The sequence below is a fragment of the Kitasatospora sp. NPDC059795 genome (assembly GCF_042732175.1).
Taxonomy (GTDB): domain Bacteria; phylum Actinomycetota; class Actinomycetes; order Streptomycetales; family Streptomycetaceae; genus Kitasatospora.
In genome coordinates this window covers 1-115,343 of the sequence record NZ_JBHWID010000020.1, presented here as the reverse complement: position 1 = coordinate 115,343, position 115,343 = coordinate 1, and the positions used below count along the sequence as shown (strand labels likewise).

General features: G+C 72.7%; 104 protein-coding genes and 1 tRNA gene (1 of these 105 running past the window's edge). 26 read left to right on the top strand and 79 right to left on the bottom strand.

Going from position 1 to position 115,343, the window contains the following annotated elements; genetic code table 11:
• On the bottom strand, positions 1 to 2,027 hold the 5' portion of the coding sequence (locus tag ACFV4P_RS31340) for a hypothetical protein (RefSeq protein WP_380476858.1). It extends 631 nt beyond the left edge of the window; 2,027 of the gene's 2,658 nt are visible here — the first part of the coding sequence; its start codon is at positions 2,025 to 2,027; its stop codon lies beyond the left edge, outside the window.
• Between the two features lie 727 nt (positions 2,028 to 2,754).
• On the opposite strand from ACFV4P_RS31340, the gene ACFV4P_RS31335 reads away from it, so the two are divergent.
• Positions 2,755 to 3,054 (top strand): hypothetical protein, encoded by a 300-nt coding sequence (locus ACFV4P_RS31335; protein WP_380476857.1) that lies wholly within the window; start codon positions 2,755 to 2,757, stop codon positions 3,052 to 3,054.
• Positions 3,055 to 3,240: 186 nt separating this feature from the next.
• Here the strand turns inward: ACFV4P_RS31335 and ACFV4P_RS31330 are convergent, their stop codons facing one another.
• The 48 genes from ACFV4P_RS31330 to ACFV4P_RS31095 all read right to left on the bottom strand — a co-directional run bounded on the left by ACFV4P_RS31330 (position 3,241) and on the right by ACFV4P_RS31095 (position 46,463).
• Complete coding sequence (locus ACFV4P_RS31330; RefSeq protein WP_380476856.1) at positions 3,241 to 3,633, bottom strand: hypothetical protein; 393 nt, start codon at positions 3,631 to 3,633, stop codon at positions 3,241 to 3,243.
• 171 nt (positions 3,634 to 3,804) lie between these two features.
• On the bottom strand, positions 3,805 to 4,209 hold the full coding sequence (locus tag ACFV4P_RS31325; protein ID WP_380476855.1) for a hypothetical protein: 405 nt from the start codon (positions 4,207 to 4,209) through the stop codon (positions 3,805 to 3,807).
• A gap of 150 nt (positions 4,210 to 4,359) precedes the next feature.
• Positions 4,360 to 6,159: a hypothetical protein gene (locus tag ACFV4P_RS31320; RefSeq protein ID WP_380476854.1), complete on the bottom strand. Its 1,800-nt coding sequence runs from the start codon at positions 6,157 to 6,159 to the stop codon at positions 4,360 to 4,362.
• On the bottom strand, positions 6,156 to 7,310 hold the full coding sequence (locus tag ACFV4P_RS31315) for an AAA family ATPase (protein ID WP_380476872.1): 1,155 nt from the start codon (positions 7,308 to 7,310) through the stop codon (positions 6,156 to 6,158). Before ACFV4P_RS31315 ends, ACFV4P_RS31320 begins: the two co-directional genes overlap by 4 nt.
• Positions 7,311 to 7,857: 547 nt before the next feature.
• Positions 7,858 to 8,073 carry a hypothetical protein gene (locus ACFV4P_RS31310; protein ID WP_380476853.1) on the bottom strand — a complete coding sequence of 72 codons (216 nt, stop codon included), beginning with the start codon at positions 8,071 to 8,073 and terminating at the stop codon, positions 7,858 to 7,860.
• Positions 8,074 to 8,288: 215 nt separating this feature from the next.
• Positions 8,289 to 9,584: a DUF6884 domain-containing protein gene (locus ACFV4P_RS31305; protein WP_380476852.1), complete on the bottom strand. Its 1,296-nt coding sequence runs from the start codon at positions 9,582 to 9,584 to the stop codon at positions 8,289 to 8,291.
• Between the two features lie 33 nt (positions 9,585 to 9,617).
• Positions 9,618 to 10,517, bottom strand: a complete 900-nt coding sequence (locus ACFV4P_RS31300) for a DUF317 domain-containing protein (RefSeq protein WP_380476851.1) — start codon at positions 10,515 to 10,517, stop codon at positions 9,618 to 9,620.
• Positions 10,514 to 12,001, bottom strand: a complete 1,488-nt coding sequence (locus tag ACFV4P_RS31295; RefSeq protein WP_380476850.1) for a hypothetical protein — start codon at positions 11,999 to 12,001, stop codon at positions 10,514 to 10,516. The genes ACFV4P_RS31300 and ACFV4P_RS31295 overlap by 4 nt, the downstream gene beginning before the upstream one ends.
• The gene (locus ACFV4P_RS31290) at positions 11,998 to 13,011 is read right to left on the bottom strand and encodes a hypothetical protein (RefSeq protein ID WP_380476849.1); all 1,014 of its coding nucleotides are present in this window, start codon (positions 13,009 to 13,011) and stop codon (positions 11,998 to 12,000) included. The genes ACFV4P_RS31295 and ACFV4P_RS31290 overlap by 4 nt, the downstream gene beginning before the upstream one ends.
• 199 nt (positions 13,012 to 13,210) lie before the next feature.
• Entirely contained in the window at positions 13,211 to 13,885 is a 675-nt protein-coding gene (locus ACFV4P_RS31285) for a hypothetical protein (RefSeq protein ID WP_380476848.1), read from the bottom strand.
• Positions 13,886 to 14,143: 258 nt separating this feature from the next.
• Positions 14,144 to 15,073, bottom strand: a complete 930-nt coding sequence (locus ACFV4P_RS31280) for a DUF4259 domain-containing protein (RefSeq protein ID WP_380476847.1) — start codon at positions 15,071 to 15,073, stop codon at positions 14,144 to 14,146.
• Between the two features lie 30 nt (positions 15,074 to 15,103).
• Positions 15,104 to 15,583: a hypothetical protein gene (locus ACFV4P_RS31275; protein WP_380476846.1), complete on the bottom strand. Its 480-nt coding sequence runs from the start codon at positions 15,581 to 15,583 to the stop codon at positions 15,104 to 15,106.
• A 92-nt stretch (positions 15,584 to 15,675) separates the two neighbouring features.
• Positions 15,676 to 16,380, bottom strand: coding sequence for an HAD family hydrolase (locus ACFV4P_RS31270; protein WP_380476845.1), 705 nt, complete (start codon positions 16,378 to 16,380; stop codon positions 15,676 to 15,678).
• Complete coding sequence (locus ACFV4P_RS31265) at positions 16,377 to 17,591, bottom strand: MFS transporter (RefSeq protein WP_380476844.1); 1,215 nt, start codon at positions 17,589 to 17,591, stop codon at positions 16,377 to 16,379. Before ACFV4P_RS31265 ends, ACFV4P_RS31270 begins: the two co-directional genes overlap by 4 nt.
• Before the next feature lie 49 nt (positions 17,592 to 17,640).
• On the bottom strand, positions 17,641 to 18,096 hold the full coding sequence (locus tag ACFV4P_RS31260; protein WP_380476843.1) for a hypothetical protein: 456 nt from the start codon (positions 18,094 to 18,096) through the stop codon (positions 17,641 to 17,643).
• Positions 18,093 to 18,944, bottom strand: coding sequence for a DUF317 domain-containing protein (locus ACFV4P_RS31255; protein ID WP_380476842.1), 852 nt, complete (start codon positions 18,942 to 18,944; stop codon positions 18,093 to 18,095). Before ACFV4P_RS31255 ends, ACFV4P_RS31260 begins: the two co-directional genes overlap by 4 nt.
• Positions 18,945 to 18,961: 17 nt before the next feature.
• Positions 18,962 to 19,849, bottom strand: a complete 888-nt coding sequence (locus ACFV4P_RS31250; protein ID WP_380476841.1) for a winged helix-turn-helix transcriptional regulator — start codon at positions 19,847 to 19,849, stop codon at positions 18,962 to 18,964.
• 88 nt (positions 19,850 to 19,937) lie between these two features.
• Positions 19,938 to 20,564, bottom strand: coding sequence for a DUF4913 domain-containing protein (locus tag ACFV4P_RS31245; protein WP_380476840.1), 627 nt, complete (start codon positions 20,562 to 20,564; stop codon positions 19,938 to 19,940).
• Positions 20,565 to 20,672: 108 nt separating this feature from the next.
• Positions 20,673 to 21,929 carry a DNA cytosine methyltransferase gene (locus tag ACFV4P_RS31240; protein WP_380476839.1) on the bottom strand — a complete coding sequence of 419 codons (1,257 nt, stop codon included), beginning with the start codon at positions 21,927 to 21,929 and terminating at the stop codon, positions 20,673 to 20,675.
• Positions 21,926 to 22,468, bottom strand: coding sequence for a hypothetical protein (locus ACFV4P_RS31235; RefSeq protein WP_380476838.1), 543 nt, complete (start codon positions 22,466 to 22,468; stop codon positions 21,926 to 21,928). Before ACFV4P_RS31235 ends, ACFV4P_RS31240 begins: the two co-directional genes overlap by 4 nt.
• A gap of 171 nt (positions 22,469 to 22,639) precedes the next feature.
• A complete protein-coding gene (locus ACFV4P_RS31230; RefSeq protein WP_380476837.1) occupies positions 22,640 to 23,137 on the bottom strand; it encodes a hypothetical protein in 498 nt (165 codons plus the stop codon).
• A gap of 191 nt (positions 23,138 to 23,328) precedes the next feature.
• On the bottom strand, positions 23,329 to 23,913 hold the full coding sequence (locus ACFV4P_RS31225; RefSeq protein WP_380476836.1) for a hypothetical protein: 585 nt from the start codon (positions 23,911 to 23,913) through the stop codon (positions 23,329 to 23,331).
• Between the two features lie 23 nt (positions 23,914 to 23,936).
• On the bottom strand, positions 23,937 to 24,428 hold the full coding sequence (locus ACFV4P_RS31220; protein WP_380476835.1) for a hypothetical protein: 492 nt from the start codon (positions 24,426 to 24,428) through the stop codon (positions 23,937 to 23,939).
• A gap of 74 nt (positions 24,429 to 24,502) precedes the next feature.
• Positions 24,503 to 25,177 carry a hypothetical protein gene (locus ACFV4P_RS31215; RefSeq protein ID WP_380476834.1) on the bottom strand — a complete coding sequence of 225 codons (675 nt, stop codon included), beginning with the start codon at positions 25,175 to 25,177 and terminating at the stop codon, positions 24,503 to 24,505.
• Positions 25,174 to 25,641 carry a hypothetical protein gene (locus tag ACFV4P_RS31210; RefSeq protein WP_380476833.1) on the bottom strand — a complete coding sequence of 156 codons (468 nt, stop codon included), beginning with the start codon at positions 25,639 to 25,641 and terminating at the stop codon, positions 25,174 to 25,176. Before ACFV4P_RS31210 ends, ACFV4P_RS31215 begins: the two co-directional genes overlap by 4 nt.
• A 138-nt stretch (positions 25,642 to 25,779) precedes the next feature.
• A complete protein-coding gene (locus ACFV4P_RS31205) occupies positions 25,780 to 26,076 on the bottom strand; it encodes a hypothetical protein (RefSeq protein ID WP_380476832.1) in 297 nt (98 codons plus the stop codon).
• Between the two features lie 326 nt (positions 26,077 to 26,402).
• Complete coding sequence (locus tag ACFV4P_RS31200) at positions 26,403 to 27,545, bottom strand: DnaB-like helicase N-terminal domain-containing protein (protein WP_380476831.1); 1,143 nt, start codon at positions 27,543 to 27,545, stop codon at positions 26,403 to 26,405.
• Between the two features lie 49 nt (positions 27,546 to 27,594).
• Positions 27,595 to 28,419, bottom strand: coding sequence for a hypothetical protein (locus ACFV4P_RS31195; RefSeq protein WP_380476830.1), 825 nt, complete (start codon positions 28,417 to 28,419; stop codon positions 27,595 to 27,597).
• 11 nt (positions 28,420 to 28,430) lie between these two features.
• Positions 28,431 to 29,261 (bottom strand): hypothetical protein, encoded by an 831-nt coding sequence (locus ACFV4P_RS31190; protein WP_380476871.1) that lies wholly within the window; start codon positions 29,259 to 29,261, stop codon positions 28,431 to 28,433.
• An 86-nt stretch (positions 29,262 to 29,347) separates the two neighbouring features.
• A complete protein-coding gene (locus tag ACFV4P_RS31185) occupies positions 29,348 to 31,156 on the bottom strand; it encodes a type IV secretory system conjugative DNA transfer family protein (RefSeq protein ID WP_380476829.1) in 1,809 nt (602 codons plus the stop codon).
• Positions 31,157 to 31,328: 172 nt separating this feature from the next.
• Positions 31,329 to 31,742, bottom strand: a complete 414-nt coding sequence (locus ACFV4P_RS31180; protein WP_380476828.1) for a hypothetical protein — start codon at positions 31,740 to 31,742, stop codon at positions 31,329 to 31,331.
• A gap of 71 nt (positions 31,743 to 31,813) precedes the next feature.
• Complete coding sequence (locus ACFV4P_RS31175) at positions 31,814 to 32,422, bottom strand: hypothetical protein (RefSeq protein ID WP_380476827.1); 609 nt, start codon at positions 32,420 to 32,422, stop codon at positions 31,814 to 31,816.
• A gap of 14 nt (positions 32,423 to 32,436) precedes the next feature.
• Positions 32,437 to 33,489, bottom strand: a complete 1,053-nt coding sequence (locus tag ACFV4P_RS31170) for a hypothetical protein (RefSeq protein WP_380476826.1) — start codon at positions 33,487 to 33,489, stop codon at positions 32,437 to 32,439.
• Between the two features lie 83 nt (positions 33,490 to 33,572).
• Complete coding sequence (locus ACFV4P_RS31165) at positions 33,573 to 34,070, bottom strand: hypothetical protein (RefSeq protein WP_380476825.1); 498 nt, start codon at positions 34,068 to 34,070, stop codon at positions 33,573 to 33,575.
• Positions 34,071 to 34,088: 18 nt separating this feature from the next.
• A complete protein-coding gene (locus ACFV4P_RS31160) occupies positions 34,089 to 35,216 on the bottom strand; it encodes a hypothetical protein (protein WP_380476824.1) in 1,128 nt (375 codons plus the stop codon).
• A gap of 60 nt (positions 35,217 to 35,276) precedes the next feature.
• Positions 35,277 to 36,254, bottom strand: a complete 978-nt coding sequence (locus ACFV4P_RS31155; RefSeq protein ID WP_380476823.1) for a hypothetical protein — start codon at positions 36,252 to 36,254, stop codon at positions 35,277 to 35,279.
• Positions 36,255 to 36,295: 41 nt separating this feature from the next.
• A complete protein-coding gene (locus tag ACFV4P_RS31150; protein WP_380476822.1) occupies positions 36,296 to 36,529 on the bottom strand; it encodes a hypothetical protein in 234 nt (77 codons plus the stop codon).
• A gap of 59 nt (positions 36,530 to 36,588) precedes the next feature.
• Positions 36,589 to 36,972: a hypothetical protein gene (locus ACFV4P_RS31145; protein WP_380476821.1), complete on the bottom strand. Its 384-nt coding sequence runs from the start codon at positions 36,970 to 36,972 to the stop codon at positions 36,589 to 36,591.
• Between the two features lie 31 nt (positions 36,973 to 37,003).
• A complete protein-coding gene (locus ACFV4P_RS31140) occupies positions 37,004 to 37,681 on the bottom strand; it encodes a hypothetical protein (protein WP_380476820.1) in 678 nt (225 codons plus the stop codon).
• Complete coding sequence (locus ACFV4P_RS31135) at positions 37,678 to 38,199, bottom strand: hypothetical protein (protein WP_380476819.1); 522 nt, start codon at positions 38,197 to 38,199, stop codon at positions 37,678 to 37,680. Before ACFV4P_RS31135 ends, ACFV4P_RS31140 begins: the two co-directional genes overlap by 4 nt.
• Positions 38,196 to 38,999, bottom strand: coding sequence for a ParB/RepB/Spo0J family partition protein (locus ACFV4P_RS31130; protein WP_380476818.1), 804 nt, complete (start codon positions 38,997 to 38,999; stop codon positions 38,196 to 38,198). Before ACFV4P_RS31130 ends, ACFV4P_RS31135 begins: the two co-directional genes overlap by 4 nt.
• A 114-nt stretch (positions 39,000 to 39,113) precedes the next feature.
• Entirely contained in the window at positions 39,114 to 40,658 is a 1,545-nt protein-coding gene (locus ACFV4P_RS31125; RefSeq protein WP_380476817.1) for an ATP-binding protein, read from the bottom strand.
• Positions 40,659 to 40,686: 28 nt separating this feature from the next.
• The gene (locus ACFV4P_RS31120) at positions 40,687 to 41,130 is read right to left on the bottom strand and encodes a DUF6238 family protein (RefSeq protein ID WP_380476816.1); all 444 of its coding nucleotides are present in this window, start codon (positions 41,128 to 41,130) and stop codon (positions 40,687 to 40,689) included.
• 23 nt (positions 41,131 to 41,153) lie between these two features.
• On the bottom strand, positions 41,154 to 42,608 hold the full coding sequence (locus tag ACFV4P_RS31115; protein ID WP_380476870.1) for an SCO6880 family protein: 1,455 nt from the start codon (positions 42,606 to 42,608) through the stop codon (positions 41,154 to 41,156).
• Positions 42,609 to 42,723: 115 nt separating this feature from the next.
• Complete coding sequence (locus ACFV4P_RS31110; protein ID WP_380476869.1) at positions 42,724 to 44,199, bottom strand: conjugal transfer protein TrbL family protein; 1,476 nt, start codon at positions 44,197 to 44,199, stop codon at positions 42,724 to 42,726.
• A 74-nt stretch (positions 44,200 to 44,273) separates the two neighbouring features.
• Positions 44,274 to 44,951, bottom strand: a complete 678-nt coding sequence (locus ACFV4P_RS31105; RefSeq protein WP_380476815.1) for a hypothetical protein — start codon at positions 44,949 to 44,951, stop codon at positions 44,274 to 44,276.
• The gene (locus ACFV4P_RS31100) at positions 44,952 to 45,260 is read right to left on the bottom strand and encodes a DUF6112 family protein (protein WP_380476868.1); all 309 of its coding nucleotides are present in this window, start codon (positions 45,258 to 45,260) and stop codon (positions 44,952 to 44,954) included.
• A gap of 93 nt (positions 45,261 to 45,353) precedes the next feature.
• Positions 45,354 to 46,463, bottom strand: a complete 1,110-nt coding sequence (locus tag ACFV4P_RS31095) for an NlpC/P60 family protein (RefSeq protein WP_380476814.1) — start codon at positions 46,461 to 46,463, stop codon at positions 45,354 to 45,356.
• Positions 46,464 to 46,936: 473 nt separating this feature from the next.
• Here ACFV4P_RS31095 and ACFV4P_RS31090 point away from each other — a divergent pair, with 473 nt between their 5' ends.
• The 6 genes from ACFV4P_RS31090 (at position 46,937) to ACFV4P_RS31065 (ending at position 54,582) form a co-directional block, all read left to right on the top strand.
• Positions 46,937 to 47,695 (top strand): DNA-methyltransferase, encoded by a 759-nt coding sequence (locus tag ACFV4P_RS31090; RefSeq protein ID WP_380476813.1) that lies wholly within the window; start codon positions 46,937 to 46,939, stop codon positions 47,693 to 47,695.
• Positions 47,696 to 47,842: 147 nt separating this feature from the next.
• Positions 47,843 to 48,649: a DUF317 domain-containing protein gene (locus ACFV4P_RS31085; RefSeq protein ID WP_380476812.1), complete on the top strand. Its 807-nt coding sequence runs from the start codon at positions 47,843 to 47,845 to the stop codon at positions 48,647 to 48,649.
• Positions 48,650 to 48,806: 157 nt separating this feature from the next.
• Positions 48,807 to 49,490 (top strand): hypothetical protein, encoded by a 684-nt coding sequence (locus ACFV4P_RS31080; protein WP_380476811.1) that lies wholly within the window; start codon positions 48,807 to 48,809, stop codon positions 49,488 to 49,490.
• 444 nt (positions 49,491 to 49,934) lie between these two features.
• A complete protein-coding gene (locus tag ACFV4P_RS31075) occupies positions 49,935 to 52,007 on the top strand; it encodes a DUF317 domain-containing protein (RefSeq protein WP_380476810.1) in 2,073 nt (690 codons plus the stop codon).
• A gap of 92 nt (positions 52,008 to 52,099) precedes the next feature.
• The gene (locus ACFV4P_RS31070; RefSeq protein WP_380476809.1) at positions 52,100 to 52,966 is read left to right on the top strand and encodes a DUF317 domain-containing protein; all 867 of its coding nucleotides are present in this window, start codon (positions 52,100 to 52,102) and stop codon (positions 52,964 to 52,966) included.
• A gap of 86 nt (positions 52,967 to 53,052) precedes the next feature.
• Positions 53,053 to 54,582 carry a DUF317 domain-containing protein gene (locus ACFV4P_RS31065; RefSeq protein ID WP_380476808.1) on the top strand — a complete coding sequence of 510 codons (1,530 nt, stop codon included), beginning with the start codon at positions 53,053 to 53,055 and terminating at the stop codon, positions 54,580 to 54,582.
• 655 nt (positions 54,583 to 55,237) lie between these two features.
• Here the strand turns inward: ACFV4P_RS31065 and ACFV4P_RS31060 are convergent.
• On the bottom strand, positions 55,238 to 56,092 hold the full coding sequence (locus tag ACFV4P_RS31060) for a DUF5655 domain-containing protein (protein WP_380476807.1): 855 nt from the start codon (positions 56,090 to 56,092) through the stop codon (positions 55,238 to 55,240).
• Between the two features lie 825 nt (positions 56,093 to 56,917).
• On the opposite strand from ACFV4P_RS31060, the gene ACFV4P_RS31055 reads away from it, so the two are divergent.
• Complete coding sequence (locus ACFV4P_RS31055) at positions 56,918 to 57,169, top strand: helix-turn-helix domain-containing protein (protein ID WP_380476806.1); 252 nt, start codon at positions 56,918 to 56,920, stop codon at positions 57,167 to 57,169.
• Entirely contained in the window at positions 57,166 to 58,410 is a 1,245-nt protein-coding gene (locus ACFV4P_RS31050; protein ID WP_380476805.1) for a tyrosine-type recombinase/integrase, read from the top strand. Before ACFV4P_RS31055 ends, ACFV4P_RS31050 begins: the two co-directional genes overlap by 4 nt.
• Positions 58,411 to 58,973: 563 nt before the next feature.
• Here the strand turns inward: ACFV4P_RS31050 and ACFV4P_RS31045 are convergent.
• Positions 58,974 to 60,089, bottom strand: coding sequence for a hypothetical protein (locus ACFV4P_RS31045; RefSeq protein ID WP_380476804.1), 1,116 nt, complete (start codon positions 60,087 to 60,089; stop codon positions 58,974 to 58,976).
• A gap of 283 nt (positions 60,090 to 60,372) precedes the next feature.
• Here ACFV4P_RS31045 and cas7u point away from each other — a divergent pair, with 283 nt between their 5' ends.
• The 4 genes from cas7u to ACFV4P_RS31025 are packed head-to-tail and all read left to right on the top strand — an operon-like array spanning position 60,373 to position 67,258.
• A complete protein-coding gene (gene cas7u / locus ACFV4P_RS31040) occupies positions 60,373 to 61,602 on the top strand; it encodes a type I-U CRISPR-associated RAMP protein Csb1/Cas7u (protein WP_380476803.1) in 1,230 nt (409 codons plus the stop codon).
• Between the two features lie 6 nt (positions 61,603 to 61,608).
• The gene (csb2, locus tag ACFV4P_RS31035; RefSeq protein ID WP_380476802.1) at positions 61,609 to 63,078 is read left to right on the top strand and encodes a type I-U CRISPR-associated protein Csb2; all 1,470 of its coding nucleotides are present in this window, start codon (positions 61,609 to 61,611) and stop codon (positions 63,076 to 63,078) included.
• Positions 63,075 to 66,155, top strand: coding sequence for a type I-U CRISPR-associated helicase/endonuclease Cas3 (cas3u, locus tag ACFV4P_RS31030; RefSeq protein WP_380476801.1), 3,081 nt, complete (start codon positions 63,075 to 63,077; stop codon positions 66,153 to 66,155). The genes csb2 and cas3u overlap by 4 nt, the downstream gene beginning before the upstream one ends.
• 2 nt (positions 66,156 to 66,157) lie before the next feature.
• On the top strand, positions 66,158 to 67,258 hold the full coding sequence (locus ACFV4P_RS31025; RefSeq protein WP_380476800.1) for a hypothetical protein: 1,101 nt from the start codon (positions 66,158 to 66,160) through the stop codon (positions 67,256 to 67,258).
• Positions 67,259 to 68,510: 1,252 nt separating this feature from the next.
• Here ACFV4P_RS31025 and ACFV4P_RS31020 read toward each other — a convergent pair.
• Together ACFV4P_RS31020 and ACFV4P_RS31015 are read right to left on the bottom strand one after the other, a co-directional pair.
• Positions 68,511 to 68,777 (bottom strand): hypothetical protein, encoded by a 267-nt coding sequence (locus ACFV4P_RS31020; RefSeq protein ID WP_380476799.1) that lies wholly within the window; start codon positions 68,775 to 68,777, stop codon positions 68,511 to 68,513.
• A 940-nt stretch (positions 68,778 to 69,717) separates the two neighbouring features.
• Positions 69,718 to 69,969 (bottom strand): hypothetical protein, encoded by a 252-nt coding sequence (locus ACFV4P_RS31015; protein ID WP_380476867.1) that lies wholly within the window; start codon positions 69,967 to 69,969, stop codon positions 69,718 to 69,720.
• Positions 69,970 to 70,264: 295 nt separating this feature from the next.
• Between ACFV4P_RS31015 and ACFV4P_RS31010 the strand changes: the two genes are divergently transcribed.
• The 3 genes from ACFV4P_RS31010 to ACFV4P_RS31000 all read left to right on the top strand — a co-directional run bounded on the left by ACFV4P_RS31010 (position 70,265) and on the right by ACFV4P_RS31000 (position 73,915).
• Entirely contained in the window at positions 70,265 to 70,750 is a 486-nt protein-coding gene (locus ACFV4P_RS31010) for a DUF6283 family protein (protein ID WP_380476798.1), read from the top strand.
• A 509-nt stretch (positions 70,751 to 71,259) separates the two neighbouring features.
• Entirely contained in the window at positions 71,260 to 73,095 is a 1,836-nt protein-coding gene (locus ACFV4P_RS31005) for an RNA-binding domain-containing protein (protein ID WP_380476796.1), read from the top strand.
• A 76-nt stretch (positions 73,096 to 73,171) separates the two neighbouring features.
• The gene (locus tag ACFV4P_RS31000; RefSeq protein WP_380476794.1) at positions 73,172 to 73,915 is read left to right on the top strand and encodes a hypothetical protein; all 744 of its coding nucleotides are present in this window, start codon (positions 73,172 to 73,174) and stop codon (positions 73,913 to 73,915) included.
• A 471-nt stretch (positions 73,916 to 74,386) separates the two neighbouring features.
• On the opposite strand, the gene ACFV4P_RS30995 is transcribed toward ACFV4P_RS31000, so the two are convergent.
• From ACFV4P_RS30995 to ACFV4P_RS30985, 3 genes are all read right to left on the bottom strand, one after another.
• A tRNA-Pro gene (locus ACFV4P_RS30995) sits at positions 74,387 to 74,460 on the bottom strand.
• 136 nt (positions 74,461 to 74,596) lie between these two features.
• Positions 74,597 to 75,862, bottom strand: a complete 1,266-nt coding sequence (locus ACFV4P_RS30990) for an MFS transporter (RefSeq protein WP_380476866.1) — start codon at positions 75,860 to 75,862, stop codon at positions 74,597 to 74,599.
• Between the two features lie 210 nt (positions 75,863 to 76,072).
• Entirely contained in the window at positions 76,073 to 76,645 is a 573-nt protein-coding gene (locus tag ACFV4P_RS30985) for a TetR/AcrR family transcriptional regulator (protein WP_380476792.1), read from the bottom strand.
• Between the two features lie 198 nt (positions 76,646 to 76,843).
• Between ACFV4P_RS30985 and ACFV4P_RS30980 the strand changes: the two genes are divergently transcribed.
• Positions 76,844 to 77,563, top strand: a complete 720-nt coding sequence (locus ACFV4P_RS30980) for an SDR family oxidoreductase (RefSeq protein ID WP_380476790.1) — start codon at positions 76,844 to 76,846, stop codon at positions 77,561 to 77,563.
• Between the two features lie 78 nt (positions 77,564 to 77,641).
• Here the strand turns inward: ACFV4P_RS30980 and ACFV4P_RS30975 are convergent, their stop codons facing one another.
• The gene (locus tag ACFV4P_RS30975; protein WP_380476788.1) at positions 77,642 to 78,256 is read right to left on the bottom strand and encodes a YbhB/YbcL family Raf kinase inhibitor-like protein; all 615 of its coding nucleotides are present in this window, start codon (positions 78,254 to 78,256) and stop codon (positions 77,642 to 77,644) included.
• Between the two features lie 141 nt (positions 78,257 to 78,397).
• On the opposite strand from ACFV4P_RS30975, the gene ACFV4P_RS30970 reads away from it, so the two are divergent.
• The 3 genes from ACFV4P_RS30970 (at position 78,398) to ACFV4P_RS30960 (ending at position 82,158) form a co-directional block, all read left to right on the top strand.
• Positions 78,398 to 79,300, top strand: coding sequence for a helix-turn-helix domain-containing protein (locus ACFV4P_RS30970; RefSeq protein ID WP_380476786.1), 903 nt, complete (start codon positions 78,398 to 78,400; stop codon positions 79,298 to 79,300).
• A gap of 148 nt (positions 79,301 to 79,448) precedes the next feature.
• Positions 79,449 to 79,871 carry a very short patch repair endonuclease gene (locus ACFV4P_RS30965; protein WP_241844702.1) on the top strand — a complete coding sequence of 141 codons (423 nt, stop codon included), beginning with the start codon at positions 79,449 to 79,451 and terminating at the stop codon, positions 79,869 to 79,871.
• A gap of 226 nt (positions 79,872 to 80,097) precedes the next feature.
• Positions 80,098 to 82,158: a phosphocholine-specific phospholipase C gene (locus ACFV4P_RS30960; RefSeq protein WP_380476784.1), complete on the top strand. Its 2,061-nt coding sequence runs from the start codon at positions 80,098 to 80,100 to the stop codon at positions 82,156 to 82,158.
• A 61-nt stretch (positions 82,159 to 82,219) separates the two neighbouring features.
• Here ACFV4P_RS30960 and fusA read toward each other — a convergent pair whose 3' ends face one another.
• The 8 genes from fusA to ACFV4P_RS30920 form a co-directional block, all read right to left on the bottom strand.
• Positions 82,220 to 84,304, bottom strand: coding sequence for an elongation factor G (gene fusA, locus ACFV4P_RS30955; protein ID WP_380476782.1), 2,085 nt, complete (start codon positions 84,302 to 84,304; stop codon positions 82,220 to 82,222).
• A 465-nt stretch (positions 84,305 to 84,769) separates the two neighbouring features.
• Entirely contained in the window at positions 84,770 to 85,174 is a 405-nt protein-coding gene (locus ACFV4P_RS30950) for a hypothetical protein (RefSeq protein ID WP_380476780.1), read from the bottom strand.
• Between the two features lie 126 nt (positions 85,175 to 85,300).
• On the bottom strand, positions 85,301 to 86,131 hold the full coding sequence (locus tag ACFV4P_RS30945) for a VC0807 family protein (RefSeq protein ID WP_380476778.1): 831 nt from the start codon (positions 86,129 to 86,131) through the stop codon (positions 85,301 to 85,303).
• A gap of 140 nt (positions 86,132 to 86,271) precedes the next feature.
• Positions 86,272 to 86,904 carry a TetR family transcriptional regulator gene (locus tag ACFV4P_RS30940; RefSeq protein ID WP_380476776.1) on the bottom strand — a complete coding sequence of 211 codons (633 nt, stop codon included), beginning with the start codon at positions 86,902 to 86,904 and terminating at the stop codon, positions 86,272 to 86,274.
• A gap of 247 nt (positions 86,905 to 87,151) precedes the next feature.
• Positions 87,152 to 88,642, bottom strand: a complete 1,491-nt coding sequence (locus ACFV4P_RS30935; protein ID WP_380476774.1) for a hypothetical protein — start codon at positions 88,640 to 88,642, stop codon at positions 87,152 to 87,154.
• A gap of 521 nt (positions 88,643 to 89,163) precedes the next feature.
• Positions 89,164 to 89,958, bottom strand: a complete 795-nt coding sequence (locus ACFV4P_RS30930; protein ID WP_380476772.1) for a DUF1684 domain-containing protein — start codon at positions 89,956 to 89,958, stop codon at positions 89,164 to 89,166.
• A gap of 166 nt (positions 89,959 to 90,124) precedes the next feature.
• A complete protein-coding gene (locus ACFV4P_RS30925) occupies positions 90,125 to 90,988 on the bottom strand; it encodes an acyl-CoA thioesterase II (RefSeq protein WP_073818919.1) in 864 nt (287 codons plus the stop codon).
• A 210-nt stretch (positions 90,989 to 91,198) separates the two neighbouring features.
• A complete protein-coding gene (locus tag ACFV4P_RS30920; protein ID WP_380476770.1) occupies positions 91,199 to 91,885 on the bottom strand; it encodes an alpha-ketoglutarate-dependent dioxygenase AlkB family protein in 687 nt (228 codons plus the stop codon).
• 159 nt (positions 91,886 to 92,044) lie between these two features.
• Between ACFV4P_RS30920 and ACFV4P_RS30915 the strand changes: the two genes are divergently transcribed.
• On the top strand, positions 92,045 to 92,845 hold the full coding sequence (locus tag ACFV4P_RS30915; RefSeq protein ID WP_380476768.1) for an MBL fold metallo-hydrolase: 801 nt from the start codon (positions 92,045 to 92,047) through the stop codon (positions 92,843 to 92,845).
• A 155-nt stretch (positions 92,846 to 93,000) separates the two neighbouring features.
• Here ACFV4P_RS30915 and ACFV4P_RS30910 read toward each other — a convergent pair whose 3' ends face one another.
• A complete protein-coding gene (locus ACFV4P_RS30910; RefSeq protein WP_380476766.1) occupies positions 93,001 to 93,345 on the bottom strand; it encodes a transglycosylase family protein in 345 nt (114 codons plus the stop codon).
• 214 nt (positions 93,346 to 93,559) lie between these two features.
• On the bottom strand, positions 93,560 to 94,378 hold the full coding sequence (locus tag ACFV4P_RS30905) for a transglycosylase family protein (RefSeq protein WP_380476764.1): 819 nt from the start codon (positions 94,376 to 94,378) through the stop codon (positions 93,560 to 93,562).
• 621 nt (positions 94,379 to 94,999) lie between these two features.
• On the opposite strand from ACFV4P_RS30905, the gene ACFV4P_RS30900 reads away from it, so the two are divergent.
• Complete coding sequence (locus ACFV4P_RS30900; RefSeq protein ID WP_380476762.1) at positions 95,000 to 95,854, top strand: hypothetical protein; 855 nt, start codon at positions 95,000 to 95,002, stop codon at positions 95,852 to 95,854.
• 179 nt (positions 95,855 to 96,033) lie between these two features.
• Complete coding sequence (locus ACFV4P_RS30895; protein ID WP_380476760.1) at positions 96,034 to 96,669, top strand: hypothetical protein; 636 nt, start codon at positions 96,034 to 96,036, stop codon at positions 96,667 to 96,669.
• A 164-nt stretch (positions 96,670 to 96,833) separates the two neighbouring features.
• Here ACFV4P_RS30895 and der read toward each other — a convergent pair whose 3' ends face one another.
• From der to ACFV4P_RS30875, 4 genes are all read right to left on the bottom strand, one after another.
• On the bottom strand, positions 96,834 to 98,285 hold the full coding sequence (gene der, locus ACFV4P_RS30890) for a ribosome biogenesis GTPase Der (protein ID WP_380476758.1): 1,452 nt from the start codon (positions 98,283 to 98,285) through the stop codon (positions 96,834 to 96,836).
• A 118-nt stretch (positions 98,286 to 98,403) separates the two neighbouring features.
• The gene (gene cmk, locus ACFV4P_RS30885) at positions 98,404 to 99,120 is read right to left on the bottom strand and encodes a (d)CMP kinase (protein WP_380476756.1); all 717 of its coding nucleotides are present in this window, start codon (positions 99,118 to 99,120) and stop codon (positions 98,404 to 98,406) included.
• A 95-nt stretch (positions 99,121 to 99,215) separates the two neighbouring features.
• Positions 99,216 to 100,007 (bottom strand): DUF899 family protein, encoded by a 792-nt coding sequence (locus ACFV4P_RS30880; protein ID WP_380476754.1) that lies wholly within the window; start codon positions 100,005 to 100,007, stop codon positions 99,216 to 99,218.
• Positions 100,008 to 100,142: 135 nt separating this feature from the next.
• Positions 100,143 to 101,228, bottom strand: a complete 1,086-nt coding sequence (locus tag ACFV4P_RS30875) for a prephenate dehydrogenase (protein WP_380476752.1) — start codon at positions 101,226 to 101,228, stop codon at positions 100,143 to 100,145.
• Positions 101,229 to 101,398: 170 nt separating this feature from the next.
• On the opposite strand from ACFV4P_RS30875, the gene ACFV4P_RS30870 reads away from it, so the two are divergent.
• From ACFV4P_RS30870 to ACFV4P_RS30860, 3 genes are read left to right on the top strand one after another with little or no spacing between them, the layout of a single operon-like run.
• Positions 101,399 to 103,438 (top strand): DUF4139 domain-containing protein, encoded by a 2,040-nt coding sequence (locus tag ACFV4P_RS30870; protein ID WP_380476750.1) that lies wholly within the window; start codon positions 101,399 to 101,401, stop codon positions 103,436 to 103,438.
• 3 nt (positions 103,439 to 103,441) lie between these two features.
• Positions 103,442 to 105,013, top strand: coding sequence for a DUF4139 domain-containing protein (locus tag ACFV4P_RS30865; RefSeq protein WP_380476748.1), 1,572 nt, complete (start codon positions 103,442 to 103,444; stop codon positions 105,011 to 105,013).
• A 37-nt stretch (positions 105,014 to 105,050) separates the two neighbouring features.
• Positions 105,051 to 105,413, top strand: a complete 363-nt coding sequence (locus ACFV4P_RS30860; RefSeq protein WP_073818898.1) for a DUF952 domain-containing protein — start codon at positions 105,051 to 105,053, stop codon at positions 105,411 to 105,413.
• Between the two features lie 10 nt (positions 105,414 to 105,423).
• Here the strand turns inward: ACFV4P_RS30860 and ACFV4P_RS30855 are convergent, their stop codons facing one another.
• From ACFV4P_RS30855 to ACFV4P_RS30820, 8 genes are all read right to left on the bottom strand, one after another.
• Complete coding sequence (locus ACFV4P_RS30855; protein ID WP_073818896.1) at positions 105,424 to 106,401, bottom strand: helix-turn-helix domain-containing protein; 978 nt, start codon at positions 106,399 to 106,401, stop codon at positions 105,424 to 105,426.
• A 209-nt stretch (positions 106,402 to 106,610) separates the two neighbouring features.
• A complete protein-coding gene (locus ACFV4P_RS30850) occupies positions 106,611 to 107,852 on the bottom strand; it encodes a pseudouridine synthase (protein ID WP_380476745.1) in 1,242 nt (413 codons plus the stop codon).
• Entirely contained in the window at positions 107,845 to 108,447 is a 603-nt protein-coding gene (scpB, locus tag ACFV4P_RS30845) for an SMC-Scp complex subunit ScpB (RefSeq protein ID WP_380476865.1), read from the bottom strand. The genes ACFV4P_RS30850 and scpB overlap by 8 nt, the downstream gene beginning before the upstream one ends.
• 176 nt (positions 108,448 to 108,623) lie before the next feature.
• Positions 108,624 to 109,418 carry a segregation and condensation protein A gene (locus ACFV4P_RS30840; protein WP_380476743.1) on the bottom strand — a complete coding sequence of 265 codons (795 nt, stop codon included), beginning with the start codon at positions 109,416 to 109,418 and terminating at the stop codon, positions 108,624 to 108,626.
• 122 nt (positions 109,419 to 109,540) lie between these two features.
• Entirely contained in the window at positions 109,541 to 109,996 is a 456-nt protein-coding gene (locus ACFV4P_RS30835; RefSeq protein ID WP_380476864.1) for a hypothetical protein, read from the bottom strand.
• A gap of 41 nt (positions 109,997 to 110,037) precedes the next feature.
• Positions 110,038 to 111,099, bottom strand: a complete 1,062-nt coding sequence (locus ACFV4P_RS30830) for a ParA family protein (RefSeq protein WP_380476863.1) — start codon at positions 111,097 to 111,099, stop codon at positions 110,038 to 110,040.
• Positions 111,100 to 111,559: 460 nt separating this feature from the next.
• The gene (gene ald, locus ACFV4P_RS30825; protein ID WP_073818885.1) at positions 111,560 to 112,675 is read right to left on the bottom strand and encodes an alanine dehydrogenase; all 1,116 of its coding nucleotides are present in this window, start codon (positions 112,673 to 112,675) and stop codon (positions 111,560 to 111,562) included.
• A 242-nt stretch (positions 112,676 to 112,917) separates the two neighbouring features.
• Complete coding sequence (locus ACFV4P_RS30820) at positions 112,918 to 114,804, bottom strand: tetratricopeptide repeat protein (RefSeq protein ID WP_380476741.1); 1,887 nt, start codon at positions 114,802 to 114,804, stop codon at positions 112,918 to 112,920.
• Positions 114,805 to 115,343 lie beyond the last annotated feature (539 nt).

Sequence of the window (115,343 nt, the reverse complement as noted above, 5' to 3'; positions counted from 1 at the left end):
CGAACCGGAGCAGGCCCGGCCGGGAGTGCGCTCTTGGGCGTGAAGGTGTTCCGGTTACTCACGCTCATGACAGGCAGCGGGAAGCCGTGCTCGGTGTTATTGACGCTTCTCCGGGTGCCGTCGGACTCGTAGTACTTGTTGAGCCAGCCCGGGTCGTTCTCCGCTTTCCAGGTCTGCTCGTTGAGGATCTGCTTCCGCAGGTCGTTGGCAGCCCCGAGCTGCAGATCCGCGCACGTGAACACGTTCGTCGTCGGCTCAGGAGCACCTGCCTGGTCGGGCGGGTAGTTGGTGATCACCACATGGTCGACGACCGGCCCCCCATCGGGAGCGCAGAGCCGGTGGAGGTCCAGCTTGCGCAGCTCGTTCAGGAGGGCATCGCGGGGCATCCCCACCATCGGGGTGGTCGCATTCGGCGCGACGTTGAGCCAGGCGACCTTGGCGAAGTCAGGTGGGGCAACAGTGGTGCTTTTGTTCTGGAACTCCTTCACCAGCGCCCTGAACCGATCCTGCACCTCGTTCGTGCCGCCGTCGACTGTCACTTCCTGGATGGCCTGCTGAGTCGTCAGGTCCAGGATGTTCGCCTTGTAGCCCTTGGCCGAGCCGGGCGGGTGGTAGGTGGTATTCCATGTGATCTTGTGGCCGGCGGTCGTGAGGTTCGCCGCATGCTGCAGCACCCGGAGTTGCCCAGGGGACGACAGCTGGGCTGCGGTGTCTCTCATTTCACGGATACCGGTCGGAGCCGCGACCGACAGGTTGTCAGTTCCGATGGCCATTTCGTAGAACGGCGCGAAGGCCCGGTGCTGGATGAGGCTGGACACGATGCTGGTGACGTCCTTGACGCGTTCGGCCCGGCTCTGCGCACTGGTGCTCGGGCCGATGTCAGGGGTCATGGCTTCCAGCACCTGCAGCACAGCCTTGCCGTTGGGCTGGTCCGCCACGGCTGGAGTGTTGACGCTGAACCCGCGGTCGGCAACGCGCTTGACGAGCTCCGGATCATCGCCCATGATCGCGGCGTCGTACAGGACCGCAAGCCACGTCTCGTAGATCGTGGTGTCGGCCGGCGCGGTGTTGGTCGCGGTCGCCACGTACGGAAGGCTGGAGCCGGCCCCTACCGAGACGGCTGTGTCCAGCGGAGTCTGGCCTGCGACGGTCACCAGCAACCGGCCCTTGGCTGTACCAGGTCCGGCGTTGTCGGCCGTCACCATCACCGAGCATGTCGGCGTGGTGCACGGGTTTCCGGAGAGATCCGAGAGGCGAAGGGTGACGGCCGGCTGGGCCTTGGCGATGTCGGCCAGCTTTGCGGGTCCGACCTGCGCCTCTCCGAGTTGCTTCACCGCATCGCCCGTGTCCTGGACCTGCGCGTCGGTGGCCTCGCTGACGGCGGCCGACACGGCGGCAGGCACCTCGGTGCCGCCCGGTCCGGCCGTCACCGCCAAGGCGATGCTCGGATGCCCGGCGCCGAATGACGTGAGCGATGCGAGCGCCGGCGTGGTGCCGGGCGCGGACGACGTGGTGGTGCCGGTGAGGCCAGGGCTTGGCAGTGCGCCAAGAGGCACACCGATCGACAGCAGTCGGTGCGGAGCCGAGGCGCTCACCAGGATTTGCTGCGTCCCGTTGGTCAGCGCCAACGCCGGGCGGCCGTTCACCGGCGCGACTCCGGCTTGCGCCCATGCGTCCGCGCTGGCCGGGAAGGTGACGTCGGCCACTGCGGCGGGGGTGAGCTGTGACACGGGGGCCATGCCCATCACACCCTGCGGCGGATCTGCGATCCACAGGTCCGCCAGCGAGTCAGCGCTACCCGGCCGCTCGCCGAGCCACCACTGCCTGTTTCCACGCAGCAGCGTGCGCCCGGGAGCCACGGCGATCTCCGCCAGTGCACCGAATTCGCGGCTCAGCGTCCCGTACGCCGTACCATCCCTGGTCACCGTAACGCGCACGCGCGTGACCACACCGCCACCGTCGACGACCGTCCCTGAGTAGTTGACGCCTGGCCAGCTGCGCAGACTCTTCGCTGCTGCGGCGGCCATCTGGCGAGGTGTCTGCGGTTGCTGTGGCCAGACAAGAGCGGTCATCAGCCCGCCAAGCAGCACCAGGACCAGTGCGAGAACAGCCAGGAGCCCACGCCGGGAGCGGAGCAGCCGCGCACCGCGCCGCCAGGCCCTGCGACGTCCAAGCTGTACTTGCCCGGAATCCGCAGCGCCAGTCGCGCTACCGGTCCCCTGATCCGCGTCCACGTGTCCCCCCGACACCCATGCCGCAGCACGCCAGTGTCCGGAACATCAGCCTGGCATACAAACGGCTCGCTGGTCACCAACCGTACTGGCGTGGTGACAACTGCACGTCAAATTCCGCCAGTTGACTACCAATGGGCCCGACACTGTCATGGAGCTTGTTTGCCGCAGCGGCAGCACAGTAGCGGTTCGTCGGGGTTTGGTGCCCTTCTTGTGGTGGGCGGGCCAGGCGTACGCCTCGCCGGTGGCCAGGACTCTCCGACCTCGTAGCGGGCGGCGGGTCGCTGGTCCTTGCGGCCGAGCGGTCGGCCCGGGCCGGGGTGGGTGGGTTTCGGCGCACGTGCTGATGAGGGGGCGTGATCCACCCCACACCAAGAGATTCTGACATCAAGGAACTAACTGCCCATATTTGGGCATTTAGTCTCGTACACCATGCGAGAGGGGCTCCTTGAACACTCCTGATGGCCGCGACCCCCAGACTTCCCGATTCACCAACTTCCGCTTCGGACAGGCTCCCGAGCCCATGCCGGAGCCGGAGCCAAACGTCGTCCTGGCCGTCCCTCACCCCACGCCGCTCACCCCACGCGGAACCCTGATCACCTGCCAGTCCTGCGCTGCCGAGCGCGACTGGCTCCTGATCCAGATCGCCCCGATCGTCTTCGTCCGCTGCCGCTGCACCTACGAGTGGCAGGAGCCCGACCTGGGCACCGAGGAGGTCGCCGACACCCGCCAGCCGGGCCCCGACAGGGAATGGGCCAGCATGGAGGAGATGTACCGCGGCCTCGGCTTCGACGGACTCTTCGCCTACACCTACTTCGGGTAGCGGGAGTTCGGGCAGCAGCTCCCGAAGCAGCTGCTGCCCGCCGAACGCCGACGGGCGGTCCGGGTTCCACCGGCGGACCGTGCGTCGACACCACCTCAAAGGCGACAAACGCGTAGGGCCCGCACCGCGAGCGCTGCGGGCCCTACGCGTTTCGGCGCCACCGACGGCGGGGGCGGGCGCCGGCCGTCACTCTGCGGCGCGTGCCCAGCCGACAGTGCGGTAGATCGGGCGGTCCGGAGTTCCGCTGTCGATGACTTCGCCGGCGGAGCAGAGGCGGGCGAGGGCGAGCTTCACGGTCGCCGGCCGCAGTCCGGTGTCGGAGGCGATCCCGTCGAGGTCGTTCTCGCCGGTGTGGGCGAGTTGGCGAAGTACCGCTCGGTCGGCGTCGGTGTCGAGGACGAGGGAGACGGAGCGCAGGCAGCACACCGCTACCGTGACGAGGATGAAGTCGACTGCGACTCTGGCGTTTTGGTGTGTGAGAACGGCGTAGATGGCGTCCGCGTTGCCGAGCGCCGTCGCGGGGAACGTGGCGACTGCTGCGGCACGCAGGAGAAGCCGGTCTTCGGAGATCTTGGCCAAGGGAGTTCCCTTCGCGGGCACGGTCGGGCGGATGTGTCGGCCTGGGGCAGGACCGGCAGTCGGCACGGGTACCGCTCGGGCTTCGGTGCGGCGCCGGACGGCGCGTGCCGAACAGCGAAGGACTGCCGGTCCTGCCGTGACGAGTTCCGGGTGGTGGACCCGGCGGCCGGGTCACACCGATGGGCGCCGCTGCTGCGGGATACGGGGAGCGGAGATTTCCGCGACCAGCGGAGGCATCGACCACAACAGCCCACAAATGATCGCGAGTTGGGCGGATTCGAGGGCGGCGCTCACGGCCAGCAGGGCGTGGGAGTTCCACAGCAGCACGGCCTGATTCGCAAGGACGATCGCGGCGAAGCCGACCAGCCATCCTGCGATCTCGATACGGCGGAGCAGGGTTCGGAGGGTGGAGCGGGTGCGTGGGGAGGTGATGGGTGGATCCCTTCGTCGATGGGCGGGAAGGGGTCCATGTTTGCTCGGTGTGTCCGGGATTGCGTAGTGGTGGAGCGGGTGGGTCTGTCTGCCGAAGGCGAACTGCCTTTTCCCTTCGGAGAACTGGTAGTTCGTCTGAGACACAGGGTTGTGCCAGCGGGGCGGCAAGGCGGAGGGTTGCCGGCCTGGCTGGGGAAGGGGACCGCGGGCTGGCTAGCCTCCATCCGGGGAGGGAGACCGGCGCACCTGGTGACGAGGTCTGCCGCACCCAAGCCCAACGCCTCCGTCGGCGCCTCAGAGTGTCCTGCGGATGGCGTCGGTGGCGGCCTTGGCGATGGCTGCGGGAGCGCTGGAGGGCCGGGGCAGGTGGAGCAGGGTGGTCCCCGGCAGGTGGCGGGATCCCTCGGTGAGGGTGAGCTGGAGTACGGCGCAGCCGGCGGTGGTGAGGCGTTTGATGCGGGTGATGGCGTTGGCGGTTTCGTCGTTGGTGTAACGGGCGTCGGTGACGATCACGAGGAGGCGGCCGGTGCCGGGGCGGCTGAGTTCGAGGCCGTGGTCGAGTGCGTCGATGGCGTGGCCGAGGTTGTGGCTTCCGCCGTTGGCTTGGAACGTCGTCACGCGGTCCGGTGCCCGGTGGGTGGGGCGGGTCAGTGCGGTCAGGTTCATGTCGTAGGCGATGGTGGCGGTGCGGGAGTCGGGGTCGGTCAGGGCTGCTGCGCGGGCCACGATCCAGGCGGCGGATGCGACGGGTTTGCAGGCGGCGCTCATGGAGCTGGAGACGTCGACGGCGATGCCGACTCGCAGTGGCGGGGTGGGGGAGTTGCGGCGGCGGGTGTGGGTGAACGGTTCCGCTGTGGGTGTCGATCCGGCGGCGCGCTGGGCGTCGCGGGCGAGGGCCTGGCGCATGTTGAGGCGGCCGGGCGGGGTGGGGCTGGTGGTCCGTTCTTCGGTGCGTTCGCGGTAGGCGGCGGCGCGAAGGGCGCGGCTCAGGCGTGCGGCGGCGGTCTGCTCGTCGGCGGTGGGTCGGCGGGCGCCGGTGACGGGGTTGCTGGAGGGCCTTGGTGTGCCGTTGGGGCTGACGGTGGTACTGCGGGGGTTGAAGACCGACTTGGCGGTGGCGGCGGCTTTGCGGCGCTGGTCGGCCTGCTGGGCGCGGTCCTGGGCCTGTGCCCTGGACCGCGCGGCGCCGGCGTTGTTCGCGGCGGCTTGTGCCGCGAGGTCGGCGGCGTCGTTGGCGTCCATGCTGTCCATGACGGCCCCTGCGGCGGCGGACAGCAGATCGGTGAGGTCCTCCGGCACGGATCGGGCAGGGGCCGCGGTTCCCAGGGCGTCGCACCAGTCCTGAGCGTGCGCGAGCATGGTGGTGGCGTCGTGGTCGGCGCACTGGTGGGCCGCGGTCCAGATGCTGGTGAGGGTGGCCAGCAGGTCGGTGCTCAGGACCTTTTCGCACAGGTCGGCGACGGCTTTGGTCTCGCCGGCGTCCAGGATGCCGGCGTCCCGGCGGCCGAGGATCAGGGCCGCGAGGCCGGCGGCGTGCTCGATGCCCTGGACCTGGGGGTTGGCGATGTCGGGCATGACCAGGGTCCGGACAGTGCTGCGCAGGTATGTGCGATCGGTGGGTCGCCTGGTCAGGTGGGCGCCCTCGGCGCGACTCTCCTCAAGCAGGAGCGCGGCCTGGACGACACGGGGGTCTGCGTCGGCCGGCTCCGTCCATACGGAGTGGGCCGCGTGGGCGGCCTCGTGGACGAGCGCTCCCCAGGCGGCGGGATAACGGTCCTCGTCGCCCACGATCCGCGGGTGGATCTCGTGGGGTTGGAGGGGGGCGAACAGGCCGGAGTCGAACTCGATCTCCGCCAGAGCGGGGTAGAAGACGGCCGGTGCGCCGCTGCGAGTGCCGGGGCGGCAGGTGACGAGCAGGTCCTGACGGCCGGACAGGGCGACCAACCGATCGCCGAGTTCGGCTCCCACCCGCAGCCACGCGGCCGGGGAGGAACGGGGCGGTGCGGGCGGGGCGCCGTCGTCGTCCCAGCGTGCGAGGTCGGCGTCGTCGTCGGGCGTGGTGGCGGAGGGCTGGACGTGGTGGTGGGCGCTCACCGCTGGCGGCCCCGGTGCGCGGAACTGGTGCTGCCCAGGGGCGGCCGGGCGGCCGACGCGGTCGCGGCGGAGAGCTGCTTGCCGAGGGTGAGGGGCGCGACCTGCCTGACACCGGTGATCTTGCTGACGGCGTCGGCGACGGCGTCGCGGTCCTCGATGGGCGCGACGCCGACCAGGTTCGCGAGCGCGGCCCGGGTACCGAGGACGGCCTCGATCTTCTGGTAGCTGATCAGCTCCCGCAGCTGGGGGGCCCAGCCCAGTTCGCCGAGTTCGACCTGGCGGGCCAGGTTTCGGGCGATCCGGACCACCCGGGCATCGATCCGCAGCGCCAGGGCCAGGTCGTAGTCCGTGCCGACCTGGATCTGCACGCTGAATCGGGACGACAGCGCCTCCGTCAGAACCGCGCCGTGCACGCCGGGATTGTGGCCCGCCAGCACGAAGAAGCCCTTCTCGGCCTTGATCGTCTCGCCCTTGTGGGCCTTGACCTGGATCTGGCGGCGCCCGTCCATGGCCGGGTAGAGCGCGGCCAACACTTTGGGCGAGATCAGGGTGGCGTCGTCGATCAGCAGGGCGCGGCCCTCGGTCATCGCGGTGACCAGCGGACCGTACTGGAAGACGTAGGCTCCCGCGTCGTCCTGCGTGTACTCGCCGATCAGGTCGCCGACCGTGGTGTCGCCGTCGCCCGCGACCGTGAGCAGGTCGGGGAACGCGGCCTCCACCAGCGAGGTCTTGCCGGTGCCCGGGGGGCCGTAGAGCAGCACCGGCACGTCGGCGTCCCGTAGACGATTCAGCGCCTCGACGTCGGGCAGGTCGGCCAGCTCCCGGGGGTGGTAGAGCTGGCCACCCGCGCGGCGGATCGGGCCGCCCGGGTTGGGCGTGCTCGGGGCGGGGGCGGGGGCGGTCGTGCGGGCCGTGGCCGCGGCGGCGCGGGGAGAGTGGGTGCCCGGCGGACTGATCACCGGGGTCCGCCCGGCTGCGGCGGTCAGCGAGTTCGCGCGGAACTGCTTCCCGGCGCCTACCCGGTCGGCCTCGCCGCGTTTCACCAGGGTCTCGACCGCTTGCACGACGGCGCCGCTGGAGTGGCCGAGCGCCTTGGATATCTCCCCGGTGGTGAGCGCGTCCGCCGGCCGGTCGGCCAGCAGGCAGGCGATCTTGGCCCGCAGCTCGCCGGGCCTGGCGGGGTCTGGTTTGACGGGCGGTCCGGGTGTGGTCAATGCGAAGTTCCTCCAACGGGGTGGCGGGGGGCGGGGATGGCACGGCGCGGGGACGGCAGGCCGCTCTCGGGGCGAACCGTGGACTGTGGTTGACGAGCGGGGCTGCCTCGGGTGCTGGCCGGGTCGCGCTGCCACCCGTACGCGGTGACGAGGTGGTCGCCGCGTACGGGTGGAGTACCGGCGCTGGCGAGTTCCAACGGGCGGTCGGCGACCAGCGGGGTCACGGTGAGGCTGCTGGCGGGTTCGAACCGGCCCAGGGTGCTCCTGCCGGTCACCGAAGCGGGCAGAGACGGCCGTCGGAGGTACAGGGGCGGGAGGATCAGCGGGACCGGGGGCGAGGTCGGCCCGCTCATGGGCCTGCCTGGGCCGGTTCGTCCAGCTCCGGGCGCTCTGTTGGGCCGGGCGGTGCGGGCGGCCTCGATGTGGGGGGTCTTGTCGCTGGTCTGTACGGGTGTGCCCGGCAGGGGCGTGCCGTCGACGCTCATCAGTCGGCCGAGGGCTCGGTCCAGGCGCACGGGATGGCTGGCGGGCAGCTCGCTGGCTGCCGAACAGGCTCGTGCCTCCGGTCCGTGCTGGTTTCCGCCGCTGGGCAGGCGCAGCCAGGAGTCTCGTCGAAGCCGGTCTGGAGCAGGATCCGCCGGGCGGCGATGTTGTAGCCGGTGGTGGTGATCTCGCCGGTGTTGGTGTGCCGGATCCTCACGAACGGCTGGACGGTGGGTTCTGCTGGCGCCGCCTCCTCGTCGAGCTGATCGGTGTCGGCGGTGGTGAGGCGGTCGGCGAGTTCGTGCAGTGGCGCGGCGCCGGCCTTGACGATGGCAACGGAGTCGAGAGGATTCGAGGTCAGGATTTCTCCGTGTTGTTCGGTCCGAGGGGTGGGGGCTTGGGCGGCCGGCGAAGAGATGGACCAGGAAGAGGTCAGCGGGAACGCCGGTTCGGCGTGCTCGGGGCGGTCGGGGTGGCGCAGCCGGCGGTCGGCGGCGTCCGTTCGGTCTCGCCCGCCCGCCGGCGTTCGGCCTGTGCCCAGCAGGCGGTTCTTCGGTCCTGCCCTGTCTCGGGATCGCGAAGGGCCGCGAGCAGCTGCAGCTGCTCGCCGATGCCGCGGGTGCCGGCGAGGGGCAGCGTGAAGTGTGGGACGGCCGGGCGCAGGGCCTGGGCGTACTTGGCGCCGCCGAGGAAGATGACGTCGGCGTGGTCGAGGTCGAACGAGGCTGCGTCCGTGCGCAGTTGCTCGCTGGTGACGGCGGTCGCGTCGGTGATGCGGAGGTTGTACGGGGTGAGGAGGCGGTCGGTGCGGACGAGCCCTGCTTGGGCGGAGAGGATGTAGACAGTTCCCCAGTCGCCGGTGAGGGCTTCGGCGGTGCGGCGAAGGGCCTGGTGGTAGGTGCCGGTGTAGAGGTCTCCCGCCGGGACGGTGGTGGCATCGGGCGCGGGGGTGGCCTTGCGGGAGCCGCAGGAGACGATGACCGCCCGGCGGCGGGGCGCGTGGACGCCGTGGCGCAGCGCGTACTGGCGGCCGGCTTCGGTGAGGTGGACGGCGAGCGCGAACTGGTGGTCGCGGGTGACCTGGTGGCCGTCGGGGAGCGGGCGGACCCAGGCCATCCCGCGGTCGGTCAGCAGGTCGAGGGTGCGCGGGTGCGGGCGCTTCTCGAAGAGGTGATCGGGCTGGGACGCGGCGGCGAGGACGGCGTCGTGCGCGGTGGTGGGGAGCTGTTCGACGGCGGCGCGCACGGGTCGGGACCGGTCCGGTCGTGTGGGTCTCGGCGGCGCGACCGCTGTGTGGTCCGCTTCGGCGCTCCGGTGGGCGTCGATGACGGTGGGCGCGTGCTCGGCCCAGCTGGACATCTCGTGCCAGATCTCGGCTGCGGCTTCCTCCCGTAGTGGGTGGTCGCCGGTCTGCGGGGAGTCGATCATCTTGTGGAGGGTGCTGTAGGCGGTGGAGAGGGTTTTGACGAGGGTGGTGTGGGCGTGCTTGACGCGGGGCGTGTCCTTGGTCAGGAGCAGAAAGGGGGCTCCGTGTTCCAGGACGGTGCTGAAGTGCTTCCAGGCGGCGAGATCGCGTTCGACGATGCCTGTTTCGTATCCGCGGGTGTCCACGACGGTGCCGTTGTCGTCGACGTAGGAGTCGTTGACCGCGTCCCAGTCGTCGATGGCCTGCTTGATCCCGCGGGCGGCGGTGGCGACGGCTTCGACGGGGTCGGTGGGGTCGGGCATGGGGGTCCGTTCGCGGGGTGTGTCTCGGGTGGTCTACCGGCTGGCGGTGGGCGAGGGGGTGGCGGGTGCCGGGTCGGCGGGCGGGGTGGGGGGAGCCGGAGCGGAGGCCGGGGTGGGGGCGTTGCTTCTGCTGCGGGCCGCCAGCGCCGCGGGCGACAGGCTCTCCTCGTCCTTGTCGGTGAGGGAGCGGATGGTGATGTGCTTGTGCGTGGGCGACAGCTGCCGGATGTGGTCGGCGTTGCGCAGCAGGGGCTCGGGGTCGGCGAGTTCGCGGCTGAACGCGGCAAGGACGCGCGAGGGGGTGCCGGCGCTGAACTTGGCGTCCCAGTAGCTGTTGGGGCCGTAGGAGGAGACGGTCGCGGCAGGCTTTCCGCGTAGCTCGCGCAGGCTGGAGGGAACCGCGACGACGGCGTTTGCGAAGCCGCCGGGGGGACGGAAGGAGACGGATCCGCGCGGGTGGACGTCGTCCGTCCAGCCGGCCCGGGCCAGGGGGATCAGCCCGAGGGCCAGCACGCCGCGGACGAAGGGTTCGCGTTCCTGCGGCGGGGCCTCCTCCAGAACGGCTTCCGCCTCGGTGATGGTGGCGGCCAACAGCTCGGTGGGGAGCCACGGTTGAACGGTGAGGGTCCAGGCGACCTGGGCGCCGCGGTGCTGGGCTCCCCACACGGTCCACTCGGGGTTGGGGCCTCGTGGCAGGTGGACGCCGAGGCGGCCGCAGGGCCGGGTGAGCCGGTCGTCGCGGGGCCGCTGCCAACCGCGGTCGGTGAGGAACTCGGCGACGAGGCGTTCGCTGTCCGGGACCGCGCTGATGAAGTGACGGGGGCCGACGGTCACCGCCTTGGACGGCTCGGCCCAGTCCTGGCGCTCGATCAGGTCGCGGAAGCTGGTGGGCAGAGGGGTTCTCCAGTGGTGGGTGGCAGGAGGAGGGATCACCGGGTGCGGGCGGCGGGCGCGAGCCGGTCGGCGGACTTCGGTGGCCGGCTGGAGTCGGCCGGGGTGGGGTTGGATGCCGACGTGGCTGTCAGGCCGCGGATGCGCGAAGCCGCGGCGGCCGGGGACAGCTCCGGGGCGGCGGTCGCGAGGCGTACGGAGCCGAGGAGCTGCCTCGGGATCCGGTCGCCGTCGCGAGGGACCGGGGCCGGGTCGGTGAGCACCAGGGCCAGGGCGCGGACGAGGTGCGGCGGGGTGCGGCTGGAGAGGTGGGCGTTCCAGTGCCCGGGGGCGCTCGTGGCGTGGAAGTCCGCGCCCCATCGGAGGCGGCCGGCGAGCGCGTCGGCGGTCGTGGTCCGCGGGAAGTCCTGGCCGTGCGGGATGCTTGCGCTCGCGTAGCCGCCGGGCGCGACCAGGCGCAGGACGGTGGCGTCGGAGTGCGCGCTCCATCCGGCCGAGGTGAGCGGTTCGACGGCCTCGCCCAGAGTCATGCCCTCGTCCGAGGTGAACGTGTACTCGGTACCAAGGTCGATGTCGGCGGCCACCGAGTCGGTCAGGTGCTCCAGCCAGGCGTCGGTGATCTCGGAGGGCATGTTCGGGGTGAAGCGTGCGGTCCACTCCGAGTTGAAATCGAGGCGATTCGGTCTCGCGATCACCCGCAGGCCGTCCTCCGGGCTTCCCACCACGCGTGCCCGCCCGCAGGAGCTCTCCACCTGGCCGGGCTCGGTGAAGCGCCACAGGTCCGAGGGGCGCGGAGGCAGCGGCCCTCGGGCCGCGGGGCCGGCCAGGTAGCGGGGAGAAACCAGGGCGCGGGGCCTCGGCAGAGGCGGGAGCGGTTCGACGGACATCCTCTCCCGGTGGGCATCGGGCACCTCGGCCGCCGAGCGCACCGCCGGGCGCAGCAGGGCGGCCGCGGCGCTGTGCAGCAGGAAGGCTGGGGTGTGCGGGCTGAAGGTGACGGCCCAGGTGCCGTGGGCGGCGGCGCCGGTGAGCACGGTGGGGGCGCTCTCGTCGTGCAGGGAGCGGGTGAAGGCGGTCAGGCGGTCGGGGGCGAGCAGGACGTCGTGGCCGTCGCGCTGGCCGAGCGTCCACTCGCCTTCGCGCAACGCCGCGAGGGCACCGTCCCAACCGGGCGCCGGGTAGTAGGCGTCCCAGGGCGCGTACTCCAGCCGGTGTGCGAGGGCGGACAGGACGGTGGCGGTGATCTCGCCGGGGGCGGCGTCGTCGAAGCTGACCGACCAGAGGTCGCGTGTCCCGGTCGGGTCCGAGATGTCGGCTGCCCAACCGGACGAGTCGAAGCGCCGTGCCAGCCGCGCCATCCGCCTGGGGCAGACAAGTATCGGGCCGTCGTAGGTGTTCCGGGGCCGACTCCAGCCGAAGTGGTCGACGAGGTCGGAGACGATGTCCTCGCTGCCGGGGCCGGGGCCGGCGAGGTGCAGCGGTCGGACGAGCAGGTGTGGGGCGGTGGGCAGAGCGGGTTCCTTCACAGGGTCTGTCGGGCCGGCAGGTGGGCGGCCGGCGGGGCGGCGGCGGACAGCCGCGGTCCGGTGGAGAAGCGGATCACTGCCGCCGGGGAGGCGGTGGAACGGATGCGCGCGGCACCGGGCCGGTCGGCGGGGCGGGGGACGAGGAGCTGGGCAGCGCCATGGAACACGGCGCGCTGCTGCTGCTCCGGCCAGGACTCCAACTGCTCCAGTCGGCCGGGCAGTGCCGGGTCCAGGAGCGAGCGCACGCGCAGTCCGGCGACATCCAGCACCATGGTGAGTGCGGCGGACTCGATGATCGGCGCGAGGTCCGCGTCGAGGCCGTCGCGGTCGCAGATGTACTCGCCGCCGCCCGCCAGGACGTCCGAGGCGCCCGTCAACTCCTCGTCGAAGCGCGACTCGGCGGCGAGCAGCAGGGCACGGACGGCGTCGCGCAGCACCTGGGCGTCGCGCGGTTCGCTCTGCCAGTGGCGGCCGTCGGCAAGGTACGCGGGCTCCGGGTCGGTTTCGGGAGCAGCGGCGCCGTCGGCCGTCTCGGCCCCTCTGGGCGTGCTCGGGGCGATCTCCCTCGACAGCACGGTGCGCAGGGCGTCGCCGTAGCGGGGCAGCAGCCGGATGCGGACGGCGGAGGCGGCCCGGACGGGGTCGGCTCCGACAGTGATGCCGTGCAGGCTGAGGTCCTCGAAGTCGTAGGCGGTGCCGAGGGCGGCGGGCACCAGGGGCGCGATGGCGTACTGGCCGGCGTGGGGGCGCGGGCGGGGTAGGACGACCAGTGCCCGCAGTCCGTTGTCCTTGACGATGCCCGCGTGCTGGTAGGCGACTTCTATGAGCGCCGCATAGGCGACGGCGGTGTCCCACAGCTTCTCGTGCAGATCGGACCTGGCGGTGCCGGTGCCGATGTCGGTGGTGCCTGCGGACCAGGTGCCCGGCAGGCGGGCGGCAAGGTCCTGGCAGAACTGCAGCAGCGTCCGGGCCCGCTCGTCGGGGCTGATCGTGGAAGTGGTGCCGGTCACCGTCGGCGGCTCCCCGCTGTGATTGCCGCCGGTACGGATGACGGCAGGGCGAGTGGGAGCACCGGATTCGGGCGGACGGGGCCGGCCAGGTGGAGCGGTCGGGCATGGAGGGCCGTGGTGATGGTCGAGGGTTCCTCTCCGGTTGGGCGGGGAGCGAGGCCGGTCGCCGGCGGTCCGAGCGCGGGTGGGCGCGGGGAGGTCAGCGGGCCGGGGCCCGTCCGGTGCTCGGCGGCCATGCGCCGGGGGGCGGGTTGCTGACAGCGCGGGCCCACCCGGCGGCTGCGGCGGAGGTGCCGAACAGGGCAGCCGCCGCACGAGCGGAGGGCGAGGGGGCGGCCGGCGGGAGCGGGGTGTCGAGGTCGGTCGTCCACGCCCGGGCGTCCTCGACGCTGGCGAAGTGCCCCTCGCGCAGGGTGTAGGTGTCGGCATCGATCTGGCGGCGGTCGTGGAAGACCCGCACCGGCCGCGCGGGGTCGGCGGCGGAGACGTCCGAGGCGATGACCCAGATGTCGTAGGGCTCGCTGTCGAAGCTGTAGTCGTCGTGGAGGGTGAACCGCTTGTCCCCGGAGTTCCGCAGCAGCGCCTCGATGCGCTCGGTCTCCTGGTCCGCGGGCAGGATCGCGCCGTGGCGGGCGAAGGCCGCCGGATCGGCACCGCGCTGGACCAGCCAGCCCTCGGACAGGGCGGCCAGGGGATGCCAGGCGCTGTCCACCTCGAACGTGCCTGCCGCGCGGTCGCGCTCCACACGGACGGCGACCATGGCGGGCAGGCCCGGCACGTCGTTGTGCATGTGCGCGCAGTTGTAGAGGACGTAGTAAGAGCTGCTCAAGTCACCGTCGGCGCGGTGCTGCTCCGACATCGCGTCGAGGTCCATGGCACCGAGCTTGGCGTCGGCGTGCGCGCTGGCGGCGGTGCCCGGTTCGAGGTCGTCGACGCGGAAGTCGAAGACGGGGACGAAAGAGGGGACGGGGCGAATGGGCGGGACTCCGGTCAGGTCGGGTGATCGAGGTGAGGGCGGTACTCGGGCGGCGGTGATGGAAGGGTCGGGGCGGGCGGCACCGTGTCAGCGCAGTCGCGGCCGCGGGCGGAGGCGGCGTCCGTCCGGGGAAGTACGTGCTGTGCCGGGCCTCGATCAGCGCCGCCGGGTGGTTCCGGGCGGCGTGCTCCGCGGCGCAGTCGCCGCCGTAGGACTGCCCGCGGCGCGGGAGGCGAGGGTGGTGATGCGGGTCTGCGCGGCTGCGGCACGAACATGGATGGGCGGCGGCACGGACAGCAACTGGTAGAGGTCGATCAGGCCCTGCAGGTGGGCATGGCGCTCAGCCCGTACAGCCAGGGCCGGCCCCAGCGTGCCGGGGGCGGTGATGGCCGGGACGTCGCCCAGGCGGAACTCGCTCCTGCCGTCCTCGGGAACGTTCCGGAGCCGCTGCCGGAAGACGTCCACTTCCTTCAGCGAGTACTCCTCGGCGTTCTGGACGTCCTTCTGGGCCTCGTCCAGCCGGACAGCGGCCCGGTTGATCTGTCGGACGAGCAGGCCCAGCGGCCCGGTACTGCCACCGCCGGGCAACGCGCGGATTCGGTCGACACCGAGCGTCAGGTGAACCATGCGGGTGCCGACCTCGGTGGGCAGCGGCGGCGGAGGCGTGTAGCCCACCGTGTACGGGGTGTCCGGGTCGAGGACCACGCGGAGGGCCTCGACCCCCTCCAGCCACTCCTCGCCGAGGCCGCGCTCGCACCAGGCGTCCATGGCGGCCTGCACGTCGGCCAGCACCTTGTCGAGAGCGGTGGCGGCCAGCGGGCGCAGATGGGCCGGCAGTTCCGGGATCTTCTTCCGGGGCCAGTACGGAGCGGTGCTGGACGGACCGCCGGCGCACTGAGAGGCGACCAGGGCCGCGGCCGCGACGGCCTCGCCCTGGAGAAGGCAGTCGGGTTCGGCTTCGGCGATGAAGCGCGTCAGCCGCTCCTCGATGACCGCGAATCGGCGCTCCGATCGGGCGAGTTGGACCTCGTGCCCAAACTCTCCGGCGTGGTCGCTGTCGAACGGGCCTGTGCCCCAGGTTCCCAAGAGTGTTGCTCCTCGGTGCGTTGGCTTCGATCAGCGGGGCGGGTGGGATTGGGCAATGGGCGGTGGTGCCGCCGTCGCGGTGCCGGGCGGCACGCTGGGTGTTGCCGCCGCTGCGGCGCGGCTCTCGGTGCGGGCAGCGATGGCGGTGGAGCGGGTCTGCACGGCTGTGGCAGCTCGCTTGGCCCGGTCTGCGGCGGTGAACGGCGGGAGGGTCTCGTAGACCTCGATCAGGGAGGTCAGGGAGCGGTGGAGTTCGGTGCGACGGGCGGCCAGCAGGTCAAGGTCAACGCCCGGGGCGGTTCGGTGGAGGATGCCGTTGATGGTCGGCTCGTCGGCGTCGCGGCCGTCGACGATGCGCTGCAGGTCCTTCTGCAGAGCCGTGGCCAGCTGCACAATGCGGGTCTGGACGTGGTCCAGGCGGCGAGCCTGGGAGGCGATTTGGTCGGCGAGGGCACCGTGGGCGGTGGCGGTGTTGTAGCCGGGCAGCCGGCTCGGGTGTTCGACCTGCAAGCGGGTGCATACCAGGCGGGTGCCCAGGTCGATGTTCCCCGCCTGCCGTGGTTTCCACGGCTGGACGGGCCGTCCCTCGCGAGGCTCGGGGCTCACCGGCCCACCCGGTGTGCGGAGTTGATGATGGACAGGCCGGTCTCGACAGCACTATCCAGGCTGTCGGCGAGGGGGACGCCGGCGGCGGCCAGGCGCTCGGCGCTGTGCAGCCCGCCGGTGTGCAGGACGGCGACGGCGCCGACCTCGTGGGCGGCGACGGCGTCGTCGAGGCTGTCGCCGATCACCAAGGCACGGCCGGGTTCGACACCGAGGGCGGCCAGGTGGGCGGACAGGGCCGGGGCCTTGGAGTGCGGGGGCTCGCCGACGCGGCCGTCGATGCGCTCCATCAGCCCGCCGATGCCGGTCTTGGCGACCTCCTGCAGTAGCCGCTCGTGCGGGGCTAGGGAGAGCAGGCTCTGACGCAGGCCCGCTGCCCGCAGGCTCAGCATGAGCTGGCGGACCCCGGCGCGCAGGCGCACCGGCCGCTGGTGGAGGTCGGCGAGGAACTCGGCGTTGCTGCGGCTCCACTCCTCGTCGGTGATCGTCCGGCCGACGAGTGTGTCGTAGAAGGCCCGGATCGGCACGGTGTGCAGCGCACGGTAGGTCGCCACGTCGACCTGGGGGCCGCCGATGCGGTGGAGCGTGGCGTTGAGTGCTGCGACGTGGTCGTCGAGGTCGTCGCGGACGGTGCCGTTCCAGTCCCACACGAGGTGGATCTCGGGCGTCGTCCCGGCGGGATCGGTGGTGGTGCGGTGGGTCAAGCGGGCTTCTCCGTAGGGGCGTTGGGGGTGAGGAGGTCGTGGCGGGCAGCGAGGATCGCGGCGGCAAGCACGGCGGCCAGGATCGGGACGGACGCGACGGCGCCGACGCCGAGGGAGGCGAGGCGGCCGGCAGCGGCGGAGCCGGCGGCCTGGCCGAGGCCGATCACGGCGATCAGCCAGGCGGCGGCCTCGGTCGCGGTGCCGCTCGGGGCGAGCCGGTCGGCGAGGACGAACGCGGTGGCGACCAGCGGGGCGAGGTAGAGGCCGGGGCAGACGCTGACGACGAGGGCGAACGGCGGGGAGGTGATGAGCGCCAGCGGAAGGCCGCAGAGGGCGAATCCGGTGGCGGCGTAGAGGAGTTGGCGGCTGGGCGGGTGCGGCCACGGGGACCGGGCGAAGGCGATCCCGCCGATCAGGCTGCCGACCGACACGGCCGCGGGCAGCAGCCCGGCCAGCCAGGCACTGTGGTTCAGATCCCCAAGAGCGAGCGCGAACACAGTGAACGCGCCAAGGTTGACGCCGAGGAAGAACATCCCGGCCAGCAGGAGCAGCAGACCGCGTGAGCGCAGGGGTCCCGTCCAGTGCCCGGCCCACCGGGCCGTCGGTCGTCGGCGGGCAGGTTCCTGCACGGCGACGGCCCGCGTGCCCGCAGCCGTGGCGGCGGCGCAGACTGCCAGCGCGGTTGCGGGTGAGGCGAGTTGGGCGAGGGCGGTCGCTGCGACCGGGCCGACGACGAAGATCAGCTCCTGGCTGACGCTGTCGAGGGTGAACGCGGCGTGCTGTTCGTCGGACCGGGACAGCAGGCGCGGCCACATGGCCCGCAGTCCGGCCTCCAACGGCGGGGTCGCGGCTCCAGCCAGGGCGGCCAGGGCTGCGGCAGTGGCCGGGTGCGGGGTGCAGCCCAAGACGGCGAGCAACGCGAAGGCGGTGGTGGAGAGCGCAGCGGTGGCGGCGGCGACGGGGGCGAGGCGGGTACGGTCGACGGCCCTGCCGAGCAATGGCTGGCCGATCGCGCTCGCCAGGGCGTAGAGGGCGGCGAGGGCCGCGCCCAAGAACACGGGGCCGTGCTCGGCGCGGACGGCGAGCAGCAGGGCGACGGGCGCCATCGCGGTGGGCAGGCGGCCAATGAGAGTGCCGGCGAGCAGGGGCGCCACGTGCGGGGCGGCGAGGACTGCGCGCAGGCCGGGCGGGTGCGGGGCGGGGGTGGTCACGGGCTCCGAGTGGGCGGGTCGGTGGGCGGGGCGCGGCTGCGGCGGGGGACTATGCAGCGGGGTCGGTCGCACGCTGCGGTGGACGCAACTGGGCGGCTGCGGTGCCCAGGTGGGCCGAGGCGCTGGTGAGCAGGGCGGCTGCCCGCGTGCGGCTGCCTCGCAGGAGCTCTGCGGGGTCGGCGTCGGTGGCGAGGCGGTACAAGGTGTTGGCCATCGCCGAGGTCGCGGCGAGCGTGCAGGACAGGCCGGAGGTGATGCTGGCCAGGGAGCGCAGGTGCGTCGGGGTGGGGGTGTCGGAGAGGTCGACGACGGCGGCTGCTGTCGCGGTGGTGGTGGCCACGTGGACGAGGGCGGTCAGCAGGTGCCGGCTGAGCGCCAGGGCGGGGTCGGCGCCGACCGGCGGCAGGTCGAGGGACCGGGCGAGGATCTGGAGTTGCTCGCTCTCCTCCGCCAGGTCGGCGGCCAGTCCGGCCGCGGGGCTGTCGGGGAGGGCAGGGGACGTCAACGGGTTCTCCGGGTGGGGCTGGTCGCCGGCGGCGCGGGCGAGCTGAGGATCGGTGTCCCGGGCGTCGCTGCGCGGGCGGCGGCCGACATGCCCGGGGTGGTGGCGGTGGCCGCGGTGGTGCGGGGGTTGGCGGGTGCGATGTCGAGGTCCTGGAGCTGGCCGGCGGGGATGTCGCGCAGGCGGCGGCGGGCCGGGGCGGGACTGGCCAGGGCGGCAAGGACGGCTTCGGTGAGCAGCGCCGGGCAGGCTGTACCGCGCAGTTCGGCGTACCAGGGGAAGCCGTGGGGGCTGCCCGCGAGGATCCGCATGGTCGGCTGCCCGGTGTCCTCGTCGGGGCCCCAGAGCACTTCGGCCAGCGAGCCGGGGGCGATGGCCTCGACCGTGCCCGCGCGGCGGTGCGCACCGCTCCATCCGGCCTCGACCAGGCCGGCCAGCGCGGCCTCCGTGTCGGCGCCGGCCGATCCGTGCTCGGCGTGGTCGACGAGCGCGGCAACCGCGTGCGCAAGGACTTCGTCGGGGACCCGGGCGCTGAACGTCGCCTGCCAGCCCGGGCCGCTGGCGACCAGGGCGTCCTGCGAACGCTCGCTGCTGAACGCGGCGACGACGACCGTGCTTTCGCTCTCCGGGTGGTGGAACTCTCGGTCGGGGGATGCCCCGGTCGCCCGCCACCGCGCGGCCCGCAGGGCGCGCGCGGCCGATGCGGTGGAGCGGGGCGTGGGCGGCGCAAGGTAGGCGGGACGGACCTCGACCACGGCATCGGCGTACCGGGCGGGCAGGTCATTCTGCGGAAAGCCGCCTCGGTGCATCGGAACAAACCGCTTGTTGGGGACGACGGCGATCGCTTCCATGATGGGTCTCCTTTCCGTCAGCGCCGGTGCGCGGCGGCGGGGCCGGTCGTCAACGGGGCCGGCTGCGGCGCGGGTTCGTGGCTGAAGGCGAGCGCGGTGGTGGAGCGGATGGCGGCGGCGTTTGCGCGGGCGGCGGCCTTGGCAGCGGGCGAGGGCGCGGTGGCGGCGGGCGCGCTGACCGGCGACGGCGCGACGGGGCGGGCGATGGCCTGCACCGGCTTCAGGGCCGGGGCGGCCGGGGCCGGGGCCGGGTCGGGGATGTGGCGCTCGGCCCACTGGGCGACGGCCTCCAGCGGCTCCAGCAGTTCCCGGCCGGCCTCCGTGAGGTCGTACATGTAAGAGCGGTGCTCGCCCGAGCGCACCACCAGGCCGGCGTCCTGCAGTTGGGCCAGACGCTGGTAGAGGGAAGAAGGGTGCGGGCCGTCGGCGGCCAGGACCAGGTCCTGGATTTCCGACGGGTACACCGGCTCGCCCTCGGAGGCGATCGCCCACAGGGTGGCGACGGTGTGAACGCGGTTGAGGGTCGCCAGCGCCTGCGCGGTGTAGGCGCCGGGGCCGGTGCCGGTCGACGGGACGCTTTGGTGGACGGAGGCCCAGCGGGTGACCGGCACCTGGATCCGCAGAGCGTCGCGGCCGGCCTCGGTCAGGGACACCACGCTGGCCCGGCCGGAACGTGAGCGCGACACAAGGCCGCCCTCCTCCATCGCCGCCAGCCGCGCACCCAGCTTGGAGCCCATCCACGGCATCGCGTCCCCGAACCCGTAGGTCGGCAGCTGGCCGCCGTTGCGGTCCAGGGTCCGCAGCACCGTGATCGTGTTCGGCGCGCCGAGCACGCTGATGGCCTGCTGCACGCGGGAGGCCTGGGTGAGGTCGCGCACGACAGGGGTGGTCACAGGGGTAGACATGGTGAGGTCCTTCGCGGGGCTGGATCAGAGAGGAGGGGGCTCGGGTCCGGGCGGGCGGCGCGTCGGCGGAGATCGCGCGGGCGGGCGGTCAGACGCTGGTGCGGGGCTCACCGGCGACGGGCAGCGAGGCCGGGTCTGTCCGCGGCGGGGTCGGCAGCAGCCGGTGGTGCGGATGGTCGGGGTTGGTCGTGCAGGCGCCGAACGGGCCGTCCGGCGAGCGGAGTTTGAGCAGCAGCGGCTCCAGGTGGTCGCGCTGCCAGACGCTCGGGCCGGTCGCGCCCGAACGCGAGTCGGTCAACTCCTGCCAGGCCAGCCAGCAGTGATGGATCCGGGCGAGGGCCTCGTCGTGCTCCGGCCACCGGGTGCACCACGGCCGGCCCGAGGCGATCTCCGCCCCGTAGGCGGACAGCAGGATGTGGTCCACCCACGGGGTCATCGTGCGCACCTCCTCGGCGAGGGCCGCGTCGTCGAAGGCCAGGATGGTCAGCGGAACGGACTCGCCGTCGGGCTCGGCGGCGACCTCGAAGCCGGAGCCGAGGTCCAGCTCCAGGAGGTCGTCGGAATCGTCGTCGTAGTCCTGGGCGAGGCGGTCCGCCACGATCGCCAGCGAGTCCCGTTCCGCCTGGAGCGCGGCGAGGGTGGCGCGCCACTCGGCGAGAGTCTCCGCGGTGACCTGTCCGCGCTCCGGCGGGTCGTCGGGAAATGAGGTGGACAAAGAGCTGCTCCGGAATTCGGGGAGGCGGGGTGACGTCCCGACTCTCCCCGAAACCCATCTCCTTGAGCGGGAGATATCCCATGGGTTATGGAAGCCCGAATCTCCCTGTCAAGGAATTCGATGATCCCCGCACAGGTGAATTCCGGAGGCCAGCAACTCCATTGCGTACGCGGCCTGTTGGGGGACGACACCGTTGCCGAGCGCGGTCAGCTGAGCCGATCTGGAAATTCCTGTGACCTGCGTCACCCATCCCTTTTCGAGGCCCATCACCCATTCCACGAACGCTGGCGCGAGGCGGCCTCGGGAATCCACGGGCGCGGGGGCGGGGCGGGTCACGCGCTCCCAGCGGGTGATGGCGGCGGCGTACTCGCCCCACCGGCCCCCTCCCTCGGCGGCGGGGCCCACAACGGGAGCACCACCTGCGACAGCGGCGGGCGAAAGCCCGCGCCGGAGCGCCGTCCGGGCGTCCCCGTGTCGGACGCCTTCGGCGTCGGCAGCAACCGTGCCGCGGCACTCGACATCGTCAGATCGCCCCGGCTGCCGCGCTGGTTCGGCCCGCCCTTCGTCCCATCGCTGGCCCTCGGCGTCGGCAGCAGGTGTTCCACCAGGTCGCTCAGGTTCGGGCCGTGCCCGCCTGCCTTGCGCAGGTCCGGGTGCTGGGATCCCCCGATGCTGCCGAGGTTCGACGTCGGGGTGAGCAGCAGCGTGACGACATGGCCCAGGTCCTCCCGCCCGTGGTCCGGCCCCCTGAAGCTGCGCGCTGTCGGCGTCGGCAGTCCGGGGCCAGGCGGTGATGAAGACCCGCTCTCGCCTATGGGGTGCCCCGACGGCGCTGGCGGGTAGCACCTGCCAGCGCGCATCGAACCCGAGGGAGGCCAAGTCTCCGAGTACGGCACCGAGTGCCCGCAGAGGATGCTCATCTCCGGCTTCTCCCAGACACCACGGGCAGAATTCCACGTCGCCATCGGCTGACGCGGTGGCGGCGGAAGTGGAGAGGAGACCTCGGACGTTTTCAAGAACCACCAGACAGGGTCGGAGAGTTGATATCGCGCGGGCGATGGTGTGCCAGAGCCCGGAACGGGTGCCCTCGGCAAGCCCGCGCCTGGCTCCGGCCACGGAGACGTCGGTGCAGGGGAAGCCGGCGACCAGCACGCACACCGGCTCGACCTTCGTGAAGTCCACAGTGGTGACGTCGCCCAGGTTCGGCACACCGGGCCAGTGGTGTTCGAGAATCGCGGCAGCGGCCGGGGCGGGGTCGGCATGCCACGCGAGGGTGCCGCCGAGGACGGCCTGGACGCCCAGGTCCAGACCGCCGTAGCCGGAGCACAGGGAGCCGATCCGCAGGCCCGACGGGTCGGCGCTCATCGGGACCGCCCTGCGGCGGGAGCCTGCGGCACGCTGCCCGCCGACAGGACCATCCTCGACGGCTTGGCCTTGGCGCGGGCCGCGCTGGTGGCCTTCGCCCCGGCCGGGCGGGAGTTGAGGGTACGCAGCACGTCCGGCTCGAAACCCGACAGGTTGCGCGAGACGCGGAACACCGCGCTGGCGGCCTCCTCGATGACGGTGTGGGCGTCGATCAGCGCGGTGCGGAAGGTCGCCAGTTCGTCTGCGGTGGCGGCCTGTTGGCGGCCTTCGACCTGGACGGCGGCGACCAGAGCCGGCGCGGCGAACAGGTGCGCGCGGGCGGTCAGTACTCCGGCCCAGGCGTAGGCGACGCTGGCTCGATGGTGGGCGACGGCGTCGAGGGAGTCCCGGCCCGCGTCCAGCTGCGGCACTTCGGTCTCGCCGGTCAGGTGGTCGTGCAACTGGACGAAGCCGGCCAGATGGCTGCTGACGACGCTGGGCGGGGGGATGTCAGGATGCTGGGCGAGCTGCGTGATCCGCTTGCCGTGGTCGCGCAGCATGAGAGCGGTGGTGGCCAGGATGTCGGCCTGGATGTGGAGGGGGAGGTACAGGAGTGGCTCCGGGGAATGGGAGAGCCCGGCCGCGGGCGGTCGGCGACAGCGGGCTGTGAAGTGCTCCAGAAACCAGGCGAGTTGGCAGCCTGGCGGGGCGGGGAACACCGCGGACGACGGTCAACGGCGGGGGGACGGCTTGAACATCGCGGGAGTGGGCACCGCGGGATCCGTTGAGCTGGCCGGGGCAGCGGCGGCCGCCGGGCCCATCGCGGAGCGCAGCCGGGCGGCGGCTCGGCGGACGGCACCGAACTGGTTGCGCGGGCCGTCCGGCCGGCCGGCGAGGTGGTCGGTGTGCAGGTGCAGGCGCCGGGCGGCCTCGCCCAGGCTGTCACTGGCGGATCGGTACCCCTGCTCGGCGTACTGCAGCTCAAGGCTGGTCGGCGGACGGCCCTGGCCAGCCGTGTCGAGGACGAGTTCGAGGACTTCGCTCAGGTGGTGGGAGCTGAGGGCGACGAGGCTGGCAGCGCGGGCGGCGGCCTTGGACTCGCGGCGGGCGGCCTCCGCCGTGTCCGGGGCGGTGAACGGGTCGACGGGCTGGGCGGCGACGGCGACAGCCCTCATGTGCAGGGCTTGTAGGGTGGCCAGTTGCTCGACGGCCAGCTCGGGGGACGGCATGCGGAAGGGCTGTCCGGGACGGGACGGCCAGGCGGCGAGGGCGGCGGCCGTGCGTTCGGCGAGTGCGAGCAGTTGCTGTTGGCGGTCGGTGAGGTGGGGCAGGACGTGCTCCGGTGCAAGGGCGGGGTCGCAGGAGGTCTTCGCCGCAGACAGGGTGAACTGGTCGGTTCCCCCGGGAAGTTGTCTGCGGGTCAGCGGGTGCGCGACGGCGGGGACACGTTCGGCGGGGCGGCCGGCGGGGCGGGCAGGATTCCTGCGGCGGTGTTCGGGCGCACAGCGGACCGCAGCCTCGCCGCGGCGCGGCGGACGGCGCCGGGCCGGCGACGAGGAGCGGGCGAGTGGCCCGGGACGTGTTCGGCGTGCAGGCGCAGGTCCTGGGCGGCGCCGTGGAGGCGGGCGCTCGCCGCCAGATAGTGCCCGCCGGCGCGATGGAGGTGGGCGGCTTTCGGCGCCTCGTTCCGGTTCTCGGCGGCGACGGCGAGTCCGAGGACCGCGGTCAGGTCCTGTATGCCGATCGCCACGTGGCCGGCGGCGCGGGCCTCGGCCTCGCGACCGGCGGCCTCGTCCGGTGTGGTGAGCGGTTCGAGGGGCCGGGCGGCGGCACCGACGGCCTCCGTGTGCAGGTGGCTCAGCACGGCCAGCTGTTCGGCGACCAGGACGGTGGAGGGCAGAGCGAACGGCTCCATGGTCCGGGAGAACGGCCAGCTCTCGGCGGCCGCCTCCAACTTCGAGGCGAGGGCGAGCAACTCCTTCTGGCGGTCGGTAGGTTCGGGCAATGGCGCTCCAGACGGTCTGTGTGTCAGTGGCCCCGGCGCAGGGGGATGACGGTGGCACCGGGTGCAGCGGCGCTGCGGAGGGCTGTGGTGGCGGGCTGGGCGCTGACGATCGTGGATCGGGCCAGGGCGGCGCTCCGGGTTCCGCCGCGGCGGGTCAGGTCGGTGACGGCCGCGGGCTGCGGGGCGGGCGTGAGCCGGTCGGCGGCGTCGCGCAGTACGCGGGCGGCGTCGGCCACGGCTTCGTCGGCGCGGGCGAGGGCCTCTCGGGTCTCGAACCGCCGGTCGTCCGGGGCGAGCAGCACGGTCGCGGTGCCGGCGATGGCGGCGAGAGCGCGGGCGCTGTGCCCGGTCGCGGCGGTCAGCGCGGCCAGGAGGCCGCGATCCGTGGCGGGGTCCGAGACCTTGAAGAGGTACTCGTCGCTGAAGTCGGCTATCACCGAGGTCAGGTGGGTCATGGGCCAGGCAGCCTCGGCCAGGTGGCCGGAGGAGAGCGCCGGGATCAGGGTTCTGCGCACGGACTCCAGCCGGTAGGCCGTGCTGCGCAGCAGCGCCTGCGGGTCGCTGTCGGACAGGGTGTCCTCCTCTCCGGTCAGCGGCGCGCGGCCGGGGCGGCCTGAGTGGTGCTGCTGGCCGGGCCGGCGGCAGGCGGCGAGGAGACGATCAGGGTGGCACCGCGACGGCCGGCGGCCTTGGCGGCTACGGCGACCTCGGCCGCAGGCCCGTGCGGCTCCGCCAGGTGGCGGGCGGCTTTGCCGCTCGGCTCGGCCAGCGCCTCCTGCTCGCGTTCGAGTTCGCGCTTGCGCACACGGGCGAGGCCGCTGCGGGTGTCACGGATCGTGCGGATGGTGTGGGAGAGCATGTCGTCGATCTCTGCGAATCCCGCCGCAACCCGCTGCTCCAGGCCGGGCGAGTAGAAGTGGAAGCCGACCGTGCTGCGCGGGCGGGTCTGGTTGGAGAGGTCGCACGCGCGGTTCAGCAGCACCGTCATCCGCTGCAGGGCGTCGGTTGCCCGGGTGGCGGCGAAGGCGGGGCCCCAGCTCTCGCCCGAGTTGGCGACCCGCGGCCCGGGGCGGTGCGACAACTCGGCCCGCAGGGCGGCGGCTGTGGCGATGTAGCCCGTGAGATCGGCGATGTTCCGGGCGAGCAGATCGGGGACCTTGGCCGGCGGGCGCCGGGCGGTGTGCCGCACATTGCGCCGAATCTCGGCCAGCCGATCGGCCAGGTCCGCGAGGCGCTGGACGTCCTCGACGGCAATGTCCGTCATCGGTGCCGCCCGCCGGTCTGCACCACCGGGCTCTGCACGGCGGCTGCCGCGGGCGCCGGGCGGGCATGCCGGGCGGTCGCGGTGGGGGGATGGGGTGCTCCGAGGGGCGGGAAGCCCTCCCGGATCTCGGCGACCTCCCGCCAGCCGGCGACCAGTGAGTTGTAGGCGATGGCCGCCGACGCGAGGATCCGAGGGCTCAGCTTGTCCTGCTCCGTGCGCTCGGCGGCGCTGTGCGCAGGGCCGGCGGTGTCCGGGTCGGCTTCGAGGGCGACGGCTGCCTCCAGCGCCTCGGCCAGGTGGCGGTTGGCGAGCGTGGCGTACCGGCGGCCGGCCCTGAAGCCCTGAACGGCAGTCTTCCGGGCCGGGTCGGCGGCGTCGCCGAGTTCGCCGAGGCGGATGTTGCAGTGCTGCAGCACGGTCATGACGTGCTCGGCAGCCTCGGCCAGGGATGCGGAGGTGGGCACGGCGGGATGGCCGGGCATGGAGGGATGCGCGTTGAGTGTCTGGGCCAGGTGGAAGAAGGCGTCGCGCAGTTCGGTGATCTCGGTGGTGACGTCGGCGGGGGTGGCGGTGGGAATGGGAGGTCTCCGATGGGCGGGTGGTTACCGGCGCGGTGCGGCGGCCGCGGCGGCGGGGAGGGCGGGGACGGTGGACGGGCCGGAGGCGAGGGCGGGCACCTGCCGGGCGGAGGTGCTGCGGGCTACGGCGGCACGGCGGCGGCTTGCCGGGAGCGTTTCGGTGCGGCCTGCGCGGGCCTGCCGGCGCAGGCCGTCGCTGGCGTCGGCGAGGGCGAGGCGGGTCCGCGACAGCGACAGGTTCAGTTCGCGGCCCGCCCGCTCGCGCACGTCTTCGGCGCGCGGGCCTTCGAGACCGTCGGCCTCGTGGAGGCGGGCGGCCATGGCGCCGGCCCGGCTGACGGTCGACAGGGCCTGGCCGATCTGGGCTCCGGCGTCGGCCAGCGCCCTTGCTGCGGCGCGCTGGCCGCTGGTGGCCAGCGGCGCTCCCGCCAGGGCGGCGGCGGTGCGCAGGATGACCTGGTGGCGCTCGCCGATCCGTTCGGCGTGGTGGAGGAGTTCGTTGATCGACGGCGGGCCCTGCTCGCGGTAGGCGCCGGGGAGGGAGGAGATCAGGTCGTCGACCGCGTCGGCGTGGGCCCGCAGCCGGGTGGCGGCGGGGGTGGGCGGCCGCGCGCTCTCCCGCGGTGGCAGGGGGTTCTGTGCGTTGTTCAGTACGTGCTCCTGACAGGGGCTCGGGGCGGCGCCGCCAGCTGGGCGGGCGAGGGCGCGGAGGCCGGGAAAGTGGCGGGTGCCGGGGTGCGGGTGCGGGTACGGGCTGCGCTGTGGCGCGCCGGGGCGGGGTCACCGCGTGCGGGAGGCCCGAGCCCGGTCGCGGTACGCCATCGGCCTTGGACCGATTCGGCGTCGCGCAGGACGTGCAGGGCAGAGTCGAGCAGGCGGGCGGCGGGAACGGAGGCGTCCAGGGCCAGGAGGCGCACCGCTCCGGCGCGGGCGGCAGTCGTGCGCAGCAGGGCGGCGCGCAGGACCTGCTCGGCCCAGTAGCCCGACTCGCCGCGGTATCCGGCGCGGGTGACCGTGCGGACGCGGTCGGCGGTGAGGGTGCCGGTGGTGAGGGCTCCGCGGTGCTGGACCTCCCACAGCACGGTCAGCGGGTCGATCGGCTCGCCGCGGTGGCCGAGAGCCGCCAGCGCGCGGTACACCGCCTGGTGCCCGGGATCGAGGAGGTCGTCCGGGCGCAACCAGCGGACCAGCTCGGCGAGTTCGGCGGGTGCGGCGCTCAGCGAGGCGAGCAGCGCCTCCTCCTGGTGCAGGGTGCTCCGCGCGGCGTCCTCGGAGAGTTCGAGCGGCCACTGGCCCGGCGCGGCCACGGGACGCCCGTCGGACGATCCCCAGGCGTCGCCGAGGCGGTCGATCGTGGTGTGCAGCTCTGCGGTCAGCCGCAGCACCGCGTTGGTGTCGGCGTCGCGGGTGGCGGCCAGCAGCCGGTGGGCGTGCTCGTGGATCTCCCGCCGCACCGCGGTCTCCAGCACCATCCGGCCGTAGGCGAGGGCGTGGTCGGCGGTCGGGCAGGCCGAGATCAGGGTGTGCCCGTAGGAGGGGGTGAAGGACGGGCAGGAGGTCGCGGCTGTCTCCATCGCCTCCAGCGCCCACGCCCACCGCTTTTCGGGCTCGTCGTCCTCAAGGGCCGGATGGCCGGCTTTCTGCTGGGCGAGCAGCACTTCGTACAGCGCCGCATGGGTCGGCCGGTAGAAGTGCCCAGGCTGCAACCAGCTGGCCACGGAGGCCAGTTGGGCAGGTGAGAGGAGGAGCGCGCCGAGGAGAGCCTGTTCTGCCTCAGCCTGCGGAGTCACCGTGGCTCGGCGGCCCACTGCGTGGCGGCCTGCTGCTTGTGGTGGGCGCTCACCTCGTGAACCTCCCGGCGGTGGGCGGCGGCCGGAAGGCTGCGGGCGCCGTGCTGGACGCGGGGTGCCGCGGAACGGCGGGCAGCCCGGTGGAGGGGTCGGTGGCCGGCAGAGGGGCGATGCGGCGCGGGTTGATCCGGTCGGCCCACTCCTGCGCTTCCCGCTCGGACCGGAACCCGCCTTCGTCGAGGGTGTAGAGGGCCCGTAGGCGATCCACCGTCTCCAGCTGCACGACGAACCGGCGCTCTGCGGCACGGGGGTGGCTGTCCTGCAGCAGCACGTAGTGGGCTTCGCGCTGGCCCTCTGTCACGTGCTCGGGGTAGGCCGTCCGCTGGGCGAGGATCTGGTAGCGGTCGCCGGAGCGGCGGATGCGATCCTCGATCGTCCGCGTTCGAGCGTCACCGGGCCGGGTGCACCAGTAGTCACCGGCCGTCTGCAGGCCCTCGGCCTGGTAGTCGTAGACGCCGACGCCCAGCCGGTACGGGTCGGCAGGAAGAGGCCGGTACCGGCCGAGCGCATCCGGGTCCGCGCCGCGCCGCACGAGCCAGTGGCCGGCCCATCCGTAGGTGAGGGTGTGGGCCATCCGGGCGTGGCAGGTCCGTTCGTCCGGGTCGAGCCGGAGGTGGATGGCCGCCGCGCGTTCCTCCACCCACGGTTCACCCGCGTACAGGTCGCAGCCGGCGACGATGAAGTGCTCGGTGCTGTCGAAGTTCTGGTCGGCCGCGGCCACCGTGTAGTGCTCGGCGTCGAACCACAGGTCGCGCAGGAGCCTGGCGCTGGCCGGGTCGGCGGCCTTCCACTCCCGGTACAGGTTGTCGATCATGCCGGGGAAGCTCACACCGACTCACCTGACCTGCACGAGTACGGGGAGCAGCCGTCCTCGGGCCCGAACTCCTCGCGGTCGAAGGCGATGCGCTCCTGCGTGCCGAGGCGTTCGCGGCGGGTGCGGTGGTCGATGGGTGCCTGGTCCAGCGGTACGCGGGAGCGGTGTAGGTACGCCTGGCCGAGCAGCGGCCGGCCGTCCGCGTTCGCCCGTGCGTTGCCCGCACGGATCGCGGCGTCGAAGTCGACGACGTCGGCCCACTCCTCGGGGTCGCCGTCGCGGATCGACCTCCACTGGGCGTTGCCGTGGAACGGGCACCCCAGGCAGCTGGACTTCGGGGTGCTCTCCAGTCCGTGCTCGGCGAGCAGGCCGAGGCAGTCGCCGCGCGACAGGCCCAACTCCAGCAACGGGAACCGGTTTCGGGTGTAGCGGACGTCGGCGTCCTTGGCCCGGTGGAACTCGTCCGTGCTGATGCCGATCCACTGCTCGGCGAAGACCTCCGGCGGTATTCGGGCCGGGTAGGGGTATCCGAGGATCTCCCTGACCTGCTTCTTGATCGGCTTGATCTTGTACTCGCCGGTGCACTGGCGCCGCGTCATCCCGGGTGTGCCGTCCTGGTTGAGGACGTAGAGCGGCATGCTCGCGAAGCGGTGGCCGGGGTCGAGGGCATCGGCGCGGATGTTGCCGGAGGAGACTCGCAGGACGGGGATGCCGGCCGGGGCGGCGATCTCGCGCTCGACGCGGTCGAGGTGCTCGTAGACGCGCTTCGGCTCCCAGCCGGTGTCGGCGAAGATCGCGTAGTCCAGTTTCGGGAGTTCCCCGAGGGCGGAGAGCAGCAGCAGGGTGGTCGACTGCACGCCGGCGCCTAGAGAAAGCGTGCGCACGGTCGGCTCGGCGGGCGGTGCCGCCGCGGGTGCGGGGTGGCGGCTCATGCGGCGGCCCCTGCCTTGGCGCGGGCGCGCTCGGTGATCGCGGCGGTCTGCTCGGCGGACGCCTTGCCGATCGCTCCGGCGCCGGGTTCCTTGTACCAGGGCCGCAGTTGGAGCATCGCGGGCTTGATCCCGGTGGCCAGCAGCAGGGCCTTGCCCTTGGGCAGGGCGCGGATCTGATCGGGCGGCAGGATCCGCTCCTGCCGCATCGAGGTGGAGGTCGAGCGGCCGGACTCCGAAGTGGAGTGGGAGACGCTCTCGACGTCGTGCTCGCCCACCAGGCGGCTCAGCTTGTCGGCGAAGTCCGCGTCGTCGATGCCCGAGCCGATCACCTTGACCGTCGCGGCGGACCACATGGCGTCCATACCTGCCTCGCCCCAGCACTTCTGGCCCTGGCGGTAGGACTGGAGGATCGTGATCGGGATGACCCCGCGCGAGCCCAAGTGCGAGTACAGGTCCGGGAGATCCTGGATCTTGCACACGTTGGCGGCCTCGTCGAGGATCGCCAGCAGGGGTGGATCGAGCCGGCCGCCGTCGCGCTCGGCCTGCTGCACGGCGGTGCGCATCACCGAGTCGGCCGCCGCCGCGATCAGCGCGCTCGCGGAGCCGCCGCCGTCCTTGGACAGCAGGAACAGCGTGTCCCGGCTGGTGGCGAACTCGGCCGGCTTGAACTCCGGCAGGGTGTCGGACGGGGTGACCCAGACCGCGATGCTGGGGTCCAGCAGGCAGGCCGCGTACTGACGGGCCGTCTCGTAGATGCCGTCACGCGTCTCGACGGCGCCCGAGACGGTGCCCTGCAGCTGGGCGGCGACGGCGGTGAGCCGGTTCGCCTTGAGGATGTCGATGGGGGTGCGGTCGGAGGGCTGGGCGAGCCATCCGAGGACGTCGGTGATCGGTCGGCCGTCGGCACCCGCCGCGAGGAACAGGGCGGTGAGGGTGTTGGCGGCGGCAGTGGACCAGAAGTCGGTGGCGCTGGAGGCGTCGACCGAGGCGGTGACGAAGTGCCCGGCGAGCCTTCTGGCACCGGGCAGGTCGCGGGCATCGTGCAGCGGATCCCACCACATGGCCTGTTCGGTATGGGCGATCTGCTGCGGGTCCATCGCCCAGACCCGGCCGACGGCCGAGCGGGCGTCGGTGGTCGCGGTGAACGCGTCGCCAGCGGCCTTGTTACTGGTGAGCAGGACCGGGCCGGGGGCAGCCAGGATGGACGGGACGGCGAGCGAGGTGGTCTTGCCGGAGCGCGGGGCCATGATCGCGACCGCGACGTCCTCCCAGGACGCGCGGACCTCCGGACCGCTCTCGCCCAGGGTGCCGAGCAGGATGCCGGTGTCCTGGGGGCGGATGCTGCCGGGCTTCGCGGAGGCGAGGCTGGGGCGCAGGCTCTTGGCCTTCGCGGTGATCTCCTTGGGCAGCAGGACCGCGATGTCGCGGCTGGTGGCGAGCCCGGCGGACGTGGAGCGGCGGTGGCGCAGCCACAGCCGCAGACCGAGTCCGGCGGCGCCGGCGGCGAGGAGGCCGGGGACGATGCGGGCGCCGATCAGGAGCGCGACAACGCTCAGAGCGGGCCAGGTCTGCTTCGGGTGCAGGGCGGCGGTGACCGGCTGGAACGGCGACCAACCGCCGCTTCCGAGAAGGGCATTGGTGGTGTTGCCGCAGGCCCAGGCGAGGGAGCCGTAGGCGATCAGCGCCAGGCCGGCGCCGATCAGGGTGTAGAGGAGGGCGTCGGTGCCCGGGGAAGCGGATGGAGAGGAAGGTGAGGAGGAGGGCAGTGGGGGTCCTTGCGGGAAGCCGGACCGCGGGAGGGGCACGCGGTCGGCGTGGGGAAGCCGGAGCGCGCGGGGAAGCAGCGCGGTCGGCGTGGGGAAGCCGGAGCGCGCGGGGAAGCAGCGCGGTCGGCGTGGGGAAGCCGAACTGCGGCCCGAGGCAGCACAGTTGGCGAGAAGGTTGCTGTTGCCCTTCCGGGCGGGCGGCGGGGCGCGGTCAGCGCGCGGGCGGCTCGGCGATCTGCGGGTGCGGGGCGGCGTTGCGGGCGGCCTCGGCGGCAGCGGCTTGGTGGATGCGGGCGCCCGGTCCGGCTGTCTGGGCGGCGGGCGAGATGCTGCGGGCGGCCGAGTACCGCTGGCGGGTGGCGGCCATGTCGAGGTGTCCGAGCTGGTCGGCGACGGCGGCCACCCGGTAGGCGCCGACCGCGAGTTCGGTGCCTTGGCGGAAGAGCGGCTCGTGGACGCCGGGTTCGCTCCAGGCGTCGGCCACGTGGGTGCCGAGGCGCGTGAGGAGGGTGGCCAGCGCCTGGACCGGACCGGGCGGCAGGAACAGGCCGTGGAGCATCTCGGCGGCTTCGTCCGGATCAAGCGCCTCGATGCAGTCGTCCAGGTCGGCGATGGCGCGGGACATGCGGACGGTGGCGTCGTGGACGCGTGCGGCGGGCGTGCGGGAGTGGGGTTCGGGCAGGGTCGGCCTTTCGTTCAGCGGGATCGGTGCCCGGTCGGCGCCGGGGCGGGGGCCCAGGCCGGTGGTCGGGGGCTGCGGACGGGATGAGCGTGGGGGCTGTGGCTCGCCGCCACAGGTGCGCGGCGGGACTCGAAGTCCACCAGTTGGCAGACCGCGTGGGCGCGGGACAGATCGCGGTCCAGGTATGGGAGACGGCCGTCCTGGCGGGCGAGGGGTGCGATGATCCGGACTTCGTGGCTGTCCACGCGCAGGGCGATCCACCGGCAAGCCAGCGGATCGCCTGCGGGGGCGATGCCGGTGGCGGCCAGCACCCGGTGGGCGGTGTCGGCCCAGCAGGCGTCGGGGAGCGGTGGCGCGTCGGGGTGGGCGCGCAGCGTGCAGTGCCACACGTCCCGCTCGCGCCCCGGCCGGCGCTCGCGGGACGGGCGCAGGCGGACGAGGTCCGCGTCCAGGTCGGCGGCGAGCGCGTCGAATTCGGCGGTGCCGGGTTCCGGCAGGTCCGGCACCGATCGCCAGGCGGCGATGATCCGGGCCCGGGGATGGCCGTGGCGATAGCGGGCCTGGTGCTGGGCGGCGACGAGCAGGTCCCGGGTGCTGGCGTAGCGGGTGATGCTCGGAATCAAGGAGGAACGTTTCCTCAGCGCCGGAGTGACGGTGGGGAGGTGACCGGGGTTGCGGGCGGCGCTGCCGCGGTCACCGGGCCGGCCGTTGAGCGGATGCGGGCGGGGCGGGGTGCGGCGGCGCGCAGACCGGTGGCCACGCCGGCGAGGTCGACACCCGCCTCGTACACGTCCTGGCTGGTGCGGCCGAGGTCGAGCTGCAGGTGGGCGGTGCCCTCGCGGGCGCCGCTCCAGCGCGCCGCCGTGGCGAAGAAGTCGGACAGCTCGTCAAGGTGCTGCTCGGCCTGCTCGACGAGGCGGGCCGCCTCGGCGGGGTCGGTCGTCTCCGCGAGCCGGGCGGTCAGCTGCCGCACTGCGGCGGCGGGATCGGGAGCCGCAGCGTCGGTTGCCTGTGTGCGCTGCGGCGGGGTGGGGTCGGCCTTCAACTGGTGGGGCGGGATCTCGAACGAGTGCCATGGCCACAGGCCGCCGACGCGGTAGAGGCCGCGGTCGTCGGGTTCGATGTCCTCGCTGCCGCTGATGCCGGCGTGCTCGGCCGTCCAGCTGAAGCGCACGTCGCCCCCGCTCCCCCAGCGCGCGGTGAGACCGCAGCTGTCGGCGGCGAGGTCGGCGGTGATGCGTTCGGCCACCTCGCGGGTGAACCCGGCGGTGCAGTAGGGGTGGGCGTTGTTGCCGTCGGTGTGGTCGGGTCCGACCAGGCCGAGGTAGGGGGCGCGGTCGTAGGCGCCTTCGACCCAGAAGAGGTGCAATCGCTCGCCGGCATCCGGGCGCGGGCCCGTGGTGCCGTGGGCTGCGGTGATCTCGGCGGGGCTGGTCGAGGCCCAGGCTCCAAGACCCCGTGTGAGGTCCACGGTGTCGTCCTCGGCGGCGGCAAGCGCGCCCTCGATCGCGTCGGCGACGTCGGCGAGGTATCGGCGGACCCGGTAGGCGGACGGATTGGACTCCGGCTCGGATCCGAGCGGATCCAGAGCACGGGATCCCTGCCGGGTCAGGCGGGCTGTCAGGGAGAGGACGCCTTCGTGGTCCAGGAGCCCGGAGACGAGCTGGGCGACCTGCCCGGGTGTGGTCAAGTCGGTCTCCGGTAGGTGTTCTGCGCCGGTGGGCCGGGAAGTGGTGGTCAGGGGCGGCAAGGGGTGAGCGTCTCCGGGCTGGGTCAGTAGTGGGGGTTCTCGGTGGAGCGGTCGGCGTCGGTGGCGGCCGCCAGCAGTTCTGGCAGGTCGTTGGGAGCGGCGTCGCGCTGGTCGATCCACCATCCGGCCCGGTCGAGGGTGCGGGCCTGCTCCTCGATCTCCTCCCAGGCGTCTTCGTCGAGGCTTCCCTCGGCGACCAGCACGCGGTAGGCGGTGGTCATCAGCTGGTGGCGGGAGCGCTCGCCCCAGGCCAGGGCCTTGTCGGGGCCCGTCAGCGGCGGCATTCGGAACTCGGCGGCCCACTGGGTGGCGGCCTGCTGCTCTTCGGCGCGCTTGCCCTCCAGCCAGGCGGCGCGGCCGGCGTCGTCGCCGTCGCGCTGGGCGCGCCAGCAGTCGGTGCAGTCACGCCCCGAGAGCCAGCGCGCGTAGCCGGCGCGCCGGTCGGCCGGACGGGCGGAAAGGTCATGGTCGGCGGTGTGGCCGCAGGAGTGCTCCACGGCCCAGACGGTCTTCACGGGCAAAGGGGGGAAGTCTCCAGGTCAGCGGGTGTGGATGCTGTAGGCGAGGCGCGGGTCCTCGGGGCGACGCGCGGCCTCGGCGGGCTGGGGGGCGCTGACCCGTCCCAGCTGCAGGCTGGTGGTGCGGGCGGCGTGGGCGCGGGCGCTCAGTGCGGGGGTGGCCGCCGGGCGGTCGGCTCGGCCGGGTCGGTTGGCGCGGGGGCGGGAGGTAGGGGCAGCGGTGACGGCCTCCAGATCCCGGCGGACGCCGCCGAGCATGGTCTGGGCATCGGCCAGGGTGGCGGACACGGCGACGGGATCGAGGGACTGCGGGTCGTCGGACAGCTGCTGGGACAGTCCGGCGAGGATCTCGTCGATCGTGGCGAGCGTCTTCTGGCGGTTGGTCACCAGGGCGGCCATCCGGGCGTCGGGCGTGTGCCGCGTCTCTGGGGCGGGGTTCAGCCGGGTGTTGAACGGGTCGGCCGCCGGGGTGTTCGTCGGCGCCCGGTCGGGCCGGCTGTTCTGCTTCGGCGGCTCGGCGGGGACGGCCTTGGTCAGGAACGGGTCGGCGGGCCCGGCGTGCGTGGGCGGCTTCCGCTTCTGTTCGTCGGTCTTGGCGATGCGGGTTGCGAACGGGTCCTCGCCGACGGGGCCGGGTTCGTAGGACAGGTCGGTGGTGACGTGCAGTCCGGCGGCGCGCAGGGCGGCGACGGTGTCGGCGGCGCGTCGGGTGCCGTCGGCGTCCGGCCGGGTCAGCGCGAACAGGTGCGGCTGGCCGGGGGTGCGGTAGAAGCCGTGCTGGGCGAGGAGCTGCGCGACGGTCGGGTTGTTGGAGCGGTCGGTGGCGACGATGCCGTGCTCCGGGCTGGAGCCGATCACTACGTCGTCGGCCGGCCCGGTGGTGCCGGGGGTGATGATCGCGGCGTTCACCGCTGCTGCGGCGACGGTGGCCGGGCTGGCGTAGCCCGGGTGGTCGGCGTAGTCGAAGGCGGGGTCGGCCGCGACGGTGGCATGGGTGAAGCGCAGGGCGGCGACGGCCTGCCGGGCGTGAAGGAAGACGTTGTCGGTGCGGGCGGTCAGAACGAGGCGGTCGCTGCCCGCGAGCGGGGTGAAGCCGTAGTCGGCCAGCAGGCGGCGGTGCTGGTAGGTCGCTCGGTCGAGTCCCGTCACCGCGACGCCGTGCACCGGGTCTCGGACGAACTGGATGGTGGGGTCGGTGATGCGGGTCTCCTAGAGAGAGGCGGTGTGGACGGCCTGCGGGGCAGCGACGGGTGCCGGGGCGGCGGCCTGCAGGATCGGTCCGCCGGTCAGGGCATGGGCGGCAGCTGCGGTGGAGGCGGTGGCGGCGCTGGAGCGGGCCGAACGGGCGGAGAGCGTCGGGGCCACGGGGGTGTCGAGCACCGTGTTGAGTTCGGCCAGTTCGCGCTGCAGGCCGGTGAGGTTCGAGAGCAGGGTCTCGGTGGCGATTCGGACCCCGTCGATCCGGCCGCCGATCTGCTGGTCCTGGCCGGCGGGCAGGTGACAGGCCCACTGGCCGATGTCGTCGAGCAGGCCGGTCAGCTGCGGGAGCGCGCCGGTGCGCTGGTCGACGGCCGCGTCGAGCAGGTCGGCGATGTCGCGGTTGTCGGTCAGGCTGCGGATGTTGACGCGCTCGACGGCGAGGTCCTCGACGGCCTCGGCGAGTCGCCCGGCGCTGGCCGGCGGGGTGGCGAGCCCACGGGTGGCGACCTGGACGTCGAGGGTCTGCAGGACCATGCTCGCGCGGGCGGCGGCCACCAGGGCCTGGCGCTCCCCCATGTCGGCCGGCTGGAGGTAGATGTCCCGGCCGGCGCTGTCGTAGGTGAACCCGAAGCGCGCCAGAACTTCCGGGACCAGTCCCTCGGTGGAGTCCGCGGCGGTCGCCGCGACGATCCCCTCGGTGGGGTGGCTGGCGAAGACGACGTCCGCCCCGTCCGGGACGAGGGCGCGGTCAGGCTCCAATGGACCGCTGAAGGTGTCGACGCGCAGCCCTCCCACGTTCAGGAGGAAGGCGGCCCGGGCGGCGCGGGCGACAGCGTCGGAGCCGTTGAAGACGTAGCTGCCGGCCTCGCCGGTCCGGGCGGCATCGTGCTGTTCGAGGAGCAGCCGGACGCTGTCCGACAGGTCGGGGCCTATCCGGACGGTGATCGCACCGTCCGGACCGGGCATGAAGGAGATGTCTGCGGGCATGTGGTGATCTCGCTGGTCGGAGAAGGGACGGGAGGAAGCTGTCAGCGGCGTCGGGCGTCGAGCGCCGCGACGGCGGGGTGGACGAGGCGCTCCGCCAGTCGGGCGGGCAGCTGCGCCAAGGCGGGTGCGGCGGGCTCCTGCACGCGGGAGCGGGCGGACTTGGGCCACCGGGTCTCGCGCAGGGTGTGGACGCGGAAGTCGCGCCGGGCCTGGCTGGCGCACCAACGGGCATAGTCGTCGGTGATGGTGAGACCGCCATCGCTCGGGATATGCACCAGGCCGGGGAAGTGGTCGGGCTCGCGCTAAAGCCACCGGCGCCCCCGAGGCATGGTGGTCACCTGCTCCGCACAACGACCGGAACCGCGGCAGCGGCCGTGGCAGCGGTGCTCTGCTGATCGGCCCGGGCCAGGAGGTCCATCAGGTCCCGCTCGGCCTCGTCACGTGCGGTCGCGATGTCCTCCAGGACCTCCAGCTGGGTGCTGATGTCGTCCAGAAGCCGGTCGTCGACCCGGCGCTGGCGGTCGGTGGCGAGCCGCAGCCGGACGAGCTCGAAGGCGGTCTGGGTCTCGGCCTGGGCCAGGCGCCGGTGGGCGTCGCGCAGACGGGCGGCCGTGTCGCCGATGCCGTCCTGGGCGGCGTGCAGGGCGGCGATGCTGAGGCTGGTGGCCGCCTCGACCTGGGAGTCGAAGCGGGTGAGCGGTGCGGACAGGGCGGACATGGGTACCTCCGTGGGACGGGGAAGGGACGGGTCAGAAAGCCAGACCGGGGGCCTTCGCGGGGGTGGGCACCGCGGGCGCGGGGGGATGGGGCTGGGCGGGGTGAAAACGGTCGGCGTTGCGCGTGGTGGTGTGGGCGGCAGCGACGCGGGCGCCGGCGGTGGGCAACACTCCTGCCGCGGGGAAGGACAGCGGCCGTCCGAACCCCTCCTCAGCGGCGATAAGGTCGGGGTAGGGGACGACGCCCCACCAGCTGCTGCCCTGCTCGGTGTAGAAGGTCGCCGCCCGGCCGGTGGCCGGGTAGGTGCCCAACAGCTCGCTCTCGCCGTACGGGCCGTCGAAGCGGGCTACGAACACGAGATGGCCTGCGGCGACGTCCGCACTCACGTGGTGGTGGAAGACCGTCCCCGGGCCAGTGGTCTGCGCTGGGCGGGCCTCGCCCGCCGGGCCGATGGCCTGCGCGGCCTGCTGGCGCTGCTCGTCAACGGAATACAGGCGCAGCAGCCCGTAGCCGTGTGCGGCCAGGAGTCGGGCGGCGTCGCGGATCATCCACTCGGCGGAGATCTGCGGCTTCTCGGGCAGGCGGTACAGGACATCGTCGCCGTGCTGCACGAAGCCGGCCTCGACCAGTTGCGCGGCGCAGACCGCGTTGGGCGCGAGGGCAGTGTGGGTGCCCAGGGCTGCGTCGTAGGCGACGCTCACGTGCGTCACGGCTCCTGCTCCTCGTCGCCGGAGTCGGCGTCCTCGGCGGGGTCGGGGCCGGTGTAGCCGTAGACCGCGCGTTCCAGTTCACCGAGGTGGGTGAGGCTGGTGTGGAGGCGGAAGCCGTTCAGCCGTTCGGCGACGTACTCCTGGCGGTCTGCCTCGGCGACGGCGACCTTGGCCAGGTTCTTGGTGGGCAGCCGGCCCCATTCGAGAAGGTCGGTGGGGGTGGCACGCTCCATCCACACCCACACGCCGCCGCCCAGCTTCAAGATGCCCTGCGGGTGGAACATCCCGGCCCGTCGGCGGGGCTTGGGGCTGCGGCGGTCACCGAAACCCCTGACGAGGGAGCCGGCGAGCTTGCCGACGGCGGCCGAGCGCACGTGGACATCCAGGTCCTCACCGGCCAGCCGCTCGCGCAGCTCCACCTCCAGGTCGCTGCGGCGGAAGCGGCCGGTCTGGTCGGTGACGTGGGCGGCGGCGTCCTCGACGATCTGCCACAGCCGCAAGTCGGCGGTGTCGCTCACGCGGCCTCACGCTCCCGCCACGTCCGGGCCATCTCGGTCAGGGCCTCGATGGCGTGGTCGATGACCTCGGCAGTGACCGGCCGGCCGGTGAGCATGAACTGCGGGTCGTAGAGCAGTGCGGTGTCGGTGCCGCGGGCCTGGGCGAGTGGTGGAACGGCCTCGCACAGGAAAGTCGTGGCGACCTTGCGCCGCCGGACTTCCTCCTCGGCCCTCTCCTTGCGCTCCGCCCACGCTCCGGGCAGCGTGAGCTCCCCGTCGACTACCTTGTCGGCCAGTTCCGGGTCCTCCGCCCGCAGCCGGGCGAGCTGGGACTCGGCGGAGTCGGACTGCGCCTTGGCTTCCCGGGCGGTCTTGTACGCCTCGTTGAGGCCGATGGCGCCGCTGATGACCGACTCGGCGAGGTCCGGGGCGTGGCGCAGCACGGTCAGGGCCTGGCTGATCCGAGAACCCGACACTCCGGCCTGCTCGCCCAGCGCCCGTCCGGTGGTTGACCCGGTAAAACCGGCGGGGTCTTCTCCGGTAACGCCGTGAAGATTTACCCCGTGAAGGCTGGCCTTCGCGGCGACCATGGCCAGCTGGCCCTTGGTGATGTGGCGGCAGCGCGCATTGACGAAGAAGGCGTAGGCGTCGGCGTCGCCCTCGTAGGTGGTGAACTCGGGTTCCACTCCGGCGAGTTCGCATGCCGCGAGGCGGTTTCGGCCGTCGAGGAGTCGGCCGTTCACGTCGAGGACGATCGGGTGCTGCAGGCCGTGCTCGGTGATGCTGTCGGCGAGGGCCTGCAGCTCCTCGTCGTCGAGCATGGGGAAGTAGGTGGCGATGGGGTGGAACTCGATGGGGGGGTTCTCCTGGCTTCGGTGGGGTCGGTGCCGAGGGCCCGCCGCCGGGAGGGCGGGCGGCGGGGAGGCGGGAGTGGATCACGCAGCGCGCAGTGCGTCGGGATTCGTGAACCCGACGGTCTTCTCGCCCATCCGGGCGTCGGTGTCGAACAGGTCGCGTTCGGCCGGGTGCAGGACGTGCTGGACGACGAAGGATCGGCCGGCGAGCTTGTGGAGTCCGCGGCCCCGGCCGCAGTTGGCGATGGCCTCGGTCTCCACTCCGGTCAGGCCCAACAAACTTGCGGTGGCGGCAAGTTGGTCGGGCTCCTGGCGGTAGATGATGCGGGTCGCGCAGTCGGAGAGCAGGCCCTCCGCGAGGGCGCGGCCGCGCGATCCGGCGTCGCCGGCCGACAGCAGGTCGGACAGGCGGTGGATGACGATGAGGTTGGCGATGCCCAGGCCGCGGGCGAGCTTGAGCTGGGCCTGCATGCGTTCCAGCAGCGGCAGGTGTCGCATCAGGCGCCACGCCTCGTCGTAGACGACCCAGCGGCGGCCGCCGGCCGGGTCCGAGAGCGCGGCCTCCATCCAGGCGGATGCGCAGGTCATCGCCAGGATCAGTCCTGTGTCGTCGCCCGCCGAGCCCAGGGCGGACAGGTCGATGGTGAGCATCGGGGCCCGCGGGTCGAACTCGACGGTGGAGGGTGCGTCGAACATGTTGGCGAGGTCGCCCTGGACGAGACGGCGCAGGGCATGGGCGAGGTCTTCGGCGGCGGCGCCCAGGCGGCGGGCCGGGTCGCCGAGCGCGTCGTCGAGGCGGGCGGCGTCGCCAAGCACGGCGGCGATGTGGCCGAGCAGCGGGACGCGGCCGGTGCGGGAGGCTTCGGCGACGACCTCGTCGAGGGCGACGTCGAGCGCCGTGTGCTCCATTGGCAGCAGGTCGCGGTGCAGGACGGTGCGGGCAAGGGCGGCGAGCAGCAGCAGGCGTCGCTTTCGGACCTCGGCCGCCCAGTCGCCCTCGTCGACGCCCGGCGGCGCGGCCGGGGCGTCCAGCGGGTTGAGGCGGCCGCTCATGCCGGGGCCGAGCGAGATGGTCCGTCCGCCCAACTCCTGCGCCACCGAGGTCCATTCGCCCTTCGGGTCGCAGGGGACGTAGACCTTGTAGCCGTGGGCGATCGAGCGCAGCGCGATGGACTTGGCGAGCGCCGACTTGCCCATGCCGATCACGCCGGCCAGCAGCACGGACGGGTTGGTGAAGCCTTCGACCTTGCCGTAGAGGGCGAACGGGTCGAACAGGTAGGACGCTTCGGAGTGGACGTCTCGGCCGATGTACACGCCGCCGGCTCCGAGGCCGCCTTCGGCGAGGAACGGGAAGGCGCCGGCGGCCACGGCGGTGGTCATGCGGTGCGGGGGGAGTTTGAGCTTGCCGCCGCGGGCGGAGGCCGGGCCGGGGCGGCCGGAGGCCGGGTAGAGGGGGCGTTCGTCGAGTTCGTCGACCTCTCCGGCGGCTCGGCGGGGCGGCCGGTCGGCGAGGCGGGCCTGGCGGCGCGCTTCGGCCAGGTCGCGGCGGGCCCGGCGGCGCTCGGTGCGGTCCCCCTTGGCGGGGGTGAACAGGGGGCTGGCGCTGGTGCTGGTGCGGGTACGCAACCGGTCTCCTCTCTTGCAGGCGCCGGGCTCAGCGGCGGAGGAGGCCGGGGGCGGGGGCGTGCAGGTCGGTGGGGGTGGTGATCCGGCGCAGTCGGGCGGCGGCGACGGAGTGGCGCTGGCAGATCGTCAGGTCTGGCGCGCCGTCGGGCAGCCGCGAGGCGCAGGCGTCGCGGGTCGGCCTGGTGCCGTCGGGTCGGGGCGTGGCGTGGTACGCGCCGTGGAGGTGGTCGCCGACCTGCCACAGGCGCAGGCGGGCGTTGTGGAGGTGGTCGCCGGCGGCGGGGGCGTGGGGGCGGGTGCGGGCGGTGGCGGTGTCGAGGAGGTCGAGCAGCGCGACGGCATGGGCGTGGAGATCGTCGAGTTCACTGCGGGAGAGGGGCTCGCTCTCGGCGAGGCGGGTGTGGTGGTGGACGTCGACGGCGGCGGAGGCAAAACGCAGCAGGTCACTGCGGTCGGAGAGGTCGTGGGACAAGGAGCGGGGGCGCCCTTCGGTGGTCAGAGTCGGGCGAGGGGCAGGGCCGCGGAGGTGAACGCCTCGGCCTGCTGCATCGTCAGGCGGCGCAGGTCGATCAGGGCGGCGACGGCGGCGGTCTCGACCTGGGCACAGGCGGCGCTGAGCTGTTCCGGGTCGTCGGCGGAGACGACGAGCAGGCCGGTCATGGCGACGTCGGCGTGGCCGGCGATCAGCTGGAGTTCGCGGGCCTTGACGTCGGCGTACTCGACGGTGTCGGTCTCGGAGTCGACCTGGCCGCGGCGCACGCGCTCGGCGGCGTCGGCGATGATCGTCGCCTTCTTGCGCTGGACGTCCTTGAGAGCGGCGTCGAGCTGCTGGGGGGCATAGGTCAGCGACAGGGTGCGGCGCACGCCCGAGGAGTACAGCAGCTGGTGGAGGAAGCCGGCCGAAGTTTCGGTGCGGGGCCACTGCTCGATCCAGTAGACGGTGTGGCAGGCGGAGTCCGTGCGGATCGACTCGGCCTCCTCGACCAGGACGACCGGTCCGGCGGCGGCGATGTCGGCTTCCGGGCGGCCGGATTCGCTCCAGCGTTCCAGGTCGCCGAGCACGGCCGGGTCGTAGGCGGTGCGGACCACTGCGGCGATCTCGGCGGCGGTCAGCCAGCCGCCCGGTGTCAGGCCCGCGCCGCGCACGGACTGGTCGAGGGAGGCTGTCAGCTGGTGAAGGACGGCGAACGCGCCGGCCAGGCCGCCGCCGGCCTGGTTGATCAGGCGGCGGGCTTCGCGCAGGTCGAGGGCGATGGCGATGTACGCCTCGTGCGGGGCGGCGGAAGGCCCTGCGGCGGCAAGGAGGTCTTCGTAGATCGGGCCGGCGACGGCGGTGGAGGGGCGGCCGTGCTCCAGCCAGTAGCGCTGCAGGGTGTCGCCGGAGTCGGGGACGGTGCGCTCGATGACCTGGACGCGGGCGATCTGCCCGGAGCGCGACAGCGCGGCCAGCGCCCTCCCCCACCCGGTGACGTTGCTGTTCTGCGTGGCGGGGTCGAGCAGCGCGAACGCGCGGGAGGAGACGCGGGTGACGGCGGTGAGGGTGTTCTGCTGCTGGTCGTGGACGGCTCCGAGCTTGCCGTCGGGGCTGGTGACGGCACGCAGGGAGGCTGCGGTGCCGGGCAGGTGCAGCAGTCCTTCGCGGCGGGGGCGGGTGGACGGCCGCGCCAGCCACAGGAGTTGGCCGCGGGTGCGGCGCAGCTGGTAGCGCAGGGCGATCGGCACCCACTCGGCGATGGAGCGGCCCCGGACTCGGAAGACGACGGCGGCGGCGAGCAGGGCCCACAGGGGGCTGAGAGCGAGGGCGGCGGGGACGCCCGTGGTCATCAGCACGGCGAGCAGCAGCAGGCCGCCGGTGCCGGCGATGGCGAGCTGCGGGAGGGTGAGGCCGAGGAGGATGCCTCGGCGTGAGCGGGTGGGAAATCGGATCGTGTCAGGGTGTTCGCTGGTCAGGGCTGTTCTCTACCTGGGGTGCGGGGGCGGAAGGACCGGTCCCGGGCCCTCCCGGACGGCGGCGGTCCGGGAGGGCGGGCGCGGAGGGGGGACGCGGAGGGGAAGGTGCCAGGCGTCAGGAGGACGGCGGGCGCTCGGGGAACCGGAAGCGCTGCCCGGCCGGAACCGGAGTGGACGCCCGGCCCGCAGGGGGCGCGATGACCGGGCTGAAAGCCGGGGCACCGGACCCGGGCGAAGCGGCACTGCCGGTGGACACGGCCGGGGAGGGCCCGGCTGCGGAAGGCCCGCTGGTGGAGCCGGGCGTGGAGATCCGGGCAGAGCCGGCTGCCTTCGTGGCGGGAGAGGCCGCCGAAGCGCTGCCCGCCGAGGCGGAAGCGGCGGCGGGGGAGCTCGCGTGGGACAGCAGGGGCCTGCCCTGGTCGCCGTCCGGGCGCTCCGAGTCGGAGCGGGTGAGCAGCGGGACTCCGCCGTCGCCCGGCCCGGAGCGCACGGGCGCCCCGTAGGTGAAGCTGGTCGGGGCCGCCTTGGCGAGAGTGCTGTCGGCCGAAGGTCCTGATCCGCCGCTCTGAGTGCCGGAGGACATGCCGGGGATCTGGGAGGGGCCCTGCGGGCTGGCGGCGCCGCCCGCAGCGGCGCTTCCCGCGTCGGCACCGCCTGCGGCGGCGCCCGCGCCTCCGGTGCCGGCGGTCGCCGCCATCTGCCCGCCGCGCTTGGCGGCGGCGGTGGCGGTCTGCAGACCTGCGGCGGTGGAGCGGTGAAGGTCGTGGGCCTGTCCGTCGCCCGCCCAGTGGACGAACTTGTAGACCATGAACGGGCAGCACAGGACGAGGGCCATCACGACCAGGCCGGCGATGATGTCGCTGAGCGCGGTCAGGCCGTCCTTCGTGTCGCTCTCGCCGATCGCGGTGACGCCCACCAGCATGATGATCGTCATGACCAGTTTGGAGACGACGACGGTGGCGGTGGCCTCCACCCAGCGTCGCCGCCAGTCGCGCGTCGGCTCCCAGGGGCCGCCTGCCGCGGCGAGCGGCGCCAGGACGACCAGGATGAGGATCGACACCTTGCGGAAGATCATCATGCCCCAGTAGAGGATCGCGCCGACCGCGCAGCCCAGGGCCGTCAGGGCGGGGATCGCCCAGCCCAGCGGGGTGGTCGCGGTGATCATCGAGACCTTGACCAGGCGGCGCACGGCGTCGTCCATGGAACTGTTGGCGATGGTGAACAGGCCCCTGCTCAGGGCCTCGACGACCGCGATGGCGACGGACGTGAAGGTGATCGCGCACATCGCGAAGAAGATGGAGGAGACGGTGCCGGTGACGGCCTGGCCGAGGGCTTGTCCGTCCCTGCGCCACGCGGCCCGCACGAGCTGCAGGGTGAACGTCATCACGATCATCGTGAGCGCGATGGGCAGGATCAGCGCGTAGTTGGCGCGGAACCAGTCCGCGGACAGGTCGACGGCGGTGGTCGTATCGACCGCGCGGGAGGCCATGTCGACTGCCGACTTGGCGAGGTCGCCGCAGCTCTGGGCGATCCAGTTGCCGATGCTGCCGGTGATGCTGCTGGCGACACCGCCGGGGGTGACGTCGCACAGCGCGCCGGCCAGGGGAAGGTCGCAGAACCCGATAGGGGATCAGCTCCTGTCGATAGAAGGGGGAAGCGGTCGGCTCATGGGTGGACGGTGGGGGCGATGGCGGCCAGCGCGCAGTCCTGCTGCGGGCGGCACTGCACGGCGAGGGTGATCGCCCGGGACTCGCCGCCGCGTCCTCCGCCGTTCCAGGCGACGTCGACGGTGCCGGTGACGGTGACCGCGTAGACGTACGCGCGGCTCAGCGCGCCGGGGTCCTGGGCGACGGCCTGCCGGAAGGCGTCCGGCAGGTGCGCCTCCAAGTCGCGGGCAGTGGAGCTCTGTCCGGTGTCGCGCATCCGCGACCACAGCACCGGGTCGGGGACCTGGGCCGCGACGGAGGCGCCGTCGGCGTACTGGCTCTCCGGGGTGAGCCACAGCCGCAGGCCGCCGACGAACGCCGGCTGGTCGACGGCGCGGGTGTCGTAGGACCACAGGGTGCGGGCGAACGCGGTGGCGTACTCGGTCGGGGAGTTGGTGTGCGGCGGGCGGGCGACGCCCGAGGCGGCGTGGCCCGACGGTTCGGCAGAGGCGGTTGGCGCGGGGGCGGGGCGGGCGGGGGCGGTGGGCGCGGCTGCGGCGGGTCGGTCGCCGTGGCGGCCGCCTGCCAGCAGGGCGGCGAGCCCGGCCAGCAGGGCGGCGGCCAGCAACACGCCCAGCCCGATCAGCATCCTCCGGCCGAAGACCGAACGACCACTGTTCAGACGGGACTTGGGCACTTACTTGACCTGTGTTCCGAGCGTCGAGAAGAAGCTCACGAGGCCGTTCGCGGCACCCAGGAGCAGGGCGACACCGGCGGCGACAAGCGCGCCCTGCTTGCCCTTCGCCTCGGCGCCGTGGCTTCCGGTGTGGTGGCCCCATGCCCAGACGATGCCGGCCACGCACAGGGCGCCGACGGTGGCGATGACGGCGAAGAGGTTGATCGAGGAGACGACCTGCTTGAGGACGGACAGGCCCGGCAGGCCGCCTTCGGCCGGGGAGACGCCCGGGTCGTAGGCGAGCTGGTTGACCGCCTCGGCAAGGATCAAGGACAAACGTATCTCCAGGGGGATTTGGGCATGCCGGGGCGCGCGGGGGCGCCGCTGCGGCGTGAAGGTGAAGGGGGAGAAGAGGAGGGAGGCTCAGGGGACGATGCGGCGGATGGCGGTCACGCCCGATTTCCACGAGCTGAACTGGGCGATGCGCACGACGTCGCCGGTGTGCGGGGCGTGCACCACGAGTCCGGAGCCGATGTACATGCCGACGTGCTCCGGCCCGCTCGGGCCTGGCGTCGTGAACAGCAGGTCGCCGGCGCGTACGTCGGCGACCTGGACGGCGCTTCCCTGCCTGACCTGGTCGTAGGTGACGCGGTCGAGGGTGGCGACGCCGCCGGCCTTGTACGCCTGCTGCATCAGGCTGCTGCAGTCGCAGCGGCCCATCGGATCCGGCCCGTGGCTGTTGGTACAGGAACCGCCCCACTGGTAGGGGGTGTTGAGCTGGCCGAGAGCCCAGCGGATAGCGGACTGGACGGCCGGCGGGACGTCGGTCGGCACCTGGTAGCCGGCCGGAAGGGCCCCGGCCGGGATGACGCCCCAGTCGGTGTCCGAGCCCGGCGGCGTGCACGAGCCGGGCGAGGTCGCCGCAGGCGAGGTGGCACCCGACGACGGGCCGAGCGTCTTGACGATCGCCTGCTGGAGCGCGGTCGCGAGCGGCTCCCACTGCGCGTACGCGTCCGGATAGCCGCTGCGCTGAACCGCCTGCGCGGCGACCGTGAGCGGCAGATCCTGCCAGCCGGACACGTTGAGCAGCTCCTTGTAGAAGGCGGTGGAGGCGTACACCGGATCGGTCAACTGCTCTGGTGTTCCCCAGCCTTGGGACGGTCGCTGCTGGAAGAGGCCCAGGCTGTCGCGGTCGCCGTAGGACAGGTTGCGCAGGCGTGACTCCTGCATCGCGGTGGCCAGGGCGATGATCTGACCGCGGGCCGGGACCTGCAGCGCGATGCCGGTGGCGACGATGGCCTTGGCCATCGGGATCTGCGTGGTGGGCAGGTCCAGCCCCTCCACCGGGGCGGTGGGGCCGGAGCCGCCGTCGATGATCAGCTTCACCGCCGCTTCGACGGCGGCGGTGTCGACGGCCTGCGAATCAGCGGCCGGACAGGCTGCGGCGTTCCCGGCCAGCGCAGCAAAGGGCAGGACCACGATGAACGGGGCGAGCAGGATTCCGCCTCCGACGGCGGCGGCAAGCTTCTTCACCGGCGCCGCCGGCGGGGCGGTCCTCCTCGGCGCGGGCCCGGGTCACGGGCGGTCCGGAAAGCAAGCAGGGGAATTCCCGACACGGGCGTCTCCGATTGTGTGAGCGGCGGCGCTAGCAGACTCGTCCAAGGGCATGCGTGCGCCACCGAAGGGTGCGAAGGAATCGACCGGGCTCCCAACTCGCCTGCTGCCTACGGAAGTTACAGCTTCCATCGGCGCATCTCAGCGGGTCGGTGCTCCTGGCGACATGCAAGACGTTAGGAGGCCGGATATCTCCCGAGCAAGGAATCCGCGGATTTCCGCGAGCACTCTCGAATTCCTTGTCGGGGAGATATCCGGCCTCCTACTGTCCTTTCAGGCCCAGCGGCAGAGATACGCGGCGGGCTCATCCCGTCCGCTCCGCCTCTCGGGCCTCCGCCCGGTCCGCGCCCCGCCGACCGGCGGCTTCCCACCCCTTGCGAGGACATGACCACTTGACCGGACCTGATTACACGCTCCTGCGGGGCGACGCCCTGACCCGGCTGACCGAACTGCCCAACAGCACCGTCGACTGCGTCATCTGCGACCCCCCGTACAACAGCGGCGGCCGCACCACCCAGGAACGCACCGGCCGCAGCGCCCGCGAGAAGTACACGAGCGGCACCAAGGTGGTGCTGCCGGACTTCCCCGGCGAGAACAAGGACCAGCGCAGCTACGGCTTCTGGCTGTCCCAGCTGCTCGCCGAGGCGTTCCGCGCCACCCGCGACGGCGGCACCGTGGCCGTCTTCGCGGACTGGAGGCAGCTGCCGACCACGACCGACGCACTGCAGGCCGGCGGCTGGCTGTGGCGCGGCATCGTGCCCTGGTACAAGCCAGCCGCGCGCCCGCAGAAGGGGCGTTTCACTCAGCACTGCGAGTTCGTGGCCTGGGGCTCGAAGGGGGCGCTGGACGGCGACCGCAACCCCGTCTATCTCAAGGGCCTCCTGGAGGGCAGCCAGCCCAAGGGCTCCAGCCGCGAGCACATCACGCAGAAGCCGCTCGCCATGATGCGGGACCTGGTGCAGATCTGCCCGCCCGGCGGCACCGTCCTCGACTTCACCGCCGGATCCGGCTCCACCGGCGTCGCGGCCCTCCAGCAGGGCCGCTCCTTCCTCGGCATCGAGCTGACCGACCACTACGCGGACATCGCCGAACGACGCCTGGCCGAAGCCCGGCAGAGCCTCACCAAGGCCGAACAGGCCGACCGCCTGTAGAACCTCCGCCCGGGTGGCCCTCCGCAGGTCGTCCGAAGGGCCACCCGGGACGTCCGACGCCCAGCCCGATCCCCGTAACCTACTCCGCCCAAGAGAGCACCCGATGAACAGGCGCAGCACCGTGAACTTCCAGCACAGGAAGGGACGTTGACCGCCACGCCGCCGACTGGGCAGCCCGTGGCCGTCGCCCGGCACTGCCTGGCCGGCCCGGGCAGTCACGCCGAGGCCCGGCAGGCCCTGCACATCCTCACCGGTGCGCGCGGTTGGCCGCAGCACTACGACCCCGAGACAGAGAACAGCTTCGTCAGCAGCCCGTGCGGCCTGGTGCACGTCGGCCACCTGCCCGACCACTTCTGGCCGTGGAAGCTCAACGTCGCCGACAGCCCGATGCAACTCCCCCGGTGGCGGGCCGAGTTCTCCCCGCAGACGCCCCCCGTGGTCGTCTCCGCGATCCTCGACATCGTGGCACGGACCCTGGAGACCGATCCCGACCGCCTCACCGGCACCACCCTCGACGCCGCCGAGGCCACTGCGGTCCTCGTCCGGGCCGGGTGGAAGACCGAGCACACCGGCACCCACACCCTCGTGACCTCGCCCGATCCGCAGCCCGGGCTCGCCGGCCTGTCCGTCCAACGCCATCCCGAACCGTGGCAGGACGATCCTCTCGACCAGTTCGAGGACACGGTCGCCCTCTGGTGCGGGGCCCCTGACAGCCCCGAGAGATGGAGCGCTGACTTCAGCCGCGACACCCCGATGCACCTGGTAGCCGCCATCAGCAGCGAACTCGTCCCACCCGTCGTGCCACATCCCATACCCGGCCGTACGTCCCGCCTCCGGATGACCGCTGCCCGCGGACGCCCCGCCCCCGCCGACCCGGCGAGCCCACCGCCCGAACACTTCCGTCGCCTCGCAGGGCACTCCGCCTCGCGGCGCCTCGTCCAGCCGACACGCTAGCGCCGAGGCCGATCCGGAAGTCGATCGCCCCGACCACCCGCAGCCGCCGAGCGCTGCCATACGCCGAAAGAACACGCCACTGCCGTACTACCCCGAGGTCAGCGACCTCACCGAAGACCTCGAACTCGACGGCCTGGAGGCCGCCGACCTCCGCACCGTGCAGGTCCTGGACTGGCTCGCCGACTACGAACGCGACCGCGTGGTCCTCTACGGCTACGGCCCGCCGGACAGCGGCACGGGCGACCACTATTACCTGGCGTACGACCACGGCCGCCAACACGAGGGCAGGGCAGCGTTCTTCGGCGTCCATCTGCACATCGACCCCAACCGCACCTCGCTGCGCGCCGAGATGCAGGACCAGCCGATGCCTGAGCTGGCCGAGAACTGGCTGGCCAGCCGAGGCGCCGACCGAGGCAGGCTGCGGCGACTCGCCGATGATGTCTTCCTCCCCCTCGGCGACCCCGAGTCCACCGAAGTCGAGTCCCTGCTGCGGGAATCGGGCCACCGGTTCGACGTCGTCGACAGCCGATCCACCCAGGACGGCGACCACTTCCAGACCTACGCCGTCGCCACCGACCGCACACCGCCCGACCCCGACCGACCCGTCGCAGCCTTCGTCAGTTCCCGTACCGGCGAAGCCCCTTCGCGCCTGCGCGCCGCGCACTTTCCCACTCGCGAAGCCGCAGCCGAGTGGATCCGTGGCGCCAAGCCCCTGCCGCAGCCCGCCCCGACCCGGTCCGAAGCCGCCCGCCTCGACAGCAGGCCTGCCGGAACAGCCCAGCCCGCCGCTGAAGCCACCCCTTCCCCTCCGGAGACGAACCGGCGGCCGCACCGCCGCTGAACAACGCGGCGCCGACCAGCACCCGGCAACGGCTCCGGCGGCGACCGCTCAGCCTGATCCCGCAACTGTCCGGCCCGCCCCCGCTGCACGGAGCCCCACCTGACCCCTGGCACCCCCGTCACCGTCACTCCCGGACACCTGGCCGGCCCCGGCGACGCCGCCTTCAACGAGTTCGTCGACACCAACGACACCTGGCAGCGCCACCGCCCGTACGACGACACCACCATCGCCGTCCACGAACGGCTAGCCGCCCGGATCGAGCTGGACCACGAGGCCGAGGACGAGCAGCCCCGCTGGACCTTCGCCGTCTACACCTCGCGCCGCACCGATCAGCGGTGAACGCCGTCGCCGCTGAACCCTGAAAGGACATTTCTTCCGATCACCACCAACCCCGACCCGACCACCCACCTCGACGTCACCGCCCGCCACCTCGCCGGCGCCGAGGTGACGACCGTCCCGGTCGCCCGCGCGGTTCTCGCCTACGGCTGGCGGCACGACTACAACGACGCCCTCGACCAGACCTTTGTCAGCAGCCCCGACCACCGCTTCCGCATCGGGATGGGCCAGCTCGACCCCGGTGCCTGGTGGCGGATCACTGCCGCCCGCGAGCCCCTGGGACCGCCGCAGTGGATGGCCGCCTTCTCCAAGGACACTCCGGAAGAACTGGTCGCCGCCGTCACCGAGGCACTCCACGTCCCGCTGCCCCGGACCGACTGGACCGGCGAGGCCCACCCGGCACTCCAGGAAGGGACCTTCGACGGCGACGCCGCCCTCGACGCCCTCGTCGCCGCAGGCTGGCGCAACCTCGGCGAACCCCACGGCATCCGACGCGTCGAGTCGCCCGACTACCTCGCCCGCGCCGAACTGCGCCGAGGCGCCGGTCCTCTCGACCTCATGGGCAACTGCGCGCTGGCCGTGTACGCCGGCCCCGAAGAATCCGGCGACCCGTACTGGCAGGCGCTGTTCACCGCAGACACACCCGCGCTGGTCACCAGCGCGTTCGTCCACTCACTCACCGACTCGGCACCGCTGCGGCGCGACGGAGAGTTGATGGACGAGCACCTGCTCGCCCACCTCGGCTACACCCTGACCGAGGACGGCCTCGTACCGATGATTCCGGCCTACACCGACGAGGACCTCACCCGCGCTGCCGCGCAGTCGCTGACCACCCTCCTCGCCGCCGCGGACGGACACCTGGAGATCGACGAGGTCCTGTCCGAACTCGCAGGCCAGCCACTGCCCAGTACCCGCCCCGGGCCCGGCCCGGTCACCACCTGGGGCCAGCTCCCGCCGGAACAGCAGCGGCTGGCCGCGATGCTCACCCTCGACCTCGTCATGGACTCCGCCAGGTACAGCCACCGGCTGCTCGGCCTGGACGACCACGTCACCGGCCAGGAGTGGCAGAACCTCACCAGCGGGAGGACGCCGGCCGTACCCATCGCGGACCTGCGCTTCACCAACGAAGACCTGCACGCCGCAGCCGGCACCATCGCCGCCCACATGATCGCCACCACCGACGACCCCTCCGGGATCCTGAAAGGGTTCTACGGAAAGCCGATCAGCAGCCGGGCCGACGAAGCGACCCCCACGCGGTTCTGGGACCAGCAGCCCGACGATGTCGCACAGCCCGCCTACGACGAGATCTGCCGCCGGTTCACCGCAGCCCACGACTCGGCGGCCGATCTCTTCGCGCCGGGAATGCCGCGGCCCCCGGCGCTGGTCGCCGCCTCTCCCGCCTACCTCGCCGGGCCCGGCCACACCGCAGCGAACACCCCCGCATCCCCGCTGCTGGCCGCCGGGTGGAACTTCGTCGACGCCCCGTTCGGCGACATCTACCTCAGCCCCTGCGGCCGGATCCGCACCACCACCACCAGCTACTCGGCGGGCGGCGTGAGCTGGAGCACGGTCTACACCGACCAGTCGACCGGCGACCGGCTGTGGCACTTCACCGCCGACGACCGGACCCCCGCCGAGATCACAGCGGCAGTGCACGAGGCGATGGCCGCCGCCCAGGCCACCTCGCCGGCTGACCTGCGCTACCCCGCAGTGTCCGGTGGTCTGGAGCCCTTGGCCGAAGCCGACTGGTACATGGACAGCGTGCCTGGTCACATCATCTGGATCGCACCCGACGAGATGGCCTCGGTCAGCCGCACCATCAGCGCGTCCGCGCTCGCCGAGGGCGCGAGTCCCCACTGGGTGGTCTGCGGCGGCGACCTCCAGCCCGGAGGCCAGGGCTGGTACATCGAGATGGCCGACCGAGCACCCCGTCCGCTGCTCACCGCGGTCGCTGCCGCGCTCACCAGCACCGAGCCCGTGGCCCGACTCGCCCGGCAGATCCCACCCGAACACCGGGTGTACATGGACATCGCCCCCCTGAAGCAGCGAACAGCAGCCGCCACAGGAACCGACCGAGCCGCAGCCGCCCGCCACCGCTCCGTGGACGTCGACGCGGTCGCGAGCGACGTCACTCGCAGGCCCGACCAGCACCGCCCCCCGCACCGGGGCCGCCAGCGCTGACCTACTGCAACGAGCCGTCCGCCCGACCACGAACGGACTCCCCCATCCCCGACAACCTGACCGCTTCCGACGACCGGCCCGTCATCATCGACGTGAATCCCGCCTATCTGGCCGGCCCCAACTACGATTTCCAGCCCTTCGAGCGGCTCACCAGCGAGTGTGCCTGGAGCCTCAGCGACAGCTGGGCACTGGGCTCATACCTGACTTGGAGCCCCGACCACCGGTTCTGGTTCGGCGAAACGACCGGCTCCGGCACCTGGTGGCGCATCGCCGCCGTCCGCGAGCCGCTCGGCCCCACCGCGTGGATGGCCCGCCTCTCCTGGCGAACCCCGCCGGAGGTCGTCATCGCCCTCGCGAACGAAGTCGCCCTCCCCGGCCCCTCCACCACCGCCCGGTCCGACGTAGAACACCCCGCCCTCCGCTCTCCCAGCGACCGCCGTTCCCTGCTGCGCATCCTGACCGACGCGGGCTGGCGCAGCGTCTACCGCGCCGGCGCCCTCGACGTCGAAGCGCCCGACCGGCTCGCCCGGGTGCGGGTCCGCGTCGATCCGCCCGGCGACCCGCTCGACCTCACGGACGATCCCCACATCCACGTCGAGGTCGGCCCCCGCGGCTCCGGCGGGCAGCCGCCCTACTGGCAGGCCATGGTGACCGCCGGCGCGCCCACCGTCATCACCGACGCACTCGCCCGAGCCCTCACCACTTCGAACCCGGTCACCCGGGACAAGCGGTGGATGGACGAACGCCTCCTCACCGATCTGGCCCGGATCAGTCCGCCGAAAGCCCTCCAACAGCCCGTCCACCGCTCCGCGCCGCGGCCCGCTGCCACCACCATCGCGCAGCGGGTGGCCGCTGCCGGCTCCCGCACCACGATGCCGACCCGTTCCCCCGCCACGGCCGGCGGCGCAGGACCCGCCGCAGGAGCCCCGTCCCCGTCAACGGGCCGCCCTGCCCGCTGACCTCACGGCGCCTGCCGCGCTGAGGCCCACCCCGTAATCAGGAGTCGCCCATCACCACCCCTCACCCGGCCGACGACCGACTCCCGGTGGCACCGCGCCGACTGGCCGGCCCCGGCCAGCCGGAGACGCTCCGGCCGGTGCTGGCCCAGCGCGGCTGGCGCGCCGGCACCTCGCCGGACGTCCTGCTCACCTCCTCGTGCCGACGTCTACAGCTCGCCGCCGTCCCTACTGAAGACCGCACCGGCAACTGGCAGCTGCGCGCCGCCGAGCACGCGGGCCACGGCCCCGTCTGGTCGATCGCCTTCGCCGCCGGCACCCCCGTCGAGATCGTGGCGGCCGTCGCCGTACACCTCGACGACGCCCTCGCCCGAAACGGGCTGCGGGCCCTGCAGGGCCGCTACCCGGCGCTGCCAGTGCTCAGCACACTGCACAACGCGGGCTGGGCGGACACGGACATGCCCGGAGTGATGGTGTCGCCCGACCTCGGACCGCTCGCCGTCGAAGTCCTGCACGAGCCCTGGGCATCGGCCCCGGACGCGGACGCGGCGACGCTGACCATCACGGCCGGCCACCAAGGAGACGACAACTCCGCGAGCTGCGGGTTCAGCGTCGGGATGTCCAACCGGGTGCCCGACACCATCGCCCTCGCGGTCCTGGGCGCTGTCCTCGACCCGACCCCCGTTCACCGCCTCCACCAGGACATCCCCGTGCCGCACCGCGCGGCCGTCGCCCCCACCGCCCCACCGCCCCCAGCTCCAACGGCCGCCGCGGCAGAGCCGCATGACGCCCTGGCACCCCTTGTGGCCAAGGGCTGGAAGGCCAGCAGCCACGAGGTCGGCACCCTGTCGCTGTACAGCGTGTGCGAGCGAATCGCCGTCCACCACGTGCCCGAACCTCGCCCCGGCTACGAACACGCCGACCCGCCATGGGTCGTGCACGCGATGGGAGACGGCGGGGACGGCTGGGAGGCCGCCTTCGGACCCGGCACTCCCCTTGCCGTCGTCTCCGCGTTCACCACCCAGCTCGCCGCCACCGTCGCCCGCCAGGACTCCACCGCGCTGCACCACGACCGGCTCCGCGGCCCGGACCCGAACGTCACCACCCCACACGGCCACCGAACTGACCCGGTCGAAGGCTCCCTCGACGCGCACCTCGCCCACACCCGCCTGCGACTTGCCGGGTGGCGCGCAGACGACCAAGGCCTCTACGGACCAGGACGGATCAGCTGCGCCCCCACGGGCGCCACCGTGCTCGCCTCGTTCCCTCCGATCGCTCCCGGCCCTGCCGGCATTCCGGCGCTACCGCGGCAGTGGAAGCTGACCGGGCGGACCACCGGTGATCAGCAGCAGGAACGGTGGCAGGCGACGTTCGACTCCCGTACCCCCACCGAACTGGTCCTCGCCGCCGCTCACCAGGCCGCCGCTCTCACCGTCGCCCCACTGCCGACTCAGACGGCCCCCTCCCTCAACCACGCGTCCGAGCACGACCGGACGCGCGTCCGAGCAGCCCGGGCCCGCACAACCGAACCGCCTCCGAGCTCCCCCCGTCCGCCCGCTCCGTCAACCAACCCTCCGAACCCGACCGGCACACCGCCAGCGCCGCCCCGCCACCGCTGACCCGCCCCACGCCCGTGGTCCCCGAACCCGAACCGAGGAACACTGCCACCCGCTCCCACGCACGCCTCCGTCCTGACCACCCTCGCCCCGCTGCCCGACGGCACCGCAACCGGACAGCAGTACGTCGCACGCCGGGGCACCGCCCTGATCACCGCCGAACTCGCCCACGCCGGACAGCGCAGCGACACCTACAACGGAGTCCTCGTCAGAGCCGTCCAGCTGACCACCGGCGCCGAGCTGGCACGGAACCTGTTCACCTTCGACGAGCACAAGACGGTCCCGCGCCGCACCTACGTCCACTTCCTCAGCGACCTCGACCAGATGCACCAGGCCCAGGAACTCAACCCCGGCCCTCTACGCGAAGCCATCGCCCAGCACCTGGCGATCTTCACCGAACCACCAACCGAACAGGCACCGCGGCGAAACAGCACACTGGTCGCCACACTCAGCCGCGCGGCACGGCCGGCCTTCTCCAGCAGCGCGCCAGCGCGCGCCGACGGCTCCGCCCCGCCCCGGGCTCGGAGCCGCTGACCGGGCCGCGCGCCGACGTCCAACGGTCCGAACAGCCGTAAGGCCGGCGGACAGGAGCGCTCCTCTTACCCGCCGTCCCCTGCGCGCTGTTGGCCCGTCAGCACGCGTCGGCGGCCCCGCCCGCTTACGCCGCCGCCTCGTAGGCCGACTGCAGGAGAGGCTCCGCCCGGTCGAGACCCGTCGGCGAGGTGATCCGCACCTCCAGGTCGCCGGTGCCGTGGTGACCGATCCCGCGCACGTCCCGGGTGAAGCCCTCCACCAGCTCGACGGCGGCCGGGTCCAGGCGCAGGTAGACCAGCAGCGAACGTGCCTGCACCTTCACCGACGCGAAGTTCGGGCCCCGGCGGTACGCCACGTACTGCTTCAACTGGACGCTGTGCACGTCGCCGAAGTCGAGCAGTCGGCCGTCGATGTCGTCGTACAGTGCCCGGACGGCCTCCGAAGCACCGGCGAGCCGCTGCTCGGCCGTGGGCCGCGCCACGACCAGGCCGCCGCTTCCGCGGCGGGCCGTGCCGCCGGCGACCGAGGCCACCAGTTCCAGCGTCAGCAGGTCGTCGCCGAACTGCCGGTATCGGACCAGGTCGATGCGCCGGTTCATCTCCCCGATCGCGTGCACGTCGTAGCGGGAGTAGTCGGCGGCCACGCAGATGATCCGAGGGCTGCTCCAGTCGACCTCGGCGACCGCGTCCGGACCGAGCCTGCGCGCCACCAATGCCTCGAAGGCGTCCTGGTGGTCGCGGAGCCACGCCAGGTAGAACAGCGCCTGGTTGATCACGTTCTCGTCGCGGCCCCGTTTGTACTCCACGATCACCGGACTGCCGTCCTCGTCCAGGCCGAGCGAGTCGATCCGGCCGCCGTGCAGCGGACCGGTGCGAACCTCGGTGTCGAGGAAGCGGACGCCCAGCAAGGTCGTCATGTTCCGCTCGACGAACATCTGGAGATCCCGCTCCAGCGGGACGGTCGAACCCGCCAGCTCCATCGCCGAATCACCGCTCCTGCGAAACACCCGCAGCACCACGCCGGTCCCCCTCAGACCTTCCCGCCGAACCGATCCGGCGGCTGGACCGGCCAACCTATATCCATCAACCTGGACATACCAGGCCGTGTTGCTGATATCTCACTTCACCCCCGCGGGAATGGCCGACAACGCCGCCGCCAGTGCATTGACACCCACAATTCCCCGCGAACCGCGCGGGAGGACGCATATACCCTGCCCGGCAAGCATCTCGCCCAGCAACCACGCACCCAACCGCCCCATCCACAGCCATGCGTTCACTCATCGGCGGACACCGACCGAAACGATGAAGCAACAACCTGGCGATGCACCCCACCCCTCGACTTGGGTGACATCTTCCAGGGCCTGCACTGCCAACGACTCACCGAGGCAGGAGTGACTCTCAGAATTGGGCGCCCACCACCGCCCGCTAATCCAGCATCACCCGATCCCATCCGCACGCACATCGATGGATCACGGGAAGAGCCCGGGCTGATTCCAGGCCTGATCGGCGAAATTCTTTGACCTCGTTCTCCGTGAGAGAACATTGCGGAATTTCCTGGACACGACGCAGCACACGAGTAACTGTGTACATCCGTCGACACCTTCGAGGAAAGGAAACCCGGTCCAGCTCCCCTGCGGCGAGGTCAAGGCTCATGGCTCGACACCACCCGACCGCAACGGTCCGATTTAGCGCGCCACTGCCTGGATATTAATAATCACCGCCACGAGATCTACAGCGCGAATTCACCTGCAGCAGGTGATAACGGAAGGACGACCCTGACCAGAACCGATCGCCCCACAAGCCGCATGGAAGAGATAGCCGAACCTACCGGCCACATATCCCATTGCCCCTCCTCGGTGCCACTGCCTGTCGTCTACACCACTAAAGAGACAGCCAAGATCCTCAACGTCAGCACGTCCACGCTGCGGCGCTGGCGTTCGCTCCAACCTCGCCGAGGCCTTGCATACGTTCGAATCGAAGGGCGGATCGGCTACCGCCGCGAGGATGTCCTGGACTACCTGAACTCACACCGCACCACCATCGTGGCCGCCGCGTGAACCTGGAACCCGCCAAGATCACCGCACCCATCGGCGTCAAAATCTCCACCGACATCGAGTACCGGCCCGGCAACCCCAACCCTTACCGCGCCCGCGTCCGCTGGGTCGATCCGGTCACCAAGGACCGCCCCTCTCGCTCCACCATGTACTCCACCGTGGACGAGGCGCAAAACTGGCTCGACCGCGTCGCCAAGGCAGCCAGCCGTGGTGTCAGCGTCAACGTCGCCACCGCGTCGCTCAGCGAATACGGCGACTCCGTCATGGACCTGGCGATGCGCGGCCTCGAACTCAACACCCACGCCCCGTACAAGGCCGGCTGGCACCTGCGCGTCAAACCCACCGTCGGCCACCTCCAAGTTGTCAGCATCACCGCCGGCATCGCCGACCGCGCCCTCAACGCCTGGATCGCCGACGGTGCAGGCATCTCCACCCTCAAGTGCACCATCGCCGTGCTGGTCCGGGTGATGGAGCAGGCCATCCGCGACGGCATCATCGAGATCAACCCCGCCCGCCTGTACGGCTGGCAGAAGCTGTTCAAGACCGCGGAGGACGAGGAGAGCGACCCGCGCGGCCTGGCGCTGCGCGACTGGGACACCCTCGACCGCCTCGCCTGCGCCCTGGTGGCCGCCTCCTACAACGAGTACGAGGGCTGGGGCGACATCGTGCGCTTCGCCGGCGGCACCGGCGCCCGCATCGGCGAAGTCTCCGGCGTCCGCGCCGGCGACATCGACACCGACAAGTGGCTGTGGCGGTGCTGCCGTCAGACCACCACCGCCCCCGGCGGCCTGCTCGACAAGGGCACGAAGGGCAAGCGCAGCCGATTCGTCCCAATCATCCCGGAGCTGCGGCCCAACATCGCCTGGCGGATAGCCCGGGTCGGCGGCCGTCCGGACGCCCGCCTGTTCACCGGACCACGCGGAGGCCGGGTCACCACCGCGATCCTGCGCGACGCCACCCACTGGGACGACGTCGTCACGGCTCTCGGCTACGAGTACCTGCGCCGCCACGACCTGCGCCACACCGCGCTGACGTGGTTCGCCGACGCCGGCGTCCCACCGCACATCCTGATGCGCATCGCCGGCCACGGCCAGCTCACCACGACCCAGCGCTACCTGCACCCCAACCTGCGCTCGATCCAGCGCGCCGGCGACCAGTTGATGGCGCACATCAACGCCACTCGCGGCCTGCCCGGCCCCAAGGTCGAGGTCGAACAGATCCGCCAACTCGCTATCACTGCCTGACCCTGACGGCCGACGGCGGGTGCCGGATTCCACCACTTCGGGGAAACCCAGCACCCGCCGCTACAGCCCTGCGCCGCTCACGCGATGGCGCGGTGCGCCGTGGAACTCCGACGCCGCTCGGCAGCTGGGGCTATCAGAAGATCCGGCGAGTGCTGCGAATCCGTGCCCTTCGGCGCTGGTAGGTCCTGACGCCGGCCGCCCGGCAACGCCCCCGGAATCAGCAGGGAGGCCAATTCCTCCCCGCTACAACGCAGTTCGAGACCTTGAAAGTTGCTCATGGCACCGACGGTCGGCCCGCCGATGCCCGGCTGCTCGGAGCTGCGGCTGGAAGGACGTTCGTGCGATAGCGGCCAGGTTCAGGGCGCCTGGTTGCGCGAAGCCTCGCCTCCGGTCTGGACAAGCTGCCCGCCGAGAGCTTGCCGCGGCCAACTGCTCGACGGCGACCTTCTCGTCGCGCCAGCAGCCGCTCCCGTCAGCCAACGCGACCGCGAAGATGGAGAACGCCCCTCCCGCTCCTGCGGATCGCGGGTACTCTGCGGAGCCCGTCATCGCTCTGGCAGGGGTCAGCGGATACGGCGCCGCCGGCCGGTGGCTCCGGTCGTGCGGGCGATGAACGCCCCACGCCCTTCTCCCGCCTTGTCGACGGGCGGCATCGCGGCCCGTTCGCGGCCGGCGTGGTTCAGCAGCCACGCAAGGGCGGTAGCGCGGGCCAGGTCGAGGAGGCTGTCGGTGAAGTGGACGTCGGCGTACGAGGAGCCTTCGGGGTGGGCTTTTCGGGCCGTGGTCCATTCGGCGAGCGCGCGGGCGGCGCTCTTGCTCATCGACACGGTGTCGGGAGCCAGGGTGCCTAGGCGCCCGCCGGTGGCGCGCCGCCAGGTCTCCTGCAGGGCGGCAACCACTTCGTCTCGCAGACGGTGGAGTTCCTTCAGCGGGGTGTGGCGGAGCGTGTCGAAGCGCTCCTCGGTGTTCGTCTCCCCGAAACGGGCCATCTGGCATGCGTGGGCCGTGGCGGCGTACTCCCAGACGGCGAGGCGGGCGACGCTGGATTCATCAGAGTGCAGGTCGATCGCGGCCTCCAGGTCGCGCATGAGATCGAGGTCGTCCTCGGGCAGGTGGGGCGAGTTGAGGTGGGTCAGCACGCCGAGCAGGCGGCCGTCGATCTCTTCCCGCGAGGCGTGGGCGAGATCGGGCCGTCGCCGCAGGTTCGCGCGCATCTTCCGGATGACCATCCCGCCCTCCTTGACTTCGAGGATGGCTTCGGCCTCCGCCCAGTCGTAGTAGATGTCCCGTTCGGAGCCGGGGTCGACGGGGACGGCGTCCACGATCTTGGCCGCCGCGTCGCGGTGGCGCTCCCGGTCGGGGAAGTACGTCCTGATGAGCGCCAACTTCAATGGGACCTCCGGGATTCGGGCGCTGTCGCAGAAGAAGGCGAGCAGGACGGTGTCGTCCAGCCAGCGGCCGGGCCGGTGCCGACGTGCCAGCGCGCGGGCAAGGTCTTTCACCTCCTGCGGGTAGGAGGTGCAGGTGCCGGCCTGCCCGCCCAGGTACACCCTGTCGGGGGCTGGCAGCAGCTTCTCGCGCCGCCAGCGTTCGAGCTGGGCGTGGCTGACGGGGTTCCCGTCAGCGGCTGTCAGGTCCATGAGTTCGCGGTAGGCACCCGTCGGCGCGGAGCGTGGCATGCAAAAACGCTGCAAAGCGAGTCGTGCGAGTTCTCGGAGTCAGGCGCGGGGATGCAGTTCGCTTCTCCCGCCCCGTCGCTTACGGCGGGCACGGACCTGCACGGGACCGAATCGGAGAACCAACGGCCCGCCAGCGCGCCCCGACTCGAAGAGTGGGCAATTTTAAGGCAACTACCGCCTCTAGAAATGTTTCTGATGGATCATCACCTGAATGGGTGAGGGCTGTCGGTGGGGGCTGCTTCGATGCGAACTGTCCGAGAGATTCCTGCACAAGGAGGGTTCCATGGAGGCGTTGTACGAGCGGCTGGCCGAGGCAGCGAGCGGCCTTGCGGTGGACGGTGCGATCCGGGTGACGGCCCGGTATGAGCCTGTGGCGGGTGTGGGAACGCCGGTGTCGCCGCCGACCGTGAAGGTCGCCCGGACCGTCCGAGATCTGGCAACGGGCAAGGAGAGGGACGTCGACGGGCCGGGCCAGTTGTTCGAGGACCGATGGGTCGGGCAGGAGTCCGCGGGGGTGGTGCTGCTGGACCAGCGGCAATCACAGGCGAACCGGTGCGAGACGGCTCTGTTGGAAGCGGTCGACCAGGGCGATGTGCTGCTGCCGCATCTGGCGCTGCACGTGAGCGCGGAGGGCCGGGAACTGCGGATGACGAACCTGGACGCCCCGCACCGTTCCCGTGACGCCTACTTCCGTGACGCGCTGGACGAGTCCGGTGTGAAGTTCGACGACACGGTTGTGGGGCGGGCGCTGCGAGACACGGGAACCGGTGATGTGCGCGCCTTTATGGAGTGGGCGCCGTCGGACCTGGTGTTCGGGCTGTGGGATTCACACCGCAAGCGCCGCGTGCAGTTGAAGGTGCCGCGCGCCTACACCTCGGAGATGGTGGGTCTGGAGCCGCTGTCCGGGAAGCGGGCGGCGGGGCGCTTCGACAAGTGGAACTTCCCTGGTGACAACGTGGAGTTGACCGCTGACGGCTGGCGGCCGGTCGACGGCACGGGCAAGAAGAGCGGCAAGGGGAAGTCGCTCAAGGCGTCGGCGGTCGGGCACGGCATGATTCCGCCGGTCGCCGGGATGGGCGGGGTGACGGTGCGGGCGATCGAGCGGAACGCGTCACTCGCCTTGGCGGGTCTGAGGGCGCTGCGCTTCGGTGACGCATCGAAGGAGTATGTGCGGGCGGCGAGGGCCCTGTTGGCGGCGCTGGCGCTGTTGGGGGACCGGTTGGCGTTCGCGGTGCCGGCGGTGCGGCTGCGGTCGGGCTGCGACCTGCTGCTGGTGTCGGAGCGGATCGAGTGGGTCGGGCGTGGGCGTGAGGGCGTGGCGGTGACGGAGCCGCTGGAGCTGGAGACGGCAGGGCAGGCTCTGGAGCTGTTCGAGTTCGCGCGTTCGCGGGCCGAGGAGGCGGGCCTTGTGTGGTCGAAGGAGCCGGTGCGGCTGCGGCCGAACGCGCAGGTGCAGCAGGCGATCGAGCGCTCCTTCCGTCTGGAGGGCATCGGCGAGGCGGAAGGCGAGTAGAGCGTCATGCCTTTCCACATCTCGGTGGAGCTGCTGGAGCCGCTCTACCAGGCGACCGCGATGGACGGTGAGCGGGCCGAGTGGCCGCCCCATCCGGCCCGCCTGTTCTGCGCGCTGGTCGCGCACGCCGACCTCGACGACGCCGCGCACCGGATGGCGCTGACCTGGCTGGAGGCCCAGGAGCCGCCGGTGGTCACCGTGCCGGCCAGGCCGATGGAGGCGGAACACCCGCGCGCGGCATGGGTGGTCACCAACACCGTGGATCCGAAGAAGGTCACCCACGGCCTGCTGCCGGGACGCACCGCCGGCGGCGTGCCACGAGCGTGGGCACAGAAGACGCTGTCCGGTACACGGATGGTGTTCAGCTGGGCCGCGGAGCCGGGAGAGGAACTCACCCCCGTGCTGAAGGAACTGGCCCACCGGGTGCCGTACTTCGGGCGCTCGACCGGGACGGGGCTGCTGGATGCCTGGTGCGGCCCCGACGAGCCCGGTGACGAGACCGGGTGGCGGCAGCACTGGAGGCCCGCACCCGCCGGGCAGTACCCGAGAGGCTCGCGGCCGATCCGTGTCCCCTACCGCGGCTATCTCGCCTGGCTGGAGGAGGCGTTCGAGGAACAGGGGCCGGCCTGGAGCCAGTCGCTCACCCACCACTACCTCGACCCCGACCACGACGACCGGCCCGAAACGCCGGTCGTGGATGGTCCGTTCGGTGACCTGCTGACGTTCTCCTTCGCCCCGGGTGTGGCGCTGGATCCCCGGTGGACGCTGGAGCTGACCGGCCGGCTGCGAAGCACGGTGATGGGCACCCTGGAGGCGATGGGCCACGACGTCGAGGCGATGACCACGGTCCACGGCCACAAGAACAGCCCGGACGACCCGCGCCCGGTCGCCTACCTCGCGCTGCCGTTCACCGGCCACCACCACGCCGACGGGATGCTGCGCGGCCTGGGCATCGCCCTGCCCCTCGAGATCCCCAGGCAGGACCGCAAGGCACTGCTCGCCGCCCTCCTCCGCCACGACGGGGGCCTGCGCCGGATTCGCTTTGCGGACGGCGAACCGCTGGACCTGGTACAGGTCAGCCCCGCCGACCAGGACTCGTGGCCGCAGACCGTCCAGCCGGGGACGTGGCAGAAGCCTTCCACGGTGTGGGCCACGGTGCTGCCGATGGTCCTAGACCGCTTCCCCAAGAACGGCGACCCGTACTGGGCGGAGTCGGTCACTGCCAGCTGCGTGGCGGCCGGGCTGCCCGAACCGGTACGGGTACGGGTGAGCCAGCACCACGCCATGGTCGCTGGCGCACGCCACGCGGACGGCTTCCCGCTACGGCGCAAGGACAGGGAGCGGCCGCTGCCGAGCTGCCACGTACGCCTGACCTTCCCGGTGCCGGTGACGGGACCGGTGGTGCTGGGCAGCAAGAAGAACTTCGGCCTGGGCCTGTGCCGTCCGGAGCCCGACTTCCAGGAGGACGACCAGTGACGGGCACCGAGCGGCCGCCGAGGATCGAGGCGGCCGAGTTCCCCGACTTCTTCCGGGAGGTCCACCACCACACCCACTGCCCGGACGGGCCCGCCACTGTGGTGTGCGACGCGTGCGAGGGCTGGGCGCCGTTCCCATGGCAGAGCGCCTACTTGGACGCCGTGGCCGACGGCGCGAGGTGGCCCGACCTCGACGTGCCCACCGCGCTGGGCAAGACGACGTTCATCGACATCTGGATCTTCCTCCTCGCCTGGGAACACGCCCGCGGGGCGGGCCGGAAGCACCGGACGGTGCCGCTGCGGCTGTTCTTCTGCGTCGACCGGCGCCTGGTGGTCGACCAGGCCCACCAGCACTCCGTCGAGCTGGCCGCTGCCCTCGCCGGTGCGCCGGCCGGTTCCGTGCGGGCGAAGGTCGCCGCATCGCTGCGCGACCTCGGCAGCGGAGCGTCGCCCCTGGAGGTGGTGCGGATGCGCGGCGGCACCAGGTGGGAATCGAACTGGGTCCGCAGCCCGGCCCAGCCACTGGTGGTGACCTCGACCGTGGACCAGTACGGCAGCCGCCTGCTGTTCCGCGGCTACCACACCTCCCCGCAGCGCGCTCCGATCGACGCCGCCCTGACCGGGTACGACGCCCTGCTCGCCCTGGACGAGGCCCACCTGTCGAAGGCCCTGCTCGCGACCGCCGCCGACACCGCTCTCTACCAGCAGACAGCGGCACGAGCGGAGTTGGCGCTACGGGCGCTTAGGGTGGTGAGCCTGTCGGCGACCAGCGCCACCGGAGGGCGGCCCCGCCTGGGCATCGGCGACGCCGACCGCGCCCACCCGATCGCCGGGCGGCGGATCGCCGCCGAGCGCCACGTGACGCTGCTGGACGCCAGCAGCTGGTCGAAGAAGCCCGCCGAGGCGTTCGCCCTCGCCGCCGAAACCGGCCTGGACGCCGTCCTTCCCCTCCTGAAGCTGCCTGCGGTCGCGGTGATCGCCAACACCATCACCCACGCCCGCGCCGCCCACGAAGCACTCTCCCGGCGCACCGACGTCGACGTGCTGCTGCTGACCGGCCGCTGCCGGCCCGCGGAGCGCGACCTGCTCGTCACCGGCCCGCTGGCCGAACTCCTCACCGGCATCGACCCCGACCGCGAACGCACCCTCGTCGTGATCAGCACCCAGACCCTCGAAGTGGGAATCGACTGCACCTTCGGAGCCATGGTCAGCGAATGCGGCGACTGGGCCTCCGCGCTGCAGCGCCTCGGGCGCCTCGACCGCCGCGGCGAACTCGGCCCCGTGCCCGCGGTCCTCGTACGCACCCACAACCCCGAGGACCCCGACCGCATCCCCGTCTACGGCCCGGCCGCCGCCCACACCTGGCAGTGGCTCACCCACCACACCCCCGCCCACGACACCCAGGATCCCGCCGAACTGACCCCCCACCTCCTCGACGGCCTGGTCCTCAACCCCGCCACCCTGCCCGGCCTCCTCGACGGCACCGACACCGCACCGCTCACCCGCGCCGGCGAACACATCCCACCCGTCCACCAAGTGCGCGTGGACGCCTTCGCCCGCACCAGCCCCATCCCCGTCCCCGACGAATCCCCCGCCCCCTTCCTCCACGGCCTCGACACCGGCCAGCCCGAAGTCCAACTCCTGTGGCGCGCCGACCTCACCACCGACACCACCGACCCCGACGCCCTTGCCGAACACATCCGCACCACCCCCGTCCACACCGCCGAAACCCTCTCCCTGCCCCTCGCGGCGGTGCGACGCTTCCTCACCGACCCCCGCCGCACCCCCGACACCAGCGACCTCGAAGGCCCCGACGCCGACACCACACCCGAACCCCGCAACCCACCCACCCGCCTGCGCGCCACCGTCCTCCAACGCGAAGCCGACGGCACCTGGACCACCCCGCGCACGGCCGACGACCTGAAACCCGGCGCCACCCTCGTCCTGCCCACCACCGCCGGCGGCCACGACGCCTACGGCTGGACCGCCGACCCCAACACCCCCGTCCCCGACCTCGGCGACCACCCCGCCGACCACACCCGCACCCCGCTACGCCTGGACCCGGCCGTCCTGGCCAGCACCACCGGCACCGCCCCCGAGCAGTTCGCCCCGATCGTCAAACAGGCCATCACCGACCTGACCACCGATCCCGACGACCCGGAGGCCGTGAGCACGACCGACGCCATCCGCACCGCGATCACCAGCCTGCTCACCGCACTGCCCACCGACACCGCACCCCACGGCCCCACCCGGCACACCCCGGCACTGCGCCGGCGCCTGCAGAGCTTGTTGGAGGTCGCCGAGTGGCGCACCGGACGGTCGGCTGCGGCCGGGGCGGTGCTGGTCGACCGCGACGGTCAGGGACGGATCGTCCTCCTCCCACCGCGGCTCGCCGACGCCAGCCGCTACCGGATCTCCGTGGACGACGGAGATCCGGACAGCAGTAGCCTCACCCGCACCGTCACCCTTCAACATCACCACCGGACGGTCGGAGAACGCGCCCGTGCCTTCGCCCGGGCCGTCGGACTGCCCGACGACCTGGTCGACGCCGTCGTGCTGGCCGCCCAGGCCCACGACTGCGGGAAACACCACCCGCGATTCCAGTGCATGCTCTGCTCCGGTGACCGCCTGCTCGCCGAGTCCCTGCCCGACCCCCTCGCCAAGTCCGGCATGGACCCCGCCGACCGCGCTACCCGCAGGCGCGCCACCCGCCTGGCCAACTGGTCCAAGGACCTGCGCCACGAAGCCCTCAGCGCCGCCGCCGTCCACACCTGGCTCTCCACCGGCCCCGCCGCCGCCCAAGGCGTCGACCACGACCTCGTCACACACCTCGTCGCCGCCCACCACGGCCACGCCCGCCCGATGCTGCCCGCGTTCGCCGACCCCGAGCCCGTCCTCGTCGAGTGCACCATGCCCGACGACACCACCGTCACCGTCTCCAGCACGACGATCGGCACCGACTGGAACGGCCCCGACCGCTTCGACACGCTCAACCACCACTACGGCCCCTGGGGCCTGGCCCTCCTGGAATCCATCGTCCGCCTCGCCGACATCGCCTGCTCCGAAGAAGGCAACTGACCGTGCACCAACTCGAACTCCCCGCCCTGCACGCCGACGACCCACTCGGCTTCCTCGCCGCCCTCGGCATCCTCGAACTCACCACCGCCACCCTGACCACCAAACCCCGCCTCCACTGGAACGGCCCCGCCGGCCCCGCCGTCCTCACCACCGACCAGCCCCTCACCCTCGACACCCTCACCGACCTCCTCACCACCCACCTCCCGCCCAAGCCCGCCCCCACAGCCGGGCAACCAGACAACACGACCAGCGCCGAGGACCAGGACGACGAAGACACCGACACGGCCAGCACGAGGGACGAAGGCTGGGACCCCTTCCCGCACGTCCCCGGACTCCTCACCCGCACCCGCGAGGACACCACCGCCCCCAACGAAGCCCTGCGCTTACGAGTCGACACCGCACACCACACACTGCGCGAACTCGCCCATGCCGAACGCGAGACGGCCGACCGCCAGGCCCGCTGGTTCGCCTCCCTGACCAACGTCATGTGCTTCGAGGACCACACACCCAAAACCGGCAAGAACGACCCGGAACCCGCGGAAGGGTCAACGCCCACCACAGTTCGGCGCACGCCCGTCACACCGCTGATCGCCGCCGCCGGCCAGATGACCATCACCGGCCTGGCCCAGAGAGCCGTCCTCGGCTGCCACAACGACCCCCGGCAGATCCGCTCGGCCCTGGACGGCTGGCACCGCGTCCCCGACTACGCCTCCGCCAACTTCGACCACCGCTCCCTCGGCGACGCCCACACCAACTCCGAAGGAAAGCCCTACCAACGCGGAGCCCCCGGCCCCACCTGGCTCGCCCTCCACGCCCTCGCCACCTTCCGCCTCACCGCCACCAGCCGCACCCAGACCGCCACCAGCTGGGACACCACCAACCGCCGCGGCGCCCTACGATGGCCCGCCTGGACATCACCCCTCACCTCCACCGCGGTCACCGTCCTCCTCGAACACCCCGCCGTCCGCGCCACCGAACCCGGCACGAACCACAACACCGCGATGCTCACCGACCTCGGCGTCACCGCCCTCTACACCGCACCCCGAACCGGCCTGAAACAATCCAACGGCCCCCTCGCCGCAAGCCGCCACCTCTGGCCCTGAACCCCACCCTCCGGCCACCCCACCGACCCCCGACCCTTGACAACTCCACAACGCCAACACAGAAAACGGCCTCCCGGCCGGACACGACTTCGGAACCACAAGCGGACACGGAAACACCCCACCGCGCCGAAGTAACAAGTCCGAATTTCCTTAAAAGTCACCCAGGCAGGCGTGGCAACCGACTCCTCGGACCATCAAGCCAGCAGCTCAGACGCCGTCGCTCCGCACCCTCCCGGTGCGGCACCATCGCAGGAACGGCAACTCCGGCTACCACACGCTCCAGTACCGCGTCGCTCCGCACCATCCCGATGCGGCACCATCGCAGCAGCATGCGGCCGATCTTCCGCCGCTGCGGAACCGGGTCGCTCCGCACCGTCCCGGTGCGGCACCATCGCAGCAGCTTGTCGTAGTCGGCCCTGACCGACGCACCCATGTCGCTCCGCTCCATCCCGATGCGGCACCATCGCAGATTCGTGGGGGCCAGGGGCTCGGTGTGCTCCACCTGCGTCGCTCCGCACCGTCCCGGTGCGGGACCATCGCGGCACCCAGCGACGCCATCGCAGCCCCTTCCGGCGTAGCCGATACCTCCGTCCCGCCAGGGTCGCTCCGCGCCATTCCGGTGCGGCACCATCGCAGCGGAATGCGCCCCGACGGAAAGGCCCGGGAGATCCGGGTTGCTCCGCGCTGTCCCCGTGCGGCACCATCGCAGCCCGTTGGCCAGGTAGAGCCGCACACCCGGGTCAAGCGTCGCTCCGCACCGTCCCGGTGCGGCACCATCGCAGGATGGCGTCCCGCAGTTTGGTGACTGCTCGGCTGTGGGGTCTCTCCGCACCATCCCGGTGCGGCACCATCGCAGGATATTGACCTGCCCGCTGGAGGCGTGCCGCTGCTCCAGTCGCTCCGCACCGTACCGGTGCGGCACTATCACAGCTCCAGGTAGCGACGGCAGGTGACGGGGATGCGGGGAGTCGCTCCGCACCATCCTGGTGCGGCACCATCGCAGCCTCCTCGACAGCCAGCCCGGCGCACGCCTGGTCGTCCGGGTCGCTCCGCACCATCCCGGTGCGGCACCATCGCAGCACTCCCGCGTCCATCGCGGCGAACCGCTCGCCCACCTGGTCGCTCCGCACCATCCCGTGCGGCACCATCGCAGCATTTCCACCTCGTCGGCGATGCCGTCACAGACGTAGATCGCTCCGCACCTTCCTGATGCGGCACCATCGCAGCACGGCCAACGGTGCCTCGAACGTCATCAACGTCTCGGGTCGCTCCGCACCGTCCCGGTGCGGCACCATCGCAGCTCCTCGACGTCCAGGCTGTACAGGACGGGGAAAACGTCACTCCGCACCGTCTCGGTGCGGCACCATCGCAGCTCGAACCGCACGACCATGTTGCCGTCGCGGTCCAGGTCGCTCCGCACCGTCCCGGTGCGGCACCATCGCAGCGCGAAGCCCGTCCGGGACCCGCAGTCCTCCCGGACGTCGCTCCACACCATCCCGGTGCGGCACCATCGCAGCATGGACGGCCGCCGCCTGCTGCTGGGCGAGGAGCTGGTCGCTCCGCACCATCTCGGTGCGGCACCATCGCAGCACCGGCGCGGTCAAGAGCCGCATCATCTACGACGCGGTCGCTCCGCACCATCCCGGTGCGGCACCATCGCAGCTGGGTGCCGGTGGTCTGTGCGGTGACCAGGAAGCGGGGTCGCTCCGCACCATCCCGGTGCGGCACCATCGCAGCGTCGTCCACCCCGACCTACAGCTCCCCGCACCGGCCGGTCGCTCCGCACCATCCCGGCGCGGCACCATCGCAGCGGCGGTGGCGGCTCCGCCAGGGTCATGGCGGCCTGGCCGCTCCGCACCATCCAGGTGCGGCACCATCGCAGCGGTCTGTTCCTAGGGAAGTCCGGCTACGGCAAGACAGGTCACTCTGCACCATCTAGGTGCGGCACCATCGCAGCCCGATCCCGGCCAGCAGCTGCCAACTCATCCTCTTGTCGCTCCGCACCAGCCCAGTGCGGCACCATCGCAGCGCTGGCGCCCGCATGATGCGCAACGCGATCCGAGGCGTCGCTCCGCACCATTCCGGTGCGGCACCATCGCAGCACGGTGCCCTTGTAGACGTGGGTGGTCGGGCCGGTGCGTCGCTCCCCGCCTTCCCGGTGCGGCACCATCGCAGCGGCACCTCCTCCGACCCATGCGACTGGCTCGACCGCGTCGCTCCGCACCATTCCGGTGCGGCACCATCGCAGCTTCATGACGACGGGCGGGAAGTCAGTGCCGTCCATGTCGCTCCGCACCATCCCAGTGCGGCACCATCGCAGCTACCCCCGCCCCGACCAGACGTATGAGGAAGGGCCGGTCGCTCCGCACCGTCCCGATGCGACACCATTGCAGCCCGTACTGTCGCGCCCGCTCCTCCTTGGTGTCCAGGTCGCTCCGCACCATCCCGGTGCGGCACTGTTACTGACTTCGGCCCGTTAGGGTGAACTGTCCCGATCTGCCTGTGGGGCGTGGTGTGGCGGCTGCACCTGGGGGTGTGTCGGCGGCCGGGCCCTGGGCCAGGTATGCGGCGAGCTCGGCCAGGCAGCGCGGTGACAGGCGGCACCACGACCCGCCCGGGCCGCGCAATGCCAGCGCTTCGCCCCCGCCCTCGCGCCACAACTTGTGCCACTGGTAGGCCGACTTCGAACTCACCCGCAGGCGCCGGGCCACCTCCGCGGGCCTGGCTCCCTGCTCGAACAACTCGGCTGCTTTGCATCCGCTCCGACTCCCGGCGCAGCCGTCCTGCGGCGGTCAGCCCGCCTCCATCCGCATATCGACACGATCGAGTCTGGGGCCATCGGCCGGCAGAGGAACTGTGGCGAGGCTGCCCGGTTCGTCATCGACGGAGGCGAGGACGGCCTCCAGGAGGAGAGCTGCGCAGCGAAGTTCGGGTGCCCATCCTCAGCAGGGCGGAGGAAGTGCGGCTGCTTGAACGCCTTGGTTACCTCCAGTTCCTCGCTGCGCGATGATAGCCGTCGTGATCAGTGAACCCTACGGGCCGGGCGGCCCCCTGCGCCGCGAGGAGACCGTGCCCGCCGGGGAGCCACGGGAGTATCGCAACTCGCCGTGTATGCGATGCCCGTGGCGCTTGGACACCGATCTGGCCGACTTCTCCGACGCAGAGATGGAGATGCTGCGGCGAGCTGACGGTCGTCCCGGGGCGGAAGCAGCCATCACGGCCCCGACCGTGTCGTGTCATCGAGACCAACCCGGTACCGCTCACGCCTGGCGTCTGTGTGCAGGATGGCTGGCCACTGTCGGTGACTTCCACTTCGCCATCCGTATCGCGCTTGTCACCGAGAGCCTTCCGAGGGAGGCGTTGGCCCCTGCTTCCGACTGGCCTGCCCTCTACCCTGATCTGGACGCTCTGTTGCTCGCCCGCCAGAAGCACCTTCGCGCCCGCGCAGTGCCCGGCCGTCAGCCCAAAGGCCCTCCCTTTGACAAGGAGTAGGCGCAGATCAACGCGGATCCGGCTGATCCAGATCGTCTCGCCGTCCAATGCCTCGGCGATGCTGACCACCCGTCCTGCGTCCGCAACTCCCAGACAAGGTCCGGGGGCCGAGTAGCGGGCTGAACAATGTCCATTGCACAGCCTCCCTCCAGGAGTGAAAGAATGCTGTGCATCACCGACTGTCACCAGATGCCGCTGTCACCTGGCTCTTCATCAGCCGACCGTAGCTGGGGAGTTCGATCTGGCCACCAACACGGCACCATCGCAGCCACAAGCCGGGTGACCTCCTCACCGCAGGCGGCGCGTCGCTCCGAACCATCCCGGTACGGCACCATCGCAGCCTTCGCTGGGCTATGGAACCGCTTCGCTCCCACACTCCGCCCGGCCGGAGCCGGTGGGTGCGACGTTCCTGGATCTACCGTGCTCCCACGGCATCAGGTACCGAAAACCCGCCAGCCGCTGCGTCGGATTTCGGCAGACCTCGCCGAGGCGCACGGGATACTGGTCCGGTGCCAGAGACCGGACTCGAACAGGCTCGAACCGCCCTGTACGCCAACGACCCTTCGGCCCTGCTGGGCCTCCTGGAATGCCGTTGGCTGGACGCCAAGGGCGCCCCGTACGAGTTGAAGAACCCCTCGGCGGTGGAGGAGTTGGCCAAGGACGTCGCGTCCTTCGCCAACTCCACCGGAGGCGGCGTGATCGTCCTCGGCATCGGCACCCGTCTGGAGAACGGGCAGGAGATCCTCGACCGGCTGATGCCGTTCGACCGGTCGTCCGTGGACCTGGACCGGATGCGCAAACTCCTACGGGAGCGGATCACTCCCGCGCCGCGCAACGTCTCGATCGAGTGGATCGAGCACGGCGGCCCCGGGCAGGGCATCGCGTTCATCGACGTACCGCCGCAGACCGCGGGGAATCTCCCGTACGTCGTGGCCGCGCCCAACGGCAAGCCCGGACAAGTGAACCCGTTCACCGTCGCCGTGCCGGTGCGCGAGTCCGACGGGACGCACTGGCTGCCGAGGACGGAGGTCCAGCGGCTTCTCGCCCTGGGCCTGGCCGCGAACGGCGCCCCCTCCCGCACCCTCCACGAACTGGTCGACAAACTCACTGCCGGCGACAAGGCCGAGCCCCGGTACCGCGTCGGCCAGGATGCTCCAGGCCACGAGATGACGTTCCGCCGCGCGTACGACGGCCTGGGAGGCAGCGCGGTGCTCGGCGAGCCGACCGGCGCGGTCTACGAGGACGGTCCGGGTCTCGTGCAGCACTTCGCCACCGCCGGGGACGCAGCGGGTCGGGTGCTGTGCGCACTGCCGGGCCGGCCGGTGGTCGCCGTAGCCGAGCCGCTGTGGCAGCACCTCCTCGCGGTCGGCTCCGGTGCGCCAGGCGGCCAGGCGCTCGCGGCCGTCGGCTTCCCCGCCCCGGCTGCCAGCGGCACCCCGACGTCGCTGCTGGAGGACGCAGAGGCGATCGAGCTCGTCGGGGGCGCCTGGGGCCCGGGGCGGCTGACGGTCGCCACCGGCGGGGAGCCGGTCTGGCGGCCGACTCCCACGATCGGCTTCGACCTGCCGAGAGCGGCGCGCAACTGGACCGCGGACGTCCCCGCTCCGACACTCCGCGTCCGGGCGCTGGCCACTCTCCCCTGGGCAGCGGCAAGGGAGCCGGAGGTCACGCCGGAACGCCGGCGCACCCTGCTGCAGGCGCTGCCGTTCTGCCCTCTCGCTGTCGCTGCGAGGACCCTTTCCCTACGGCATGGCATCGACCTGCCAGCAGGGGCGTGGGTACCGGGGCCGCACCGCAACGCCGCAGACGCCGTCAGCTACTCCAGCACCGGCCGCAGCGAAGGCGGTGCTGCGTTCACCGCAGCGGTGATGCTCGCTCTTCCGAACGCCATGGACTCGACGGTCGTCTCCTGTGCCGACATGCGCCTCGAAAGCGCTGCGGCGCAACCTTCCGCCCCCGCCGAGTCCCGTGCCTCCGGGCCCGGCCGAAGGCTGTCGCTGGAGGAGGTCGAGGAGACCCTGCTCGCGGCGTGGCGCACCGCCACCGGGGTCCTGCCGGGCGCTGTCGTCGACACGAGCGCACCTCGGCAGTGGTCCCAGCCGCCGACAGTGCTGTTCCAGATCGCCGCCGGTTCGCCTCACGGCACCGCGGCCCCTCCCCTGGACCTCCTCGTCGATCTCACCCCGTTCGGCGACAGCGACCGCGCGCCGCTGACGGAGATGAGCGTGACCGTCACCGCTGATCCTCAACTGACCGAAGAGGAACGGCGGCTCCTGCTGCGCCGCGCACTGGTCCGGATGGCTCAGGCGTTCGGATACATCGACGCGGCGGAAGACCGGTTCTAGCGAGCAGCCGGCGTCACGCCGCACAGCAGCGGCATCCGCAGCACCGGCACCGCCGCTGTACGGGAGGATGCCCAGCATGACTTCCGCCCTCCCCGTCGTCGACGTGGACGACCCGGTGACCTGGCCCGCCCAGCTGGCCGACCTCGTGACCGGGTTCGCCCAGCGGCACGCCGCCGCCGCACTCCCCCGGGACTGCTTCACCGACACCGACATCGGCGACTACGCCGACCTGGACGCGATGGCCCCGCTGCTGGCCGGGCACTTGGTCCGGGCACGGCACTGCACTCGCCTGCTGGACCACGAGGCGGACAGCATCCGGGAGCACGGACTACTGCTCGCCGACGGCCGGGGCGTCGCCGACCGCCTCGCCCGCGCCGCCGACCTCGGCCACCTCACCACCCCGCAGTACACGGCGTTGAAGGACGCGAATCTCATCACCCGCAAGGGCGGCGGACGGAAGGGCTTCGTGTTCCTGACGCTGTCCGGCGACGCACTCGCCCCCAACCAGACCCTCGGCTGGCGCCTGCGGGCGTTCTGGGGCGGGGAGGCGGTCTACCAGCACTGGGAGGACGACCCGGAGATGACGGCCCTGCTGCGGTCGCTCGGCCGCCCGGCCGTCGTCACCGCCCTCCTGGACCTGGCCGACGGCCAGCCGCACAGCACCGCACCCTCGCTGGCGCACGTGTTCCTGGGCAGAGCGCTCGGCGAAACCGCCGACGCCACCGTCCACTACATGTCCCCGATCCCGTCGGCGCGCATCGAGTCGGTCGCGTTCCCCGGTGATCCCGCCTTCGACCGGCTGGGCCTTCCCGGCGCGTAACCGGACGGAAGGCCACTTGGGCCCGGGTCAAGTGCGCTACTGCCCAGGGGGTCCGGCGCGGGGCGCGGGCTGCGCGAGAGGCGGCCGCACCGGCAGGCCGTCACGCAGAGCCACCTTTCCGGCTCCGGAATCACCTGGCGATCGACGGCCCCAGCCGGGAGGTCTCTTCTTTGACACCAAGCCGCCATCTGATAGGCCGTCAGCCGTGGCCAACTTTCGCCACGCAAGCGGGATTTCTGCCAAAAACATGGCCGGAAATCAATTGTCACGATTTCGCATCGGTCACCGAGGGTGACGTTCGAAATGGACAAATCGGGCCCAGTCAAAGGGGGTCAACCCCCGCCTCCGGGGCCCTGGTCCCAAAATGGTCCCAAACAGCATACGAACCGATTTTCGCGGTCCCTGACGCCCCGTCATGCAAAAGGCCGTTGACCTGGGTGTTAACCCGGCCAACGGCCTTTCCGACTCGCGTCGGGACGACAGGATTTGAACCTGCGACCCCTTGACCCCCAGTCAAGTGCGCTACCAAGCTGCGCCACGTCCCGTGGTCGTCTGCCGCGCTGCCCGGGGGCTTCTTGGCTTTCTGACCTGTTGTCTCCGGTGTGTTCCGGCGACGTGGAAAACAATACAGCACGTCGGGGGGTGCTCGCTGCCAGGTTTCGGGGTGTGGCCGGGTGCGGGTCAGGGGGTGGGGTGGCGGGCGTCGTAGTGGAGGAAGGCGGGGCGGCGGGCGGCGAGGAGGAGGACGGCGGCGAGGCAGGCGAGGCCGCCGGTGAGGATGGAGAGGGTGGGGGTGGTGAGGGTGGCGATGGTGCCGGATTCGAAGTCGCCGAGGCGGGGGCCGCCGGCCACCACGACGATGAAGATGCCCTGGAGGCGGCCGCGCATCTCGTCGGGGGCGGCGACCTGCATCATCGTGTTGCGGAAGATCATCGAGACGGTGTCGGCGCAGCCGGCCGCGGCGAGCAGCAGCAGGCCGAGCGGCAGGTTGTGGACGAGTCCGAATGCGGCGATGGCCAGGCCCCAGGCGGCGACGGAGGCGAGGACGGCGAGGCCGTGGCGGTGGATGCGGCCGATCCAGCCGGAGAAGAGTCCGCCGGCCAGGGCGCCGACGGCGGGGGCGGCGACCAGCAGGCCGACGGTGCCGGGTCCGCCGCCGTAGAAGGCGACGGCGATGGCCGGGAAGAGGGCGCGCGGGAGGCCGAAGATCATCGCGGCGAGGTCGGCGAGGAAGGACGTCCGCAGGTTGGGTTGTTCGCGCAGGAAGCGCAGGCCGTCGAGGACGGTGGCGCGCTTGCCGTTCGTGGCCTGCGGTCGCATCGCGGGCAGTCGCCACATCGCGTAGAGGGTGGCGGTGAAGGCGACGGTGTCGGCCAGGTACGCGGCCTGGGTGCCGTACGCGGCGATGGCGACGCCGCCGAGCATGGGGCCGACGGTCTGGCCGAGGTTCATGCCGATGGTGTTGAGGGCGTTGGCGGCGGTCAGCTGCTCGCGCGGGACGAGCCTGGGGATCATCGAGGACCGGGCGGGCGAGCTGATGGCGAAGAAGCCGGCCTGGAGGGCGACGGCCGCGTAGAGCAGGGCGACGAGGCCGAGGTGCAGCAGGGCCTGGACGGCGAGCAGGGCGGAGACCACGGCGAGTCCGCCGGAGCCGATCAGGCCGAGGCGGCGGCGGTCGACCCGGTCGGCGATGGCGCCGCCGTACAGGCCGAAGACGATCAGGGGGACGAGGGAGCAGAGTCCGACCAGGCCGGTGGCGAAGGTGGATCCGGTGAGGTCGTAGACCTGGACGGCGACGGCGACGGCGGTCATCTGCTGGCCGATGGCGGACACCGACTGGCCGAACCACAGCCGGCGGTAGTCGGGGCTGTGGCGCAGCGGAGTCAGGTCGGCGAACGCGCCCCGGGTGAGGCGGCGCAGCCGGGATGCGGGTGCGGCGGCGGGTATCGGCGGGCGGGACGGCGAGTCGGTGGGCACCCTGCCATGCTCGGCCAGCCGTTCGACGATCACGCCGCCGGGGGTCGTCTCCGGTGCGGCGGGAGGCGAGTCGTCCGACAGGGGGAGAGTCGACCGCCGGGCCCGGACAGCCACGTCATCCCGGTGGAGCCCGCCGCGGCACCACACGCGACCACACGCATCACCGCGGCACCACACGCATCAACGCAGCAACGTCCTCGTCAGCAGCTCGGCAAGCTCGTCGTCGAGCGGTTCGCGGGTCCCGAGGAGGCGGTACCAGAGGGTGCCGAAGGCGAGGTCGACGGCGGTGGCGGTGGTGAGGTGGGGGGCGAGCCGGCCGGCCTCGCGGGCGCGGTCGACGAGGGTGGCGAGGGCTTCGCGGCGGGGGCGCAGCAGGGTTTCGCGGAAGCGTTCGCCGAAGGCGGGGTCGATCTGGGCCTCGGCCATCAGGGCGCGCAGCGCGTCCGCGGTGCGCGGGGTGGCGGCGGCGAACGTGGCGGCCAGGAAGGTCCGCAGGTCGGCGGCGTGGTCGCCGGTCCCGGGGAGGGCGATGTGCTGTCGGGCGTGGGCGGTGATGGCTTCGAGCAGGACGTCGGCCTTCCCGGGCCACCAGCGGTAGACGGTCTGCTTGCCGGTGCCGGCGCGGGCGGCGATGCCCTCGACGGTGAGGCGCGCGTAGCCGACCTCGGCGAGCAGCTCGAACGCGGCGCCGAGGATCGCCTGCCGGCTCTCTTCGCTGCGCCGCCGTCCGGGCCGTACCTGGCTCGCCTGCACGGAAGTTGACAATGCGTCGGACGAAGCGTCGGGCGGTCCGCCGACCGCAGATTCTGTTTGCTCGATCACGGGCAGCACGCTACCGTAATTCGAGACGAGACGCACCGGTTCGAATTGGCGAGCCGGGCGCCTCGGCAGGGCAGTCGGCCGAAGCCGAGCCGACCGCCCTCATCAACTGGCACAGGGGAGATGGCACGGATGAGCAAGCGCACTGCACTGGTGGTCGGCGGCACCTCGGGCATCGGACTGGCCACCGCGCGCCGACTGCACGCGCAGGGTGCGGCGGTGCACGTGGTGGGCCGCAGCAAGGAACGTCTGGAGGACCTCGCGGTGAGCGACCCGGAGCTGGTCGGGCACCGCGCGGACGGCGGCGACCGCGAGCAGATCGCCGAAGTCCTGCGCACTGTCGGCTCGTTGGACTGGCTGGTGGTCGCGCTCAGCGGCGCCGAGGGGGCGGGTCCGTTCGCCGAACTCGACCTGGCCGCGCTGCGCCGTGCGTTCGAGGCCAAGTTCTGGGGGCAGTTGACGACCGTCCAGGCCGCGTTGCCGCACCTCACCGAGGACGGGTCGATCACCCTGGTCACGGCGGTCTCGGCGCGGACGGCCGTGCCGGGCACGGCCGGGCTGGCAGCGGTGAACGGCGCGCTGGAGTCGATGATCCGCCCGCTCGCGGTGGAACTCGCCCCACGCCGGGTCAACGCGGTCTCCCCCGGCCTGGTCGCCACCCCGTGGTGGGACGGCATGCCGCAGGACGCCCGCGAGTCCTACTTCGCCCACGCCGCAGCCCAGTTGCCGGTCCGCCGGATCGCCGGCGCGGATGACGTCGCGGAGGCGGTCGCCCTGGCCGCGACCAACCGCAACCTCACCGGCACCGTCCTGGAGTCGGACGGCGGCCTGCACCTCATCTCGATGAGCTGACCCCCATCGACCCCCCATCGACCACCGCCCGGCCCGCAACTCACGTGCGGGCCAGGCACGTTGTGTGCGGAAGGCCCGCTACCGCGCCGCCACCGCCGTGGTCTGCCCGTACGCCAGCACGTGGCCGCCCATCGTGAACGCGGTGACGGCCGGCGGCGTCCCGGCCGGCAGTGCCAGGCTCGGGGTGTCCAGTGCGTAGACGGTGATCCGGTAGCGGTGCGGGCGGTCGCCGACGAGCGGGCAGGGGCCCAAGTAGCCTGCCAGGCCCGCGTCTTCGGTTCCGGACACCGCGCCGGGCGGCAGCGTCTCGCCCAGTGCGGTGGCGGTGGCGGGCAGGTCCCAGCTCAGCCAGTGCCAGAAGCCGGAGCCGGTCGGGGCGTCCTGGTCGAACATGGTGACGGCGAAGCTGCGGGTACCGGCGGGTGCGCCGCGCCACTCCAGCCGCAGCGGGCGGTTGCCGCCGTCGCAGCCGAAGGAGTTCGCCCAATTGGCCTGCGGGAATGTGCCGTTCACCAGGTCGGGGCTGGTGACGGTGAACCGCCCGGCGTCGGCGGGGATCCCGGAGCGCACCGAGACCCGGCCGAAGTCCCGGACAGTTTCCCGGACTTGGGCGCTGGAGTCAGCGGCGCAGAGCAGCGTCAGGGCGGCGGCGGCGCTCAGCAGCAGAGCGGTGGTGCGGGACAGGCGTGGCACGAGGCGTCTCCCCTGGTCGGTACGGTCTGCCCCAACCCTCGTCCGCGCCCCGGCACTTGGGGAGACACCCCGCATGGTGACATTCGGCGTACCAGGCTCGGCGCTGGACGCCCCGCGCCGCCCGCCCGCATCATCGACGCCATGAACGGCACAGCCCAACACGACTCCCGGCAGGCCGAATTGGCCGCCTTCCTGCGGGCCAAGCGCGCCCGCCTGCAGCCCGAGGACGTCGGCCTCCCGCGCGGGCCGCACCGCCGCACGCCGGGGCTGCGCCGCCAGGAGGTCGCCCAGCTGGCCGCCGTCAGCGTGGAGTGGTACGTCCGCCTGGAGCAGGGGCGGGTCGGCACGCCGGGCACGGCCGTCCTGGACGCGCTCGCCGACGCGCTGCGGCTGACGCCGGACGAGAGTCGGCACCTGCATTTGCTGGCCCGCCGGGAGAGTCGCGGCGACCGTCCGGCAGTCGCCCCGGCCGGCCCGGGCGGCGCCCAGGTCCGTTCCTCGCTCCGCCAACTCCTTGACGGCATACCGCTGTTCCCGGCATACCTGACCGACCACCGGCTCGACGTGCTGGCCCACAACGCGGCGGCGCGGGCCCTGTTCGGGGCCGGGTTCGGCACCGGCCCGGCCGACAACACGGCGCGGTCGCTCTTCCTCGACCCGGCCACGCGTGCCGCCCAGCTCGACTGGCACCGGGTCGCCCGGGAGACCGTCGGCCACCTCCGGGCCGGTCACGGCCGCCACCCGAACGATCCCCGGATGGCCGAGCTGGTCGCCGAACTGCGCTTCCACAGCGCCGAGTTCGATGCCTGGTGGACCGACCACACCGTGCTCGAACGCTCCGCCGGCAGCAAACGCGTCCACCACGCCGAGGCCGGCGAGCTCCGACTGCACTACGACATCCTGTCCACCGGGCCGGCCACCGACCACCTGCTGTTCACCGTCACTCCGGCCGACGCCGCCACCGAACACGCCCTCCGCCGTCTGGTCGCCCACCGCGCAGCCCGGGCCGGCGGCACGGCGCTCCACCCACTCCCGGCCGCCTGACCCGCCGCCCGTTCCCGCCGCCCGAACTCGCCGTCCGAACCGGCCAACCCCACCGCCCGAACCCCGCCACCGGCCCGCGTCCACCGGGGCTGTCCACGGCCTGGCCGTCCGCGGCCGGGCTGTCGGCGGGCCGGCGGATACTGGCGGTATGTCGCCCACCGCGTCCTCGCCGTCCGTCGCCGCCCGGATGAGCCGCCAGTCCTCCCGGGACACCGCCCAGGAACTCGCGGTGCGACGCCTGCTGTACGCCTCGGGCCTGCGCTACCGGGTCAACGCCCGGGTCCCCGGCATGCCGCGCCGCACGGTGGACATCCTGTTCCTCGGGCCGCGCGTCGCGGTGTTCCTGGACGGCTGCTTCTGGCACGGCTGCCCCGAGCACGCCACCAGCCCCAAGGCCAACGCCGAGTGGTGGCGCACCAAGCTCGACCGCAACATCTCCCGCGACCGCGAGACCACCGACCACCTCGCCGCCGAAGGCTGGACCGTCCTCCGCTTCTGGGAACACCAGCCGCCCGAGGAGATCGCCCACACCGTCCAGGACCTGGTCCGGAGCCGCCGCAAGCGCCCGTGACGTCCCGGTGCCGACCGACGGGTCGGGTAACTCCCCTGCCCGGCCGGCGGAATGAGCTTGTCTGTATAAGTTGAGGGCACCCTGGGCAGTCTTGTCCGAACAACTCAAGGCATTCGCTCGGCGTACAGCACTCAGACACGGGCGGGCCGCCGGATCGTGGGGCGGGGACGGTGTGCTGGGGGCAGTGCGTGCTTCGGGCCCTCATACCCTCAGAGGTGGACTTCCCATGGTTGAACCGAGTCGGCGTCGTTTCCTTCAACTCGCCGGTACCGGGCTGGCGTTCTCCGCGTTGGCGCCGAGCATCGCACGGGCCGCCGCGATCGCGCCGCAGGGCGCCACCGGCACGATCCAGGACGTCGAGCACATCGTGGTGCTGATGCAGGAGAACCGGTCGTTCGACCACTACTTCGGCTCGATGAAGGGGGTGCGCGGGTTCGGCGACCCGCGGCCGGTGACGCTGCCCAGCGGGAAGCCGGTCTGGTACCAGACAAACAGCGTGAAGAAGGAGATCCTGCCGTTCCGGCCGCAGGTGAACGATCTCGGGATGCAGTTCGTCCAGGACCTCAACCACGACTGGGCGGGCGGCCACCAGGCCTTCAACGGTGGCAAGTACGACCAGTGGGTGCCCGCCAAGACGGCGACCACCATGGCGTACCTGACCCGGCAGGACATCCCCTTCCACTACGCGCTCGCCGACGCCTTCACGCTCTGCGACGCGTACCACTGCTCGTTCATCGGCTCCACCGACCCCAACCGGTACTACCTGTGGACGGGTTACACCGGCAACGACGCCACCGGCGGCGGGCCCGTGCTCGGCAACCAGGAGGCCGGATACTCCTGGACCACCTACCCGGAGCGGCTGGAGGCCGCCGGTGTCTCCTGGCGGATCTACCAGGACATCGGCGACGGTCTGAACGCGGCCGGCGGCTGGGGCTGGATCAACGACCCGTACCGCGGCAACTACGGCGACAACTCCCTTCTCTACTTCAACAATTACCGCAACGCCAAGCCCGGCGACGCACTCTACGAGAAGGCCCGCACCGGGACGAACGCCAAGGCGGGCGACGGCCTGTTCGACCGGTTGCGGCGCGACGTGCAGGCCGGGACGCTGCCGCAGATCTCCTGGATCGCCGCCCCCGAGGCGTACACCGAGCACCCCAACTGGCCCGCCAACTACGGCGCTTGGTACGTCTCGCAGGTGCTGGACGCGCTCACCTCCAACCCGGACGTGTGGGCCCGCACCGCACTGTTCATCACGTACGACGAGAACGACGGCTTCTTCGACCACGTGGTGCCGCCGTTCCCGCCGTCCTCCGCGAACCAGGGCCTGTCGACCGTCGCCACCGGCGCCGACCTGTTCGCGGGGAACGTGAGTTACGCCGCCGGGCCGTACGGGCTCGGGCAGCGGGTGCCGATGCTGGTGGTCTCGCCGTGGAGCACCGGCGGCTTCACCTGCTCGGAGACCTTCGACCACACCTCGATCATCCGGTTCATGGAGCAGCGCTTCGGCGTCCGCGAACCCCACATATCCCCCTGGCGGCGCGCCATTTGCGGCGACCTGACATCCGCCTTCGACTTCACCGCCTCGAACGCGACCCCCGCGACGCTGCCCTCGACGGCCGGCTACCTGCCGCCCGACCGCAACCGGCACGCCGACTACGTGCCGACCCCGCCCGCCACCGGCGCACTGCCCCGGCAGGAGCCCGGCGCGAAGCCCACCCGTCCGCTCAAGTACGCGCCGTACGTGGATGGTTCGGCGGACGTCTCGACCGGCAAGTACGCGCTGACGTTCAGCGGCGGGCAGGCGGCCGGCGCCCAGTTCCTGGTCACCTCCGCCAACCGCACCGACGGCCCGTGGACGTACACCGCCGAGGCCGGCACCAGCATCTCGGACGCCTGGAACACCACCTACTCCCAGGGCGTCACCGACCTCACCGTGTTCGGCCCGAACGGCTTCCTGCGCCGCTTCCGCAATCCCGGCAAGACCGCGGGCCCCGAGGTCACCGCCCGCCACAGCGCCGCCACCGGCAACCTCGACCTGACCTTCACCAACCCGGCCGGCGCCGACGCCGTCCTCACCGTCGCCAACGCCTACGCGGGCGCCCCGCAGACCGTCACCGTCCGCCGCGGCGCCACCGCCACCCTCTCCGCCGACCTCTCCACCTGCCGCCGCTGGTACGACCTCACCATCACCTCCAACCTCACCCCCGATTTCGTCCGCCGCCTCGCCGGCCACATCGAAACCGGCACCCCGTCGCTCTCCGACCCCGGCCTGCTGACCACCTGAAAAAGTGCCCACGTGGCCGGCCCCGACCGGGAGTTGCGGTCGGGGCCGGACGTTGTGGCGGTTACTGGCCGCGGGGGGCCGGGGCGTAGCCGGCCGGGCGGGTGGTGAAGGTGCCGCGGCCCTGGGTGCGGCTGCGCAACGCGCCTGCGTAGCCGAAGAGTTCGGCCAGCGGGACGGTGGCGGTCAGGACGGCGCCGAGGGCGCCGTGCGGGTCGGAGCCGTGGACGCGGCCGCGGCGGGCGGACAGGTCGCCGAGGACGCCGCCGACGCTGTCCGGCGGGACGGTCGCGGTGACGTCCACCACGGGTTCCAGCAGCACCGGTCCGCCGCGCCGCAGCGCCTCGCGCAGGGCGAGCCGTCCGGCGGTGCGGAACGCCAGGTCGGAGGAGTCCTTGACGTGGGTCGCCCCGTCGGTGAGGGTGACCCGGACCCCGGTGACCGGGTGGCCGAGCGGGCCGTCCGCGAGGGCGTCGCGGCAGCCCGCCGCGACGGCCTGCACGAACTCCTGCGGGACCCGCCCGCCGGTGACGGTGGAGCGGAACTCGAAGCCGTCCGTGCCGGGTTCGCCGAGCGGTTCGACGTCGACCACGATGTGCGCGAACTGCCCTGCGCCGCCGTCCTGTTTGACGTGCCGCAGGACGAGCCCGGCGACCGTGCCGGACAGCGTCTCTCGGTAGGCGACCCACGGCCGGCCGACGGTGACCTCCAGCCCGGAGCGACGGAGCGACTCCACCGCCACCTCCAGGTGCAGTTCACCGAGGCCGGACAGCACCCGCTGCCCGCTCTCCGGGTCGGTCCCGACCACCAGCGACGGGTCCTCCTCGGCGAGCCGGAACAGCGCCGCCGCCAACCGGTCGGCGTCCACCGAACGGCGCGCCTCGACCGCGACGGTCACCACCGGGTCGGCGGCGACGGCCGGTTCGAGCACCAGGGGTGCGCCGGGCGCACACAGCGTGCTGCCGGCCCGCGCGGCCTTGGGCCCGACGACGGCGACGATGTCGCCGGCCACCGCCGTGTCCGTCTCGGTGTGCCGGTCGGCCTGCACCCGCAGGATGCGGCCGATCCGCTCGGTGCGCCCGGTGCGCGCGTCGAGCACGGTGTCCCCCTTCCGTAGCGTGCCGGAGTAGATCCGCAGACTGCTGAGCCGCCCGGTGGTGCTCGCGTTCACCTTGAACACCAGTGCTGCCAGCGGCTGTTCGGCGTCGGCCGGGCGTTCCTGGACGGCGCCCTGCCAGTCACCCCGGACCGGCGGAACGTCCAGCGGCGACGGCAGGTACGCCGCGACCGCGTCCAGCAGCGGTTCGATGCCGCGGTTGCGGTACGCGGAACCGCACAGCACCACCACCGCCTGTCCCTCGGCGGTGAGTTGGCGCAGCGCACCCGCCAGGGTGTCCGCGCCGAGGGTGCCGGTGGCGCAGAACTCCTCCAGCGCCGCCGGGTGCAGTTCGGCCACCGCCTCCGCCAGCGCCTGCCGACGACGCTCCGCCTCGGATGCCAACTCCTCCGGCACGTCGACGACTTGGACGCCTTCGACACCGCCGGGACCGTCCGGCCAGGTGAGCGCGCGCAGCCGGAGCAGGTCGATCACGCCGGCGAAGTCACCCTCCCGGCCGATCGGCAACTGCACCGCCAGCGGCACCGGGTGGAGCCGCTCCCGGATCGAGGCGACCGCCCTGTCCAGGTCCGCGCCGGGCCGGTCCATCTTGTTGACGAACGCGATCCGCGGCACGCCGTGCCGGTCCGCCTGCCGCCACACCGACTCGCTCTGCGGCTCGACGCCCGCGACGGCGTCGAACACCGCCACCGCGCCGTCCAGCACGCGCAGCGAACGCTCCACCTCGTCGGCGAAGTCCACGTGCCCCGGCGTGTCGATCAGGTTCAGCCGGTGGCCGTCCCAGTCACAACTGACCGCGGCGGCAGAGATGGTGATGCCGCGATCGCGTTCCTGCGGGTCGAAGTCGGTGACGGTGGTGCCCTCGTGCACCTCGCCGCGCCGGTGGATCGCCCCGGTCAGGAACAGGATGCGCTCGGTAACGGTGGTCTTTCCGGCGTCCACGTGCGCGAGGATGCCGAGGTTGCGGACGGCGGCAGCGGCGGGGACGGAGACGGTGGTGCCGGTGGTGGGGAGGGCGAGGTCGGTGCGCATGGCCCGGTGCCTTTCGGGGTTCGGTCCTGGAATGGGCAGCGCGATTCACGGCGGCAGCACGAGCGGCACCACACCACCCGGACACACCCCTCGACAGCGACGCGACACGGCACGACACGACGCGATGCGATGCGATGCGATGTGAAGTGCCCGAGCGACGCCGACAACGGGCTTTCGCAGCAGGGTGGTTGAGGGGAGAGGGCTCGCAGGCCTTACCGGCGCCGGCCGCGCAGCGGGCGCCGGTCTGCCGAGGACACCAGGATCACCTCGAACCGCGACGAGGGAAGGACGACAGCGGCGCTACGCACGACTGGCCCCTCCTCTCCACATCACGGTGCACCCGGCCGGCCGTCCGGCCCGGGCCTCTTTCGGCTCGCCGAGTCTAGGAGTGCCCGGCCTCCGCCGTCATCCAGATTTTCGACCGCAGTACCAACAAGCCACACACGTAGCCGACTTGAGGTCTCGTCAGTCCCAGACGATCGACCGGATCGCCATTCCGGCGGGCACCGGCGGCACGTCCGAGTAGTCGTCGATCAGACCGATCACCACGCCACTGGACTCCCACCCGACCGTCCAGGACTCGCAGTTCGCGGCGTCCGCGCTGGTGCAGACGGCGACGGCCTCGGCCAGTACCTCTTCCAAGTCCAATGTCTCCGGGTGGAGTTGGACCCGCACCCAGGCGACGTCAGGCCGGTCGGCGATCCGGGCCAGGTCGGCGGCGAGGTCGGCCAGTGGCGGTCGGCCGTAGCCCCACTGGTTCGGGGCCAGCGAGTCCTCGACGGTGTTGTCCGCGAAGAACTCGGCCAGGGTCAGCAGCGGCAGCACGCCCTCCGGGCGGGCCCGCCCGATGACGTCCTCGACAGCGATCATGCCGCCGATCCTGCCGGAACCCACCGACACGCACGGCCGCGGCCGGCCCCGGCCACCTCCGCCGGAACCGCCGCACCGCATCCCCCATCCCCCGCCTCGGACGGCCTCGGCCAATCTCGGACGGCCTCAGACCAGCAGCCCGTTCCGCTTCACGTACCAGGTGTGGAGACCGATCATCGCGCCCAGCACGACTAGCCACTGCAGCGCGTTCACCAGCGGCACCGCGCCGATCGGCAGGGTCATCGCGAACGCCACCCGGATCAGGGCGTCCAGGGTGAAGCCCGTGCCCCAGAGCAGCGTCAGCAGGCGGATGTGGTGCCGAAAGGTCGGATCGGAGTCCCACTGGCCGGTCCAGGCGTCCGCGCCCACCGGACCGATCTTGGCGGCGACCACCGTCCGGGCCGCGCCGAGCGCCCACGGGCGGCGGGTCAGCAGGCTGCCCAGGATCCACAGGCCGATCACCCCGAACACCCAACTGTCGCGCACCAGCAGCACCCTGGGGCTGCCCGTCACCGCCGACAGCAGTGCACCCACACCGATCAGCAGCAGGGTGAACACCGGCATCGCGTCCAGCCGGCGGTTGCGCACCAGTCCGTACAGCAGCCACGGCAGGGCGGCCAGGGTGCTCAGCGTGATCGCCAGCCACTGGCCGGCGCCGAACCCGAGCAGCGTGTAGTAGGCGCCCAGCGGGATCGCCAGCTCGAACACCAGCGACTTGCCCGCCCGCCGCAGGCCACGCGCAGACCGCTGCTTCGGCGTCGAGTCGTCCCCGGCCAGCGCCGCCCAGTCGATCTGCCCGTCCGCCGTCCGCGGCGGCTCGGCGCCGCCACCCGAGGCCGCACCGCTCGAAGCACCACCCGAAACACCACCCGAGGCCGCGCCACCGGAAGCCGCCGCACCGGAAGCCGCCGCGCCCGAGGCGGTGCCGCCCGCCACCCCAACGCCCGTCTCTGCCAAGCCCGCCCCCGCCACAGCCGCCCCCATCGCCGCCCCCGTCGCCGTCACGTCCATCCCCCTCATCCCCGTCCCCCTCGTGTCCGCGGCCCCGGTGTCCGGTGCCGCCCCGTCCGGCCCTGTCGGTGCGGGCCGTCGTTCGTTCATGCGTACTCCCCCGGCAGCCGGTGCACTTCCATGCAGATCTCGGCCGGGCGCACCGCCCGGTCGAACAGGTCGGCCAACTCCCGTGCGCTGGTGGCCGCATCCATCGCCGGCTCGCGCAGCACGCGGACCAGGACCGCGTCAATCGCCCCCCGGATCGCCGTCACCAGCACCTTGGCGTCGAACGGGCCGTACGCGCCGTCCGCCTGCGCCGCGCGGACCACGTACTCCTGAAGGTCCATCACCGCCCGGCGGCCCGTCGCGAACTCGCTGCCCGTGTCGTCGCCCTGGCCGTTCAGAATCTCCACCAGCGCGGCCAACTCCCGCGGGTGCGCGGCCGCCAGCTCGACGTTGGACTCGATGTACGCCCGCAGGCGCGCCCGCGGGCCGACCGCCGACTCGATCCGCGGGCGCATGTACGCCTCGGAGACCCGCAGCACCTCCGCGATCACCTCACGCAGCAGGTCGTCCTTGCCCTTGAAGTGGTACGAGATCATCCCGGTGCTGCTCAGACCCGCGTGCTTCGCGATCCGCGCGAACGAGGCCTTGGTGTACCCCGCATCGGCGATCACTTCGATGGCTGCCTCGACGATCTGCCGACGCCGCGCCGATTCGGTGAACGTCCGCCCCACGGAGCACCCCTCTCTGCTCGTCCGAGCCAACTATTGCTCGACCGAGCAAGAAGGTAGCGCCCTTTGCTCGCGCGAGCAAGAACCTGCGCGGGTAAGCAGGACAGCGCCGCAGCGCCACAGCGCCACAGCGCGAAGAGGCGGCACACAGGGGGTGGCGCAGAGAAACGGCCCGAAGGCCACCCCCGCATCTCGGGAGGCAGCCTTCGGGCCGGGCCGGGTGTCGATCGTATGGAGCAGCGGGTCAGGGTCAGGACTTGGCGGTGCCGTAGGAGGCGAAGGCGTTCCACGCGGACCAGGCGCCACCCGCGCTGGTCTCGACCTCGTTCATCACGGAGCCGTCGTTCATCACGGTGAAGACCTCCAGCCGGCCGTCGGCGTGCCGGGCCGTCGCGGCGGCGGTGACGGTGCCGGCCGGGCCGAAGCCGTTCCACGACGACCAGGCGCCGTTCGCCGCGGTCTCCACCCGGTTGGTCATGCCGCCGCCCGACGCCACGGCGAACACCTCGATCCGGCCGTCGGCGTGCACACCGGTGGCGATCGCACCGGGGGAACCGTCGCCCTTGGCGGTGCCGTAGGACGCGAAGGCGTTCCACGCGGACCAGGCGCCGCCGGGGCTGGTCTCGACCTCGTTCATCACGGAGCCGTCGTTCATCACGGTGAAGACCTCCAGCCGGCCGTCGGCGTGCCGGGCCGTCGCGGCGTTGGTCACGGTGCCGGACGGACCGAAGCCGTTCCACGACGACCAGGCGCCGTTCGCCGCGGTCTCCACCCGGTTGGTCATGCCGCCGCTCGGGGTGACCGCGAACACCTCGATCCGGCCGTCGGCGTGCACACCGGTCGTGACGCTCTTGGCCGTTCCGGCCGGGGCGAAGCCGTACCAGCCGGACCAGGCACCGCCGGGGCTGGTCTCCACCTCGTTCATCACGGAGCCGTCGCTCATGCCGGCGAAGACCTCCAGCCGACCGTCGGCGTGACGCGCCGTCGCGACGGACGTCACGGTGCCGGTCGGACCGAAACCGTTCCAGGACGACCAGGCCCCGTTCGCGCTGGTCTCGGTGCGGTTGGTGATGCCGCCGCTCGGGGTCACGGCGAACACCTCGACCCGGCCGTCGGCGTGCACGCCGGTCGCGACGCGGCCGCCACTGCCGTTGTTGGCCGCCACGGCCGCCGGGTCGTCGACGATCTTGTTGTAACGCAGCGCCTTGTAGTCGCCGTTGGGGTGGGAGTCGAAGGTGGCGGCGTTGATGGACTGGCCGGTGATGTGCTTCACCGGGGTAGAGCCGAAGGAGTAGTAGGAGAAGGTGGTGTGCGCGGAGTCGTCCCACTTCTCGAACAGGATGACGTGGTCGTAGAAGCTGTTGAGGATGTCGCCGGGCTTCAGGTCGGACCGGGAGATCTCGGTGGCCACGCCCGGCAGGGTCTGGGTGCTCAGGCTGGAGCCGAGGTGCCAGGCCATCGAGACGTAGCCCGAGCAGTCGGTGCGGTAGCTGCGGCCGGAGGAGTCGGCGTACGCGCCGCCCTGGTCGTAGGGGATCGACTTGCCCAGCCAGTACTGGGCCCGCTGGATCACCTCGCTGCGGGTGATCTGCCCGTCCACGGACGACGCGGCCTGCGCGGTGGACGCGGTGACCAGGGTGACGGCGGTCGCGGCGACCGAACCGGAGACCGCGATGGCGGCGGCAAGCGCGAAGCGGGCGAACTTCGAGGCGTTCGAGGTCTTCGGGGCGTTCGAGGGCATGGCGAATCTCCAAGCGGCGTAGGCGAGTTGAGAAGGGCACAGCTGGACGGCGTGCCCGGCGTGCGGGATCCGGCAGGCCTCGACAGAGGACGGCTGTCCTGCAGGAACAGCGGTCGGCGCGAGGCGGCCGGCAGGTGGCGGGTGCGGCTCAGCGGCGGCGGGGGACGGCCCGGGCAGCCCGGGCGGCCGGTGGGGCCGTCGAGCTCCCGGTGGCGGCCGAGCAGGTGTCGATCACGTTCGGCCTCCCCCAATTCCGTTCACTGTCAGGTCTGTTGGTCCGATCGGCGGGTCCAGCGCGGGGTCGCCTCCCGGGTCCGCCACCCGGCCGGTGCTCCCTGGCGGCGAGCACTACTCTCGTCGCTCGAACGCCCGCCCGGAAGGCTCTTCGACCGTCGCCAACCGGACAGTCCGACATCGGACATCAAGCCATGCCCATGACAACTCAGATGGGCAACGCGCCCAGACGCACGTCGACCCCGGCGGGTGGGCCGGGGTCGAACTGCCATGGTGCGAAAGATGATTCAGACGGTGACGGCCTGCCGTTCACCGGCCTCGACGGCGACGGTGAGTCGGTTGCCCGGCGGCGGGAACGGGCAGATGAAGTGGTCGGAGAAGGCGCACGGCGGCAGGAACGCCCGGTTGAAGTCGAGCACGGTGTTCCCGTCGGCGTCCGGCGCGGGCAGCGTGATGAACCGGAAGCGGTAGGTCTCCCGGCCGCTGGTCTCGTCCGCGATGACGCCGCTCAGCGGGCCGCCGTCGCCGGAACCGCTGACAGTCAGCGTGTGCGGGCGGCCGGCCAGGGTGAACGCGACCTGGCCGGTGACGGTCAGCGGGCGGGCCCGGCCGTCGGCGTTCTCCACCATCAGGTTCTGCGCGCCGGCCTCGAACGGGGTGAACACGGCGGGCACCGCCCAGTCGGGCGCGTACGGGAAGACCGAGATCCCGGCGTACGAGGCCCGGCGCGGCGCGTCGGGGTCGAAGACGCGCAGGGCGAGTTCGCCCTCGCGCTCGATCGGGACCAGGCGCAGCGCGTCGAGCACGGCGATCTGCGCGCCCGGGTCGGTGTCGGGGCGCAGCGCGACCCGGCCGGTCGCCTCCTGCTGCTCGCCTTCGAGCCGGACGCCGTCCCCGGTGGCGAGTTCGGCGCACACGACGCCGCCCTCGGACCACCAAGTCCCGGGCAGGCCGGGCAACTTGGACGGCTCGGGCTCCAACCAGTGGGTGCCGGTCAGCGCCAGCGGGCCGTGCGCGGCGCTCACCGCGGCGCTCCGGGACTCCGTCCAGTGCTGCCACGCCTCGGCTGCGGTGTCGGTCATCGGACTGCCTCCAAGTGGGGCTCTGGTTCGGACACTTGCTTCATCGCTGGACCTTCATCGCTGGACCTTCATCGATGGCTCTTCATCGCTGGCCTTCATCACCGGACAGGGTTCCGCCGGTTCGGCTCAGCGCCACTCAGCGCTGCTCGGCACCGCACGGCGCCACTCAGCGCCCGGCGAGCGGACGGAACAGCCCCTCCTGCATCACGGACACCACCAACTGCCCCTTCCGGTCGTAGATTTCACCGCGGGCCAGGCCGCGCGCGCCGTGTGCGATCGGCGACTCCTGCCGGTACAGCAGCCAGTCGTCGGCCCGGAACGGGCGGTGGAACCACATCGCGTGGTCGAGCGAGGCCATGTCGAAGTTCCGTTCGCCCCACAGGGGTTCGACGGGTGCGCGGACGGCGTCGAGCAGCGTCATGTCGCTGGCGTAGGTGAGCGCGCAGACGTGGATCAGCGGGTCGTCGGGCAGCGCGCCGTTGGTCTTCAGCCACACGCCGCTGCGGGCCTCGACGCCGTCGAGCTCCTCGCGGGTCCACTTGAGCCGGTCGACGTACCGGATGTCGAAGGGCTGGCGGCGGCTGATGAACGGCGGCAGTTCGCCGAGCCGGGAGCCGACCTCGTCCAGCGCGCTCGGCAGGTCCTCGGGGGCGGGGACGTCCGGCATCGGGAACTGGTGCTCGATGCCGCCGGGTTCGGGCTTGTGGAAGTCCGCGGTCAGCGCGAAGATCGACCGCCCGCCCTGGATGGCCAGCACCCGGCGGGTGGTGAAGGAGCGGCCGTCCCGGATCCGGTCGACCTGGTAGACGATCGGGACGCCCGGCATGCCAGGACGCAGGAAGTAGGAGTGCAGCGAGTGCACCGGGCGCTCGTCGTCGACCGTGCGGCCCGCCGCGACCAGCGCCTGGCCGGCGACCTGCCCGCCGAAGGTGCGTTGCAGCGCCTCCTCGGGGCTGCGGCCGCGGAAGATGTTCAGCTCGATCTGCTCCAGGTCGAGCAGTTCGACGAGCTGGTCGACGGGGGTTCCCATGTATGTCGCTCCCTCTCCTGGCGGCCGGGCGGGGCTGGGTGTGCCGCCGGACGCCGTGTTCCGTCCAACACAAGTCTCCGCGCCCACCGGGAATTCCCGCCCTCCGGCACGCGGCGGCAAGCCGGTACACCCACCGACCGCACCGCCCACCCGTCCCACCTGCCCCACCCACCACGCCCACCGACCGGGTCGGCCCCGCCCGCCACTCGCCTACTCCAGGCCGGACTGCCGCACCGTGATGTTCAGCCGCCCCACCAGGCCGAGGTCCGGGTCGGCCGTGCCCGGCAGCGTCCGCACCACGCCGTGGTACGCGAACCGCATCGGGCCGCCGAACACCAGCAGGTCGCCGCTGCGCAGCTCCAGGTCGGTCCACGGGCGGGTCCGGGTCTCGGTGTTGCCGAGCCGGAAGACACAGCTGTCGCCCAGCGACAACGACACCACGGGCGCGTCCACCCGCTCCTCGCGGTCCCGGTGCAGGCCCATCTTCGCGCCGTGCGGGTAGTGGTTGACCAGCGCGACGTCCGGCGCGAAGCCGGCCGCGCCCGCGATCCCGCCGACCTGGTCGTCGTACGCCTCCGCGACCGCCCGCCGGGCCAGCTCCCCCAGCCGCGACGGGAACGCCTTCACCGGCGCGCCGTCACCGTCCACCACCGTGCGCGCGTACCCGTACGGGTACCAGTGCCAGCCCAGGCACACCGTCCGCACCGACATCACCCCGCCGGTCGGCAACGTCACCGTCCGCATCCCCGCCGGCGGCCGCGCCCACTCCCGGCACGCCGCGACCAGCTCCCGCTGCTCCCCCGGCCCCAACCACCCGGGCACCAGCACCACCCCGGGCGCCGGTTCCTCGCGCTCACGCCCGAACAGCTCCCCGGCGAACACCCCGCCACCACTCACCCCTCCATGCTCCCACCGGAGCACCCCCGCTCCCCCGCCCCGCCCCCGCCACCGGCCCCCGCCCCGAACAACCCGCCCGCACCCGAGCCCCCACATGCGCGGACCCCCGTCCCATCGGACCCTGGGGAAAGGACGTTGCCGGTTGGCGGAGGAGGCGCGATGCATCCGTTGGAGTTCCGGGTGGTGGACCTTCCCGAAGAGTCGTCGTACCAGGCGGCGGTACTGGTGCTGGGGCAGCACCGCGCGGTGCTGATCGGTACGGGCCTGCGGCTGGCGGACGGACAGCGGCTGGCCCGCGAGGTGGCGTCCTCGGGGCGGCGGCTGGGCGCCGTACTGGTGCCGGACTCCGCACCGGAGTACTGGCTCGCGGCGGAGGCCCTCCGCGACGCGTTCCCGGAGGCCCGGTTCCTCGCCCCCGCGCCGGTGCTGGCCCGGATCGAGCGCAGCCACCGCGAGGTCCGCACCGCGTGGGCCGGACTGGGGACGGAACTCCCCACCCGGCTGGTCGGGTTGGAGCCGCTGGACGAGGACGCGGTGGAGCTGGAGGACCACCGGCTGGAGCTGCGCGGCACGTCCCTCGGCCTGCCCGACCGGCACTACGTGTGGGAGCACCGCAGCCGGACGCTGCTCGGCGGCCCGCTGCTGTGGCTGAACGTCCACCCTCGGCTCGCCGACACCCCGCACGCCGCCCAGCGCACCGCGTGGATCGACCTGCTGGACGAGATCGCCGCCCTCGAACCGCAGCTCACCGTCCCGGGCCACCGCCACCACACCACCACGACCGACCACACCCCCGACCCGATCGCCTGGACCGGCGACTACCTGCGCGCTTTCGAGACCGAACTCGGCAAACCCGTCGCCCCCGAGGAGGTCGAGGCCGCGCTGCTGCGCCGCTTCCCGGACGCCGCCCTGCCCGCCACCGTGGCTCCCGGCGTCCGCGCCGCCCTCGCCCACCCATGAGCCCCACCGGCTGAGCCCCACCAATGAGCCCCACCAATGAGCCCCACCCATGAGCCCCGCCGGCTGAGCCCCGCCCCACAGCCCCCACCCGCAAGCGCCACCCGCAAACGCCGCCCGCAAACCCCGCCCGCAGCCCCCACCCGTGGTCGAACCCCCTACGCCAACAGCCCGAGCTGCCGCGCACAGCTCCCCCATGCCTGCCACCCCTGCCGTCGCAGGATCTCCTCCCCGACCGCAACCTGCTGCGCCCGGCCCGCCCGGTCCGGCCGGTCGGCGTAGCGCAGGCCGCCGGCGTCCACCCAGGTGGGCAGCCAGATCTGCAGGCCGCCGTAGTAGCCGTTGCCGGTGTTCGCGTGCCAGTCGCCGCCGCTCTCGCAGTCGGCGATCCGGTCCCACACCAGGTCGGGCGTCGGCTGCCGGGCGAGCCCGAGGACGGCGACCGCCGACAGCAGGCCCAACGCGAGCAGCGCAGCGGCCCGAACGTTGACAGTTGTCCGCATCCCCCGACGCTAGGCAGCGCCCCGACCCGTCCACCTCCGCAGTGCACCCACCCGGTCCAACCGGACGAACGGCCACGAACAGAAACGAACAACCACGAACAGCCACGGACAGAAAACGGCGGAAGCCGCCACCCCAACACCAGGGTGGCGGCTTCACGCCGACAGGAGAGGATCAACGGATCCCGGAGGAAGCAGCAGTGCTTCCGAAGATGTCTCAGACGGACAGAACCTGGCCGGGGAAGATCAGGTTCGGGTTGCCGCCGACGACACCGGTGTTCTTGTTGTACAGGTCGTGCCAGTCGACGCCCAGGCCGGCGGCGATCTTGGACAGGGTGTCACCGGACTTGACGGTGTAGCCGTTGCCCTTGGCCGTGTTGGCGGCCGCGCCGGAGTTGTTCTTCCAGGTCTGCTTCGGGGCGTCCTGGGTGTTCGGGGCCTGCGCGCGGGACTCCGAGCGGGAGGCCTTGGCGGAGGTGTCCGCAGCAGCGGTGTTCGACTTCGAGGAGTCGGACTTCGCGGCGGTCGAAGAGTTCGACGAGGTCGACTTCGGGGTGGAGGTCGACGGGGTGGAGGTCGACTTCGAGGAGGAGGACGAGGAGGAGGACGAGGAGGAGCCCGCGGAGGTGTCGACCTGGGCAGCGGCGCCGCCCTTGGTCAGACCGGCCTTGACGGAGCACACCGGCCAGGCGCCGGGGCCCTGGGAGGCGAGGACCTTCTCGGCGACGGCGATCTGCTGCGCCTTGGTGGCCAGGTTGGCCTGCGAGGCGTAGGCGGTGCCACCGAAGGCGGCCCAGGTGGAGGAGGTGAACTGCAGGCCACCGTAGAAGCCGTTGCCGGTGTTGATCGACCAGTTGCCGCCGGACTCGCACTGCGCGACCTTGTCCCAGGTCGCGACGTCGGCGGCGGAGGCCGTGTTGGCCGTGACGAGGCCGGCCACCGGAGCGGCGAGCAGGGCGCCGCCGACGACAGCCGCGCGAACGCGGTTGCGCTTGGAGGTGGTGGTGGCAGCGGCAGTCTCGTTACGGAAGGTCATGAGATTCCTCTCGACATCCCCGGGATGGGCAGGCGGAACCAGACCCAGTGCAGGGCCGTGTTCGCTCGCCAAGTCCGGTGGGCGGCCGTGCACGTGTCGGACGTGCCGCTGCCGCCCCGGCCACCTGTCCGCATCCCCGGCGGCGGCTGGCTGCCGTCGCGCCGGTGGCGCATGGTCCGGGTCCGGGGTGAGCCGGGGCGGACCGTTGCGTCGGGGGTGAACCCGGGAGGTGCTCGATGCACCGGCCACGAACCTACGAGCCGGTGCCCGGTCGGCCAAACAGTTTCGCGTTGTCCCAGGTCATTGATGGGTTACCGAGGGTATCGATCAAGCAAACGCAGAGCAGATGTCCATTTCGTCCGCTTTTCCCAAGATCAAACGATCTGCGAATATGGTCCCGGTCACAGTTTGACCCGTGTGAGGTCGGGCACAGCGTCGACAGATAGCGACCCCCCGTGCACACAGGGCAGTCAGAAGCCGTGCAAATCCCGTCGTCCGGCCGGCCACCCGTGACCCCAGCCACAACCTCCCGTTGGTAATGGCGGTCGGCGCGCCCCGCGCCGCGCACCCGGAAGTCCCACCGGGCGCACCCAGAACACCAGGGCGAAACGAGGAGTCTTTGTGCCGCGCATGCTTGAGGTGAGCGAGGACGTACGCGCCGAGATCGGCGACGACGAGGCCGAGAGCCTGCTGGCCGGAGCCCATGCTCCGGACGCGTACGACTGCACCTCGTGCCGACTACCGGGCGACTCGCTGCGCGAACCCACCAGCACGGTGCTGTTCGTCGGCGACGAGACCGCAGTGCTGGCGTTCGCGCACGCCCGCTGCGTCCCGTCCCAGGTGGTGCCGGTGGACGAGCAGCAGCTGCGCGGCGCCGTCGCCTCGATCAGCCAGGGCGGCACCGCCCCCGCCCCGCAGCCCCCGGCGCCGCAGCCGGTCGCCCTGGTGGACATCCCGGTGGACATCCCGGAGCCGATCGCCCCGGTGCCGCCCGACCGGCCGCAGCCCGCCGTACTGGGCGTGACCTGCGGCATCGTGCTGTGCGGCGACACCCAGCACGCCGCGCTGGTGATCGAGCCGACCGGTCCGGTCGGCCGGCCGGGCAGCGCGAGCGGCACGGACGAGTTCCTGTCGCTGCTGACCGAGCACGGCTTCCAGCTGATCCAGGACGTCAACCGGGCGCCGGCCCGGCCGCGGGCCGGCTGGTCGGTGCTGATGGCGATGGGGCAGCTGCACGCGATCCTCCAGCCCTCGGCGACCGGCGGCTCGGCCGCCTGGTGGCAGGCCCACCAGGCGCTCCAGGTGACCCCGGCGTGGCGGGCCGCGGCGGCCCGCAAGTCCGAGGTGATCATGTTCGCGGTGCCGGCCGGCGCGGTCGGCCGCCAGCCGCGCGAGGACCTGCTGCGCCTTGCCCTCGACCGGGCCGCCGCCCGCGGCGTGCTGGCGGCGGGCATGCTCCCGCTGGCCGGTACCTGAGAGCGGGGGCGCACCGATGACCGACCCCGTGAACGACCCGGCCGCCACCGGCTCGTCCGACACCGCGTCAACCCCGGCCGCCCGGGCGGAGGTTGAGGACGCCCGGGGCGGCGGGCCGGCCATAGGACCGGGGGTGGCGGCCCCCGCATCCCAAGCCGGTCTCGCTCGTTGGCTCCTACGTGTACAGCTACGACGTCTCCTCCACCGGCCGCCCCTCCTCCCCCGTCGCCCGTTCGATCCCGAGCATGCGCCCGTCGTACGACGCGGAGCACCCGGTGTCGGCCACGCCGATCTACGACTCGCTGTACTCCGAGTACCGGCGGATGTTCCGGGCGCTGCCGGGCGACCGCTCCGGCGAGGAAGGGCTGAGGTTCACCGGCTTCGCGGTCCGCGACCAGCACAGCCGCGAGCAGCACCTCCGTGACCAGGTCGGCCGCGACCAGCACCTCCGCGACCAGCACCTCCGCGACCCGCACGGCCGCGACCAGCACGTACGTGATCAGCACCTCCGCGACACGCACGTCCGCGACCAGCAGCCGCGCGAGGTGGCGGCGGAGCGGCGCGATCCGGCGCCGTACTCGCAGCAGCACCAGTCCTTCGAGACGTACGTGGGGCAGGCCCCGGGCGCGCCGCAGTTCGGGCCCGTGCCGGGGTCGGCCGCGCAGGCGAACGGCCAGGGCTGGGTGGCGACCGGCTACCTCGGCCCGTCCCCGCAGGCCCCCGCCCCCGCCGCTCCGGCCCCCGCCCCGACCGCCGGGCCGACGGGCGGTCGGCACCGCTCGGTGCTGTCGCTGCCGCCCGGCCGCGACGCCTGAACTCCGACGCCTGAACACCGACGCCTGAGCACGAACGCCTGAGCACGGACGCCGCCGCCCGTGCTCAGACGCACGGACGTCGGCGCGCGCAGATGCAGATACGGCTGTGGGCCGCGGAAGCACCTCCCCGGTGCCCGCGGCCCACAGCCGTATCCGTTCCCTGCTTACTTCTTCTTGCGCTTCTCGCGCACCCGGACCGAGATCGAGATCGGGGTGCCCACGAAGCCGAACTCCTCGCGCAGCCGGCGCTCGATGAAGCGGCGGTAGCCGGCCTCCAGGAAGCCGGACGCGAACAGCACGAACCGCGGCGGGCGGGTGCCGGCCTGGGTGCCGAACAGGACGCGCGGCTGCTTGCCGCCGCGGATCGGGTGCGGGTGCGCGGCGACGAGTTCGCCGAGGAACGCGTTCAGGCGGGCGGTGGGGATGCGGGTCTCCCAGCCGGCCAGCGCGGTCTCGATCGCGGGGACGAGCTTCTCCATGTGGCGGCCGGTCTTCGCCGAGACGTTCACCCGGGGCGCCCACTGGACCTGCACCAGGTCGCGCTCGATCTCGCGCTCCAGGTAGAAGCGGCGTTCCTCGTCGAGCTGGTCCCACTTGTTGTAGGCGATGACGACGGCGCGCCCGGCCTCGACGGCCATCGAGATGATCCGGGTGTCCTGCTCGGCGAGGGTCTCGCTGGCGTCGACCAGGATGACCGCGACCTCGGCCTTGTCCAGCGCGGCGGAGGTCCGCAGCGAGGCGTAGAAGTCGGCGCCGGAGGTCAGGTGGACCCGGCGGCGGATGCCGGCGGTGTCGATGAACTTCCAGGTCTTGCCGCCGAGTTCGATCATCTCGTCGACCGGGTCACGGGTGGTGCCGGCCAGCTCGTTGACGACCACGCGGTCCTCGCCGGCGACCTTGTTCAGCAGGCTGGACTTGCCGACGTTCGGCCGGCCGATCAGCGCGACGCGGCGCGGGCCGCCGGGGACCAGGCCGTCGCCGAACAGCTGCGGCGGGGCCTCCGGGAGGACCTTCAGCACGGCGTCCAGCAGGTCGCCGGAGCCGCGGCCGTGCAGCGCGGAGACGGGGTACGGCTCGCCCAGGCCCAGCGACCACAGGTACGCGGCCTCGGCCTCGGTGGACGGGCCGTCGACCTTGTTGGCGCACAGCACGACGGGCTTGCCGGAGCGGCGGATCAGCTTGACCAGCGCGTCGTCGGTGTCGGTGGCGCCGACGGTGGCGTCGACCACGAACAGCACCGCGTCGGACTGCTCGATGCCGAGCTCGGCCTGCGCGGCGACCATCGCGTCGAGGCCGAGGACGTCGATCTCCCAGCCGCCGGTGTCCAGCACCTTGAAGCGGCGGCCGGCCCACATCGCCTCGTAGCTGACCCGGTCACGGGTCACGCCGGGGCGGTCCTCGACGACCGCCTCGCGGCGGCCGATGATGCGGTTGACCAGGGTCGACTTGCCGACGTTCGGGCGGCCGACGATCGCCAAAACCGGCATCGGGCCGTGGCCGTCCAGGTCGGCGTCGATCTCGGAGGCGTCGAAGCCCTCCTCGGCGGCCAGCGCCAAGAACTCGGCGTACTCGGCGTCGCCGAGCTCGCCGTGCACAGCGGTGGTGTCGTTGCTCATGTTCCGTCTTCCATTTCCCGGCCCGGCCCTTCCCAGGGGCGGACCGTGCGTACCTGCCCGGCGGGCAGCGCGAACCGCGCGGATCTCGCGCGGTCGGATCGTTCGGGGGGTTCGGGGGTCAGGCGGCCGTCAGGCCGGCCCGGTCCTCGACCAGTGCGGTGATCGTACCGATCACCTGGTCGAGGGTGAGTTCGCTGGTGTCGACCAGCTCCGCGTCCGCGGCCCGGGTCAGCGGGGCGGTCTCGCGGGAGGAGTCGGCGGCGTCCCGGCGGGCCAGGTCGGCGGCCATCGCGGTGATCGTCGCCTCGTCCAGGCCCTTGGCGCGCAGCTCGGCGGCCCGGCGCTCGGCACGGGCCTGCTCGGACGCGGTCAGGAAGACCTTCACGGTGGCGTCCGGGAACACCACGCTGCCCATGTCACGGCCCTCGGCGACGATGCCGCGCGCGGCGTGCGAGGCGCAGCCGCGCTGGAGCTCCACCAGCCGGGCCCGCACCGCGGGGACCGCGGCCACCGCGCTGACCTTGGCGGTCACCTCGGGGCCGCGGATCGGGCCGGACACGTCCTGGCCGTCCACGGTTATGGTCGGCCCGGCGGCGTCGGTGCCGGAGACGATGACCGGCTTGGCGCAGGCGATCGCCACCGCCTCCGGGTCGTCCACGTCCACCTCGTTGGCGAGCATCCACCACGTCATGGCGCGGTACATCGCGCCGGTGTCCAGGAAGCTCAGGCCGAGGCGCGCCGCGACTGCCCGCGACACCGTCGACTTGCCGGAACCCGAAGGCCCGTCGATGGCGACGACGACCGGGCTGTTCGACGCTCGGTCGACACTGTCCACGGGGCGAACCTCTCTCTCACGACACACGAACTCACCTCAAGGTTAATGGACTCGCGCGCCACCCCGTCCCGGCCCCGTCCCGGCCCCGCCCCCGGTCAGTGGCAGTGGCCGCCCCGACCCAGCGTCTCCACCGGCGACGCCCCCGGACGCGTCCACTGCGGCGCGGGCCGCCCGGTCGGCCCCCAGGCGGGGGCGCCGTCCGCGTCCGTCCGCCAGAACCAGCTGATGGGCGCGCCGTGCCCGCCCACCGGCGACCCGACGTCCGGCGCTTCGGGCCAGCCCTCCGGGACGGCCTCCCAGCCCTCCCGGCGGCCGTACGGCGTCATGTCGAGCAGCGCGAGCGAGCCGTTGATCCGCTCGGTGCCGCGGCCGGTCGTGGTGTAGGTGAGGAACACCCGGTCGCCGTCCCGCAGGAAGCTCATCAGCCGTCCCATGTCGCCGCCGATCGGCGCGGGCGCGTCACGCACCGAGAACCACGGCTGCGGGTAGCCCATGAACTCCACGTACGGGGCGACCTCCGCCCACGGGCCGCTGGTCAGCACCGCGAACGAGACGCCCCGGGCGTTCAGGTACGAGGCGTCCCGCAGGTGCCACGCCACCATCGTGCAGCCCTCGCACTGCCCCTGGAACGGCGCCCCGTCCCACCACATGTGCTGGTATACGACCAGCTCGTCGCGCCCCTCGAACAGGTCCCGGAACGGGACGGCGCCGCCGGCCCCCACCACCTCGGCGGCCCCGTCCACCTCCACCATCGGCAACGCCCGCCGCGCCGCCGCCAGCGCGTCCCCCTCCCGGGTGTGCGCCTTCTCCCGCGCCAGCAACTCGACCCGCGCCGCCTCCCACGCCGCCGCGTCGACCACTGCCGGCCGCCCGCCGGTCCCGCTCATCACCATCACGCTCCGTCCACCGGACCGGACGCCCCAGCGGCGCCCACCCGTACAGACGGTGCTCGCCCGCCGAACTCATCGGCCGGGCGGCAACTCGGGTTCCCGGGGCGGCGGAACCCCCGGGGCGGCGGAACCTCAGTCCCGCACGCCCCAGCCGCGCTCCCGGAGCCCCGCCACCAGCGTCCGCCCCACCGCCGGCGCGACAGCGAGCTGCACGTGGCCGACCTGCTGCCCCGTCGAGTGCTCGATGGTCACGTCCTCGATGTTGACCCCGAGCGAGCCGACCTCCCCGAAGAGCCGGCCGAGTTCGCCGGGCTGGTCGCCGAGCACGACCGTGACGGTCTCGTAGCGGGTGGGCGGCGCCCCGTGCTTGCCCGGGATGCGGGCCTGCCCGGTGTTGCCGCGCCGCATGACGGCCTCGATGCCGGCCGCGCCCGCCCGCCGTTCGTTCTCGTCGGCCGCCTGCAGGGCCCGCAGCGCCGTGACGGTCTCCGCCAGGTCGGTCGCGAGGTCGTCCAGCACGTCGGCCACGACCCCGGCGTTCGCGGACAGGATGTCGATCCACATCGCCGGGTTCGAGGCCGCGATCCGGGTGACGTCCCGCACGCCCTGCCCGGAGAGCCGCACCGCGGTCTCCTCGGCGTGTTCCAGTCGCGCCGCGACCAGCGAGGACAGCAGTTGCGGCGCGTGCGAGACCAGCGCCACGGCCCGGTCGTGGTCGGCGGCGTCCATGACGATGGGCATCGCCCCGCACAGCGCGACGAGTTCGAGCGCGGCGTTGAGCGTCTCGGTGTCGGTGTCGGCGGTGGGCGTGAGCACCCACGGCCGACCCTCGAAGAGGTCCGCGGTGGCGGCGAGCGGCCCGGAACGTTCGCGCCCGGCCATCGGGTGCGAGCCGATGTACCGGACGGTGTCCAGGCCCAGCGCGGCGATCTCCCCGCGCGGCCCGGCCTTGACGCTCGCGACGTCCGTGTAGCAGTGGGCGAGGCCCCGCCGCTGGCAGTCCGCGAGGACCTTGCCGACCAGCGCCGGCGGCACCGCGATGATCGCCAGGTCGACCGGCCCGTCGGGGAGTTCGATGGTTCCGGCGCCGAGCGAGGCGGCCGTGCGGGCGGCGTCCTGGTCGGTGTCCTCCAGATACACGCTTATGCCCCGGCGGGTGAGGGCGAGCGCGGCGGAGGTGCCGATCAGTCCGGTGCCGATGACGGCGGCAGTGCGCATGGCGGGTTCTCGTCTCCCTGGTCACGGTCGTGGCCGGGCCATTCTCCCGCACCGGTGGGCGCGCGGCACGGTTCGGCCGACGCGCAGCGGAAATCCGGGTGCGGTGGCGGCGGTTGGGTGCAGACTGGGCGCCCGGGTCCGGGCTTCGGGCCGGTGGCGAAGGGGGCGAGGTGGCGGGGCAGCAGGCGGTGTGGGAGTCGAGGTTGGACTCGGTGGTGGTGCACGCGGCGGGCGCGGTGTGCCGGCGCCGCGCGTCGGGGGTGCTGCCTGCGGACGGCCGGGTGCGGGTGGCGGGGCTGCCGCAGCTCGCGGCGGAGGGTTCGCTGCGGGTGCGGGTGCTGTCGGGCTCGGGCCGGGTCGTGGAGGCCCGCGTCGAGCCTGCGGAGCGGGTCCGCGAGGAGGACGAATCGCCGTCCTGGGAGCGGGAGTTGACGGAGCTGGGCGCGGAGCGCGACCGGCTGCTGGCGCGTCGGGAGCGGCTGGAGCTGCGGATCCGGGAGGTCGCGGCGCTGCGCCCGGTGCCGCCGCAGCGCCGCCGCGACGAGGGGCTGCGGCGGGCCCCGGCGGACGCGGTGCTGGAGCTGGCGGAGTTCGTGGACGCGCGCCTGGAGGTGCTGCAGGAGCTGGCGGTGGAGCTGGAGCAGCAGGTCCGGGTGGCGGAGCACGCCTTCGACGTGGCGTCGGTCCGGGCGCGGCAGCGGTCGAGCGCGGAGCGGCCGGGCGGCGTGGAGTCGTCGGCGCAGGCGCTGGTGACGGTGCGCGGCGCGGGTGCGGTGGAGCTGGAGGTGGAGTACGCGGTGCCGGGCGCGGTGTGGCTGCCGACGTACCGGTTGGCGCACCGGCGGGGTGAGCGGGCGGCGCGGCTGGTGCTGCGGGCGTCGGTGGCGCAGCGGACGGGCGAGGACTGGTCGGGGGTGCGGTTGGCGCTGTCGACGGCGGACCTGGCCCGGCCGAGCGGGGTGCCGCGGCTGAGTTCGCTGCGGATCGGCCGCCGTCAGCCGGCGCCGGCGCCGTCGGGGTGGCGGGCGCAGCCGGCCGGGCTCGACGAACTGTTCGCCGGCTGGGAGGTCGCGCAGGCGTCGAAGCCGGTGCCGGAGGCGCCGCTCGCGATCGGCGCGGCGACGGCGGGCCCGGCCCCCGGGTCCCCCAGGCCGGCCGCTCCGGCGGCGCGGGCCCGCAGCGCGGGCTTCGCGGGCCGGCCGGGCGGCGGGCGCCCCACGACTCAGGCCCTGCCCCCGCCGGCGGCCGCGCCGCCCCCGCCGGGCGCGCCCGCGCCGTCGGCCCCGGGCGCGCCGATGGCGTACGGCGGGGCGGCGCCCGCGGCCTTCCTGTCCGCGCCGTCCCCCGACCTGGCCGCACCCGCCGCCCCGGCCGAGCCCGCCGACCCGCGCCCGTCCTCGGACCAGCTCGACTACGCGGGCCTGGTGCTGGCGGGCCCGCAGGAGGAGTCGTTCCGCCGCGGCCGCCTGTTCCCGCCGCCCGAACCGCGGTCCGGCGCGGGCGCGTTGCGCGGCGCGGAGGAGGTGGGCCGGCTGCCGCTGCCGCGGTTCGGCGTGCCGCCGCGGGTGTCGGCGGGCTCGTTCGACCACCGTTTCGACGCGCAGGCCCCGGCGGACATCCCGTCGGACGGCGGGTGGCACACGGTGACGGTGGCGGAGCTGCCGGTGGAGGTGGCGACGCGTTACGTGTGCGTGCCGTCCGTCGAGGAGGCGGTGTACGCCGTGCTGGAGCTGGCGAACGGCACGGCGCACGCGCTGCTGGCCGGGCCGGTGGAGGTGTCCGTGGACGGCGACTTCCTGCTGACGGCGAGCCTGCCGACGCTGGTGCCGGGCGGGGTGCGGGAGGTGGGCCTCGGCCGGGCGGAGGAGCTGCGGGTGGCTCGGCACAGCGAGGTCCGGGAGTCGACGTCGGGGGTGCTCAACTCGACGACGGTGCTGGAGCATTCGGTGCGGATCGAGCTGGTGAACCGGCTGCCGCACGAAGCGTCGGTGGAGGTCCGCGAGCGGGTGCCGGTGGCGGGCGAGGCGGAGGTGCGGATCGAGGAGCGTCCGGGCTGGTCGCCGCCCGACGAGCCCACCGCGCAGGTGCCGCCGTCGGCGCGGATCCGCCGGGTGGTGGTGCCGGTCGGCGGTTCGGCGGAGCTGACGGGCGGCTATGTGGTCCGTATCCCGGCCGGTAGGGCCGTGGTCGGCGGGAACCGGAGGAGCTGAAGCGTGTACGAGGAGACTTTGCCCCTGCCGGTCACCGCGGTCACCTGTCTGGAGGACCGGGCGCAGGTGGAGCGGACGGCGGAGGTCGAGCTGGCGGCGGGTGTGCACCGGCTGCGGCTGGGCCCGGTGACGGCGCTCGCGGTGGACCGTTCGCTGCATGCCCGGCTGCTCGGCGCGGACGGCGCGGAGACCGGTCGCGGCCGGGTGCTGGACGTCCGCCTGGTGCGGTCCTGGGAGCCGCCGGCGCCGCTCGCGCCGGGCCCGGACGATTCGGCGCTGCGCCGCCGCGTCCACGACCTGGAGCGCGCGTACGCGGCGGAGTCGCGCCGCCAGGACCGGCTGGAGGCGCGCCTGGCGCTGCTCGCCCAGCTGGCGGCGGACCTGCTGCGGGAGATCGGCGAGGGCGCGGGCGTCGGCGAGCTGGAACAGGCCCGCTGGTCGCGCGAGTTGGACCGGGTGGACGCCGAACGGGAGTCGTACGGCGAGCAGTTGCGGGCGTCGCGGCAGCGCGCGACGGAGCTGATGGCGGCGCAGGGGAACGCCGAACTGGCGCTGGCCCGGGCCGAGCAGGAGCCGGCCGAGCTGCGGGCGTTCGTGGAGCTGTCGGTGGAGTGCGCCGAGCCCGGCCGGTTCCTGGCCCGGGTGGGGCACCTGACGGCGTGCGCGCTGTGGCGGCCCGCGTACCGGGCCGAACTGGTCGGCGGCGCCCTGCGGTTGGAGACCGAGGCGGTGGTGTGGCAGCGCACCGGCGAGGACTGGTCGGGCGTCGCGCTGACGCTGTCCACGGCCCGTTCCGCGTCGGCGGGCGAGCCGCCGGCGCTGGCCGAGGACCGGCTGGTGCTGCGGGAGCGTTCGGCGCAGGAGAAGAAGACCGTCGAGGTGGAGCTGCGCGAGCAGGTGATCTCCGACGCGGGCCCGCTGGAGCCGGGCCTGCCGGGGGTGGACGACGGCGGCGAGGTGCGGGTGCTGCGGGCCGCCGAGCCGGTCTCGGTGCCCTCGGACGGGCGGGCGCACCGGGTGCCGGTGAGCGCGTTCGAGACGGCGGCGCGCAGCGAGTTCGCGGCGGCGCCGGAGCTGTCGGAGCTGGTGACGGAGGTGGTGTCGTTCCGCAACGCCTCGGGTCACGCGCTGCTGGCCGGCCCGGTCGACCTGGTGCGCGGCTCCGGGTTCACCGGCCGGGGCACGCTGGAGTTCACGGCGGCGGGCGCGCCGGTGCGCCTGTCGTTCGGTTCCTCGGACGGCCTGCGGGTGGTCCGCGAGGCCGACGAGCGCCGCGAGGGCGCCGGCCTGGGCGACCGGCGCACCCTGCTGACCCGCACGGTGCGCCTGCACCTGTCCCGGTTCTCCGCGCCCGGCGAGGACGCCGAGCAGGTGGTGACGGTCCGCGAGCGGATCCCGGTCTCCGAGGTGCAGGCCGTCGAGGTGCGGCTGCGCAAGGACCGCTGCTCGCCGCCGCCGGACGAACTGGACGCCGACGGCGTCGTCCGCTGGGAGGTGCCGCTGCCACCGGGCGGCCGACGCACCGTCACCCTGGTGTACGAGGTGTCGGCGACCGCGAAGGTGGCGGGCCTGTGAGCGACCGACAGGCCGTCAACTCCGGTACAAAAGAGACATGATCTACCATCTCGCCCCGCTGGACGACTGGCTGCGCGACCCGGGCCGGCCGTACACCGCCGCCTCGCTGCTCACCGAGGGCTTCCTGCACTGCTCGCCGGACGAGACCACGGTGCTGGCGGTCGCCAACCTGTTCTTCCCCGACGCCCCGGATCCGCTGATGGCGCTGCTGATCGAGGAGAAACTCGTCGAACCGATGGTGAAGTGGGAGGCGGCCACCGGCGGCCCGCCTCCCGGCAGCACCCCGGGGGTGCTGTTCCCGCACGTCTACGGCCGGCTCAACCGGACGGCCGTGCTGGGCCTGGAGAAGCTGGAGCGCGGCCCGGACGGCCGCTGGGCCGCGCTGCTCCCCTGGAGCTGATCGGCAAGCCCTAGAGCCAGCCGCGCTCGCGGGCCGCCATCCCGGCCTGGAACCGGGTGGTGGCCCCGAGTTCGCGCATCAGGCCCTGCAGGCGGCGCTGGGTGGTGCGGGCGCTCCAGCCGAGCGAGCGGGCGATCGACTCGTCGGTGAGGCCGGCGGCGAGCAGCCCGAGCAGCTTCAGGTGGTCGGAGTCCGGCCCGGGGCCGTCGCCGTCGCCGATCACCGTCTGCAGCGGCACGGCGCGTTCCCACTCGGCCTCGAACAGCGCGTCCAGGGCCTGCAGCAGGGCCGACGGGTGGATGACGTACGCGGCGTCCAGGACGCTGTCGCCGACGCTGATCGGGATGATCGCCATCTTGTCGTCGGCCATCATCATCTTCATCGGCAGCACCGGCCGCACCCGGGCCTCCTCGCCGTCCTCGACGCCGGTGAGGATCTCCTGTTCCAGCCGTCCGGGCCAGGCGATCGCCTCCTTGTCGAAGACGGTGCGGATCCGCACCCCGGCCTTGAGCTTGGCCCGCTGCCGGGGCTGCTGCACGGTCGGGTCCTGCACGTACGGCGGGCAGTCGAAGCCGCGGATCTGGTACTGGCCGGACTCCACCAGGTGCTCCAGGCGCTGCGCGATCGCCTCGCCGCCGGTGAGCACCTCCACCGAGTGCGCCGGGTCGGTGTACCGGGACGCCTCCCGGAACGCGTCCATCAGCCGGTGCATCTCGGCGCGGGCGGAGCGCAGTTCGGCCTCGCGGTGGCCTATCAGGGTGCCGATGGCGACGTCGGGGGCGACCGCGAGGTAGCGCTCCCGGTCGACCGGGGCGCGGGTCGCCATGCCCTGTTCGGCGAGGCGGTCCAGGCCCTGCCGGCACTGGTCCAGCGTCAGGCCGCACTGTTCGGCCAACTCCTGGGCGGTCGACTGCGGCGAGACGACCAGCGCGGCGTACACCTGGCCGTCCGGCCGGCCGAGGCCCAGCACGGTGAATGCGTCGAGCATGAACTTCCTTCCCCCGCCGCCCCGTCCCCTGACGCGATGGCGCACTTCCGCCACGCGCCGGGGCGAACTTCGGTGGCAATCTTCTGCCAACGGGTCGAACGATAGCAAGGCCGCACGGCCCTGCTCACCGGTCAAGACCGGGCAAAGCTCTCCGTACACGCCGAAAGCCCGCCCGCCGACACGCGGCGGACGGGCTCCCGGAACGGTCCTTACAGCCCGACCTCGTTCATCAGCGCACCGACCTCGGGGTTGGTCAGGCGGCGCAGCCAGCCCGACTTCTGGTCGCCGAGCGAGATCGGCCCGAACGCGGTGCGCACCAGCTTCTCCACCGGGAAGCCGACCTCGGCCAGCAGGCGACGCACGATGTGCTTGCGGCCCTCGTGCAGGGTCACCTCGACCAGGTAGTTCTTGCCGACGTTCGAGATCACCTTGAAGCTGTCGGCGCGCGCCCAGCCGTCCTCCAGCTCCACGCCCTTGGCGAGCTGCTTGCCCAGGTCGCGCGGGATCGGGCCCTGGATGGCCGCCAGGTACGTCTTGGTGACGCCGTACTTGGGGTGGGTCAGGCGGTGCGCCAGCTCACCGTGGTTGGTGAGCAGGATCAGGCCCTCGGTCTCGGTGTCCAGCCGGCCGACGTGGAACAGCCGGGTCTCCCGGTTGGTCACGTAGTCGCCCAGGCACTGGCGGCCCTCCGGGTCCTCCATGGTGGAGACCACGCCGGCGGGCTTGTTCAGCGCGAAGAACAGGTACGACTGGGTGGCGACGGTCAGGCCGTCCACCTTGATCTCGTCGTTCATCGGGTCGACCCGCAGGCCCTGCTCGACCACGCGCTTGCCGTTGACCTCGACGCGGCCCTGCTCGATCAGCTCCTCGCAGGCCCGACGGCTGCCCATGCCGGCCCGCGCCAGCACCTTCTGCAGCCGCTCGCCCTCCGCGCCGACCTCCTTGCCGGGGCCCTCGTGCCGGGCCAGCACCCGGTCCTCGATGCGGCCCTGGAGCTCGCGCGAGCGCTGCGGCTGACGCCGCGGGTCGCCGGGCGCGCCCTGCCCGTCCCGACGCGGCCGGGGCGCCGCCCCGGGCTTGCGCGAACCGTAGGCGCTGTACGAGGGCGTCGCGTTCGGGCCGCCGCCGAACTCGGGGCGGTCGTACTTGCGCTCCTCCGGCCGCAGCGGCCGGTCCGGGTAGCGGCGCTCCTCGCGCCCGCTGCCGCCGCCGCGCTGCGACGAGCCGCCGTACGAACCCGAGCCCGAGCCCGAGCCGTACGACGAGCCCGAGCCGCCGCGGGACTGCCCGCCCCGGCCACCGCCCTGGCCGCCCCGGCCACCGCCCTGGCCGCCGCCCTGGCCGTACGACGACCCGCCGCGGCCTCCGCCGCCCTGCTGGCCGCCTCGGCCGCCCTGTCCACCCCGGCCCTGACCGCCGCCGCTGTTCCTGCCGTTGCCACTGCTACGCATCAAAATGTCCGTACGTCGTATTTGTCTGGGTCCGGTCGGCCTGGTTCGGCCCCTCCTGTGCGGCGGCGACCGCCTGCGCGATCATCGTGCCCTCCAGGGACTCCGCTTCCACGTCGTCGACCTCGGGCAGGAAGGGCGCGAGCTCCGGCAGCTCGTCCAGGCCGCGCAGCCCCATCCGTTCCAGGAAGTAGTTCGTCGTCCGATACAGGATCGCTCCGGTCTCGGGCTCGGTGCCGGCTTCTTCGACCAGTCCTCGCTGTACCAGGGTACGCATCACGCCGTCGCAGTTCACACCACGGACCGCGGAAACCCGCCCGCGCGACACCGGCTGCCGGTACGCGACCACCGCCAACGTCTCCAGTGCGGCCTGCGTCAGCCGGGCCTGCTGCCCGTCCAGCACGAACCGGTCCACCGCCGCCGCGCACTCCGCACGACTGTAGAACCGCCACCCGCCGGCCACCTGCCGCAGCTCGAAACCGCGCCCCTGCGCCGTGTACTCCGCCGCCAACTCCCGTAGCACTGCGGCCACTTCACCCTCGGACGCGTCCAGTACCGAGGCCAGCCGCTGCCCCGGGACCGGCTCGTCGGCGACCATCAGCACCGCCTCCAGCGCCGCCCGCAACGGCACCCCCTCCGGGGCCGCGGGCCCCGGCAGCGCGAGGACGCGTTCCACCGGCTCGACCCGCTCGCCGTCCGGGTACGCCGATTCCTGCCACTCCCCGGGCCTGGCCTGCCCGGGCAGGCCCAGGGCCCGCCGCGGCCGCTGCTCCGTCATCGGGTCCCGCCTTCCCCGCCCGCGGGGCGGTCGAACTCGTCGGTCACCTCGACCGTCCGGTCCCCCTCGGCGACCCAGCGCACCACCAGCTCCTCCAGAGCCTGCGGCTGCTCGAACGCCAGCACCTTCTCCCGGTACAGCTCCAGCAGCGCCAGGAACCGCGCCACCACCACCAGCCCGCTGTCCGCGTCCGCCACCAGCCGCCCGAACGTCGCCTCCCCCAGCGCGCTCAGCCGCTCCACCAGCACCGACGCCTGCTCGCGCACGCTCACCGGCGGCATGTGGATGTGGTCCACGTACACCGCCGGCTTCGGCTTCGGCACGAACGCCTTCGCCGCCAGCTGCGCGAACCGCTCCGGCCCGATCGACAGCACCACCTCGGGCAGCAACTGCGCGTGGTGCGGCTCCAGCCCGACCGTCCGCGGCCGCCGCAACGCCTCCGCGGCCCACCGCTCGGCGAACACCCCGGCCGCTTCCTTGTACGCCCGGTACTGCAACAGCCGCGCGAACAGCAGGTCCCGCGCCTCCAGCAGCGCGAGATCCTCCTCGTCCTCGACCTCCGCCACCGGAAGCAGCCGCGCCGCCTTCAGATCCAGCAGCGTCGCCGCCACCACCAGGAACTCCGTCGCCGCGTCCAGGTCCCACTCCGGCCCCATCGCCCGGATGTGCGCCACGAACTCGTCCGTGACCTTCGACAACGCCACCTCGGTGACGTCCATCCGGTGCTTGGCGATCAGCCCGAGCAGCAGATCGAACGGCCCCTCGAAGTTCTCCAACCGGACCTGGAACATAACGTCCCATTCTGGCAGAACGGACAGCGATCACCGGGGCGCGAGGGACTGCGCGAGCCGGAAGGCGCACGTCGGCAAGATCGCGGCTCAGGCAATGACCTGCACGTGGACGCGCCCCGGCGTCAGCGCCCCCGAAGTCGCCGAACGAGGATCGACGCCTCGCCCCGCTGCTCCAGATCCGCCAGAACGACGGAGATCGCCTCGCGCACCACCCGCCCGCGGTCCACCGCCAACCCGTGCTCCCCGCGCAGCACCAGCCGCGCGTGCTCCAGGTCCATCAGCTCCTCGGCGGACACGTACACGGTGATCTTCTCGTCGTGCCGTTCCCGCCCGGACGGCCGCCGGGCCCGTCCGCGCCCGCGCACTGTCGTGGTGGTGGCCGCCGCCCGTCGCGCCGCCTCTGCGGGGTCCTCCGCGCGCCCCGCAGGGGCAGCCTGGGGCTCCGGCCGGGCCGCCGGGACGTCCGCCGTGCGGCCCGCCCCGGCCCCGCCCTCGTTCGCCTTCGGGGGCTCCCCCGAGGGCCCGCCGCCGGAACCGCTTCCGTTCCCGTTCCGTGCGAGCGAGGGCGACAGGGCCATTCCGCCGGTCGCCCGGAACAGTTCGTCGGCCCCCGGGAGGCTCACTCGACGGGGCGGCACCGGTCGAGCACCTCCCTGGCGAGCTGACGGTAGGCGGCCGCGCCGACCGAGTTGGTGGCGTAGGTGGTGATCGGCTCGCCGGCCACGGTGGTCTCCGGGAACCTGACGGTCCGTCCGATGACGGTGTGGAAGACGTGCTCGCCGAACGCCTCGACGACCCGGGCCAGCACCTCGCGCGAGTGCACGGTGCGGGAGTCGTACATGGTGGCGAGGATGCCGTCCAGGCGCAGTTCGGGGTTGAGCCGCTCGCAGACCTTCTCGATGGTCTCGGTGAGCAGCGCGACGCCGCGCAGCGCGAAGAACTCGCACTCCAGCGGCACGATGACGCTGTGAGCGGCCGTCAGGGCATTGACCGTCAGCAGGCCCAGCGAGGGCTGGCAGTCGATGATGACGTAGTCGTAGTCGGGCAGCAGCGGCTTGAGCGCGCGGGCCAGCGCCGACTCGCGGGCGACCTCGCTGACCAGCTGCACCTCGGCGGCGGACAGGTCGATGTTGGACGGCAGGAGGTCCATGCCGGGGATGGCGGTCTTCAGCAGGACCTCATCGGCCGTCAGCCCCCGCTCCATGAGCAGGTTGTAGACCGTGACGTCGAGTTCCATCGGGTTGACGCCGAGGCCGACGGAGAGCGCGCCCTGCGGGTCGAAGTCCACCAGCAGGACCCGGCGGCCGTACTCGGCGAGTGCGGCGCCCAGGTTGATGGTGGAGGTGGTCTTGCCGACTCCGCCCTTCTGGTTGCACATCGCGATGATCTGCGCGGGGCCGTGCTCGGCGATCGGCGCGGGGATCGGGAAGTACGGCAGCGGACGGCCGGTCGGTCCGACCCGCTCGCGGCGCTGGCGGGCCGCGTCGGGGGCCAGCGTGGCGGCGTACTCGGGGTCCGGCTCGTACTCGGCGTCGGGGTCGTCGTACGGCCCGTAGCCGAGCTCGCTGTAGGCCAGCCCGTACGCCGCGAAGTCGGCGTCGTAGTCGGTGGCGGCCGTCGCCGCGCTCTGGCGGGCCTCGAAGGTGCGGACCGCGACCGAGCCGACCTCCTGCGCACCCACCGTGGCGTGCCGGGCTTCCTCGTTCGGCTGCCCGGCGGAGAGCTCCGCCAGTCCTGGCTGACCACCCCCGGGAGCAAATGTCGACTCATTCACAAGTCGTCTTACCTCCTTGGACATCCAGGACTCTATGTCGATTCGTCAGCGTGGCAGCATGCCAACGGTTTGCGACTCTAGGCCGTTTCGGGCATTCGCAGCAACACAATCCACGGTAGTGGGCCGGTTGTGTCGGCCACTCACCCACCCCGTGTCAAGAGACGACCCTAACGTTTCCGCGCAGGCGACGGGTCATGAGGGGGCGTCAGGTGTCCTTGTCGACAGAGCGGGTGACAAACCGCACCGGAATTGACCGCCCGTGGACACCTCCGGACACCTGACCGACGCCCCCGACCCCGTTTCGGGCATGCCGAAGCCCCCGGACCGAAAGCGAAGGACGGCCGGGGGCGACAGCGGGTGCGGGGCGTCAGGCGAGGACGCTCTCCAGCGAGACCGACTCCAGGCCGAAGGCCTCGGCGACGGCCGGGAAGGTGATCTGACCCTCGTGGACGTTCAGGCCCTTGGCCAGGGCGGCGTCGCGGCGCAGCGCCTCCTTCCAGCCACGGTTCGCCAGCTCCACCACGTACGGCAGGGTGGCGTTGGTGAGGGCGTAGGTGGAGGTGTTCGGGACGGCGCCCGGCATGTTCGCCACGCAGTAGAACACCGAGTTGTGGACCTGGAAGGTCGGCTCGGCGTGCGTGGTGGCGTGCGAGTCCTCGAAGCAGCCGCCCTGGTCGATGGCGATGTCGACGAGCACGGAGCCCGGCTTCATGCGGGAGACCAGCTCGTTGGTGACGAGCTTCGGGGCCTTGGCGCCCGGGATCAGCACGGCGCCGATGACCAGGTCGGCCTCGACGACGGCCTTCTCCAGCTCGAAGGAGTTGGAGACGATGGCCTTGATCTTGTTGCCGAAGATCTTGTCGGCCTCGCGCAGCTTGTTGATGTCGCGGTCCAGCAGGGTCACGTCGTAGCCCATGCCGATGGCGATGGTGGCCGCGTGCCAGCCGGAGACGCCACCGCCGATGACGACGGCCTTCGCCGAGTGGGTGCCGGGCACGCCGCCGGGCAGGGTGCCGCGGCCGCCGGCCGGACGCATCAGGTGGTACGAGCCGACCTGCGGGGCCAGCCGGCCCGCGACCTCGGACATCGGGGCGAGCAGCGGCAGGGCGCCGTTCGGCAGCTGCACGGTCTCGTAGGCGATCGCGGTGGTGCCGGACGCGACCAGCGCGTCGGTGCCCGGGCGGTCGGCCGCCAGGTGCAGGTAGGTGAAGAGGGTCTGGCCCTTGCGCAGTCGGTGGTACTCCGACGCGATGGGCTCCTTCACCTTGAGGATCATGTCGGCCGCGGCCCACACCTCGTCGGCGGTGGGGAGGATGGTCGCACCGGCGGCCACGTACTCCTCGTTGGGGATCGAGGAGCCGACACCGGCGTTGTCCTCGATGACGACCTCGTGTCCGTTGCGGACCAGCTCATGCACACCGGCAGGCGTGATGGCCACGCGGTACTCGTGGTTCTTGACCTCGCGGGGGATGCCGACCTTCACGGCTAACACGTCCTCTTGCCATGGGGGATTCCTACCGGGGGAAGACCGGCGGGAGACGCACACGAAGGGCACAACGGGGGCTACCGGTGCATAGATCTATGCGCGACTGAGTTTGATTGTAATGAAGCCCAGTCGGCGTGTCAGCCTTCCAAAGCGAACAAATCAGCTCGACTCATTGGCAGGTTCGTAGGCTTGCACGCGTTCTGAGGCCATTTTTCGGGGTAAACACCCCACTCACGACACTACTCCGAAAGTGGACGAAGTCCCTCCTGGCCGAGGTGCTGACGCAGCCGCGCGGCCAGCGCCGCAACCTGCCGCTCGCCCTCCGCCTCGCCGAGCCGGCGCAGCACCGCCGCCGCCGACCGGTACTCGCGCAGCGCCTCCTCGAAACGCCGCAGCGCGATGTGCGCCTCCGCCAGCCGCACCAGCAGCCGGGCCTCGGTGACCTGGTCGCCGACCGCCTGCCGCAGCGCCAGCGCCCGCCCGTACGCGTCGGCGGCCCGCAGCGGATCGCCCAGCGCCCGGTGGCAGTGGCCCACCGCCTCCAGCGCCCGCGCGCAGCCGGCCTCGTCGCCCGCGCCCCGGGACAGCTCCACGGCCCGCCGGTAGCGTTCGGCGGCCTGCTCCCAGCGGTCCGCGTCCGCCTGGAGATCGCCGAGGTTGAGCAGCGCGGCGGCGGCCCGGCGCGGGGAGCCCTGCCGCTCGGCGACCTTCAGCACCGACTCGTGCAGGGCGTGCAGGTCCGCCGGCGCGGCCTCCCCGGTCAACGGCAGCGCCCGCAGCAGCGCCGCCACCAGGCGTCCCGCGGTGCCGTCCAGGTCGCCCTGGCCCACCGCGTCCGCGACGGCGGCCAGCAGCTGTTCGCGCTCCCCCAGCAGCCACTGCCCGGCGTGCGCGGCCGAGCGCAACCGCAGCGGCCCCGGCAGCGGATCGGGGTTCGGACCGGCCGCCGGGTCCAGCAGCAGCCGCGCCGAATCGACCAGCCGCACCAGCCGCTCCAGCAGCCGCGCCCGGGCCAGCTCCAGCTCGGACGGCCGGTCGACCTCGGTACGCAGCTCCAGCAGCCGCCCGTACAGCCGCCCCGGCACCCGGTAACGCTCGGTGCCGTCCGCCGCCGGCGGCTCCCGCTCCAGCAACTCCAGCTCGGCCAGCGCCGCCAGCCCCGCCCCGGCCTCCGGCGCCGGACAGCCCACCAGCGCCGACGCCGTCCGCAGGTCCACCTGCTGCCCGGGGGCCAGCGTGCACAGCCGCAACAGCCGCGCCCGGGCCGCCGGCAGCCGCCGGTACGCGGGCTCGAACGCCCCCCGCAACGGGTCGCCCTCCACCACCGGCACGGTGTCCGCCTGCTCCGCCGCCTCCTCGCGGGAGCGCTCCCGCGACTGCTCCGGCGGACGCCGCAACCTCTCCGCGGCCTCCGTGACGGGCAGTCGGGGCTCGCCGCGCAGCCAGCCCGCGGCCAGCCGCAGCGCGGCCGGACGGTTCGCGCACGCCTCGGCGAGCTCGGCCGCACCCACCGGGTCGCAGGAGATCCGGGTGCCGCCGACCAGCTCCGACAGCAGATCCACCGAGACCCGGTGCTCCAGGCCGCCCAGGATCACCGGGTCGATGCCGTCGATGCCCGTCAGCGGCCCCGAGGTGGTCGCCAGCAGCACCGAACCGGTCTTCTCCGCCAGCAGCGGCCACACCTGCCCGGTGTCCCGCACGTCGTCCAGCAGCAGCAGCGCCCGCCGCGACCCCAGCGCGTCCCGCAGCGCCTCGCACGCCGGGTCCTCCTCGGCCGCACCCGGCAGCAACGCCAGACCGGGCTGCTCGCCCAACTGGTCCAGCAGCATCCGGGCGGCCCGCCCCGACCCCACCCGCGTCCCGTCCGGCGCCGACATCCGCGCGTACAGCAGCCCGTCCGGGTAGTCCCCGGCGACGCTCCGCGCCCACCGCACCGCCAACGCGGTGCGGCCCGAACCCGGCCGCCCCGCCAACACCAGCAACCGCCCCCGCCCCGCCGACGGCCGCCCCGCCGCCACCGTCAACGCCGCCAGCTCCGCCGCCCGCCCCCCGAACGGCCGAGCGCCTCCCGGCAACGCGTCGAAGACCCCGGCCGCCTCGGCCACCGCCGCCGCATCCCTCGCCACCCGCGCCACTCCCGACCCGTCGCCCAGCGCCCCGGACCCGCACACCGGGCCCTGTCCGCGAAGCGTAGTTCGACCACCCCTCCCCACCCACCCACCCCAGTCCCCACCCACCCCCACACCACCCACCCGGAGCAGGCCAGAGCGACACCCCCCACGCAGCGCACAGCCAGAACCGACCAGAAACACCACCCCCGCCCCGCACGACTCCCCGCACGGAGCGCACCCTCAAGACGACCGGGCCGCCCAAAGCGCGCCCGTCGGCCGAAGCCCGCCGACACCGCCGCGGACCAGCCCGCGCGACATCACCACCACCCCACCCGCGCGAAGCGCGTCCCCAACACCCCCACCACCCCGCGCGGAGCGCACCCCCAACACCCCCACCACCCCGCGCGGAGCGCACCCCCAACACCCCCACCACCCCGCGCGGAGCGCACCCCCAACACCCCCACCACCCCGCGCGAAGCGCACCCCCAACACCCCCACCACCCCGCGCGAAGCGCACCCCCAACACCCCCACCACCCCGCGCGAAGCGCGTCCC

Excerpts from the sequence above, each read along its gene's own strand:
- ACFV4P_RS31285 (WP_380476848.1), bottom strand. The coding sequence starts at position 13,885 with ATGGACCTCGACGCGATGTCGGAGCAGCACCGCGCCGACGGTGACTTG.
- ACFV4P_RS30930 (WP_380476772.1), bottom strand. The coding sequence starts at position 89,958 with ATGACCGACACCGCAGCCGAGGCGTGGCAGCACTGGACGGAGTCCCGG.
- ACFV4P_RS30875 (WP_380476752.1), bottom strand. The coding sequence starts at position 101,228 with ATGCGCACTGCCGCCGTCATCGGCACCGGACTGATCGGCACCTCCGCC.
- ACFV4P_RS30835 (WP_380476864.1), bottom strand. The coding sequence starts at position 109,996 with ATGGCCCTGTCGCCCTCGCTCGCACGGAACGGGAACGGAAGCGGTTCC.
- ACFV4P_RS31055 (WP_380476806.1), top strand. The coding sequence starts at position 56,918 with ATGGAAGAGATAGCCGAACCTACCGGCCACATATCCCATTGCCCCTCC.
- ACFV4P_RS30915 (WP_380476768.1), top strand. The coding sequence starts at position 92,045 with ATGCATCCGTTGGAGTTCCGGGTGGTGGACCTTCCCGAAGAGTCGTCG.
- ACFV4P_RS30960 (WP_380476784.1), top strand. The coding sequence starts at position 80,098 with ATGGTTGAACCGAGTCGGCGTCGTTTCCTTCAACTCGCCGGTACCGGG.
- ACFV4P_RS31305 (WP_380476852.1), bottom strand. The coding sequence starts at position 9,584 with ATGCCCGACCCCACCGACCCCGTCGAAGCCGTCGCCACCGCCGCCCGC.
- ACFV4P_RS31205 (WP_380476832.1), bottom strand. The coding sequence starts at position 26,076 with ATGGCCGCCCGCCTCCACGAGGCCGACGGTCTCGAAGGCCCGCGCGCC.
- ACFV4P_RS31255 (WP_380476842.1), bottom strand. The coding sequence starts at position 18,944 with ATGGAAGCGATCGCCGTCGTCCCCAACAAGCGGTTTGTTCCGATGCAC.
- ACFV4P_RS30880 (WP_380476754.1), bottom strand. The coding sequence starts at position 100,007 with ATGAGCGGGACCGGCGGGCGGCCGGCAGTGGTCGACGCGGCGGCGTGG.
- csb2 (WP_380476802.1), top strand. The coding sequence starts at position 61,609 with ATGCCTTTCCACATCTCGGTGGAGCTGCTGGAGCCGCTCTACCAGGCG.
- ACFV4P_RS31195 (WP_380476830.1), bottom strand. The coding sequence starts at position 28,419 with ATGATCGACAACCTGTACCGGGAGTGGAAGGCCGCCGACCCGGCCAGC.
- ACFV4P_RS31240 (WP_380476839.1), bottom strand. The coding sequence starts at position 21,929 with ATGAGCGCCGACCCGTCGGGCCTGCGGATCGGCTCCCTGTGCTCCGGC.
- ACFV4P_RS31215 (WP_380476834.1), bottom strand. The coding sequence starts at position 25,177 with ATGACGGACATTGCCGTCGAGGACGTCCAGCGCCTCGCGGACCTGGCC.
- ACFV4P_RS30840 (WP_380476743.1), bottom strand. The coding sequence starts at position 109,418 with ATGTTCCAGGTCCGGTTGGAGAACTTCGAGGGGCCGTTCGATCTGCTG.
- fusA (WP_380476782.1), bottom strand. The coding sequence starts at position 84,304 with ATGCGCACCGACCTCGCCCTCCCCACCACCGGCACCACCGTCTCCGTC.
- ACFV4P_RS31020 (WP_380476799.1), bottom strand. The coding sequence starts at position 68,777 with ATGCTGCGATGGTGCCGCACCGGGATGGTGTGGAGCGACGTCCGGGAG.
- ACFV4P_RS31180 (WP_380476828.1), bottom strand. The coding sequence starts at position 31,742 with ATGTCCCGCGCCATCGCCGACCTGGACGACTGCATCGAGGCGCTTGAT.
- ACFV4P_RS30970 (WP_380476786.1), top strand. The coding sequence starts at position 78,398 with ATGAACGGCACAGCCCAACACGACTCCCGGCAGGCCGAATTGGCCGCC.
- ACFV4P_RS30860 (WP_073818898.1), top strand. The coding sequence starts at position 105,051 with ATGATCTACCATCTCGCCCCGCTGGACGACTGGCTGCGCGACCCGGGC.
- scpB (WP_380476865.1), bottom strand. The coding sequence starts at position 108,447 with ATGGTCGCCGACGAGCCGGTCCCGGGGCAGCGGCTGGCCTCGGTACTG.
- ACFV4P_RS31130 (WP_380476818.1), bottom strand. The coding sequence starts at position 38,999 with ATGCTCGACGACGAGGAGCTGCAGGCCCTCGCCGACAGCATCACCGAG.
- ACFV4P_RS31045 (WP_380476804.1), bottom strand. The coding sequence starts at position 60,089 with ATGCCACGCTCCGCGCCGACGGGTGCCTACCGCGAACTCATGGACCTG.
- ACFV4P_RS30850 (WP_380476745.1), bottom strand. The coding sequence starts at position 107,852 with ATGCGTAGCAGTGGCAACGGCAGGAACAGCGGCGGCGGTCAGGGCCGG.
- ACFV4P_RS31235 (WP_380476838.1), bottom strand. The coding sequence starts at position 22,468 with ATGCTGCGCGACCACGGCAAGCGGATCACGCAGCTCGCCCAGCATCCT.
- ACFV4P_RS30980 (WP_380476790.1), top strand. The coding sequence starts at position 76,844 with ATGAGCAAGCGCACTGCACTGGTGGTCGGCGGCACCTCGGGCATCGGA.
- ACFV4P_RS31230 (WP_380476837.1), bottom strand. The coding sequence starts at position 23,137 with ATGCCGTCCCCCGAGCTGGCCGTCGAGCAACTGGCCACCCTACAAGCC.
- ACFV4P_RS31000 (WP_380476794.1), top strand. The coding sequence starts at position 73,172 with ATGACTTCCGCCCTCCCCGTCGTCGACGTGGACGACCCGGTGACCTGG.
- ACFV4P_RS31335 (WP_380476857.1), top strand. The coding sequence starts at position 2,755 with ATGCCGGAGCCGGAGCCAAACGTCGTCCTGGCCGTCCCTCACCCCACG.
- ACFV4P_RS30855 (WP_073818896.1), bottom strand. The coding sequence starts at position 106,401 with ATGCTCGACGCATTCACCGTGCTGGGCCTCGGCCGGCCGGACGGCCAG.
- cas7u (WP_380476803.1), top strand. The coding sequence starts at position 60,373 with ATGGAGGCGTTGTACGAGCGGCTGGCCGAGGCAGCGAGCGGCCTTGCG.
- ACFV4P_RS30965 (WP_241844702.1), top strand. The coding sequence starts at position 79,449 with ATGTCGCCCACCGCGTCCTCGCCGTCCGTCGCCGCCCGGATGAGCCGC.
- ACFV4P_RS31010 (WP_380476798.1), top strand. The coding sequence starts at position 70,265 with ATGATAGCCGTCGTGATCAGTGAACCCTACGGGCCGGGCGGCCCCCTG.
- ACFV4P_RS31155 (WP_380476823.1), bottom strand. The coding sequence starts at position 36,254 with ATGCCCGCAGACATCTCCTTCATGCCCGGTCCGGACGGTGCGATCACC.
- ACFV4P_RS30950 (WP_380476780.1), bottom strand. The coding sequence starts at position 85,174 with ATGATCGCTGTCGAGGACGTCATCGGGCGGGCCCGCCCGGAGGGCGTG.
- ACFV4P_RS31145 (WP_380476821.1), bottom strand. The coding sequence starts at position 36,972 with ATGTCCGCCCTGTCCGCACCGCTCACCCGCTTCGACTCCCAGGTCGAG.
- ACFV4P_RS30935 (WP_380476774.1), bottom strand. The coding sequence starts at position 88,642 with ATGCCCTCGAACGCCCCGAAGACCTCGAACGCCTCGAAGTTCGCCCGC.
- ACFV4P_RS30905 (WP_380476764.1), bottom strand. The coding sequence starts at position 94,378 with ATGACCTTCCGTAACGAGACTGCCGCTGCCACCACCACCTCCAAGCGC.
- ACFV4P_RS30925 (WP_073818919.1), bottom strand. The coding sequence starts at position 90,988 with ATGGGAACCCCCGTCGACCAGCTCGTCGAACTGCTCGACCTGGAGCAG.
- ACFV4P_RS31060 (WP_380476807.1), bottom strand. The coding sequence starts at position 56,092 with ATGGAGCTGGCGGGTTCGACCGTCCCGCTGGAGCGGGATCTCCAGATG.
- ACFV4P_RS31250 (WP_380476841.1), bottom strand. The coding sequence starts at position 19,849 with ATGTCTACCCCTGTGACCACCCCTGTCGTGCGCGACCTCACCCAGGCC.
- der (WP_380476758.1), bottom strand. The coding sequence starts at position 98,285 with ATGAGCAACGACACCACCGCTGTGCACGGCGAGCTCGGCGACGCCGAG.
- ACFV4P_RS30910 (WP_380476766.1), bottom strand. The coding sequence starts at position 93,345 with ATGCGGACAACTGTCAACGTTCGGGCCGCTGCGCTGCTCGCGTTGGGC.